Source organism: Aquirhabdus parva (genome assembly GCF_003351745.1).
GTDB classification, from domain to species: Bacteria; Pseudomonadota; Gammaproteobacteria; order Pseudomonadales; family Moraxellaceae; genus Aquirhabdus; species Aquirhabdus parva.
In genome coordinates, this window is sequence record NZ_CP031222.1 from 287,552 (window position 1) to 402,894 (window position 115,343).

The following is a 115,343-nucleotide window of genomic DNA, read 5'->3' on the forward strand; positions in this document are numbered from 1 at the left end:
TAACCTCTAGGTTTTTATGCTGTGATATCAACCCTACTCGGTGCTCCTCATCAGCTCGAATGGCAACGTAACTATAAACCTTATCACCTTTCTCTAGCCATGGGCGAATCCAGTTTTTAAATGGTAATAGCTTGAGCTGGCGAGTGCACCAGCGCGTCTGGGCACTGGGTAGAAAATCATTATACTGCCTCAGCCAAAAATCGAAGTCACGGTCACCATTGATATATTCAATTTTTTGCCCTAGAAAACCCTCAAGTTTTGCTAAAAAGTCATAAACTTCAGGCAATTCCTTCCCTGTATCTGTAAAAAAATAATGGATTTTTAATTCTGGATGATGTTGTCGCATATAGATTGCAAGTGCTGCACTATCTTTGCCGCCAGAGAGACCTAGGACATGATGTTCGCTCATGAGGTTACCTCATCTACTTGCTTTAACTCTTGAATAACTTTTGTTCCTGCCTCCACTAAAGCCGCTAAAAATATCTCTCTTTTATAGTCACCATTATCCAGAGATTTTAGCAATTGTTCAGATAGAAGTTGAATTTTTAGCGTATCTTTTTCAGATACATCGAAGGAACCCGTGATAGTTTTTTTATTACCAAATACAACACCAATAGCGCGCCTTGTAGGGGCTCGCTCTCTTAGGTTTGCAAGTACTTCAAGTCTTCTAAATGCGCTAGACCATGAAAGTAACTGAACTTCTCCTGCATCTAGATCATGGTCTGTCCAGTCCTTACTAGACTTACTTGTTGCTAGCATAAGTAGACTTTCTATTTCTTCAATTTTGCCTGTATAAGTGCTAAGTCGTGTAGCGAATGCTTCTAGTTTGAAGTCTGCACCTACACCCGAAACAATTGAGCCTCTATGGTTAAGACTTTCTAGGTCTAAGTCTTGATCGAGAGCGATAAAAAGATTTCGCTCTATATCCCTTAGTCTTAATTCGAAAGCATTGACCAATTCAGCTGTAATCATTGATATCTTTGAAGTGATAAAGTGTGCGTCAGTTGAGTTTAGCGCTGTGGGAATATCAACAAATAATACTTTATGTGGATCAGAAGCATGCAGTAATAAGTTTCTAATAGTCTTAGTTTCTTTAGTCAGCTTATCTGTTCTGCGTGTCCATGCGGGAATTCCGTAAACTATAGAAACTAGAGCGCGTGCTGAATCAAGAGGGTCTGTATCTATAGGCCGTTTTAATTGCTCTGTGAGTGATCGAGCCAATTGCGTCAATATTTGTTTTTCGCTTGATTGCAGTTCGACATAACGCCAACTGATTCGCCTTGGATCTTGTAACCATTCATCTAAAGAAGCTTCAGTTAGATCAGGGCTAAACATACCATCTGTATATACTGCTAAATGCTGTTTATTAGCTAGATAAAATGATAATGCGAATATAGGTAGTAGACCATTTTTAACTCCATATGGCGGTTTGGACCACACGTCATAAAGATCTGATAGCTTAATGAGATTTTTTGAACGTTGAACTAGTTTCTTCGTGCTGTTCCAGAGCTGAATGGCTGACGATGAGTTTGGGGATTCTTTCGGCTCAAAGATATTCCAAATACCATCAATCTCTCGATGTATGCCTAGTGCTTTAATCGTTGTGCGATATAAGCCTGCTGCTGCTGACATTGTATCGAAGCCAAGGTTTTCAAGATGACTATTAAGTAGCATGGCTCTTAAAAGATCTTTTTGTGCCTTAACTGCGCTAGTGGATAATGCATTTCGATTAACTAACTCACTGATGACTTTTGGTGAGTGTTTATAAGTATGATCGGCGATCTCTGAAGCAATACGAGATAAGCCACCTGAATTCACAACATCATTCCAGCTCCATTGGGCATCGTTAAATGCTTGTCGCAGTTCGTCAGCTAAAGCAATTTTAACAGCTTGGATTCGTGCGGTTACTTCTCTCATAGCAACACTATCAGAGTGAAGTTTTAGACTATTGTCTCGAACGAAGTGAAGAGCTGTGAGTTCTTCTAGTAGCCTAAAAATTATTTCCCCGTTTTTTGGTACTCCAATAAGAATGCCTTTTTTAGTTGCAGTTTTAGCAACCTTTTCTTCTAGTACGAACTGATTATTTTTGTTTTCAATTACATTGGGAATCACTAGCATGAATTCACCGCACGAACTTCCTGAGGCATTAAAACGTTCTATGTTCTTTACAGCATCTGGTTCAAGGAAGATTGAGCGGGAAAGCCAACGCATAGCTCCCGTTTCCCAATAGTGCTTACGAGCAGTGATAGGGCTAAGTTCTAGAAAATTCCTAATTTTGGATAAATCGGGTACCCCTATTGTTAGGAGGGCTTCATGAACTGCAGCCTCAATATCAAAGTCACTGCCTGCATATACAGCCCATGAATCCGTATGCTTTCTAAAAATTAGAATGGAGGCTAGAGCAAGCTCTGAAAGAGCTTCTTTGGTCTGATCCTCAGTTAGCGTATGAATGCAGTAAGTAAGTAGTTGATTTTCAGCGGCTAATCCTGATCCATTTCTCAGAATCTCTATAAGTGCAACTGTTTTAACTAAATTAACATGTAGCGTTGAAAATATGGCCTCAGCTCTTTCTATCGCATCAACACTTAGCGACCATCGGTGACCATCAACTGATGCGAGAATTGCGGGTTCGAAATTAACTTGAAGATAGTCCCAAAATTGGTGTGGCCAATAATAGGTTGAGTCTTTTGAGTTGATACCTTTGATGACTTCTGAAAAGCCTAGGGGTTCCGCTGAAGCTAGAAAGCTAAAAACACTTCGCTCATTCTGTCCAAATTTCTTCTTTGACGCGGGGCCAAGCATTGCGGCCGTGACGGGATGTAAAGGCCAGCAAGAGTCCAGAAGTTGGGCTATATTAGGTGCTGCGCTTGGTCTTCTTTTAAGAATAACTTTTGCAATTTGATCGGCAGTTTGTGAGCTATTCGGATGATCTAGATTAGTATTAATGGCTTGACCGATTAACGATACTGTTTCATCGGTTCCAGCAACAAGTGGTATGTCGACATAGCGCCCCTGCACTTTTGCCCAGTCTTGTTGGGCTGCAAATCCTAGACGGGATGCATATTGTTCAAAAGATTGATGCAATACCCCTATAACAACTAGGTTCCCTTTGCACCGAGCAGCAGCTTCCGCAAGCGTTTGATAGAAGCCAATATCTTCACCAGTATATGCAGCATGCTCCAAAGACTTTCCGAGCTCGTCAATAATTAGTAATACACCTGCATTTTCAGAAGTATTTTCTGCTAAGTCCAAGAGGCGGGCTATAACGGGCTGTTCTGAATCTTGAAATATTTTTGACTCATTACAAACATGATCCAAGGATGATGCAATTTGGACTTCAATTGGCGCTCTTTTCCCTACAATTGGTATAACTATCCAAGGTTTATCTGAATCAAAAAATTGTTTAATTCCTTGATTGATGTCTCCTAAAGTTTTGCTTGCTATTTTTCTGGTTTCTTTTGATCCACCTGCTAGAGAGGCTAAGGTTAGAGCTAACAAAGACTTGCCACCACCGTACGGACCAGTCCAAGTAAAAGCTCTTTGTTGAGTTAGACTTAAGTGATTGCCAGTAATCTCGAGTAAGTGTTTTGCTGAAGCCTGTAGAATGTAGCCTTCAATAGCATCAACTCTCCCAAAATCCATATCAATTCGAACTGAACGCAAAAAATGGCGTTGAACCGAAACGACATCTGATAGATTTTTATACATATGCGCCTCTCAGGATTCTTAGCTTTGCTTGATCCATATTTTCATTGCCAATTCTGCTAACCTGACGAATACCCGAACTATCGGTCCACTGTAGATAATTGTCTGTTATTTCAGAAATTCTAGATAAACGATCGCTAACAGCATCCTCATCTAACTTGAAAACTCTACCGGGTGAGCTATAGTCATGAGCAATCAAATTAAACGCTAATGTGGTTTGTGATGAGTTTGATGCTCTTTCACATCGACTCCAGAAATCTAGTAATGCAAAACCAAATACTGCATCTGATAAAGAGTGTTGAGCACCTCTATTAAAGTGATATTGTCCCTTACCTACCATTGAAATTAGACCTAGACTGGCCAACAAAGGTTCAATGTTATCTTCTGTGTCGTGAGCAGAAACATAACATTTCAGGCAGGTCTCAACATCTCTAGATACTGTTGAATCAGATCTGACGGCCTTATTTGACTGTGTAAAATCAGAAATAATAGAAATAATATCTTCGTTTTTAAAGGTTTGGTTTTGGATAAGATTAAAAATAATGTGCAAAGTAGCTGAGCGTTTTGAGCGCCCTGCAAGCAGCCAATGTACTAACCATATACTAGCTTCATGTTCAAGAAATTGATCTACACCGCTATCTTCATCAAAGAGTAATGTCCCAATTTCACCTATTTCGAAACCATTTTGTTCAGTACTTTCTTTAATCACGTCACAAGCCAGAGCCCAATGTTTTATCGAGGAAACCATATTCTTTCCAACACCAAATCGTTCAATTGCATCTTCTGCAGAAAAAACTGTTTTTGGCGCGCAATGATTTTGTTTATCAGTGAATTGAACTATTTGAGAGTAAGCTTTACGTAGCCATAGTTGTCGGAGAGGGAAAGTTTCATGACCCGAAAACATCGGTTTTATATCTGATGGAAAGCGAATGTTACTCATGTGCTGGTGATTCCGTCCAGTAGCGATGGATTGTTACTGGAGGATTCTACCAGTAAGCAATCAAAAACTAAATGTTAATCTCAGAAGGAGTACGGTCGGTACCGTTTCTCTACTACTAATAATTCACACTGCCTTTAATTGGAGACTCGTATTAGTCAATTAGGCTACAAAATTTAAGTGTATTTTGATTGTGTTACTTTATCATATTGCGCTATTCTTTTGTTAAATGATTATGTAACGCAATCAAAATGAGTGAACAATCAAAAAAACGCGGTGGCCGGCGAGACGGTGCGGGTCCAAAGTTTAAGTACAATGAACCAACCGTAACGATGCGGATACCACAATCACGAGTTGAGTACTTAAAAGCATGGTTGCATAGCCAATCACCTGATTTGAGAAATGACTCATCCAATAATATTAAAATTCAAACTATTACAATAAATCCAAAGGCATTGGAAATACCTTTGATGTTAGATTATGTAGCTGCTGGATTTCCAGCACCAGTAGCTGAGGCCATTGATCGTGGAATTGACTTCAATAAAGAGTTGATAAGGAATAGAGCTTCAACTTTTGTTGTCACGGTTAATTCGTTATCTATGCTGAATATTGGTATTGATATTGGAGATAAACTTGTTGTTGATCGTTCAATTGAACCAAAACAAGGGCACGTAGTATTGGCAGTTATTAATACAGAATTTACTGTAAAGACCTTAATGATTGAAGGCATTGGGGATAAAAAAATAATCTGGCTTCGAGCTGAAAATCCAGATTTTGCATCTATCTTTCCAATGGATGGTGATGATTTTTTAGTGTGGGGGGTTGTCACAAATGTTCTTAAAGATATGTTGAAAAAGTAAGAGGTATTTTGGATAACTATTATCAGTGGAGTTCCTTTTGAAATAAGTTTCATCTTCCCCACATGAACAGAATTTAATAATTCACCCAGCTCTCCCTTCATCCGCGCACGCGTATCATTACTCACTACACCCTGTGATGCGCTGCTATGTCCCGTCAGAAAGATAAACCCTTAGCCTTCAATCATTTTCCCTTGATACACACCTGTGGATTGCTCATCTGCGCAAGCGTTACGCTGACTGCCTGTAGCGTGGGTCCGACCTATGTTCGCCCAACCACGCCGCAACCCAGCGCATGGTTAACCGAGCAGGGCAGTGGAGTTACACAGGACACCCATCGGCAGTGGTGGCAGCGTTTTGGCTCGCCAGAATTAAATAGTCTGATTGAAAAGGCCACACACAATAATGACGACCTCGCCGCCGCCGTGGCACGAGTCGAGCAGGCGGATGCGACTGCACGGATTGCGGGTGCAAGCCTACGGCCCCAAGTAGACCTTGGAGCCACAGCGACCCATGCCCGCTCAGAAGCTTCAAGTGGCGGCATGCAAACCCACTCTCAATATAGCCCGCTGCTCTCTGCCAGCTACGAGATCGACTTCTGGGGCAAGAACCGTGCTGCACGCGAAGCCGCCATCGCCGCTGCCAAAACCAGTCGCTATGACCGAGCCACTGTAGAGCTTGCCGTCATGACCAGCGTGGTCAGCGACTACTTTCAAGCCTTAGCACTGCGTGACCGCATCAGCATCGCGGAAAACAACCTTAAGAATGCCCAAACCACCCTAAAAGGCCTGCAAACCCAGCAAAGCGTCGGCATCATCACCGCCCTAGACACCGCACAGCAAGAAACTGCTGTGGCAACCCTCTATGCCTCGATTCCCCCGCTGAAACAACAACTACGCCAACTGTGTGATGCACTGGCGATCCTGACCGGGCAGTTGCCTGAAGCAGTCGATATCCCCAGCGGCAGTCTGGCAGGACTGACCACACCCGTGATCGAAGCGGGCTTGCCCTCTGAGTTACTCGCACGTCGACCCGATGTCGCCGAGGCCGAGGCGCAATTGATCGCAGCCAATGCCAATATCAAAGTGGCACGTGCCGCGTATTTCCCCAGTATCAGCCTGACCGCAAATGGCGGCTTTGTCAGCAATACGCTGTCCACCGCACTGAGTCCTGCCAATCGGGTCTTTAGCCTTGCGGCAGGTCTGACGCAGCCGATCTTTGCGGGCGGGGCGATCAGCGGGCAATACGACTATAGCAAGGCGCGCTATGCCGAATTACTGGCGGACTACCACAAGACCGTGATCAGCGCCTATGCCAATGTCGAAGACGCACTGGTCGCCGTACAGCAAACCGCAGAGCAGCAAAGCCGCCAGCAGGCCGCTTTTGATAAGGCACAACATGCCTATAGCCTTGCCAATGCCCAACTGCATGCGGGCACCGTCAATATCCTCACCGTGCTAAGTACCCAGCAAGCCGTATTCAGTAGCGATGACCAACTGACCCAAGTCAAACTCGCTCACCTGCAAGCCCTGCTGTCACTGTATAACGCCCTAGGCGGCGGCTGGCAGCAAGAAGAATCACAACATTCACCAACCAGCACCTCATCTGCGATCGCGCAAGCCCGTTTAGGAAATACCCATGACTAATCCCACGCCCAACCCGACGCCCGCGCCAACTGCAACACCGCAAACTCCCGCTCAGCCTGAGCGTAAAAAGACCCGTGTGATCATGATCGGGGCAACCGTGGTGGTAATCGGTGGACTGGTCTGGTATGGCAGCGGTTCACATGACAAAGCCGCCAAAGCTGATACCGGTAAGCCCAAAGCCGTGACGGTTGAAACCACTCGCGTCACTCGCATGGACATGCCGCAATATCTCGAAGGGCTGGGGACCGTACAAGCGTTTAACACCGTCACCGTAAATACGCGGGTGGATGGGCAATTGCAAAAGATCGGCTTTACCGAAGGACAAACCGTGAATCGCGGCGATGTCTTGGCACAGATTGATCCCAGGCCAAATCAGGCGGCGCTGCTACTGGCACAGGCCAACAAAGCCAAAGATGAAGCCCAGCTTGCCAATGCCAAACGCGATCTGGCGCGCTACCAACTGCTTGAACCGCAGCAGCTCACCAGTAAACAAACACTAGACGCCCAGCGGGCCACGGTTGCCCAGCTTGCGGCACAGGTGCAAGCGGATCAGGCCGCGGTGGACAATGCCAAAACCCAACTCGACTACACCACCATTACCTCACCGATTACGGGTCGCACTGGGATTCGCTTGGTGGATGTCGGCAATATGGTGCATAGCACCGATACCACGGGTATCGTGGTCGTGACGCAGATGCAGCCGATCTCGCTGATCTTTACCCTGCCCGAAGAAGCACTGAGCCAAGTCAATCAGGCACTGGAGAAGGGCAAAGTGCCTGTCGCTGCACTGGCGCGGGATGGCAGTAAGATACTGGATCAAGGCACGCTGGCCCTAGTGGATAACCAGATCAACCAGACCTCGGGCACCATCAAACTCAAAGCAACTTTTGGCAATAGCCATCTCCAGCTCTGGCCGGGACAGTTCATCAATGCCCGTTTGCTGCTGCAAGTTCACCAGCAAGCCTTGACCATTCCCGATAGCGCCGCACAGCGTGGTCCGAATGGCATGTTTACCTATGTGTTGAAGCCGGACTCGACGGTCGAAGCAAGACCGATCAAAGTCGGTATTGATACCGGTAAGGTGATGGTGGTGGAGAGCGGACTTACCGAGGGTGAGCAAGTCGTGACCAATAACCAATATCGCCTGCAACCCGGTAGTAGCGTCAAGGTTAAAGATGCCAAAAAAGATAAAGCGCCACACGCCAAAGATGACGCGTCAGCAGATAAGGCAGGTGCGGCATCATGAATATTTCCGCACCGTTTATTCACCGTCCGATTGCCACGTCACTCCTTATGGCAGGCATCTTTTTGATTGGTCTGGTGGCGTATCCCATGCTGCCCGTTGCGCCGTTGCCGCAGGTGGATTTTCCGACCATCTTGGTGTCGACCAAGCTATCGGGTGCCAGTCCTGAGACCATGGCGTCTTCGGTGGCACAGCCACTCGAGACCCAGTTTGCCCAGATTCCCGGGGTCAGTCAGATGACCTCGACCAGTGTGTTGGGCTCGACTCAGATCACGCTACAATTTGATCTCAATCGCAATATCGACGCCGCAGCACAGGACGTCCAGTCAGCGATCACCGCTGCGGGCGGTCAATTGCCAAAAAACCTGCCTTCGCCACCGTCTTACCGCAAGGTCAATCCTGCCGATGCGCCGATCCTGACCTATAGCGCGCACTCCGATGTCTTGCCCCTCACCGAAGTCGATGACTATGCCGAAACCGTGGTGGCACAGCGTTTATCCCAAATCGCGGGGGTTGCGCAGGTATCGCTGGGTGGTCAGCAGAAGCCCGCGATCCGCGTTCAGGTTGATCCGGCCAAGCTCGCCGCGACAGGTCTACAGCTTGAGGATGTTGCCAATATCATCACCACGGCAAGTGTCAACGCGCCCAAGGGATCGATCAGCGGCACCAAACATAGCTTTGCCATCTATAACAACGACCAGTTGCAGAAAGCCGCACCGTGGAATGACGTGATCATCGCCTATAAAAATGGCGCACCGATACGGGTACGTGATATCGGTATCGCGGTGGATGGCGCGGAAAATACACAACTTGCCGCATGGCAAAACGGCAAGCCCGGTATCATCCTGCAAGTGTTTAAACAGCCCGGTTTTAACATTCTTGATACCGTTGCCAATATTGAAAAAGTCCTGCCAGACGTGATGGCGGCAGCGCCTGCATCGCTCAAGCTGGACAAGATCATAGACCGTACCACGACCATCAAGGCGTCGGTGGATGATGTGCAGTTCACCCTGATCCTGACGATTTTCCTTGTGGTGATGGTGATTTTTCTGTTTTTGCGCACCTTCTGGGCGACCATCATCCCCGGCATTACCGTGCCTTTGGCATTGATGGGTACGGCAGCGCTGATGTATGCGGTGGGCTATAGCTTGGATAACCTATCGCTCATGGGCTTGACCATCGCGGTGGGTTTTGTGGTGGATGATGCCATCGTGATGCTGGAAAACATCTATCGCCATATCGAAGAGGGCATGACCCCCAAGGAAGCCGCGCTGAAAGGCTCGCAAGAGATTGGCTTTACCATTTTGACCATCAGTATTTCGCTGATTGCAGTGTTTATTCCACTGCTGCTGATGAGCGGGATCATTGGGCGGCTGTTCCGTGAGTTTGCCATTACCGTGACCATGACCATTGCGGTATCAGCGCTGGTGTCGCTGACGCTATCACCGATGATGTGTGCGCTGTTTTTGCGTGATGAGCGGCATGCCCAGCATGGCAAAGTCTATATGTTTATCGAAGGATTATTTGACAAGCTGCTTGCGGGGTATAGCCGTGCTTTGGATAAGGTTCTGCGTCATCAAGGCCTGACCATGATTGTCTTTGTCCTGACCATCGTCAGTACTGGATTCTTATACGTTGCCATTCCTAAAGGATTTTTTCCCCAGCAGGACACGGGCATCATTGCGGGGTTGTCGGATGCAGCTCAGGATATCTCCTTTGATGAAATGGTGCGTGTCCAGCATCGCCTGACCGATGTGATTGCCAAAGACCCGGATATTGCCGGGTGGGCGGCTTCGGTCGGGGGTACGCGACCACTGAATAATGGTCAGATCAATATTGGGTTAAAACCCCGTGATGAGCGCACGGCGTCTGCCGATGAGATCATTACCCGACTACGCAAAGAGCTGGCAAAAGTTCCGGGTGCGACGCTGTACTTGCAAGCATCGCAGGACTTGAATGTCGGTGGGCGGCTGTCGCGCACGCAGTATCAGTACACCATTCAGGATGCGGATCTGGAAGAGCTGGATGAGTGGGCGCCTAAGCTGCTTACGGCATTGAAGGCCTTGCCACAACTGCGTGATGTCGCGTCTGACCAACAGACCAACAGTACCATGCTGTCACTGGTCATTGACCGTGATCAGGCGGCACGCTTTGGCATTCAGCCATCGCTGATTGACCAGACCTTATATGATGCCTTCGGTCAGCGCCAAGTGGGTCAGTACTTTACCCAGCTCAACAGCTATCACGTGATTCTGGAAGTCACGCCAACCCTGCAAGCTGATCCCAATACCTTAAACAAACTGTATATCACTTCGCCCCTGACCGGTGAGCAAGTGCCACTGTCAACCTTTGCGCATTTTGATACGCAGCATGTCGCGTTCCTCTCAGTCAATCACCAAGGACAATTCCCTGCGGTGACGCTGTCGTTTAACCTTGCGCCAAACATCGCGCTGAGTCAGGCGGTGGATGCGATTAACAACACTGCCAGCAAGATCGGTATGCCGAGTTCCGTGTCTGGCACCTTTCAGGGTACTGCCCAAGCGTTTCAGTCATCGCTCAAGAGTCAGCCATATTTGATTCTGGCGGCGCTGGTTGTGGTCTATCTGATTTTGGGTGTGCTGTATGAGAGCTATATTCATCCGCTGACCATTCTCTCCACCTTGCCTTCGGCGGGTGCGGGGGCACTGTTGATGCTGATGTTGTTTCACTTTGAGCTGTCGGTGATTGCCTTGATCGGGATCATTTTGCTGATCGGGATTGTTAAAAAGAACGGCATTATGATGGTGGATTTTGCGATTCAGGCCGAGCGAGAGCAGCACCTGTCGCCTGAGGCGTCAATCCGTCAGGCGTGTTTATTGCGCTTCCGTCCGATCATGATGACCACCATGGCGGCGCTGCTGGCGGCATTGCCGCTGATGCTCGGGCATGGTACGGGCTCGGAGCTGCGCCAACCGCTGGGTTATACCATGGTGGGTGGTTTGCTGCTTAGTCAAGCATTGACCTTGTTTACCACACCAGTCGTGTATTTGTACTTGGATCGTTTTAGTCTACGCTTGGCGCGTCGCCGTGAGGCGCGTAAGGCACGTCGGGAGCAGGCGGCGCTTGTACATAAGTCATAGGGTTTTGACAATAGTCGTTGCAGCCCCTAGGCTGTCCGTGGTCTGGCATGACTTTATTTTGGGGAAAGGGTGATCATGAAAGTATTGCTGGTCGAGGACAATGAGCGTGTTGCCAAGTTTATCGTGAAAGGTCTGCAGGAAGCAGGGCATACCGTGGATCATGCCGATAATGGTCGTGATGGTATCTTTCTCGCCGCCAGTAGCGCGTTTGATGTGATCATCATGGATCGCATGCTGCCGGATAATGTAGATGGACTGGCGATCATTGGAACCTTGCGCAGTGCGGGTGTGCGTACGCCGATCCTGATCTTGAGTGCTTTGTCTGATGTGGATGAGCGGATCAAAGGTTTGCAGAGTGGCGGTGATGACTACCTGACTAAGCCCTTTGCCTTTGGTGAGTTACTGGCGCGTCTGGATGCCTTGGCGCGTCGTACCCAGAGTAACCCGAAGGCCACGTCGCTCGATGTCGGTGATCTGCATATGGATTTACTATCGCGCAAGGTCACGCGCGGGCAGCGCAATATCTTGCTCCAGCCGCGGGAATTCAAACTGTTGGAATATCTCATGCGTCATGCGGGACAAGTGGTGACGCGTACCATGATGATTGAAAATGTCTGGGAATATCACTTTGACCCGCAGACCAATGTGATCGATGTTCATATCAGTAAACTGCGTCAGCGGATTGACAGTGACTTTGAGCGACCGTTGCTGCGTACGGTACGCAATGCGGGCTATATGCTGACGGCCCATGATGAATAGGCGCACAATGTTATGATAATCACGCTATGAAACTCATCCGTTCTTCCGCGTTCTTTCTGGCCGTCGGCTATGTCTTTTTGGGCATTATTGCGTTGGGGATGTTTGCCACGCCGCTGTGGTATGCATGGCGAGTGACCATCAATGATGGTCGTGCGGAGCTCTTGCAAGCCGATACCCAGCGCTTTAATGCCGTGTTTCAGCGCGATGGCGCGATGCAGTTGATCAACTTTATCAATGCACGGGTCGGTATGCAGATTCCCGGTGAGCGTATTTTGATTCTGGCGGATAGCGACAAGCACCTGCTTGCCGGCAATATGCCCACATGGCCGAAAAATGTCTCTGATAAGCCTGGCATTTATACCATTTCGATGGATCTGGGCGGGAGTCCCGCACAAGTTGTGGTGGTGCGCTCTTATTTGCCCAATGGTTATAACTTGCTGGTCGGGCGTGATTTATCGCGTTTTGCACCGCTCGAAACGCGATTCTGGTATGGGTTGTCTGGTGCGATTCTGATCCTGATCATTGACGGGGTGTTGGGCGGACTATTGATTCGTCGCGCGTTGATGTTTCGTATTCAAGGCATCGATCAGACCGTCTCTGCGATTGTGCAAGGCGATCTCGGACACAGGCTTATGACCAAATCCAGCGGTGATGAGCTGGATACCTTGAGCATTACCATCAATCAATTGCTCGATCAGATTGAGCAGCTCATTCATGGTATTCGTAATGTCTCCAACACCATCGCCCATGACCTGCGTACGCCTCTGGCCGAGCTGCGTTCACGGCTGGAAGTGCTGGCATTGACTCAGCCAAGCCCAGATGAAACTTTCGCTGAAATCGATGCGGCGGTGAGTGATGTGGATCGGGTTATTCGTATTTTTAATGCGCTGCTGCGCCTTGCTGAGATTGATGCCGGGCTGCGTCGCTCGGGTTTTGTCTTGGTTGATGCGGTCAAGATCGTCACCGATGCGGTGGATTTTTATTTACCCGTGACCGAGTTGAATGATATCGAACTGATCTTTCAGCACAACGGCGGTGCGCCAGTGCTTGGCGACCCTGTGTTGCTGGCGCAAGCGGTGAGCAATCTGATGGACAATGCCCTGAAATACGTGGGTAGTCATGGCAAGATTACCGTCGAAGTGTCGAGCCTAAGCGGGGAGACGGTGCAAATCAGTATCGCGGATAATGGTCCGGGTATCCCCGATGCCGAAAAGCCTAAAGTCACCGAGCGCTTCTTTCGTGGACGCGCGAGCAATGACATGCCGGGTGTGGGGCTGGGGCTAACGCTGGTGGATGCCGTGGCGAGGCTGCATGGCGGCCGGTTAATCCTTGAGGATAATCACCCGGGATTGAAGGCACGTATCGTGATTGGCTAAGTCTCTGCCAAAGAATGCCCCGATCGACCGAAAAATTTGTCCAAATGGATGCTAGACATTCATTTTTGTACTAAGCTTCTAAGCTATTTTGAAGATACAGGTTGAACAGTCATGCTGCGTTGGTTCGAAAGCCGCGTTGATCCCTATCCTGAACAACCTCTTAAAGCGTTACCCAAGACCTTTTTTGCCTTTGTCTGGCAGAGTACCGAAGGTTTGCGAACGCTGATGTTTAGTATGGCTATACTCACATCAATCATTGGCGTCTTTGAAGCATTGCTCTTTGCCATGATGGGTAAAATGGTCGACTGGCTAAGCCACGTCGAGCCTGCACAGCTGTGGGCAAAAGAAACCCATCATCTGCTGATCTTGGCGGCGATTATTCTGGGCAGTGTTTTTTTGATTGCGCTGCAATCCATGATCAAGCAGCAGGCCCTGCTGGGTAACTTCCCGATGCGCTTGCGCTGGAATTTCCACCGCTTGATGCTGAGTCAAAGTATCAGTTTCTTTAGCGATGACTTTGCTGGACGGATCGCGACCAAAGTCATGCAAACCTCGCTGGCGGTGCGTGATTTCTGGATGGTGATGGCGGATATTTTTGCTTTTATCATCGTCTACTTTGTCACGCTGACGGTGGTGATGGGCTCGTTTGATCTATGGATGCTGGCACCATTTTTAATTTGGCTTGCGGCATATATCGCCAGTCTGTTTTATTTCATTCCGCGTTTAGGTCGCATCGCCAAGCAGCAAGCCGATGCACGCTCGATCATGGTGGGGCGAGTGACCGATGCCTATACCAATATCCAGACCGTCAAGTTATTTTCCCATGCGGGTCGTGAGGCTGGTTTTGCCAAAAATGCGATGCAGCAGTTTCTGACCACGGTACATGGGCAAATGCGTCTTGCGACCGGATTTGAGATTATCAATCATGGTCTGAATATGCTGTTGATTGTCTCCACGGCTGGCGTTGCGCTGTGGCTCTGGACACAAAGCTTGCTGGGCATTGGCGCAGTCGCAGCAGCAACGGCGATGGCACTGCGGTTAAACGGCATGGCGCACTGGATCATGTGGGAGATGTCATCGCTGTTTGAAAACATCGGAACGGTGCAGGATGGCATTACCACCCTGACCAAACCGCATCTGATTCAGGATGTGCCAGACGCCAAACCGCTCAAGGTAGAGCATAGTCAGATTCAATTTGATCATGTGACCTTTGGTTACCATGCCGAGCAGCAGATTCTGGATAATCTATCCCTGACGATTCATGCGGGTGAGAAGGTGGGGCTGGTTGGTCGTTCGGGCGCAGGGAAATCAACGCTGATCAATCTGCTGCTGCATTTTTATCAGCCGCAGGCGGGACGTATTCTGATTGACGGGCAAGACATCCGCTTGGTGACGCAAGAAAGTCTTCGTGCCCAGATTGGTATGGTTACGCAAGACACGTCGCTTCTACATCGTTCGGTGCGAGACAATATCCTCTATGGTCGTCCTGATGCGACAGAAGCGGATATGGTGGCTGCGGCAGAGCAGGCCGAGGCTGATGAGTTCATTGCTGATTTGACCGATCCCCGTGGACGTACGGGTTACGATGCGCATGTCGGTGAGCGTGGCGTCAAGCTCTCTGGTGGTCAGCGTCAGCGCATAGCCATTGCCCGCGTGATGCTCAAAGATGCGCCGATCCTGCTATTGGATGAAGCCACCAGTGCGCTGGACTCCGAAGTGGAAGCGGCGATTCAGCATAGCCTCTATCAACTGATGCGCGGTAAAACCGTGATTGCGATTGCGCATCGGCTGTCCACCATCATGGCGATGGATCGACTGATCGTGATGGATCAAGGCAAGGTGGTAGAGCAGGGCACCCATCAAGAGCTCTTGGCTCAAAATGGCCTGTATGCGCGGCTTTGGGAACACCAAAGTGGCGGCTTCTTGCTGGATGAAGGCGAAGAGGAAAGCGGCGTGCAGCCTGAGCGGGTCTAACGTTAGACTCACTTTGAAAGTGCCCGCTCGAAAAAAAGGATAGTCAGACTATCCTTTTTTTATAACGCTATGGATCTATGACATATATGTTTTCTATGAACATACTTACCCATCCTATGAGATGGGAGGGATATATTACTTCTTTTTCTTCTTCTTTTTTTTGTCTTCGATCAATTGATCGAGTTGTAGCTCATTCCAGTGTTTACGGCTTTTTTTCTTCTTAGCATCATCTTTATCTTTGATTTGATCATCTGACTTACTTTTATCTTTACCCATTTTTATCACCTGCGGAGTCTATAAAAGAGATTGAAATAAAGCGGTGCGATTATAGCAAAAGGTTTATGACAAAACGCACCAAATGGTTCTTAACACCTTATCCTAAAATAGCAGAGGAAGATGTTTGTCTATAGTTAAATACTTCATATGATGATGAAGTTATCTTGGTTTGTTGTGGCGGTGATTTCTCTTATCATCCTCTTCGATGATTCGCGACTATGTCTATAGTCGGTCATCCCCAATTCATGATAAGAAGACACAAGAACACATAAAACCGCCTTGGATGGCGGTTTTTTATTTTTAAGTGGTTATTTTTAAATGGTTATCTAAGAGAGATGGCAAAGTTCTTACAGTCTCTTTATCTGAAAACGACGTTTTTTTATACCGTTCTTACATCCATATGCTTAAAATTTAATGCATGAATCATTCAATACCTTAAAAAAAGAGATGGATCATGAAGGGCATATTGCTGAGTCTCATGATACTGCTGATAGGGAACCCTCAGGCATGGGCAGACGGCTGTGAGTCTATGAGCCGCTCAAGCACACAAAGCTGCACCCTTGCGCAAAGTGATACAGAGGTCAATGATGCTTATATGCATCTGGTCGAAGTGCTCGGTAAGCAGTTTAAATTAGATCAGATTAAAGCACTGTATCAGGCGCAGGATGCTTGGCGACTTTACCGCGACAAGTCTTGTCAGTATCTTGATGCGGATTTTGCTCATGCTGAAGCAACTGAAAATGATTGTCTTATCCGCTTGAATGATGAGCGGATCAAACAGTTGACGCAGTATATGACTCAAGCGCTTGTGCATTAGTAGGGATGAAGCTCTTTCTTGGTTTATTTTCTGTGCATGCTACGGATGGTTGATGGCTTGACTCAACACACTAGACATGATAGTTTTTTAATCATTGCCGAGTGATGTTGTAACGAACAATTTTGATCGTTTTAGTCCATTTTTCCAAAGGGATGGGCTGTTTTTTGTTTAGAAAGTTTGATGTGCTTAATATAAAAAAAGCTTAATTCTAAGGAATTAAGCTTTTTTTATGCGTTGTCTTTAAGGCGAGTATTTTAAAAGGACGTTTTTAAGCACATCTTTATGAGAGTAAGACGTGTCTTTTAAGGGCGAAGGAGTGGTTGAGCCAGTCCAGCTCGCGATAGGAATAGCCTTGCCATATGGCCTTGCTGCCCAGTTCAACAATAAAGACTTTGTCGTCTGGGTAGAGAAAGGGTTTGATCAGCTCAAGGATGTGATCTGGTTGATGACGCGTATTGATGACCCACGCCGACTCCGAGAATTTGTGCCAGAAGGTTCCGGTGACTTTTTCGAAGCGGTCCAAAAGAAAATCCATGTTCTCGCCTGATTCAATTTCATAGTTAATCAAGATCGATTGCATTGTTAAAACCTAAAAAATAAAGCAAATATACAGCGCATATAATGCCAACTAGATCACATAATTGCAAATACTCGACAGTCATTCTCATCGCCGTTTTAATATTATTGAAATATTAGAGGGTTATAGTGAGCTCCGAAGGGATGTACCTCTACAAAAAGGATGCTTTGATAGCCCATCTCATTTATGAGCGCTGGGCTTTTTTAATGCCTGAGGTTCGTGTTTGCTGATATGAGCCACTGGAATGAATATGTAAAATAAAAAAGCCTTCAATCATTGAAGGCTTTTTTTGATGAGGAGTGTTTTCTGCTCTTTATGCAGAGCGTCCCTTAACCATCTAAATTTTCAAGACGGATACGCACGACAGGGGCTTCGATTGCGCTTAATGCTTCGATATCACGAATCGCCGTATTCATGGTAGCCTCAAGTACAGGCTGGGTCAGAATAATCACGGGTACATTGCCTTTGGCTTGAATCGATTTCTGTAGAATCGCATCAATGTTAATGCCAGCACGACTCAAAATGCCTGTGACATCTGCCAGCACACCCGGATGATCCTGTGCAGTAAGGCGCAGGTAGTAGGCGGTGGTCATCTGATCGGCGTTCAGGATTGGGGTGTTATGCAAGGCATCAGGTTGGAATGCCAAGTGAGGAACACGGCCTGTACCTTCATTGCCAAAATTACGCACCAAGTCGACGACATCCGCAACAATGGCTGATGCAGTCGGTCCTGCGCCAGCGCCTGAACCATAGTACAGGGTTGAGCCGACGGCGTTAGACTGTACGAGAACCGCATTTTTTACACCGTTAACATTGGCGATCAAGCGGTTTTCAGGAATCAGGGTTGGATGTACGCGCAATTCAATGCCCGCATCGGTACGCTTGGCGATTCCCAGATGCTTGATGCGATAGCCCAGTTCTTCAGCATACGTCACATCTTCTGCAGTGAGCTTGGTAATGCCTTCGGTATAGACTTTTTCGAATTGCAGTGGGATACCGAATGCCAGTGAGGCTAATAGGGTCAGCTTGTGTGCAGCATCAATGCCTTCAACATCAAAAGTGGGGTCAGCCTCAGCATAACCGAGCGCTTGTGCTTCTGCCAAAACGTCTTCAAAGGCACGGCCTTTTTCACGCATTTCGGTCAGAATGAAGTTGCCTGTGCCATTGATGATCCCTGCCAGCCATTCAATGCGGTTGGCAGACAGTCCTTCGCGCAGGACTTTAATGATGGGGATTCCACCTGCAACTGCGGCTTCAAAGGCCACATAGACACCCGCAGCCTCGGCAGCTTGGAAAATCTCATTGCCGTATTCGGCTAATAACGCTTTGTTGGCGGTGACGACATGCTTGCCGTGCTGGATGGCGGTCATCACCACATCATGAGCGAGTGTAGTACCACCGATCACTTCGACAACGATATCGACATCGTCTTGCTTGGCGATATCCAGCAGATCATCACTGAGTTTGATGCCTTCTAAGCTTAAATCTGGACGTGCGCGGCGGCTACCAACGTGAGTAATTTGAATCTCATGACCTGTACGACGCGCAATTTCTGCTGCATTGTCCTGTAGTAAGCGCACTGCGCCACCACCTACGGTTCCTAGACCCAAAATTGCCAGTTTGACTGGTTTCACAAGCAGATGCCTCGCGTACAGATTTTAAAGGCGCTTATCATAGCCAAAAGTGACTATTTTCTCTAGTCTAATCCCACGCTTTCCCGCCGCTTTGTCAAAGTTTTCAAGAAAGCGGGGAAAGCCAAGTGAGGGGTGTTTTTTACGAAATGCGCTTATTTAGCGATTTTCAGTGCTTTGGCCAGATCATCAGCAGGGATGTAACCTCCCAGATAATCACCATCAACGGTATAGAGTGCAGGAGTCCCATTGACACCGATCTTCATACCGATTTGACGTTGAGCCATGACGGGATCCGCACAGGCTGGGGCTTGTACGGGGAGACCATGCTTGGCGGTCGTGATTGCCGATTTACGGTCCTCACTACACCACACAGCTTTATTAACTGCGACATCAGCGGGTGACCTTGGCCAAGCCAGATAGCGGACTTCAATGCCTTTGGCGTTGATTTGATCCATTTCTGCATGCAATTTACGGCAATAACCGCAATCGACATCGGTAAAGGCATAAACCACGGCTTTGGGTTTACCTTTTGGAGAGAAGATGATCATGTCTTTATCGGCAACGGTTGCAAGCAAACGTTTGGCTTCTGTTGCATTGAGCGCGTCGGAGACATTGGTCACAGTACCTTTGCCTAGTTTTACCACATTGCCCTGCAATAAGAACTGTCCATCGCCGCTGATAAAGACTGGTGGAACATCATCAAACGTGACCCAATAGATATTGGGTAGTTCGGTACTGGTGATGGCATTGATATGCGCAGGAATTTCCGCGGTTTTGAGGTGTTCAACAATCGCCTTGCGCACAGATTCAGGCGCGTTCCCTGTAATTTCATCGCTTTGCTGTGTGGCAGCAGCGACAGGAGCAGGTGCTTTTTTATCTGCCGCTTCCGGTGCAGCTTTGCTACAACCGCTGATCGCCAAGAGAAGTGTGGTCGCAATAGGGAGTAGCATTTTCATACGAAAAAATCCTTAGTTTTAAACGGTCTTGAGGTATTCAATTTTGACTAGGCAATATCATAGCAAACCCAAACACAGATTCACTGTAGTGCGCTTGTGAGAACGTGATTAAGAGTGATGTTTTCGATCATCGTACTATCCGCGCGGATGAAAGGTGCCATGCAGCTCTTGTAGACGTGCACGTGCGACATGAGTGTAGATCTGCGTGGTGGATAAATCACTGTGGCCCAAGAGCATTTGTACCACACGCAAGTCTGCGCCATGATTCAGTAAATGCGTTGCAAAAGCATGACGCAAGGTATGCGGCGAGAGTTCACTTTGAATATCGGCAATTTTGGCGTAATTTTTAATCGAATACCAAAAATTCTGCCGAGTCATAAAGCCGCCGCGGACGGTGATGAAAAGCGCATCGGTGACTAAACCGTGTGCCAGTTCTGGACGTGCGGTCTGCAGATAACGGGACAGCCAGTCCACCGCAATTTCACCAAGAGGCACGAGTCGTTCTTTGCTGCCTTTGCCTTTAACGCGGATGATGCCCGATTTTAAGTTAATGCCATTTAAGGTGAGTCCTGTAAGTTCAGAGACGCGCAGGCCACAGGCATACAGCACTTCAAGCATGGCTTTGTCACGCAGGCCAATCGCGGTGTTTATATTAGGGGCTTCAAGTAAGGCTTCCACATGTTGTTCTGAGAGATCTTTGGGCAGTGGGCGGCCTAAGGTGGGTGTCTTTTGGTTGGCAGTGGGATTGTCATCACGCGTGCCGAGTGCCAGTTGCAGTTTAAAAAACTGCTTAAAGGCAGACAGGCTGCGGGCGATGGAGCGCGGACTTCGTTCGGCGCGAGTGAGGGTCAGCAGATAATCATTTACGTGTTGTGCAGACCATGTTGGCAGCGGGGTGTCATCAAACAGCTGGGCTTGTTTTAGATCGCTTAAATAGGCATTACGGGTATGAGGACTGACAGCCTGAGCCACCAGATTGTCACGAAAGACTTGTAAGTACGGTGCGTCATCAGGAATCGTCACCGGAGTCGGTAGGCGCGGTTTACGGGCTGGGCGCGAGGTCATGTCAGCAAAATCTGTTTTGATGGGCAGTGATGAGGTGTATTGTATAACACGAAAGTCAGCGCAATGATTACAGAACTTGATTCAAAGCTCTGTCTGCCTTGAATCGGCTTCAATGTGCTGTTATTTGCGATTAATGGCAACCTGAGCTTTTGGAGGGTGTGGTTTTCCATTGGACTGCTTGTTCTTGTGGTGCAGCAGGATTCGATGCACAAGAGCTACAGTTGCTACAACCGCTCCCACAGCCGCCACCACTGTTTAAAGCGGGTGCAAGCCATTTGCTGAGTTTAGGATATCCATGCATTTGAGCCATTTGCGCTAAACGTTGTTGCTGACGATGCACTACATTGGGTAGTATCCGCCGCAGCATAAAAAACACACTCCAACCCAGCAAGGCCGCAATAATGGCGGTCTGTACAAGTTCACTCATGATCGAATTCATAGTAATGCCTCCGCAACATGGTAGGTGATGAGGGATGCGCCATAGGCCAAGCTAAACAAATACAGCGCCATAATCCCAACGTATTTCCAAGAGCCTGTTTCGCGGCGTACGGTTGCCATAGTCGCAAGGCACTGCGGGGCAAAGATAAACCAAGCCAGCAATGACAGTGCAGTAGGCAATGACCACTGACCTGCGATCAGACTACCCAATTGGTGACTGACAGCGTCTTCATTGCCTGATAACGCATAAACCGTACCGAGCGCGGCAACCACAACTTCACGTGCGGCCAACCCTGGAATCAGTGCAATACAGATTTCCCAAGTAAAACCAATCGGCGCAAAGATGGGTGCAATCACATGACCAATCTGACCGGCAAAGCTGTAGTCGATGGGGGGTAAGGTTGCGCCAGCAGGGGGCTGTGGGAAGTAAGCCAAAAACCACAAAATCACGATCAGCGATAAGATGATGCCGCCGACACGCTTGATAAAAATTGTTGCGCGTTCATAAAGGCCAATCCCGACACTGCGCCAACTGGGCAAACGATAGCTGGGTAGCTCCATGAGCAGGGCGTGATCACTTTGGTCACGGCGAAAGCGCTTCATGACGAGGGCGACCAATAGCGCGCTGATGATGCCACCAAAATACAATGCAAACAGCACTAAACCTTGCAGGTTAAACAGTCCCCATACCGTCTTGACCGGAATAAAAGCACTGATCAACAGGGCGTAAACTGGCAGCCGTGCTGAACAAGTCATCAGCGGTGCAACCATGATAGTGGTTAGCCGATCACGAGGGTCACTGATACTGCGTGTCGCCATGATGCCCGGTATCGCACAGGCAAAACTGGAGAGCAACGGAATAAAGGCACGACCAGTTAGTCCTGCTCCAAACATTAATCGATCCAGCAAAAATGCAGCGCGGGGTAGATAGCCTGACTCTTCAAGCATCAAGATAAAGAAGAACAAAATCAAAATTTGCGGCAAGAAGGTTAAAACCGTCCCAAGTCCGGCAAAAATACCGTCTTTGAGTAAGCTTTTCAGCATCCCGTCAGCAAGGAATGAGGTCGTCCAATCACTGACCGCTGCAACGGTGTAGCCGATGCCATCCATAAAAGGAGCGGCCCAGGTAAACACGGCCTGAAAAACAAAGAACATTAATGTTGCAAGGATCGCAAGACCAAATACGGGGTGCAGCAAGACTGCATCTAACGCATCATCACGCTGGTCAGTGGTCCGAGGCATGACGACGGTCTCAGCCAACAGTGCGCGCACTTGGGCATGAATGTCGTTTTGTTCTGCATCTTCTGCAATAAGGGGAGCGCGAGGTATCTGATTTTCAAAAGCCTTCAGCAGATCCGCCGCGCCATGACGTTTCACGGCAACGGTTTCAATGACTGGAACACCGAGTGCGTGAGACAGTTTCGCGACGTCAATTTGAATGCCACGACGCCTAGCGTCATCCATCATATTCAATGCAATTACCATTGGGCGGCCGAGGCGACGGATTTCCAAAGCAAAGCGTAGGTGCAGCCTTAAGTTGGTTGCATCAATCACGCAGACCAGCAAATCGGGGAGTGCTTCACCAGCAAGCTCGCCTAAGCAAACTGCACGGGTCACGGCTTCATCAGGGCTCGTAGCATCCAGACTATACGCACCGGGTAGATCCAAGATGCGCACATGACGACCGGAAGCTAAAGTCAGAAAGCCTTCTTTACGCTCAACAGTCACGCCAGCGTAATTGGCGACTTTTTGGCGTGCGCCAGTAAGCTGGTTAAACAGGGATGTCTTACCACAATTGGGGTTGCCCACCAATGCAATATGTTGAATGGTATTGATCATCTGATCAGCATTCATCGCTGCAGCGGTCATTCAGTGATCTCCTCGACGAGGACACGGGCAGCTTCGCTCCGCCTCAGTGCAAAACGCGTAAAACCAATCTGAACCAACAAGGGATCTCCACCAAAGGGGGCGGTCGTAATCAACCGAACACGTTCGCCCGGCACAAATCCGAGCTCTTTAAGGCGATGTGCAATCATGTCCATCGGTGCATTTGTGACTGTTGTTGCCTTTATTACTTCATTCGTGACAGCTTGGTTCTCTTCGACAGAGGTGATTGTGGCAGTCGTATTTTTGGATAAGTCGGAAAGGCGCACAGCAACAGATAACCTAGGTATAAATGAGAATTATTCCTAGTTTCAACCTTTGACGGAATTCTGTCAAACGCTATTTATGTCTGAGCGTATTTTTTATGTGAGAAGTCTATGATCTCAGTGATCATCATCAGTCTATCAATGACGGTGATATTGGTTGATGCAACTCAATATGGCGCCGATTTTATCGAGGCATTCTTGGTATTCGGCATCCATTTGGGATGCGACAGTGATTCCTCCGCCTGCCCAAGCGACCAGTTCATCATGATTCTTTTGTAGTGTGCGTATAAGAATGTTGAACTGGCCTGAGCCGTCATGATTTAGATAGCCAAACGACCCACAGTACGCTCCTCGGGGTCTTGCTTCAAGCTCAGCAATAATCTCCATGGCACGTTTTTTGGGTGCACCCGTAATGGATCCACCGGGGAGCGCATCTATAAGAACATCTAATGGTGATATGCCCGGCTCTAATTGCGCCCGTACTTCACTCACTAAATGATGAACCTGCGCGAAACTTTCGATCTCAAAGAGTACAGGAACCTTGACTGACCCTACGATGGCATGACGGCTTAAATCATTCCGCAGCAAATCAACGATCATCAGGTTCTCACTTTGGTCCTTCTCTGAATCTAAGAGCTTATTCTTAAGTGCCCTGTCCGTGAGTGGGTCCGCAGAACGCGGCAAAGTGCCTTTAATGGGGCGGGTGATTACGTTATTGCCTTCTTGGCTTGACGTCTGCCCTGTAAAGGCTAAAAACAGTTCTGGTGAGCAGCTTAATAATTCATGCGCGCCAACTCGCATATAACCTGCATAAGGGGCTTGCGTGAGTTCAAGTAGATTATCTAAGGCGTCGAGCAGGCTTCCAGAGACTTCTGCTATAAAAGGCTGCGTGAGATTGACTTGGTAACAATCCCCAGCATGCAAATAAGACTGAATCTGATCAAATGCATCGCAGTACTGAGATTTAGACCATATCGCTTGAAACGGTTTAGACACATTGAAGCGTGATGTTGTGACTGAGCCGGTTTGATCAGAGCCACCGTGTTCAGTGTTATTGGGAATGTTTGTTAGCCTGAAATGAATACGTTGATATAACTCAGACAGTGCCTGATCGTCAGGACCATATACTACCCAGTCGTTTTCTACTTTTTTGAGGAAAATATCATAATCACCCATCGCTGCGATGAGTTGTGGTGACGTGATTGAATCTACAGCCCGTGGGTTGTACGGGTTCCCAGCCAAGTCATACCCGATAAAGCCTGCTAGGCCACCTTGAAACGTATTTTGATTAATGACTTCTAGATGTTCGGTACTGAAAGTTTGCTTTTGATCCGAGTGCAGAGCGCGTAATTGTGAAAAAAAGTCAGACGTCGAGGATTCGTGATCTGGATGTAATTCGCCTAAAGAGGTGCGCTTGAACAACGTGGTTTTGGGTGTAGCCGAATTGGCGTGCGCAGTCAGCAGCCATTTTGGGCAAAAAGCGATGATTTCTTGCTCAAATGATAGAGGAATTGAGTCGTCAAATTTGTTCACTGCAAATCGGTGAAAATAGACAAGTCCAGTGGACCAATCAGTCAGCGTTTCGTCAAAAAAAAACGGTTCAGAAAGTAGCTTTAAAATCGCCGAAGTTTTGACTGACGACAGCTGTAGTCTTTGGATTACATGAGATGAAGAAACTGTCATTTTTGTGTCTTTTGGAAAATCGCGAGGCGTAAATTCATAAATTTAATCTATTGAAAAATATAATAAAAAAACCTGAAAACCGTTTATTCTGAAACTTAGCCGCCTGTCGGGAGGATTACAAAAAGCACAAAAAACACTTGCGACAAATACACACTTCATTGTACTTTGATCCCTGTTAGACATGCTATTAAAAACGCAATGCAAGGACGCGAAGTTTAGTTTGATAACTAAAGTTGAGTCTATGCGATACAGGCAAAAGTCAACTATCAATAAATGCTCTGGGAGAGTAAGCAATGAAATTATTTACACAACTCGCACTCGTTACTGCAATCGCTACTAGCGGCAGTGCATTCGCTATGCAAACGATGAATGATTCTGATCTCAGTGCAACCACTGGTCAAGACGGTATCACGATTCTGATTGCTCCGCCAAAACTGACAGGCGCACAGCAAACATCATTGGGCGTGACTCAAACCAATGGTATTTTGATCGGTGCAGCTGTGTTGCATGATAAAGACGGTATTGTTGACGCAACCAACACAGCCGGTACTTCTGGTGGTGCGATCATCATCGGTGATGCAAAACAAGCGAACTCAGCAAACACAGCTGGTACTCAACTGGGCATCTTCGGTAGCACACCAATTAGCGTTGCAATTGATGCTTCTGGCGGCGGCGCAGCTGGTACTGTGTCAGGTAGTTCACCAGTGTTGAACGTTAAACTGGGCTTGCCAGCTGACCTGTTGATCCGTACTGGTGACATTTCTGTAGACGGTTCTAACCGTGGTGCGATTGCTGTTGGTGCTGCAGGCGCTACTGCTGCTAACGCTGCTGTTGGTGGTACTACTGGTAATGCGGTTAAAGTATTGAACAGCATGGATATCGCTTTGGGCGGCGCAACAATGAACATCCAGTTGGGTCACACCCCACAAGGTGCATTCATCAATGCAGCGGGTACCATCACTGGTGGTTTGTCAATCGCGAACCTGTCTGTACATGATGCAACCTACGATGGCGTATCATTGGGTGGTGATTTGGGTGTAAGCCGTTTGACAGTAACTGATACTGGCTCTGCTAACCTGACTCTGAATGCTGGCATCACTGTAACTAAAGATGTAGGCACATTGTGGGGCGGCGCAGCATCAGCAGGTGGTTTGGTAATCACTACTGCGGGTAATGCAAGCGACATCATGCTGCAAAACGTTACTTTGGGTTCAGCGAACTCAACTTTGGGCGACCTGCAGTTGATCAATGTTCAATCTGCTGGTACTCACATTGCGATCCAAGGTCACTAATTTAATTTAGTGCTTTGAAAGCAAGAAAAACTAAGGCGGCTTTATGTCGCCTTAGTTTTTTTATTATATTAATGTTGGGTGCGTAATAAAAAATCAAAAAAGATATTAGATGTTGAATGTCTAAGTTTGAAATAAGTGACTATATTTTGGAATGGTGTTTAAAGAATTGTAAAGAAAGTGTGACGTATGGTGTGGATGTAGATGATTCAGTTGTTAGTATGTTGAATACATTGGTAATAATAAAAGTACCACTTGTCGGGCGGATTACAAAAAGTATAAGAAAAACTTGCGATGATCCCCTGCTTCGTTGTATCTTTGCTAAAGAAAGTTGTGGTATGGAAATATAGTATCAAAGGGGTTGTAAGTAGTCCGATATAATGATGTTGGATTATTGGGGTGGTTTTAAAAAATTATTAATTATTAATGTTCTGGGAGAACATAGATGAAATTATTTACTCAACTCGCACTGGTTACTGCGATTGCATCAACAAGTAGTGCATTTGCGATGCAAAGCATGGATGACGCGGCGCTGAGTAACGCGACTGGTCAAGACGGGATTACTATTCTTATTTCCCTGCCAAGTAATAATCTGAAAATTGACCAAATTGCTGTTTTTGATGGCGATGGTACTACAGGTGCGCTGGAGTCTGGTGCCATTGTATTGGGTAAAAATGCCAATGGTGCAGGGATTGCGGCAGGTACTGCTCCGACTTTAGGTACGGGCTTTAGTATCCAAACCAATAATTCTATTGGTCTGGTGATCGATTCTAGTGGTGGTGGTGCTTCTGGTGCGACTACAGGTGCTGCTCCAATTTTGAATATTGCTGTTAAATTACCTTCACAGTTTGATGTTACGACTGGTGATATTGGTGTAGCGGGTGCTTCAGGTGTCGCTGGTGCTTATAAAGTGGATGCGAACACCACAACTGGTAAGGGTGTTGTGAAGATTCTGAACAGCATGACTATTGGTTTGGGCGGTGCTAGTCTAAATATCCAATTGGGTACACCAACGGCAGCTCAAGGTGCGATGATCGCGGCTAATGCAACAATTACTAACGGTTTGAGCATTGCTAATATCGGTCTAATTGACGGTAGCACAAACTATACTGGTACTTTAGGTGTAGGTAACTTGGTCTTAACAGGTGGTGGTGCTGCAAGTGCAAGCGATCTGAAACTGACAGCGAATATTGATTTTGGTACGGCTGCCAATCTAACTACGCAGTTAATCAAAAATCCAGATGGCAGTGCAGTTACAGCAGGTGGCATGGTCATCGGTCTGGGTAATGCAACAGCGGGATCTGCAAAATACAATGCTTACCTACAAGGTGTAACTTTGGGTGATGCAGCATCAACTTTGGGTGATATGCGTATTACTGGTTTAGATTTGACCGGTGCTAAAGTTGTTATCCAAGGACACTAATTTTAGTCCTTTGACCTAAAGATGTGATTACTAAGGCGGCGATGAGCTGCCTTAGTTCTATCTAGCGTTTGGTAATTTAAATAATAATTTTATGTAAAATTCAAGATGTAAATGGATTTAATTGTGTACTAGGGAGTATGGGTATGAGAGGTCTATGTAGTACTTTTATTGCGCCAAGCCTGTTACTGGGTTCGGTGTTGCTCCCTGTATCTGTATGGTCGATGGATGCATTGACTGATGGCCAGATGGATGCCACAACTGGACAAAGTGGTCTTTCAGTTTTAATTATCCCGAATTCTGTTTCAAATATCCCTACGATTCCAATTGATAGCGTCACGTTAGGGGACTCTAACGGCATTCCTGCGAGTAGTCTGGCGGGCTATGGCAGTGCTGCATCCTTGCGTACCGACTTAACCAAAGTACAGTTTTTTGGTTCAGCAAGCTCAGTTGTGGATGGCGTGGGCAATACAATTAATACTGGCGCTCTGAACACCTATTCCATGGGGTTGACTATGGATGTATCAGGCGGTGGTGCGGCGGGTGCTGGGATCGGCGCGAATCCAACTTTGTCTGCAAATCTCAGTCTGGCTCGGGTCAGGACGATCGGTGTTTTCTTTAATACCAATGCCAATAGCGCAGGTAATTTGCTGGGTCTTGTGCCTAAGGGTGCAAATCTTGCTGGGGCGCTATCTGTTAATGATCCGACGATCACCCCGATTCTGTCCGTAGGCACTTATGCGTATTCGGGTACTGCGGCAACGCCTATTTCTACAGTTTCGGCCTCCCCACAACGGATGAATATCAATTTCGCCAGTGATGTCAGTATTGGTCTGAAGTTGGGTGCATTTGGATCTGGGCCCATGATTGCCTTTAATAATCTAAATATTGCATCCATTGATTTCAATGGTCAGGCATTGAATCTGGAAAGCCCGAATGCAGGCAGCACAAACTGTACGACCAATGTGTGTTCCTCGCGCTTGAGTGTCACGCCGTCTATTACGGGGTTGAACCTAACGGGTGCAACGGTAGATCTGCTCACAACAAGTCAAATGCAAAGCGTATTCTCAACCGCGACTACGGGTGGGCTTTTGCTTCAAGAAAGTGCTCTGAGCGGTGCAGGTATGGTCTTCTCTAGTATTACTGCTGGAACACCCGGCAATGTTTCAACCAATACGTCATTACCTGCGGGTACTGCCTTTGCGGCTGGCATGGGCAATGCGCCTATGGGGTCGTTTGGTGTTGTGGGTATGGGGGCGACCAACCTGAAAATTGGTGTGAGTGGTATGTAACATTACATAAAACTCTTGGCCAGATGCAAAAAAAGAGTGAACTCATAACAGAAAAACGGTATCTTCTTCAATTATACGGACGCGGATTCACATTTCTCGCTGGTGAAGCGCTTATTGTGGGTCTGATTTAATCAGGACGGTTCAGCAGTTACGCTGGCGAATAAAAGAAAATAGTTCATTATGCTGCTACTTCTCACGCTTGGTTCGGCGCTGATGTATAACTTCGCGGCCGACACATTTGACACCGCAGATATCCCTGGCGGTTCTGTTTATTACACCGAATTAACGGATTCGCGCTTAACCAATAATAGCAGCGCGCTCATGCATCAACGTCCTGTGGTTGTGAAGCCACTGTCGTCGACACAGTTTCGCGGTATTGTGAAGCAGGCTTATGACTATAGCTGTGGATCGGCAGCACTCACAACACTGCTTAATGGCTATATGGCGCAAACCAAGAACGAACGCGAAGTCATGGATGGCTTACTGAAGTATGGTGAGTATGATCGTATCATTCAGCGCCGTAGCTTCTCACTGCTGGACATGAAGCGCTATGTGAATGCGATTGGTTTTAACAGTAACGGATTCCGCGGTACGTTCCAGGATCTCGTTAGTCTGGATAAACCGGCCATTGTTCCGATCGCCTATGCGGGTTTTAAGCATTTTGTGGTATATAAAGCATTCAAAGACGGGCACGTCTTTGTGGCTGATCCTGCTCTGGGTAATATCAGTTTTACTGCCGCACATTTTCAGGAAGTGTGGGATAACAGTATTATGTTTATCATTACGCCAGATGTTGGTCAGCCAACGAATAATCTATTGGCGTTACAAGATGGGGATATGCGCGTTATTGATGACGCGTTGATCAATCAGTTTGCATTGGTTGATGTGAAGTATCCTGAATTGGGTCGTGAGCAACAGCGTGATGCTGCCGCAACCATGCAACGCGTGATCGATAGTGATCCTAACTCTCCAACATATAATAAAGCGATTAATACTTCACTCAGGCTTTATTACAGTGGTCGATAGAGAACATTGATCTGATTGTGTCGCATGAAAAATAGGGTATTCAGGGAATTTTGACAAAAGTCGTGATTTTTGTTGATGAATAAATAATTAAGGGTGATGGCTGTTATGGATGAAAATATGCAAAAGAACGTATGGGCTAAGAATGTAAGTCGCACCACGATCGCTGCGAGTGTAATCGCGGTGATGAGTGGTATGGGAGCATATGCTGCAGACGCTGATCCATCCAAAGCCCCTGCTGCACCAGCCAGCGCACCCGCACCGACTGCACCAGCGAATTCTGACGCACCAGCGGCAGCTGCTCCCGCACCAGGTGTACCTACTCCTGATGCAGCCGTACCGACGGCGAGTACAGTAGCTGCGCCAGCCGCAGGCGCCGCAACTCCTGCTCCTGTACAGCAGCCCACACCATCTATGGTTCCGACTGAAGCTTCTGCGAGTACCGCCAGTAGCGCACTCAAACAAAAAGCGACCGATACCACGGTCGAAAAAAACTTAGATCAGACCTTTAAAGCGTCAGAACGTCAATATTCCTTGTCTAAGGAAGGTTCTTATTCCCTGATTTATGACTTTGGCTATAGTTATTATGCCAATACCGCGCTTGATCTGGCTTTGGATTCAAGTAGCTCCACTATTAACCGACTCCGTGTTGAGAACAACGCACAGCATGCGATTACCAATACGTTCACTTTTCAGTATGGTTTACTGAATAACGTGACCTTGACTGCAGGCCTGCCTTTTGTGGCCAAAGTGAATCCGCCCAATGACACCAGTACCGTTGGACTGGGTGATGTGAACGTGGGTGCGCGTTGGCAGCCATTTCCATCAGGTACAACCCCTTTGCCGATTACACTGTTTGGAACAGTGACAGCACCTACCGGGGATAGTCCATACAAGATTAATCCTCAGACCGATTTGTCTACAGGCAGTGGCTATTATTCATTTGGTGGTGGTGTCAGTACCAGTAAATTTATTGATCCGATTGTGTTATTCGGAACCTTATCTGGAAACTATGGGTTAAATGTCAGTGGCTTAAATCAAGCGATTGGTAACCGAATTTTAAAATCCTTTACACCAGGCTATACCACTGGGATTGGTTTTGGTTTTGCGTATTCATTGAACTACGACGTTTCTCTGACCATTTCCTATCAACAAAGTTTCACTTTTGGTAGTGAATACAAGTTTACGAACGGTGATGTATCCAGATCCTCTGTAGCCAGCGCGGCAACGTTAAACTCCTCACTGGGTATTCGTGTGTCACCTAAAACGATCGTAAACGTCTCTTTAGGTTTTGGTTTAACCCCAGATTCACCCAATGTTTTGCTTGGCCTATCGCTCCCACTTGATTTCTTAGGCATTGGTCGTCAAGTGAAGTAAGGAGGCAAGCATGAATCTGCAGTCACTGATAAAGCGTGATCCTGATGGTGTTGGCTCTACGAGAATGGACTCAATTGAGAATAGTCGTTTTGGTCTGAAGAAAAGGACTGAGCAAACAAAAAAAATGAGCTTTAACATGGGTTTTTCTAGCAGTAAAGCAATGAGTCTTAAAGCGGTACCGGCATTGCTGTTGCTAGTCGTCAATCAGTTTGCACATGCTGAGCTTGCTCAAAATTTATCGGTTGATATCCGCTCTCTCTCTTTGGGTAACGCGGTAACCGCAGATCCACCAGGTATTAGTGCGATTCACTTTAACCCTGCAGGTTTGTCTCATATCCAAGGTTTACAAACTGATGTCCAAGGTTTGATGCTGAACCTTGATATTAAACGTGAATTCAGTGCGCCGCCAGGGTTTAACGTATTTGGTTATTCAGACGACCCTGTCGTCTGTGACGTACCTAAAACACAGGTAAACAGCAATGGATTGTGTCCAAACTTTAAGACCAGTTCGAGCAAAGTAAACGGTGTTTCGCTGTATGTGCCCATCCTAGATAAGTTTGTGAATTGGCCCGCGGGCCTGCCCGTGACCATTCCTTTTGCAGCGATTGCGTATCGTGCACCGGGCTCAAAAATTACTTATGCGGATGCGTTTTACGCACCACTTGCGGTGGGTTTCAATCAAAAAGATGGCGATCCCGGTAACTTTATGGGTCAGCAGGTTGCATTGGAGCGGATTACCTATCTCTCCCCATCTGCATCCTATCAAATCAGCGACAATCTATCGGTGGGTGCCTCCGTTGGTTTTAACTATGCTGCCGTGGCTTTAAAAACAGATTTACGCTTTCCCAATGAACTATTTGGTGTGCTGCGCTTAGTCGATGAGAACATCTGCGCGCCTTTTAAACAAAACGGTAGTATTGTTACTGACCTCTTGCTGTTCGGGCTGTGTAATGCGAAAGATACACTGGGGCCCTTTAAAAAAGTGGCAACGATGGAAGTTGCCATGCAGCAGACGCTATCACCCAGCTATAACTTAGGATTGCTTTGGGAACCGAGCAATGATTTTGCGTTCGGTATGGTCTACCAAAGCGGCGCGACTGAAAAACTCAAAGGTCATTATAAAGTGACCATTGATCCGGGCGCACCAGAACTGATTGCGGCATTGAACTCCTCCGTAACGGGTCAGGTTCTATCTGCACTTCTGGGTTTTCCGGGTGCCATTCCCACTACATCGGAGGGGATTGCGTCAATGACGCAAGAGTACCCAGCGCACTTTCAAGCGGGTATCAAATATAAAGTTTTCCCAGACTTACAAGTTAACTTTGACATAGGCTGGACCGATTATGCTGCCTGGCAGGGTTTGCCGATTGTATTCGACCGTCCCCTTGCAGTTCTCCAATTTGCAAAACTGCTGGCACCAGGCGTAACAGCGGACTCATTGACTGTACCACTGAATTACCAAAGTCCATGGAATTACGGAATAGGTATTGAGTATAGTATGACCGACCGTTTGAAATTACGGGCGGGATATGAGCCTCGCACCAGTGCGATTCCAGACAATCAACGCAGTACGCTGGTTCCCGTGAATGGTGCGCAGCTGTTTGGTTTAGGTCTAGGTTATCGATTTGATAAAGATACCGATATTGATCTAACCGCAGCGTTTATTCGCAGTAGAGATAGTATTCCTGCTAACACCAGTAATCTGTCTAACAGTACTGCTATCGATAACTTGATTTTGAATCCTTATGCAGGATTGGATGTGAAAACCAATACCAAAATTGCGATCCTCGGGATTGCCTATCGTACACGTTGGTGATGTGATGAGTTTATTGCGGTACTGTAATCGTCTCTTCCTATGTGTATCTGGGATCGTATTGCAGTATGCGGCACTTGATGTGGCTTTCATGAGTCAGGCTCATGCAGATGACGCAGAGTCCAAGTTTTATACCGTGATTGATTCTGATGGTCATATGCGCACTATTCAACGCGATACGGATCAAGCGCCGATATCTGCTAAGCCTGCGCCGAGTAAAGCGACGACACCAGAATCCCCAACGTTGACATTGAATGGTGAAAAGTACGTTGATAGTGATTATTTAGAGAAACGTGAATTTAATCTGGAGGGTAAATCCAGATTTTATCCTATCCCTGATGGTCTGGGCGGAACTGAGGTCATTGAACGTGTGCCTGGTGCAATTCAAAAGCCTCAAGTTGCACAGCCGACCATTCAAGCCAGTAAAGCCCCAGTCTTGGTGACGTTGTCTCCAAAATATCAGCGTGTCCCTGCTTCAGAAATTACCCCACTTATTAATAAGACCTGTCTGCCTGTTGCAGAGCTTCAGCAATCAAAATTACTTCGTGATCAATTGCTTATTTTGTGGCCACGTTCTGATAAGCCTGCGGTAAATCATAAGGCGAGTTTGAATTATGAGTTGGTTGAGTTTCGATCAGCCATAAAAGACATATCGCTACAATCTTTTGCACCTCTGAGCCAGCAATCTGCTTATTATTGGCCTTTGCCTATTTTTTTAGATGAGCGAGGCTGTGTATTGGAAGGGGTTAATGGCTTTTACCAAAAGAAACTCCCTGCAACATTGCTGCAACCTTCGATTTTAATCGGAACTTTACATGTGCCGGATCATACGCGTTATCTGATGCTGACACCGCTTGTTGAGGCGATTGATTTACCGGGGACTACATTATCCCCCGTCGGACAAGTGCGGTTATTGCCCCTGCGATAATGAATCGGTGTATGCCGTTTTAATTCGTAATTTATATGATTGATGAGATGAGGTTAATGAAAATGGACTTAAATAAACCGATGAATGAAGGGAAGTCTCAATTGATTGGACGTGTTGCATTACCAGCATTGTCGATCATGGCTTTGGCCGGTGCTTTAAGTGCTTGTGGGGGAGGCAGTAATAACTTAGCGGACCCTACCGTTTCACCAAGTACAGGCATCGTTGCTTGTACCGATACGACTAAATGTATTACGACACAGTTTATTGTCGACTCTCCTGTTGCAGGACTTAATTATACCTGCGGAACATACAACAATATCACAGATGCCACAGGCACCGTCTCTTGCGAAAATAATTCAAATATCACCTTCTTTTTACAATCCACCGATGCAAAACATAAGGTGACCTTGGGTACCTACAACTTAAAAAGAGGTGTTGCGACGCTGATTCGTATTACCCCTAATGATCTCGTTCCACCTTCAACACTTGCGATAGGTACCATTACTGCGGGTGCAGTTAATATTACCCAATTGCTTGAGACGCTCAGAAGTCCGAATTATTCCTATAATCCCAGCGAGCCAACGAGTCGTTTAGTGCTTGATAGCACGGTTAAAGATGCGATGAACGCGCTCACTAAAGATATCGCCGCAACCGATATGTCAAACGGCACGTTTATCGATACCTTTCAGCCGATCCTGACGCAATTGGGTCGTACACTGATTTCGAAGGACGACGCAACTGCGCGACTAAATCAAGGTTTACAAGCCTTACAAGCGGGTTCGTATTACACCTCGCCAGCGCTTATTTTGAGTGGTCTGCTGGGTGGGGCGGATGTCGCAACGCAGGCTACAGGGATCGCGACCAATGATAAGGCATTATTAGGCCTGTATAACGTGATTGATCGCAGTGGATTCTTGATTGGTCAGGGTGCAGAGTGGAATGGTGATACCTCGCCTAAAGACAGTACAGGAACAGCTACCCCCTATAATTTATTGACCAATGGATCAGGATTCACGCGACTCTCTTTAAGTAATAGTTCGGTGAACGCTCCTTCATTCTTAAATCCAGTCAATAATTTTGTGAACAGCAACTATGTCTGGCAACCCGAGGCAGTCACGCTGAATGCCAATGGGTTTTGGCAACCGCAGACAAATACCCTATTAGGTACAGCGACATTTACCAATGGTCGTTTGATCGGTGGGACGTATATTGTTGGAAACAATACGTTATGGCAAAACGTGACTCAGCCATCACCGGCAGCCACAGCGCCTGTTAACGAGATCGCGACTTGGAAGCAAGGAAATAATTCCAACCCCAGTTACTATAACGGCACCATGACGTTAACCAAATCGCGAAGCGTAGACAGTTTTTTAGACCCTGTAGTCTTCAAAACCGCATCGAATGTCGGTCCGGGAAATAAAGCGATTTTCCCATTGTATGCCACATTGACGTTTCACTATACCAATACCACCAATTGTACGGCGGGCTGTGTACTTGGAACCCAAGGCATTGTGATTCTGGCGAATGGTAATATCATTACCGATATGAAACAGGATTGCAGCCCTGCAGATCCAACGACACTGTTAAGCCCATCAGCTGATCCGACCAAACCTACTCAGCAAAAGCGTATTGGTCTAATCGGTGCGGCCTTCCAAGGTGTATCAAACATCAACAACTTATATATCAGTCCATTAATCATGCTGAGTGGTCATGAGTTTGATCAACTTGATAGTAACGGTGTGGTTACAGGCACTTTAGATGGAATTCAAGTCGGTACATTAAGCACGATCATTTCCCAAGTGAATTCTGTCAAAGTGAATGTGGCAGGGATTTCAAGCCGTAATATCAATATCAGTGATAATACCAACGTCACAACAACAGACTCACAAACAGGTGTTGTCACCGTGGTCAGTACTGGTGAGCAAAGTGTACTTCCAGCGGCATACACGAATTTTTATGATTCGTGGAATTCGTTGAAATCTACTCAAGCTGCAACTGATACGGCGATTACTGCGCGGAGTAAAGGAACTGTAACCATGGCGTTGACTCAGTGTTATGCACAGCCTATAGGTAAGTAATATAGGCCTAAAAAAAGAGACCTTAGCGGTCTCTTTTTTTATGAGTGGCGTTGAGTAGGATAGATTACTCTATGACGGTATCGTCACCTGAAATCGTTTCTAGATGAAATGGCACTTGATCCTTAGCAAAGTCATAGGTCTTACGGTCATGGTAGTAATGCTTGAGCGTGCGGTAGATGCTGGGGAATGCCAGACTGTCCCACGGGATATCGGCTTCATCAAATAATGCACACTCTAGGCTCTCTTCACCAGCACCAAAAGCCCCTTCTTCAAGCTGTCCTTTGAACAGCATATAGACTTGCCCAATTCTGGGAATGTTGTAGCTGCAATAGAGCTGATCGATGGCAACCTTGCCCTCGGCTTCCTCCCAAGTTTCACGTGCAGCGCCCTGTTCCATGGTTTCTTGTAGCTCCATAAAACCAGCAGGCAGTGTCCAGAGTCCGTAACGAGGCTCTATGGCACGGCGGCAGAGCAGAACTTTGTCTTTCCACAGGGCAAGCGCACCGCAAATGATTTTGGGGTTTTCGTAGTGAATGAAGCCACAATTGGGACAGACCTCACGGTAGTGTGAGTCACCTGCGGGAATGGCTTTCTCGGTTGCATGACCACATTTCAAACAAAAAGACATAAAGCCTGTTCCTAAACCTAGCCCTAAAAACGGGCATTTCTAATCAACCCTGCATCACTGCATCTGGTCACTCTGGATGACCGTCAACGATATCAAACAACCATTCAAAATCCCAGAACTATTGTCTGCAAACCCAGTCGATAAACTGCGATAATGCAGATGAAATCAAGTCAGAATAACGAAAAACTGCTAGTTTGCACTCAAGGATAAATTTAAGATTTAAATATGAAAAAATACTTAACTTTACCTAAATTTAGAAGTCATCGAACCATGCATTCCGAGCCTGCAGCGGCATCATCGTTATTGGCTCGCCTAGAGTCACAGCTGCGCTTTGCCAAGCATCGTACCATGGCCGATGCCGCAGTGTTATTGGCAATGACGGATGAAGATGATCCACAGATTTTGTTGTCTAAGCGAGCCGTGCATTTGAATCAGCATGCGGGAGAGGTTTCCTTTCCGGGTGGCAAGCGCGATCCGAGTGATACCAGCAATATTGCTGTGGCGCTGCGGGAGGCGTGGGAAGAGACGGCATTAGACCCATTTTCAGTGCGTTTATTGGGTGAGCTCCCGACACAAAAGGCACGCAGTGGTTTGCGTGTGAAGCCGATTGTTGGGGTTATTCCGCGCGATGCAGTATTGGTGGCTCAGCCTGATGAAATTGAGAAACTATTCTTCGTGCGTCTGTCTTTTTTATTGAATGAAAAACCCACTCAATACCGTGTACAAATGAAAGCTGGCGCATTTGTTGTTCCCAGTTTTCAGGTGGAGAATGAAGTGGTTTGGGGTTTAACAGGACGGATCTTGGTCGATCTGGTTCGGTATGGTCTAGGCAAAAAAATTGATTGGCCTATCTTTTATGTGAAATGACTGCTATTTCGGACATCGCTGATGAGTCTAGTCTGATCGTGCGCTCGTGGTAGTACTACTGTTTATCGGATTCAAATGGAGTTGCGTGTATGTTGTATTGTTTTGAAGAGTATTGCCCCACGACTACGGTTGATTCTGCAGAAACAGCATGGGAAGGGTGGGTTGCGGACAGCGCAGCGGTGATTGGGCAGGTGCGATTAGGTCAGTCGGTCAGTGTCTGGTTTGGTGCAGTGATTCGTGGCGACAACGCGCTGATTGAGATTGGCGACTTTAGTAATATTCAAGAAAATTCCGTGCTGCATACTGATGCTGGAATTACCTTGAGCATTGGACAATACGTAACGGTGGGTCATCAAGTGACATTACATGGTTGCCAAATTGGCGACAATAGTTTGATCGGAATCAATGCGGTAATCCTTAATCATGCAGTCATCGGCAAAAACTGCATCATTGGCGCGAATGCCCTGATTCCAGAGCGGATGGTAATTCCTGACAACTCTATAGTGATGGGCTCGCCGGGTAAGATTGTGAAACCCGCGAGCGAAGCAGTAGAAGCGATGATTCGTATGAGCGCATTGCATTATGCAGAGCATTGTAAGCGTTTTAAAACCGGGCTACGCATCCATACCTTTGAATAAAGAACGTGTAGACAACGACATCGTTTAAATGGCGTCCACGCGTTGTCGAATCTTTGAGGCGATCATGGATGCTGCTGCCGTTCGGGTTTCTACACCCAATTTGGTAAAAATATGCTCAAGGTGCTTGTTTACAGTACGAGGGCTGAGTTCGAGAATTTCTCCGATATCGCGGTTGGTTTTGCCTAAGGTGACCCAGTGAATGACTTCAGCTTCACGGTGGGTGAGCCCACAGATCTGCATGATGAGTTCTGGCGTGGGAGTCATATCTTTAGGCGCATCGATTTCTTTGAGTAAGATCAGTTGTGTCCCGTCGTTTGTCCCGCCGAGTTTACTCAAGATTAAGCGTTGGTCTTGCCAGTTGAGGGTTAGAGATTCGAGCTCGGGCTGTTGAAGCCAATTAAAAATCTCTAGCGGTGGCTCATTGTTTTGCCAACTCGCCGCCCAATCATAATGCGCAAGCAAATGCATGGCGGCATCGGTTTGCCAACGTAATTTCCCGGTTTGTGATACGGCTAGGATTGCAACTTTTGCAGCATCGATGGCTTGTCTGTTTTGACTGGCGAGGCGTGAATTTTTGATATGAGTTGCGAGCCTGGCCAAAACTTCACTGGGCCTGATAGGCTTAGTGACATAATCGACACCACCTGCCTCAAAACCATTAACCACATATTCACTTTCCGTCAGACCTGTCATAAAAATGACTGGAATATATTGGGTTAGAGGGTTGGTCTTTAGCAAACGACAGGTTTCAAACCCGTTTAAACCCGGCATCAACGCATCCAGCAGGATCGCATCAGGGGTGAACTTGGCAACACGCTCAAGCGCCGTTTGACCATCGGTTGCCACCAATACGGTATAACCCGCCTGCTCAAGCATCGTATGCAAGAGTGAGAGGTTTTCGGGGGCATCATCCACAATCAATACCACAGCATTATGAGGATTAGGTAGGGAGCTTATCATTCACGCTCCCCCGTTTTTAAGAGTCGAATCAATGCCGGAAATCGAAAATGAATGGCATATTCACGCAGTAGACGGGTCAGGGGAAGTACCTCCGGCTGCAGCGCTTCAATGTGATCCAAGGTATTGAGTAGCCCGCGGACATAACCCATATGCGCCAGATCCACAAGTGATTGGTGGTCATCCTGAGAGAGAACATGGTTCAAAATATGTTTAATCTCCACATCGATATCTATAGGGCTCGCTGAGGGGGTATCGCGCTGATGGATATGATCCTCAGAGGGGATAATACCTTCTTCTTGAATAGAGTCAGCGTCATGGATGATTTGATGAGCGTCTTCTGTAGCGCTTGAAGGGGATATCCATTCGAGATCCAAAACCCGATGAATTTTATCAAGTAATTTAGTGAAATCTATGGGTTTTGCCAAGAAGTCGCTTTCCGCAATTCCGGCGGAGTTTTCTTTGCCGCGTTCAAAGGCATTGGCAGACACGATTAATATCGGTGCAAAGCTGAGATGGTTACGCCGTAGTAATTCACTGGTTTGCCAGCCATCCATCATCGGCATGTTGATGTCCATAATAATCAAAGCGGGCTGAAATTCGGCAACAAGACGTAAGCATTCGATCCCTGAAACGGCTTCTTGGACGATAAAGCCCAGTTTGCTGAGCAGTTTAGAGAGTAACTCACGATCATTAGGCTCGTTATCTACAACCAAGATGCGTAAGCGTTCACCGCGATAGCCTGAAATATCGGTCACATCTTCGAGCGGGATATGCTGAGGCAAACGCACTGCGGGTAAGAACAAACGCAACTGAAACGTACTGCCCACGTCTAAGGTGCTTGATACCGTGAGCTCCCCACCGAGTAAATCCGTCAGTAGTTTAGAGATCGTGAGTCCCAGACCCGTACCACTTACGGATGGAGAGTTTGCTGAAATGCCCCCACCACGTTCAAACGGACTAAAGATACGCTGTAAATCATGTTCAGGAATGCCGCATCCGGAATCCTGAATTTCAAAGATTGCCGTTACCGAGCGATAGTAAACGCGGAGGACGACTTCGCCTTGTTGGGTAAATTTAATGGCGTTGCCTAAGATATTAATCAGGATTTGTTCGAGTCGTTTTTGGTCCACCCTGACAAAGATCGGCAGTTGCTCCGAGATATGGCTGATGAATCTGATGCCCTTATCAGCAGCCTGCGGTTGAAACATGCTGATAATCTGCTGGATGAAAATCGGCAAATTGATCTCGATTGTTTCGAGTTTCAATTTACCACTTTCAATGCTGGCGAGATCCAGAAGGCCATCAACCAACGAGACGAGGTGCGAGCCACTACGTTTAATGATATCGAGTGATTTCTTGTTCTCATGAGACAAGGTGCTGTCTTGCATCAACAGTTGGGCATAACCCAAGATACTGTTCAGCGGTGTGCGAATCTCGTGGCTTATGCCCGTGATATAGCGACTTTTTGCCCGGTTGGCGCTGTCGGCATTTTTGGTAGCAGCTTGGAGCTGAGTGTCTGTTTCTTGGTGAGCACTGATTTCTTCCATCAACAGACTGGTTTGGCGATTGGATTCGGATTGGGCGACGCTGCGACTCTCTTGGGTGAGTGTTAACCACCATGAACCGACACAGATCAAGACAAACAGCAGTGCAAAAATTTTGATAAATAAGAAGCGCAATTGCTCTTGAAGCACGATGGATGTGGATACGCCTGTGGACTGGATCTCTTGAATATAGAGTAAACCCAGCATCGCACCCATGATCAGTGATAGTGTCACCACAACCAGAATATAAATACCGAGCCGTGTATTGACTTTACTGGCAACTGAACGCGGTAAGAATCTACGCATTGCATCCGAGAATTGAACCGCTAGCCGCGCGTCGGGTTTGCACAGATCATGGCAGCGCACATCCAGTGAGCAGCACAGTGAGCAAATCGGACCGCTATAGGCTGGACAATGTGCCATATCCTCAGATTCGTAGGTTTTTTCACAAATACAGCAACTGCTATTAGCAGCCAGGTGGCTAGGGCGCTTTCGCGCAATGTAGTAACGACCTTTCGTGAGCCATGCAATCAGCGGTGTGCAGAGCATAGCGCTACCCAAGGCGATAAAGGAGGCGAGGGCCTTAGCCGTTTCACCAAAAACACCGCAAAATGCCGTAATCGATAAAATCGAGGCGAACACCATTGAAATCACGCCCACAGGGTTGACATCAAAGAGATACGCCCGGCGAAATTCGATACCTTTGGGGCTTAAACCAAGCGGTTTATTGATCACTAGATCTGCGACCAGAGTACCGATCCAGGCAATAGGTAAATTGGCATAGAGGCCAAGCACTTGTTCAATCGCGCGAAATACTCCCATTTCCATGAGCAAAATGGCGATCAGCACGTTAAACACGAGCCATACCACGCGTCCCGGATGACTATGGGTGAGGCGAGAAAAGAAGTTTGACCATGCAAGGGAGCCTGCATAAGCATTGGTCACGTTAATTTTGATCTGAGAAATCACCACCAGTAAGACGGTCACAGCAAGAGCAACTTGGGGATTGCTAAAAATAAAGGTATAGGCAATCCAATACATTTGCGCAGGTTCAGCGGCATGTTCAATCGGCGTGTGATATTGCAGCGCCAGATACATGAGCAGCACTCCGCCTAGCATCTTCAGCACACCCAAGAAGATCCAGCCGGGTCCTGCAAACATCATGGCAAAGTTCCAGCGCCATTTATTCTGTTTGGTCTTTTCAGGCAAAAAACGTAAATAGTCGGCTTGCTCGCCCACTTGCGCAATCAGTGCAAAGATCAGCGTCGATGCAGCGCCAAAGGATAGGAGGTTGAAAGCATTGTTTCCACGTGGTGTATGGTCACTGTTGAACCCCGTAAAAGAGGTGACCTCACTGATCAATGTCGGATGTTGAATCAACACAAATATAAAGGGCGTGATCATTAAAATCAGCCACAACGGTAATGTCCATACGTGCAAGCGGCTAATCATGGTGATGCCGCGCATCGCGATGGGCACAACGACCAAGGCGCTGACCAGATAGGCGATGGGCAAGGGCATATCAAAATACAGCTTGAGCGCCATGGCCATGATCGATGCTTCGATGGCAAATAAAATAAAGGTAAAGGAGGCGTAGATCAGTGAGGTTAATGTGGAACCCAGATAACCAAAACCCGCACCACGTGTCAGCAAATCCATATCCACGGCATAGCGCGAACAGTAATAGCTAATCGGCAAACTGCTTAAGAAAATAATCAGCGATACCACCAAGATGGCGCATACCGCATTGGTAAACCCGTAGTTCAACGCAATTGTGCCACCAATCGCTTCAAGCGCTAAGAAGGCCACCGCGCCATAAGCGGTATTGGCAACACGGGCAATGGACCACTTACGCATGCTACGCGGTGTAAAGCGGAGCGCATAGTCCTCTAGAGTCTCATCAGCAACCCAAATATTATAATCGCGCCTGATTTTGATAATTCGCTGCGGCGCGATGGGCTTCTTCTCTGTAGCTTGATGATTTAGTGCGTCATTCACAGTCATGGACAACCATCAGTGTTTAAGGGTTTATAAATATTACATTTTGCATCGTCTGACGGACTCTTTTTAAGTCATCTCATGGTCAGGGTTGCTACTTTTACATGGTCGACGCACGATAAAAGCACAGATTGCCGACTCCCTCTACGCATGGCTATACGGTAAGTGACGTATAGCTCGATAGCATAATTACGCATAAGGTTATACCAAGCAGCAACAATATGCTCGGGTAACACTTAATCAAAGTACGTATTCAATCAAAGCAAGTATTCGGAGTGATCACAACATGATAAGTCGTCGTAATTTTATGCTGACCGCAGTCACCACCGCATTGGCATTAAGCACAAGCCTGGTTCAGGCTGCAGATACTATTAAAGTCGGGGTGTTACATTCATTATCTGGCACGATGGCGATTTCAGAAACCTCTCTGAAAAATACCGCGCTCATGGCAATTGAAGAAATTAATGCCAAAGGCGGTTTGCTTGGTAAAAAATTAGAACCTGTTGTGGTTGATCCTGCCTCTAACTGGCCACTGTTCGCGGAGAAAACCCGCCAACTGCTCACCAAAGATAAAGTCGATGTCATTTTTGGTTGCTGGACTTCTGTATCCCGTAAATCAGTATTGCCTGTCGTTGAGGAGCTAAATGGCCTGCTGTTCTACCCTGTGCAATATGAAGGCCAAGAACTATCTAAAAACATTTTCTACACTGGCGCTGCGCCAAACCAGCAAGCGATTCCAGCGGTTGAGTACTTGATGAGTCCGAAAGGCGGCAGTGCAAAACGCTTCTTTCTACTGGGTACAGACTACGTCTATCCACGGACTACCAACAAGATTCTCCGTGCCTTCCTGAAATCAAAAGGCGTTGCTGATTCAGACATTATGGAAGTGTACACCCCATTTGGTTTCAGCGATTATCAAACCATCGTGGGCAATATCAAGAAATTTTCGGTTGGTAAGAAAACTGCCGTTATTTCAACAGTGAATGGTGACTCAAACGTACCGTTCTACAAAGAATTGGGTAACCAAGGTCTGAAATCAACACAGGTTCCTGTCGTTGCATTCTCTGTCGGTGAAGAAGAGTTGCGTGGTATCGATACTAAGCCTTTGGTGGGTAACCTTGCTGCATGGAACTACTTCATGTCGGTGAAGAATCCAGTTAACACTGCGTTTATTGCCAAATATCGTGCTTGGGCTGCTAAAAACAATGTGCCTAATGCGGATAAAGTCGTGACTAATGATCCGATGGAAGCGACCTATGTGGGGATCAACATGTGGGCCCAAGCGGTGAAAAAAGCCGGTACAACCAATGTAGATAAAGTACGTGATGCCATGGCTGGACAGTCTTTCGCAGCACCATCTGGCTATACCTTAACCATGGATGAGACTAACCATCATCTGCATAAGCCCGTCATGATTGGTGAAGTCCGTGCCGATGGTCAGTTTAACGTGGTCTACAAGACACCAACGACGATTAGAGCTGAGCCATGGAGTCCTTACGTTCCTAAATAAGTTAATTTTGAGTAGAAGTTAACGATTTTTTTTGAGTTATGCGTTTTTGCCTGTGCAAACCAGAGAGATTGACGCACTGACCTCTCTGGTTTTTTTTTGAAAGATTTTTGAATGCTCGACTGATTGATGCGTGAAAAATCTTTGCGTTTGAATTTTATATCCTGATTGTCTGGAGCAGATTATGTTGCGTCCCATGCTCACCCTTTTGTTATCTATCAGCTGTTTGTCGCCTGTCTTTGCCGATGACGTCGTCACGCCCGTTGCCCCTGTAAGCACAGCAGTAGACGCGGTTGCAATCTCTCCGGTGTCGAAGTTTGTGTTGGCTGATTTTGATGGGCAGATGGCACTGATTGAACATTGGCCTGATTCTCCGGCGTCATTGGAGAATTTATTCACCGCCCTTGAAAATGATCAGCTCTATGCCGATGCCAAAGGCCATGCCTATTTGATGCAAAGTGATGGCACGTTTACCGACTATGTGACTGATCAAAAAGCTAATGTTTCTGCAGACGCATTAACGGCGATCAGCTTGAATAATGCGATGCGGACGGCGATAGATGAACATCGTGCCAAAGCAGGGCTTATGGCGGCAGATGTGGCGACCAGACAAGCTGCGGCGACAACATTAGCGGCTGATCCGCTCAGCGTCGATGATGCGATTTTGACCGAGCGACTTAAAGTCGAAAAAGCGCCAAGTGTGCTTGCGATCCTGACGCGCATTCAAGCCCAAAAAGATATGGCTTCAGGGGATGCCAAACGCGAGCTTGCGGGTGCGGAGTCTTTGGCGAGCAGCAATGATCCAGAGATTCTTAATCTTGTGCAAGAAAAACTGGCTGATCCGAGCATTTCACCAACGCTCAAGGCGGCGCTAACCAGTGCCGAGCACAAAATTGCGCTCAAGATCAAAGGCAGTGAGTGGGGCGGTTATTTGTTTTCAGGCTTAAGCATGGCAAGTATTTTATTGCTTGCAGCACTGGGACTTGCGATTACGTATGGCTTGCTGGGTGTCATCAATATGGCGCACGGTGAGCTGATCATGATTGGCGCCTATACCACCTACGTGATGCAGGGATTATTCAATCATTATTTGCCGAGCATTGCCGATGGTTATTTGTTTGCTGCCATTCCTGCTGCATTTCTGGTCAGTGCGGTCATTGGCATGATCATTGAGCGGATCGTGATTCGCCCTCTCTACGGCCGTCAATTAGAGACCTTGCTTGCGACATTCGGGGTGAGTTTGATCCTAATGCAATTGGTACGCATGATTTTTGGTGCGCAAAACGTTGAAGTCGCCAATGCGTCTTGGATGAGTGGCGGGGTCATCATATCCCCCTCACTCACCTTACCTTATAGCCGCATTGCGATTATTGGTTTTACGCTTGCAGTATTGCTTGCTGTGAAGTGGCTGATTTCAGGGACACGTTTTGGATTGTTTGTCCGTGCCGTGACACAGAACCGTCAAATGGCACGTGCAATCGGTGTGCGTTCAAGTCGTATCGACATGCTCGCGTTCGGTCTGGGTTCTGGCCTTGCGGGTCTTGCGGGCTGTGCGTTATCGCAAATCGGTAATGTGGGCCCTGATCTTGGGCAGAACTATATTGTTGATGCCTTCTTAGTTGTGGTGGTGGGGGGAGTGGGCCAGTTGCTTGGGGCAATGCTGGCTGCATTTGGACTTGGTGTATCCGGCAAGTTCTTGGAAGTGATGATGGGTGCAGTGCTCGCCAAAATATTGTTATTAGGCTTGATTATTCTGTTTATTCAACGTCGTCCGCAAGGTTTGTTTGCGGTGAAAGGTCGATTCGTGGAGTAATAATGATGATCATCTCGAATGTTTTGAAGCTATTTGCGGGCAATAAGTGGGGTGCTGTAAGTATTGCTGTCAGCTTTTTGATTTTGCTGCTCTTACCCCTTTTGCATCTGTTGCCCAGTGATTCAGCGTTTTATCTGTCCGCTTACTGGATCACCTTGCTGGGCAAGATTATGTGTTTTGCATTGGTCGCTTTGGCCTTGGATTTGGTCTGGGGTTATGCGGGTATTTTGAGTCTGGGACATGGTTTATATTTTGCACTTGGGGGGTATTGCTTCGGGATGTATCTGATGCGTGAAGCATCTCCAGATGCATTACCACCGTTTATGGTGTTCCTCGACTGGAAAGCCTTACCTTGGTATTGGACAGGTTCTCAGCACTTGTGGTGGGCAAGTTTATTGGTGATTCTCGTTCCGGGTTTAGTTGCATTCATTTTTGGCTACTTTGCATTTCGTTCAAAAATCAAAGGCGTTTATTTCTCCATCATCACCCAAGCCATGACGTTTGCGGCGACCTTACTGTTCTTTCGTAATGAGACAGGATTTGGCGGAAACAATGGCTTTACCGGTTTCACCACGATCATGGGGTATTCGATTACTTCACCAACCACGCGTGTCGTGCTTTGTATGTTGACTGCCGTGTCCTTGATGCTGTGTTTTGTCGGATTGCGCTATCTGATGTCGCTTCCTTTTGGGCGTGTGCTCGGTGCTGTTCGCGATAGTGAGAATCGTCTGCGCTTTTTGGGATATCGCACCCAGTGGTACAAGCTCACGGCTTGGACATTATCTGCCGTGATCGCTGGGATTGCGGGTGCGCTCTATGTGCCACAAGTCGGGATCATCAATCCCAGTGAGATGGGGGCATCCAATTCAATCGAGATGGCAGTTTGGGTCGCTATGGGTGGGCGTGGCACATTGATTGGACCGTTGCTGGGTGCTGGGATTGTGAATGCGGCAAAGAGCTATTTTACCGTGGCTTATCCAGAAGTCTGGTTATTGCTGCTGGGTGGATTATTCATTGTGGTGACCTTGTTTCTGCCATACGGCATCGTTGGCTTGTTTAAACAACTGCAACACAGCAAGTTTTTTGCAAAGCGTGAGGGTAAATAAAGATGATGACTGCACAACATGCACTGCAACAGACAAGCAAACCTTCCAATGCCAATGCTATATACGCGGAGCAAGACCTGCTGATTGGTGATGAAACGGGAATAAACTTTAAAACCAATGGCGTAGATATGCGCCACGGCGTGGCGCTTTACTTAGAGAAAGTAAATGTCGATTTTGATGGTTTCCGTGCATTAACCGATTTGTCGTTATATATCGATGAAGGGGAGCTTCGCTGCATCATAGGTCCCAATGGCGCGGGGAAAACCACGTTAATGGATGTGATCACTGGAAAAACTCGTCCAACATCGGGCACTGCTTTCTTCGGACAGCACCATGATCTCTCCAAAATGAGTACTGAAGAAATTGCAGAGGCCGGGATCGGGCGTAAATTTCAGAAACCAACGGTATTTGAGGCCTTTTCAGTGTTGGAAAATTTACTGCTGGCTGCGCCCAAAGATAAAACGGTACGCAAAAGTCTGTTCGGTAAATTATCAGGCGAAACACAAGCCAATATTGAAGCCTCGCTTGAGATGACGCGTCTTGGAGAGTTCCGCAATAAACAAGCGGGTCTATTGTCGCATGGGCAGAAGCAATGGCTTGAGATCGGTATGCTGCTGATGCAAAAGCCGCATCTGATTCTTTTGGATGAGCCCGTGGCAGGCATGACAGATTATGAAACTGAGCTCACGGCTGAACTATGTCTGGAACTGAAGAAAAACCACACGTTGATCGTGGTTGAGCATGACATGAGCTTCATTGATCGTATCAGTGAGAAAGTTACGGTGCTTGCCGCAGGGCAAGTTTTGGCGGAAGGAACGCTTGCCAGTGTTCAGGCCAATAGTGATGTGATTGAAAAATATTTGGGTCGCTAACCCGTGTTTAGAAAATAGATAGAGGTCTCAATTATATGTTAGAAATAAAAGGCTTAAATCAATTTTATGGTGGTAGTCATATTCTGCGCGATGTGTCGATCACGGCTGAGATCGGCAAGTGTACGGTAGTGTTGGGCCGCAATGGTGTGGGGAAATCGACCCTGTTGAAATGCCTCATGGGTCAACTCCCGATAAAGAGCGGCACGATCAGTTTGAATCAAAATGAGATTCAAACACTAACCCCAGAGAATCGCGTCCGCGAAGGATTGGCCTATGTGCCGCAGGGGCGTGAGATTTTCTCGATGCTGACGGTCGAAGAAAATATTCTAATCGGGATGGCGCGGTTTTCCGCCAAAAAATCATCGAAAGTTCCTGAGTATTTGTATGAGCTATTTCCTGTTTTATTGGAAATGAAGCATCGCCGCGGTGGGGATTTGTCAGGTGGGCAGCAGCAGCAATTGGCGATTGCCCGTGCGCTTGCGGCTGAGCCCAAAGTACTCATTCTGGATGAACCAACGGAAGGGATTCAGCCTTCCATCATTAAAGACATTGGACGTGTGATTCGTAAGCTTGCGGATCGTGGGGATATGGCGATTATTTTGGTCGAGCAGTTCTACGACTTTGCTGAGGAGCTTGCGGATGCTTATATCGTGATGGCACGTGGTGAGGTGGTTGCCAGTGGACCTGGTGCAGAGATGCAGGAAAAAAATATCCGCGCCATGGTTGCAATCTAATCCCTACATTTGGCGGGAGTCATCGTCTCAGAACATCACGTTTACTTGGTATCCAGCGCACTGAGTTGCGCTGGATCATTTACATTCACAAACGCCTGTTTATCATGCCATTGAATGACAAATGCTTTCCTTGACTCTAACCAGTGATGTACGGCATGGCTCGTTTTGAGTGCTTCTTGAATGCTAGCGCGCTCATCTTTATGGACGAGTAGGCAGAGATTTTGGCGTCGTTCACCATCATGGGCCACCACGATTCGACTGGTGTTCGGATCGATTTTTTGATGAGCAGTCAGTGCTGCCCATGCGTATTTTGCAAAGTGGGTCGGGTAATAAATCAAATCACAGGGCGTAATGATGACCCAATCATGGGTGCAAGCTTCAAGGGCGGCCAATATCCCTGCGAGTGCGCCTGCGTAAGTCTCACGACTTGGTAAGTCATGGACAGTCTGACCGTAGGCTGCATAAATGGCTTCGTTACGATTACAACTGATCACGACCTGATCGACATGGTCGGGGAGTGCTTCCTTGACCCATTGCACGAGGGGTTTGCCTTGATATTCAACCAGCCCTTTGTCTGCACCCCCCATGCGTCGTCCTTCACCACCTGCGAGGATAATTGCGGATAGCGGAGGTAGCATTTGCTCCTGAAATTTGTCAGCAGATTTATGCGGAGAGGTGAGCAGAGTGGACATAATTGGCTTAGAATCCTGTCTTTAATTTTTATCAGTGATGGATAGAAATGGTTGATCTCGCCATTTCTGCGTTTCTGATGTTCATTTATTATCGTGCAGTATTGAGCTAATGATATGCTAATCCTGACTTGCTCTAATAGCAATTGTCTCAATGACCCGCTGCACTGATTTCCTGCTGTTTTGAAGGATGACCATGTTACTTGCGTTAGAAACCGCCACCGATCAATGCTCTGTTGTTTTATATGATGCGGATGGTATACAAGCTGAGCGTTTGGATCTCCGTGCACGTGAGCAGACCCGTCTGATTTTACCCATGATTGATGAGATATTGACTGAAAAAGGGCTAAGTTTTAAAAGCTTATCAGCAGTCGCCTTTAGTCGTGGACCAGGGTCTTTTAGCGGTGTGCGGATCAATGCCGCTGTGACTCAGGCTTTAGCGTGGGCACATGATTTACCCGTGATCCCGGTTTCGACATTACAGGCCTTGGCACAGCACGCTTATTTAAAATTAGGTCTGACCAAAGTGTTGGCGGTAATTGATGCGCGAATGAATGAAGTCTATGCCGCTTCCTATCAAGTGGATCAGCAGGGGATGATGCAACTGATCGGTGAGGAGCAATTGGCAGCTTATCATGCAGTGACCATTACCGATGGTGTTCAGGCATTGGTGGGCAGCGGTAGTCTTTTGGTCCATAGTGATGCGGTATCGAGTTTGCCACGTCATGTTGATTGCATCGCAACCGCAGAGGATATTGCGGTGCTGGGTTGGCAATTACTCAAACAGGGTGCGACTCTGCCTGCAGAACAGGCTCTTCCTGTCTATCTACGCGACGATGCGTGGAAAAAATTAGATCAGCAGCGCAAGATGTAGTATTGAACTTAGGCGGTGCCTCTAGATGCTCAGAGGCTTATTCATCAGTTTTTTAGAGTTAAACGCATGGATTTATTATTGTTGTTTCAAGCTTTCATCATGGGAATCGTTGAAGGTTTGACCGAGTTTTTGCCTGTATCCAGTACGGGGCATTTGATCGTAGTCGGTGAGCTACTGAACTTTTGGACTGCTGAAAAACGCGTGGTGTTTGAGATTGCGATTCAGTTGGGTGCGATTCTGGCCATTTGCTTTGAATACCGAGCCAAATTGATTCATGTCACCGCCGGATTGATCAGCCGCGATGCCAGCTCCATTCGTTTTACGCGTAATGTGTTAGTGGCATTTTTGCCAGCCGCAATTATAGGTTTTATTGCGCACGATACGATCCAGAACTATTTGTTTAATCCACTGGTCGTCGCATTTATGCTGATTTTCGGCGGCTTTGTGATCTTGTGGGCCGAGCGTAGAACACACCAAGTATCCGCTGAAGAAGTCGATGACATGAGCTGGCTGCAAGCATTAAAAGTCGGTTTTGCTCAGTGTTTTGCCATGATTCCCGGCACTTCTCGTTCTGGAGCAACGATTATTGGTGGCTTGTTTTTTGGTTTGTCGCGGAAGACTGCGGCGGAGTTTTCATTCTTCTTAGCGATTCCAACCATGTTGGGCGCAACCGTATTATCTGTTGCCAAGCATCGCCATGAGTTTTTGCTGGCCGACTTTCCCGTGATCGCAGTTGGGTTTGTCATGGCTTTTATCGTGGCGTTATTGGTGGTTAAAGCACTGGTGCGTTATGTGTCAAAGCATGATTTTACAGTCTTTGCTTGGTATCGCATCGGTTTTGGGATATTGATCCTACTCACCTCTTGGTTCGGTTGGGTCAACTGGAATGCGTAACTTGCATGCTTGTGCGCTTCGGTTCATCATCATTTGATGAACTTACGTCTGATCCATTTGCCTGATACCGCAAGGCAGGCCACTGCAGCAAAGCAGTGGCTCGATGAATATGCAGTTAATCATGCCGCGACTCATCTGGGTGATTATCATTTCACGCTGACCTTGCATGAACAAGAGGCCACGCCGACTGCGCGTGAATTGCGTTTGCATCCAGAACTGGTTCTGATTTGCGATCATGCCGGATTATGGTTGGCGGTCAATGGCATGAAGATGCAGCCTGACTGGATTGGGGAACTACCGCGCTTACAACGTGCTGGTGTGCGAAGTGAAGTGTTGGCGCGCGCATGCCTTGCCACAGAGTCCCCAAAAATTATGGATGCCACTGCAGGACTCGGTCACGATGGCTTACTCCTCGCATGGTGCGGGGCGACCGTGACGCTGGTAGAACGTCACCCCATTCTTGCGTTATTGCTCACATCTGCAAAAGAACAGGCGATGATGCATGCTGATAAACGATTGCAGCAAGCTTTATCCCGCATAACGCTTGTTCATGCCAAGTCTGAAGAATTATTGACTGAATTTCTCCAGCATCCCAAAGATTCCCCTGCCTTATTTGATGTGATCTATTTGGATCCGATGTTCCCCAAAAATGCATCTGAAAAAAAACAGCCTCTCGTCAAAAAGGAAATGCAGATACTGCAATTTCTCTTGCATTCCTCTGATAACAATGTGGCTGTGGATTGGGGAGATGGCCTGTTACCGCTCGCACGGGAAGTGGCTAAACGAGTGATCGTCAAGCGACCGAAATTGGCCGAGCCATTGTCAGGTATTGAACCAGATCATCGCTGGGTGGGGGATGCTTGTCGATTTGATGGCTATTTTCAACCACACATCTCACCTATAGAGCCTGCCTTGACGGATCTGGACGATCTCCAGTCATGAGTCTCATTAAATCCACAGTAGATGAAGCGGTCTGGCAGGCTTTTGATCATGCCGCACCCAGTTACGATCGTGTGAGTGTTTTGCAACGTCAATCCGCGGACTTTTTATTTCAATGGATGATCGCTGGCGATGCTTTTAAGTTCGGGTCTGTCTTTCAGTGGGCTGATATCGGCACCGGTACAGGTGCACTGGCGAAGCGACTGATTGAGCAACAACAACAGGTTTTTGCCATTGATCAATCCCCTGCCATGCTGGCTCAGTTGCAATCTCTTGTAGGGATTCAAACGATACAGGCCGATATGCGTGATTTACCACTTCTTGATGGTAGCATGGATCATGTCGTGAGTCATTTTGCCTTGCACTGGCTTGAACCAAGTGTATTGCTTGAGCTGAGTCGGATCGTGAAAAGTCATGGCATGTTATGGCTGGCACTGCCTGTTTTGGGGTCTTTTGCAACCGTAAGCGCGCGTTATCCGCAATTGCCAATTTTTGACTTTTTAGCAGCTGAAGACTGGTTGCAACAAGTACAGTCTCTGGATGTTGAGTTGGTTTCAATGACTCAAAAAATGTGGTCGCAACCGTTTGCAAATTTGCAAGAGCTGCTTCATACGCTCAAACTCATGGGGGGGCATCGCTTGGGTCGGGTGCGAGAACCTGTACCTCCAGCGCAGTTTCGGGCATGGTTACGAGATCACAAACCCATCGCATTAGAATATCAAGTACTCTATGTGCAGCTTAGAAAGCGATAGATCTGCCTTCATTCCATTAGTAAAAATCTGTTTTTTGTTCACCCTGTGATAAAGCGAGAATATGTGTGACTGATTCCGTTGTGCCCAACCCCTCATCTAGCTCTTCATCAAATCATCCCGCGCCTCTGAAACTCAGGCAAGTTTTCTTTATCACGGGAACGGATACTGAAGTCGGTAAGACCGTGGTTTCCTGTGTACTCTTGGCGCGGGCAAAGCGATTGGGGTGGAGTGCTTTTGGGGTTAAGCCCATTACAGCAGGGTGTGCAACGGATACCGCGGGCAAGCTCGTCAGCGAAGATGCGGAAAACATGCATCGCTATTCCAGCGTAGACATTGATCCAATGCTCCGTGCACCCATCCGTTTACCTGATCCTATTTCTCCTCATCTGGCTGCGGCTGCCGCAGGTCAAGTATTACGTGCAGATCGCGTTGTTGGACAGGTCCGTGCAGCACTATCGACACGTGCGGATTTGGTCATCGTAGAGGGAGCAGGCGGCTGGCGGGTCCCGATCAATGCGAGAGAGACTTTGGCTGACATTGCCAAGCAATTACAAAAGCCAGTCATTTTGGTGATTCGCATTCGCTTGGGCTGTCTGAATCATGCATTATTGACTGCGGAGGCGATCCAGCATGATGGTTTGTCCTTGGCAGGCTGGGTGGTGACCATTTTAGACACTGATCAAGACGCTGATTATGTGAGCGCTCAAATCCAGTCCCTAGCAGAACGATTGCGTGCACCGTGTTTGGGAATTTTGCCTTTCCAAGAGACCCTTGATATCGAAGCATTGGCAGATTTGATTCGCCTGCCGGGAGAGGAAATTGCGGTAGGATAAAGTTTGATTAAGTGGTCAAATTGATTGTGCAAAAAATGGGCATATTTACAAATATTTTGTATCAATTTATGTCATTTTCGGTCTTAATTTGTCACTCTAGCTTTTGTAATGTTTTTGGGAAAATATTCAAAAAAAGAGAACTATTTAACATTTTTGTTGTTGAGCTGATATCATCCATTTTTGTGATGTTATTCATGTATAACGTAAAGCGTTTTGAGAGTAACCAGCTGAAAATCCCATGATTGAATTGCCACCTTCTCGAAGTTTTTTTGCGGATTTGTTTGCAAATCAGAAAGCTGCACTATGGATGTTGCTGGGTTCGCGTCGTGCATTTCGCTATGTCACTCCGAGTGCAGTACAACTGGTGTTTTTGGGGGTGTTGGCGATCCTTGCCAATACACTGTTTAGTTGGCTTACCGCAAACGGTGCGGGTCATTTTAATGGTCAGGGACTGGTTAGTTATCTGCTCTGGCCATTCATTGCGCTAATCGCAGGGATTTTCTTGGCTCAGCGCAGCGGGCTTGGGCGTTTGATGCTGGTCCCTGTCATTTTATGGTTGGCTGCGGATATCTATGTCGCGCTTATCCAGAGCTTATTACAATATTTAGGGTTGATTGATCGCCTGCCCGATTTCATCTTACCGTGGATGAATTCCTTGTTTCTGGTGTTGTTTATTTGGCAGACCGTCTCACTCCTCTGGATATTCGCAAGACAACAAAAATGGCCCTGGTGGGAACAAATTCTAATTCTCGCCGGAACCATTGTGACATTGGCCATCTGGCAGCAAACTGTCAGCAGTCAGCCGATTTGGAAAGTCGAAGAGCAGATTCAACCCGTCATGCTGTCCGAAGACGCGCTCTATGCTCAGCCGCGCTTACTAGATAATGTCCTCAATCAGCTACAAAAAGGCATATTTGGGGAGACCCACTGGTATTTTGTGGGTGTGGCAGGTGCGGGTTATCAGGATGTGTTTAAAACTGAAGTGGAGACAACACAACGTCAGTTCGATACCCGTTTTGGCACGCTTGGACGCTCAGTGGGCTTGATCAATAATGCGAATACGCAAGGGACATTGCCCATCGCCAGCCGGACCAGCATTGCGCAAACGCTGGATCGTATTGGTCAGGACATGAATCCTGACAGTGATGTGCTGTTTTTATTTATGACTTCGCATGGCAATCAAAATATTTTTGAATTGGCCAATGATCCAATAGGGATGAATTCAATTGATCCGCAGTGGCTGCGCGGTGCGCTGGATCATGCCAAAATTCGTTGGCGTGTATTGGTCATCTCTGCGTGTTATTCAGGAAGCTTTATTCCCGCTTTAGAATCGCCCGATACGATCGTTATTACTGCATCTGCGGCTGATCGCGCGTCGTTTGGTTGTCAGGCTGAAGCGGACTACACCTACTTTGGCCGCGCCTTCTTTGCAGAGGCGATGCGTACGCAAAACTCTTTGACGGATGCCTTTAAGGTTGCTCAAGCTAGTATTCGTGCGCGTGAGAAGCAGGATGACTTTCCAGCGTCTAACCCACAAATGCGGATTGGCAGTAATATTGCGGCTGTTTTACCGCAATTAGAGAGCCGCTTATTTCCGAGTGATTCAGCAGTGAACTTGCCTTCTACGTTGTCGATTGCCCCTGCGATTGATTCTTCGATCAGCGGTGTTCCGATACAAACGCCGCATCGGAACAAGGTGATTTCGGATAAACATGTGGTATCGCCTTTCCCGAAACATTAGTTCATTTTCAAATTCATCTAGCGGAGTCTTATGATGAAAACACGTGCCGCGATTGCATGGTCAGCAGGTCAACCACTCACCATTCACGAAGTGGATCTTGCACCGCCGCGTGCGGGTGAAGTCTTGGTTGAAATCAAAGCGACAGGGATCTGTCATACCGATTATTACACCTTATCCGGCGCAGATCCTGAAGGCCGCTTCCCAGCGATTCTCGGTCATGAGGGGGCGGGTGTTGTTCTTGAAGTGGGTGCTGGAGTGACCTCACTCAAACCCGGTGATCACGTGATCCCGCTCTATACGCCAGAATGCCGTCAATGCAAATTCTGCTTATCGCAAAAAACCAACCTCTGCCAAGCCATCCGCTCGACCCAAGGTCAAGGGTTGATGCCCGATGGCACTTCGCGTTTCTCGCTTGATGGTCAGCCAATTCTGCATTACATGGGCACATCGACCTTTGCTAATCATATCGTCGTGCCAGAGATTGCTTTGGCCAAGATCCGCGAAGATGCGCCATTTGATAAAGTCTGCTATATCGGCTGCGGTGTCACCACAGGGGTGGGTGCAGTCTTGTTTACGGCCAAAGTAGAAGCAGGCGCTAACGTTGTGGTGTTTGGGTTGGGTGGCATTGGCTTGAACGTTATCCAAGGTGCCAAGATGGTGGGTGCGGGCAAGATTATCGGCATCGATACCAATCCTGCGCGTGAAGCCATGGCGCGTAAGTTTGGCATGACGCACTTTATCAATCCCAAAAATGTCGAAAACGTTGTCGATGCCATCATTCAATTGACTGATGGTGGCTCAGATTATTCGTTTGAATGTATTGGCAATACCACCACCATGCGCCAGTCTCTCGAATCTTCGCACAAAGGCTGGGGACGCAGTATCATCATTGGTGTGGCTGAAGCGGGTGCTGAAATTAGTACACGTCCATTCCAACTGGTGACGGGTCGTAAGTGGGAAGGGTCTGCATTTGGTGGTGCGCGTGGCCGTACCGATGTACCGAAGATTGTTGACTGGTATATGGATGGTAAGCTGAATATCGATGACTTGATCACCCATCATCTGCGTCTAGATCAGATCAATGAAGGTTTTGATTTGATGAAGCGAGGGGAGTCAATTCGGTCGGTGATTGTGTATTGATCGAGTCACAGTCATATTCGAATAATTGATAGGACTTTCCATTCACGATGCATTCGCCTTGTTTTTTAAAGCCAAGGCGAAGCAAAACTCTAATCGATTTGCTATTTAATTCTTCAACATAAGCAAATAATCGATGTATAGATGAGTGAGCTAAAACTGCAAGGGCCGCTTCAGTGGCGATTCCCTGACCTCTTTGGTGTGAAACTATTCTATAACCCAGCTCCATTTCTTGGGAACCATTTAATTCAAATGGCTCAATCCCACAATATCCGACGAGCTCACTCGATTCCGCCAAAATGATGGCTTGTTTTCCAAAGCCTTTTGACGTGAACGATATGATTTGATTAAAACGTTGGTGCGCCCCTTCGCTGTCGAATGCCCCTAAGTTTGAAAATGCCATAAATTCTGCATCCATGAGCAATTTGACCAGAGCATTTCTATCCCCTTCCTGAAATGGGCGAATGATGAGTCTTTGAGTTTGAATCATGTTTTCTTTACCGTTCCATCAGAATTTTCAGCATCCGCAGTGGGTTGGATCGGAAGTCTTGCGTGAGTTGATTATGCCCATTGTCATTAACCTTGTTTGAGATAAATGCAATTTTCTTTGGGTGGTCACCTTTTACTATGACGTTATTGCCTCGATTTTATATTTGCCTCGCAAAGCCGCACAATTTCAGTAATTCGTATGTCACGTGTTTCTACTCGTTTGGCTTGATTTAGCCAATACAAATAGCTTTTTCGATAGGACGGGCTGAAACGCTGATAATTCTCAAATGCCAGTGGATGAGACGTGAAAGCTAATTCCAAATCTTCAGGGATAACCAAATTCTCAACATTATCGAGTGATTCCCAAGAGCCATTTTGCTTTGCAAGTTCAATTTTCCGCAAGCCGCTTTCGTGCATTAAGTTTTGTTGAGTGAGCTTTTCGATATAAGTTTTATTGAGTTTACTCCAGACACTTTTGTCTTTTCTGGGTGCAAACAATTGAATACGTCGTTCATCGTCTAACTTTTTGACCGTAGAATCAATCCATCCATAGCAAATAGCAACTTGTACTGCTTCTTCCCAACGCATGCTTTCAGTTTCACTCTCCACACGATAAAAGATCAAAAGAATCCCTTTCGATGAGTGGTGATTTTCATGCAACCAGTTGCGCCACTCCTTGTCATTTTTGAAATAATGCTGTTCCTTGGTTAACGGCTTATGCGTATTTTTTGAGTCTGAGGACATAAGGTTTTGCCTAACTTAAAAATGGTTTTGTTCTAGCTAGTCAGTATGGGTTTTACGATATTCAATTCGTGTTCATTCATCGGGTAAGGATCATTTATAAACTTTATTTCATTTTTTTTCTTCATGATCTATAGTCAGCGGACGTACATATTGCAAAAGACTGACTAATGTCTTACCCGGTTCTTCCCATGGAATCATATGGGCCGAATGTTCAAACCAAACCCCTTGTTTATAGGGTGCTTTGACCTTGTCTAACCATTCAGCAGTCGGTATGGATGGGGTTGTGTAGTCATGGCGTCCCATAAACATGATAACGGGGATTGGGAATGACTGAATGGATTTAAAGTCGACGTTAAGGAATTCCGGCAAAATTCGGCCCAATGTAAACAAGTTGCCTTGGTCTATGGCACAGATGTCGCGATCGGTATATTCCGGCGAGAGTAGTGGGGCGTTGAAATAATAGTTTGAGCTGTCTCGATAGGCACTCATGCCACCATAAAATTGTGCCCACTTTCTTGCAATGATGATTCGCTCACGGGTAATGGGCTGATCACCGGGGTAGGGCATGATGGTTTCAAGCTCTTTCACTGCAGCACTATTGCCATGCGCTTTGGCCTGCTTGAGTCCATAGTCAAAGCTAATGCGTTCATTGTTTCGGGTATTAATCACCTGCCCAATACCGACATAGGCATAGAACAAATCTGGTCGTTTTATTGCAGCGCTTAAACCAATGACAGTGCCCCAGCTATGAGCCATCAGAATAATTTTTTTCTTGTGGTAGCGTTGCTTTATATATTCAGCCACTTCAATAGCATCATCGACATAACGCGGGATATGGATACTATCGCTGATTGAATCCAGATCGGCTTCATTGTAAGTTTTTCCTGCGCCCCTTTGGTCCCAATTGACGACTGTGAAGTATTCTTCGATTGGGCGCTGAAATTGCCAAATGGTGGGCGTCAGTGGAGATGCGGGCCCGCCATGAATAAATAAAATGATCGGGGCATCTTTATCTTGTCCCCGTACATTCAACCATTGATCAATTCCTCCAATTTTTGTCTTATAGGATTCTTGTATACCACTAGGTGCGACTATGTGTTCTAGATCTTGTACCACCGCCTTAGTTTTGTTGTAGGCGGAAGTGTCGGGGCAATCTGCTGCATTGGCGCGGACAGAGCATACTGCAAAGAAGATCAAGAAAATAAACATCGACTTCATGGATGCTTGTCCTAAAAGATGAGGTATTTTATGGGGAGTGGGATTCTAAAAATTCCGTTTTGGTCCAGATGGTCTATGCATGCGGTGCGTAGAATTCAATAATTTTAATATTGCCCAAAGCTATCACTGCAATGATGATGCGTCAAGGTACGTAAAATTGGGCTGATTTATAAGCGTTTATAAGAGAAAGTTTATGCAATTATTAAGTAACACCCACTGTTTTAGCGGTGAACAACGTTTCTATCAGCATGATTCAAAAGTGATCGGCTTGCCGATGAAATTTGGTATCTATTTACCGCCCAAGGCTTTGGCAGGTGAGCGGTGTTTGGTATTGATCTATCTTGCAGGACTGACCTGTAATGAGGAGACCTTCCCGATAAAAGCCCATGCGCAGCAAATAGCCTCAGATTTGGGGGTGATTTTGATCTCTCCTGATACCAGTCCACGCGGGGAAAGTGTTGCAGTTGGAGATTATTGGGATATTGGGCAAGGGGCAGGCTTTTACTTAGATGCAACAGAGCAGCCTTGGGCGCCGCATTATCGAATGGAGTCTTACATCACCAGTGAATTGTATTCGCTGATTCAGAATAGTTTCGCCGTACAACGCATTGGGCTGATGGGGCATTCAATGGGCGGCCATGGCGCGTTGACACTGGCACTCCGCCACCCAGACTTATTCCGCTCGGTCTCCGCCATTGCACCGATAGCTGCCCCGATCGATTGTCCATGGGGGATTAAAGCATTTTCAACCTATCTGGGCGCAGATCAATCGACTTGGATTGAACACGATGCAACGCGTTTGGTGCAGGCTAAAGGCAAGCTGTTTAATAACATCCTGATTGATCAAGGCTTGGAGGATAAATTCCTAAATCAACTTAATCCTGATCTCTTTGAGGCGGCCTGTACTCATGTTGGACAGCCGCTGCAATTACGCCGTCATGCGCACTATGATCATGGCTATTATTTTATTCAAAGTGTGATGACTGATCATGTCATTTTCCATGTCGAAGCCTTTGTCTAATTGGTCAGTTTCGGGGCTCTAAGTTTATTTACAATTATTATTTAGAAATCATCTTGTATTGTGCTAAGTGCTCATAATATTGAGGTATTATCGAGCGAACAATCTCTTTGATGATCCCTTATGACGACTTCTCCATTTGAGTTAGAGCCGCAACCAGAACAAGAAACTGAACCACAAGATCAAAATCCAATTGTTTCTACGCCACCTGCATTGCCATTTATGGCGGGACAAGTCAGTCGCTTCCGCTTCTTCGGAACCGCAAGCGAGTATTTTGGTATTTGGTTCGTCAATTTATTACTGACAATCGTGACGTTGACCTTATATTCGCCATGGGCGAAGGTTAGACGCCTGCGTTATTTCTATTCGCACACGGAAGTTGCAGATGCACGTTTTGACTTTACGGGAGAGGCTCGAGCAATTTTCTTTGGTCGTCTGATTGCCCTGGTACTTTATTTCGCAATGCAGTCTGGGAGGCTGTTTGAGGGGGCGCATTTACAGTGGTTGAGTGGGCTCGCTGTTATTGTGCTCTATCTAGCTATTCCTTATTTATTGCGCGCCACATACCGTTTTATGTCGCGCAATAGTATTTATCGAAATTCGCGTTTTTACTTTACTGGATCGTTGGGACAAGCCTTTTTGGTCTATTTAGGGATTGGTTTTCTGACAGTATTCACTTTTGGTTTACTGATTCCTTATTATATCTACCGTCATAAACGTTATCAGTTTAACAACCTACAAATCGGCCAAGTTAAATTTCAGTACGATGCCAAAGCGGGTGATTTTTATAAAGCGCTATGGCCGATTATTCTGCTAATTATCGCATTTTTTGTTTTTTTGGGTATTTTCGCTGCGATGTTATTTTTAAAGAGTAAAGATCCTTCGCAAGGGATGACTGCATTTGTCGTGGCATACTTTTCGATGTTCTTTCTGTTTGGGGTGGTCGCTTGGTATACCTCTGCTCGTATCTACCAGTTGACATGGTCTAAGCTTCGTCTAGGGAATAGCGTATTTACAACGGATTTACGCGTTGGGCGCTATATATGGATCGCATTTACCAACTTCTTGGCAAAGGTCTTTAGTTTCGGTTTGCTCACGCCTTGGGCTGTAATTCGCATGTATCAATATAAAATTGAGTCACTGAGTATTACTTGGCATGACGATCCCAATGAGTTGCTGACTTCTGCTCAGGCTGATTTCAGTGCCTTTGGTGAAGAGCTCTCAGATATCATCGGTATAGACCTCTCTTTATAATTGAATCTTGTGCTCAGCATCCCCTGATTACATTGATCATGAGTCAGGGGATATGGCACAGCGATCTTTGAGCCTGTTATGAATGAACCTACGCAATCAAATGCCGTGATGACAACCCCCGTACGTTTCTACGATGGGCGAACTTCGCGTCCCTATGATGCATTGATGAGTCATGTACAGGGTACAGATGTGCTAACGATTCAAACGGATGCAGCAATACATCAATTTGCACTTCAAGATGGCCGCTTACGCGGTGCGATAGGTCAAACACCCCCTGCCATAGAGTTTCCAAACGAAGTTCGTATTGAACTCTTAAATATGAATTTGCCGAGTTGGCTTAATGATGTTGGTCAGCGTGATAGTAAGCTCAATTGGATTAAACAGCTCTGGCTACATAAGGTCTGGCAGTGGGAACGGAGTCCGACATGGATAGTGGCTAGTATTATTTTCACCGTTCTGTTTGGTTTTGTCGTTGTACGTTATGGTATTCCTGCCTTCGCGACTCAAACCGCTTATGCCTTGCCAGAACATACCCTAGATAATTTAGGCAAACAGGCATTGGCGCAGTTTGATGAAAGCTTTTTGAAGCCGAGTCATTTGTCGGTTCAGCGCCAAAATCAATTGCGTCAGGATTATGATCATTGGATTAAAGGGACGCCGAGTCAAAACATCATCTTTCGTGAAGGGGGATTGCTCGGAGCCAATGCGTTTGCATTACCAGATGGCACCATTGTTGTGACCGATGAGTTGGTGGGTTTATCCAAGCAAGACTTTGAGATTCTTGCAGTACTTGCGCATGAAACTGGACACTTGGCCCGTAGGCATGCACTCAGACAGGCCATCACGGGCGCATCTCTTGGTGTATTGATGATCGCAATAACGGGGGATTCATCAGACTTGATGAGTAGTATTCCTACCGCACTGATTGGAATGACCTATTCAAGAGGGTTTGAGCGTGAAGCGGATGATTATGCTTATCAGTTAATGACTGCACGGGGTATTCCTTTGCATTATTTTTCGGATATTTTGGTTCGATTAGAACAACAACATGAAGCAAAGAAAGGGGATCTGGCCAAAAGTGGTTTCAAAGACTACCTATCCACCCATCCCCCAACAGCGGAACGAATTTTGCGTTTCAAAAAATAGGATTTTGAAAAGTAACCCTATAAAGAAGGAAAAAATGAAAACTCTCCTTTCAAATGATTTATCGATGATGCAGCCATGACGACTTTGCCATTTCAGTCGAACGACCCAACTCTGCCTATGGTTTCAAGCGAGCCTAAATCTGAAATTGCATTACCGGAGTTGTTTGGGCAAAAGAGCCGTTTTCGTTTTTATGGCAAAGCCAGTGAGTATTTCGGCATTTGGTTGGTTAATTGGCTGCTGACAATTATGACCTTAAGCTTGTATTCCCCTTGGGCGAAGGTTAGGCGCCTACGTTATTTCTATACGCATACCGAACTTGAAGGGGCTCGTTTTGACTTCACGGGTCAAGCGCGTGCCATCTTTATTGGGCGGATTGCGGCTTTAGCTGTGTATTTCGGGGCGCATTCAGAAGGCGCATTAAAGGGCTCGTGGTTACAGTGGGTTGCCGGTGTGCTGCTCTTTGCCATCTATGCCATCATTCCTTATTTGTTTCGGGCAACCTACCGTTTTAAGGCCAGAAATACGGTCTATCGTCATGTGCGATTTAAGTTTACCGGAACATGGCGACAGGCGTTTATGACCTATTGGGGCTTTGGGCTGCTCGTTATTATCAGTTTAGGTTTGCTATTGCCGTATTATATTTATCGACACAAGCGATATCAGTTCAGTAACTTACAGCTTGGTCGGTTAAAGTTTCAATTTCACGCGAAGGTGCGACACTTTTATGTCGCCATGTGGTTTCCGATGCTGTTATTGGTCGGCCTGTATGTTGGCTTGACTGCGCTGGCGATCTATCTATCCAACATGGATATCCATATTGAAGATTGGAAGGATGCTAAGAATATTTTATGGCGCTTAAGCCCGCTGATTTTTGTATTTTTGATGGTACTTGCATCGATGTATTGGATCACCTCTGCACTGGTTTTTCGGTTGTGTTGGTCGCGGGTGTCACTGGGGCGGAGTGATTTTACCAGTGATCTTAGCGTCTTTAAGTATTTATGGATTGCCTATAGTAATTTTTGGATCTGTGTCATGACTCTCGGTATGATGATCCCTTGGGCCATTATTCGAGTTCAGCGTTATCGGATTAATTCAGTCAGTATTGAGTGGCAGGATGATCCACAAGAGATTCTTGCCGTGATGCAAGCCGACCTAAAAGCGTTTGGTGAGGAGCTTAATGATCTGATCGGAATCGATCTCTCCTTATAAGCTTGAAGTCAGACTTTTATCAATCTCAAGGTATTCCCATCTATGGATTCAAAGCAACATCGTCATCTGAAGCAAGCTATTGCGATCCGTTTCTTTGATGGGCAGACTTCGCGTGAGCGTCAGGGGCGCATGTATCCCAGTGATGATAGTGGGATGGTTTGGGTCGATTTAGAGGGGGATAGTGATGCGCTGTCGTTTCGATTAAAAGATGGTTTGATACGCGCTGCCATTGGTCAGACCCCGCCGATGATTGAGTTCGCGCATGATGTATGTATAGAGCTACTGCAAATGGATTTGCCGGATTGGTTGACGCCAACGGACTGGACGGAGTCGCGTCTTGCGTGGTTGAAGCGGATGTGGCTGGGCCGGATTTGGCGCTGGGAGAGTAGTCCGCGCTGGATATTAGTCAGTGTTGTCGTCACCATTATTTTTGCAGTTCTGGTCTTACAGTATGGGATACCGCTGATTGCTAAGCAGACGGCTTATGCACTGCCTGAGCATACTTTAGATGATCTTGGCGTCAGTACACTGGCAACACTTGATCATGACACGCTTAAGCACAGTGAACTGCCGATCGCGCGGCGGATCGAGATTCGTGAGGAGTATAAGCATTGGATTTCTGCAAATCCCGAGCGGGAAATTATCTTTCGCCAAGGGGGGGAGTTGGGTCCTAATGCATTTGCACTGCCTGATGGTCGTATTGTGGTGACGGATGAATTGGTCAATCTGGTGGCCAATGATTATGAGTTGCTGGCGGTGCTTGCTCATGAGACGGGACATATCGAGCGGCGTCATGCACTGCGGCAATCCATTACCAATGATTCTTTAAAAGCCCTGATTATCGCTGTAACGGGCAATACCACGAGTCTGCTGAACGAAACGCCTGCACAGTTGGTTGGGCTGACTTATTCCCGCGAATTCGAGCGCGAAGCGGATGATTATGCCTATGAGCTGATGGTGCAAAAGGAGCTTCCACTACATTATTTCTCCGATATCTTGCTCCGTCTGGAAACGGTGGGCGGTGGTGAAAATGATGGCAATGATTCGCTGAAAAATGGTCTTAAAAACTATATCTCAACACATCCCCCCACATCGGAACGCATCGCACGTTTTGAAGGTCATTCATAAAAAAATCCGCGTATCTACGCGGATTTTTTATCTGTAAACGATACGATTAATAACCCACGGTGAAACGCTGACGTGAGTGAGCTGGTTTTTCTAACTCATCGATATAAGCAATCGCGTAGTCAGCAAAGGTGATCCAGCTTTTGCCTGTGGCATCCACCAGTAAGTCATCTTGTCCAATGCGAAACTTACCTGTGCGCTCACCTTCGATGAACAACGCTGAAGGGGAGAGGAACGTCCAGTCGAGTTCACTTTCTGATTGCAGGGTATCCAGATAGACCCCACCTGCAGTGGCTTCCGCTTTATATTCTTCAGGAAAGTTCGGGGTATCGATGACTCTGACATTCGGCGCGACAAACAAGCTACCTGCACCGCCGACAACCAGTAAACGAGGCACGCCTGCTTTTTTGATCGGATCAATGATGGCATGCGCAGGAATTGTGGAGAAATGTGCTGCGCTGAATACGGCATCAGTCCCTTTTACGGCATCCGTAAGTGCAGCCGCATCTAGGATATCTACATCTTTGGGGGTGACGCCTTCGCGCCCTGCCAAACTTGATGCTTTGCGAGCAATTGCAGTGACGGTATGACCACGACGCAGAGCTTCTTCAAGCAGTTGGCTTCCAGCGCGACCTGTGGCGCCAATGATGGCAATATGGCTCATGAGGTAACTCCTAAAATAAATTTAATATTAAATAATCAGATGATTTGGGAAACAGGTGACATCGATCACCATTTCATTTCGCCTTTGGCCACTTTCGCGCTGAGTTCAAGTGATGACACATCGTCTACTTGTGGATAGCGTTTCTTCATCGCATCAATCAGTGCGGCAGAGTCTTTTGCTTTAGGGGTTTCTTCATCAAAAGCTTTGATGTAGCTGGCGGTGTAGTCCACGGATTGAAGATTTAGTGGCGCACCGGGTAAGTAGTGTCCAGGGACCACTGTTTTAGGCTTTAGATTTTTGATCGTTTGTAAAGTCGTCAGCCAATCTGTATGTGATTTTGGGGTTTGGGTGTCAGCCATCCAGACATGGATATTGGGTCCGTCGACTACCACACCACCGACAATTGCTTTAATTGAAGGGATCCACACCACGCTACGTTCTGGTTGGTTGCCTTTGAGATCAATGATGTTGAGCTTCTTACCATCAAGGGTCAGGCTGTCGCCTTGGAGTACATCTGGAATAATGGTTTGTTTAGGCGCATCTGCACCCAGTTTAGGCCCCCAGAACGCCAGCTTGCCTGCAACGGTTTCTTTGATATGGGCAACGGTTTGCGGGGTTGCGAAGACTTTGGCATCTGGGTAAGCCGCTTTGATGGTATCTAGTCCAAAATAATAGTCAGGATCACCATGACTGATATAGATGGTGGTGAGTTTTTTACCGCTGGCTTTGATCTTTTCAATCACTTTTTCAGCCTGAGACTTGCCAAACTGGGCATCAACCAGAATTGCATCCGTTTTACCCGTAACGAGTACCGACGAGACGGGGAAAATTGCGTCTTTGCCCGGATTGTAGATATCCAGTTTGAGTGGTGCTGCTATTGCAGATGAAGTTGCCGCGATGGTGAGTAGTGTGCTTGAGAGGATTGCGATTGAACGTAATTGAGACATGATTTACTCCAAATGATTTATGAGGTGTATCAGGGGTGTCATTTTTTGCTGTATCTGTACGATAGGCGTTTTTATTCCTGTGAAAAAGCGTACTATTCGATATAGTTTGTTGCGTAAATCGGTCAAATCATGAGGCAAAACGATGGATAAGTTGTCAGCGATGGAGGTCTTTGTGACTGTTGTCGAGTCGGGTAGTCAGTCGGCCGCCGCTGAAAAACTCAATTTGTCTCGCCCCGTCGTTTCGCGCTATTTGGCGGAACTTGAGCATTGGTCGGGGAGTCGTTTACTGCATCGCACCACGCGCAAACTCAGTCTCACTGCGGCGGGGAGCGAAATGCTGACGCGCTGCCGGCAGATATTGGAAATGACGCATGATATGCAGGCGGTGCTATCTCCAACAGAAAGTCAGCCACATGGTTTACTACGGATCACAACCAGTTCATCTTTTGCTCAAGTCCAGATCATGCAAGCGATCACGGATTATGTGAAGCAATATCCAGAGGTGAGTGTTGAGTTATTGTTATTTGATCATACGGTCGATTTGGTGGATGAGCGGATTGACTTGGCGATTCGTATAACGAACCATCTCGACCCGAATCTCATTGCTCGTCAATTATCCGTTTGCAGCTCAGTGGTCTGTGCGTCTCCCGCATATCTTAGTGAATACGGCACGCCTTTATGTGGGGAAGATTTGGCAGGTCATCATTGTTTAACGCATGCCTATCATGGCAAAAACGAATGGCAATTCGAGCATGAGGGCAAACTGAAGCATTTTCCCATTCATAGCAGGATCTGCGCGAATGAAGCATCGATTTTGATGCAAGCTGCAATTGCCGGGGCGGGTATCGCGCTACTGCCGACCTCCTTAGTTGCACCGTTGGTTCGGACCGGTGAGCTTGCGGTGATTTTGCCTGATTATCATGCGCTTGAGCTTGGTATCTATGGTGTTTATACCTCACGTAAGCACATGCCAGCAACGCTTCGAACCATGCTTGATTTTCTGGTGGAGTGGTTTGCACAGCAGCCGACTTGGGATGAGTTATAGCGTATAAGATGTCCATGTAATGAGGGCTGAATCATTATTTCCCCCTGATTCCTCCACTTTTGAGTTACATCTTGCTACAATCCGCCGCGATAAATAAGCGACTTGGCAGACATTTGATCATTCGACACATGCGATCTAAAGCGACGCGAACCAGCATTGGTTCAGTGGCGCTGCTTTGCTTGCTGTGGCATTTGATGTTGCCAACCTTTATCAACTTTGGTTTGATGCCTGCCATCTACGGGCTCTCTGAGCATTGCCGACCACTGTCTATCCAAATCTCCTCGACACCCACTACGCCTTCCGCAATGATGCACGACATGCACGACATGCACGACATGCACGACATGCACGACATGCACGACATGCACGACATGTCCGGCATGGATATGTCTGGGATGTCGATGACAGCAATGCCTGAGTCGATTGTTAAGCCAGCGCCGATGATGGATAGCAGCATGCTGCATCATCATGATGCCCGCGTACATGAAGTCATGGAGCTTGCGGCAAAAATTATGAAAAGCTGTCCATTGTGTTCGCATGGACTGGATGGCGGATTATTACCAACACTGGCGATTGTGCTGGTGTTGCTCATGCTGTTCCTGACTTCACCGAAGTCGGTTGTTCAAAGTGTTTATCGTACTTTTCATTCAAAATCTGTTGTCTTCTTTAGACCTCAGCCTCACGCACCACCTGTTTATTCCTGATCCATCAAAACGATCCCAAAAAGCTTGAATGTGCCGCGTCACGCTTTGCATTGATGATTGTCAGTGCAAGCGTTCTACGCATTCAGCTTTTTATTCATCTAGTTTTTATCAGGAATAGAATCTATGCGTCATTTGACTCAACAGGTTCGTTTTAAACGAACCGCTTTGGCCTTTGCTTGTGCTGCAACGTCATTGGCCGTGCATGCCGAAGCCACCCCAGAGGCAGAAATGGCCACTATCGTCGTCAAGGGCAAGTCCCCTGTGGCTGACAAAACCAACCAGTTCCCTGCCACGACCGCCAGTATCACGGCGAAACAAGCCGCCGCAACGATCAATGTGGTTAATACGGAAGATGCACTTAAATATTTGCCTGATGTCTTGGTGCGTAAACGCTATATCGGTGACACTAATGCACCGCTCGCAACGCGTACAACCGGGGTGAATGGCAGTGCGCGCAGTTTGATTTTTGCCGATGGCGTGTTGCTGTCTACATTGGTGAATAACAATAACGGCAATGGCTCACCGCAGTGGTTTATGGTTGCGCCTGAAGAGATTAGTCGGATTGACCTGATGTATGGTCCATATTCTGCCGCCTACGCGGGTAACTCTTATGGCGCGGTCGCTGAAATCACCACGCGCATGCCTGATCACTTCGAAGCCAGTGCAACAATTCGTGGCACGTCGCAGCGTTACGCCCAGTATGGAACCAAAGATGAATATCCCGCGCAGCAGTACAGTGTCTTCTTAGGCGACCGCGTTGGAGATTTTTCTTGGGTATTTAGCGCCAATCATCTAGAAAGTGATAGTCAGCCAATCACCTTTGGCAGCATTGCACAGTCAACGACTAAGGCTGGTGCTAACCTTCCAGTGATTAGTGGCGCGATTGCTGATCAAAACCGTACGGGCGGTGCAATACAGTATCTGGGTGCGGGCAATATCAATCATACCGTGCAGGATAACTTCAAGCTCAAGCTGGGCTATGATTTTAGCCCGACATTGAGCGCGAACTATATGATTGGCTATTGGCAAAATGATGCCAATGCAACAGCGCGTTCATATCTGACTGACAGTGCAGGAAATCCTTATTACGGCGCATCTACGGGGCAAGTCAATATGGGTGGATATGCCTACAGTGCCAGCGGAATTGCAGGCCAATTTGCCAGTAATTCAGTGGAACAGCAGCGTTTAATGCAGAGCTTGAGTGTGAAGAGCCATAATTCTGGACCTTTCAATTGGGAACTGGTGGCCAGTAATTTTAGATATCTTGAAGACCTTACGCGCACCTCAACGGGGATTTATCCTGCTGCACAGTATGGCGGTGCAGGGCGTATTGCCGATGCCAAAGGCACAGGTTGGACGACCTTGGATCTGAAGGGACGCTTGCAAGCGCCCACTGAGGCATTGGTTGCCCATGATTTTAGTTTTGGGGTGCATGGGGATTGGTATCAATTATCTAGCCCTACTTTTACCACCAATAATTGGTCAGCGGGTAACCCAACCAGTCTCTATAGCGATGCACGCGGTAAAACACAAACGCGTGCGCTGTGGTTGCAGGATGTCTGGCAGTTGACGCCCGTCTTGAAGGCGACATTGGGTGGGCGCTATGAACAATGGCAGGCGAATGATGGCTTTAACTATGCGGTCACTAGTAATGGCAAAGGTTTTCCGATCAATCAGCCCAAGGTCGAAAAATCAGGATTCTCGCCCAAAGCCTCATTCGCATGGACTGCAAATGATTTATGGACTGTAACCGGTTCGATCGGCAAGGCTCTGCGTTTTCCAACAGTCGGCGAGCTTTATCAGAGTGTACAGACGGGGGCGACGTTCTCACAGCCAAACCCTTATCTAAAGCCTGAGAGCGTTCTATCGGATGAGCTGGCTTTTGAGCGTAAAACCACAGAGAGCAAGCTGCGTATCTCTTTGTTTGAAGAACGTGTATCCGATGCGCTCATTTCTCAAACATCAATGATTGCCGGTGTGACAAACCCCGTCTCCTTTACTCAGAATGTTGATAAAACCCGTCAGCGTGGTATCGAGCTATTTGCGCAACACGACAATGTTTTGGTTCAAGGATTGGAGTTGTCTGGTAACGTGACCTATGTCAATGCCAAGATACTGGCTAATGATAGCTACGTGCCGACGATTGCTGGCGCAACGTCCGTGGGCAAGCATACGCCTTATGTGCCTGACTGGCGGGCAACGTTGGTTGCGACGTATCGACCCAACCCCCTCTGGGCGTTTACTCTTGCGGGACGCTATAGCGGCAAGCAATATGCAACGGTGGATAATACCGATACTAATCCTGAAACCTATCAAGGTTTTCAGAGCTTCTTTGTGATGGATGCGCGGGTGAATTACAATTTTGCCAAGCATTGGAGTGCGGCTGTTGGGGTAGACAACCTGAATAATGAGCGTTACTTTTTATTCCATCCATTTACAGAGCGCACGTTCTTTGGCGAGCTGAAATACACTTATTGATAGTGTAGAGCTGTTTAATTGATGAAATAAGGGCTTGATATCAAGCCCTTATTTCATTTGAGTTTTGTAGCACATCTTACGTCAGAGTCAAACTAGCCTTCTATAATTGCGGTGACGCCAAGGCCGCCGGCGGTGCACATGGAGATCAATGTGCGTCCTGATTGACCCGTTTTGGCACGGTGTTCAGCAAGATTCTTTGCGGCCGTAGCAAGGATACGCGCACCTGTTGCGGCGAAAGGATGCCCCAATCCGACGGATCCACCTTTTACATTCAGTTTGCTTCGATCAATCGCGCCTAACGCGGCTTTTAAGCCCAGTGTATTTTTGCAGTATTCACTGCTCTCCCATGCGGCTAGAGTACACAGGACTTGGCCTGCGAAGGCCTCATGGATCTCATAAAAATCAAAATCCTGTAAGGTTAAACCATTACGCGCCAGTAAACGGGGTACTGCATGTGCGGGTGCCATGAGCAGACCTTCAGGATGGGGACCAAAGAAGTCTACTGCAGCACTTTCCGCATCGATCAACCAGGCTTGGGGCTCAAAGCCATGAGCTTTGGCCCAGCTTTCAGAAGAGAGCAATACTGCTGCTGCACCATCAGTAAGGGGAGTCGAGTTGCCTGCCGTTAATGTACCTTGACCTGAGGTCTTATCAAAAGCAGGTTTCAGTTTCGCCAGTTTTTCGGCGGAGGTATCTGCACGGAGATTGTTATCGCGATTGAGTCCTTGAAACGGCATGATCAAGTCATCGTAGAAGCCTTCTTGGTAAGCTTTTGCGCCATTCAGATGGCTGGCCAGTGCGAGTTCATCTTGTGCCTCACGCGTGATCTTCCAGCGTTTGACCATCAGTTCGCAATGCTCACCCATGGAAAGCCCTGTGCGGCGTTCGTTAATGTTGGGAATAGACGGTGCAAACATATCGGGGCGAATTTCGGTGATCACACCAAAGCGTTCTGATCGTGTCTTACTGCGATTAAATTTCAGTAGTAACTGACGCAATTTCTCATTCAATGCGACAGGGGCATCTGAGGATGAGTCAACACCCCCTGCAATACCGACTTCAATTTGACCCAGCGCAATTTTATTGCCCACGCTGATCGTTGTTTGTAGCGATGTGGCACAGGCCTGTTGCACATCATAAGCGGGGGTACTTGGGGATAGACCACTATCCAATGCTGCTTCCCGGCTGATGTTTGCATCTCGGGAGTGTTTGAGTACGGCACCAGCAGCAACTTCACCAAGGCGTTCACCTTCAAGCTTAAATTTATTGACCACACCTTTGAGTGCAGCGGTCAGCATTTCTGTATTGCTGGTGTTGACATAGTTGGTATTTTGCCGGGCAAAAGGAATGCGGGAACCACCAAGAATTGCAACGCGCTGTAGGGTTTTCATGGATTTCTCCTGTGACCAGAATAGATATTGTATAAATGAAATTGCTTTAAGTTACACTTTTAAATTACGATCATCATTTATTTTTATATATTACGCTTGTCATGTATAATGTCAAGCATACTCAAAAATAATGGTGAACAGGATGAAAGTCAGTAAAGTTCAAGCAGAACAAAATCGTGAGCGCGTACTGGACGTTGCAGCAAAATTATTCCGTGAGCGTGGTTTTGATGGTATTGGTGTTGCCGAACTGATGAAAAATGCGGGTTTGACCCATGGCGGGTTCTATGGTCAGTTTGACTCCAAAGAAGAGCTAATGGCCGAGGCCAGCGATCGTGCGTTTCAAGAGACCATTGGCAACTGGCATAAGATCGCAGCGTTTGCGGAGCAACGTGAGGCAGGGAGTGCACTGAAGGTGATAACGCGGGCTTATCTGTCAAAAAAACATTGTGCAGAACCGGGTGCGGGATGTGTCATGGCGACACTCGGTATCGACGCCTCGCGCCAAGGCACGACAATCCGTCATAAATTGACGCAAGGGTTCCGGTCGCTGGTTGATCTTTTCGCAGGTTTGGTTAGTCATGAATCAGAAGCGGTTAAACGCGAAAAATCTCTGGCCATTGTTGCCAGTTTGGTTGGTGCGATGGTCATCGCCCGTGCAGTGGATGATGAAGCCCTGTCAGAAGAGGTACTGCAAGCGGTATCTAAATCGATATTGTCTTAAAAAAGACAGTGGGGCAAGACGAAGTGCCTTTTTAAGATGCTTTGACGTTGGCATGCCCATATGGACAATTACGGCACGAATTACCACAGCAATCTCCACGCTTGAGCAGATACCAGCGTGAGAGTACCCAGTTACCATTTTCAATGGTGTAGTCCAAACCTTCGATCAGTGGTTGATCTTTTAGAGCCGTTGCTGCAGCAGGGGCAAATAGATGAACCTTGCGATCATCAATGGTCTGTTCGATCCGTGTTTTGATGATAGCTGTGAGGCAAGTCGGGCACAGGCAGTCGCTCACTTCCGTCTCTGGGTCTGGATAGCGCAGTATTTTAGGATAATCCATACACCAGCACGGCTCATTATTCAGTGCTGAACAACCGAAGCTGGCTTGGCATCGCTGGCAGGTTTTATTCATCAGGAACTGCTCAAAGAAAAGGGATACAGTAAAAATCTAAAGCGAGTAGCGCATGATCAAACCAAATAGTCAGGTATATTGTAGCTTAAGTTGGTAATGTTTCTAAGTCACAAAACCAAAACCCTTTGGTTTCAACGGGGGAGATGCATTCGTATTGGTCAGAACTTGAATTGTCTAGATCATTATTTTGACTGCTAATCGGCATAGGTGTTGGCAGAGGTCGATAGATCACTTCACCACGTACGAATCCGATCGATTGTTTGAAGATAGGCCCAGCAAAACAAAAAGTATGGTATTCGCCATTCTCCCCGCAAGGATCAACATGTGGAGGCAAATCTTGAATAAATTGCGTGTCGATCTCACGTCCTGCCCAAGACTCGTTAAGGTACCCATCATTGATACAACAGGTGACGGTCTGGAAGCCTTGAGTCACAAACTCTTGGATAAGCTGTGTTGTATTGGATTGCCAGAGTGGAAACTCGGCAATTAAACCGACTTTGGCGAGTTGGCGTTCACGATATTCACGCAGGTCTTGCAGGAAAATATCACCAAAAATAACATGGGTCACGCCAATTGCTTTGGCATGATTTAGTGCGCTTGTCATTTGCTCTTCGTATTCTTGGTTGCTGCCTATGCTGACCCAGACTTTAATCAGGGGCAAACCTATGGCATCCGCTTGAGCATCCAGTAATTCCTCCCGTACACCGTGCATAGAGATACGCTTAAACTCAGCATTGAGTGTTGTCAGTAAAGCGACGACTTCAAAATCTTGCCTAGCGCGGTGCAACGCCATGGCGGAATCTTTGCCGCCACTCCAGCACATCAGGGCTTTGGGTTTCTGAGAATGTATTTTTGTCGTGGTCATAATTGGAGAGACTCTAAGGAGGTCATCATCATAATGGGCTACATGTTGCAAAGCTATGCATCAACGATTAATGCCTGATCTATAGGTTTAAATCGTTGCGGTTATGTCACGAAAGTCTATTTTTTATAAAATCTTTGTGTGGATTAGTGCAATCCATTTGTCTAAATCCTCTACAATAGCGCTCTTTTTTGCTAGAAGTGTTGAGGCATAGCATGGCGCGATCGTTGTGGCGTTCCACCTTTATTGTCAGTGCAATGACAATGCTGTCGCGTATCTTGGGTTTAGTCCGCGATATGGTTTTGCTCAATGTCTTTGGTGCAGGCGGTGTGATGGATGCCTTTTTGGTGGCGTTCAAAATTCCCAATTTCCTGCGCAGACTTTTTGCAGAAGGGGCGTTTTCCCAAGCGTTTGTGCCCGTTTTATCTGAATATAAAACCACCAGAACACATGAAGAAGTCCAAATTCTGATCAGTCGGGCATCGGGTTCGCTCATGCTCATCTTGGGTGTGCTAACCACCTTTGCTGTTGTCGCGTCTCCCTTAGTGATTTTTATTTTTGCCCCAGGCTTTCATGGTCAGGAAGTCAAATTTCAGTTAGCTGTTGAGCTACTGCGCCTGACATTTCCATATTTGTTACTCATTTCCATGACCGCTTTCGCGGGGAGTGTTTTGAACAGCTATGGCTCTTTTGCTACGGCTTCGTTTGCCCCCGTCTTGCTGAATGTGACGATGATTGCTGCCGCGTGGTGGCTTGCACCGCTGATGAGCGTGCCTGTCATGGCATTGGGTTGGGGGGTGATGGCTGCAGGCTTTATCCAGCTTGCAATCCAGATTCCGGAACTCTGGAAGAAAAAACTGCTGATTCCACCCAAAGTTGACTTTAAACACGAAGGCGTCGTGCGGATTTTGAAGCTGATGCTACCGGCCCTCTTTGGTGTGTCTGTGGTGCAGATCAATTTATTGCTAGACACGGTGTTGGCATCTTTTATGAAAGAAGGCTCCGTGTCGTGGCTCTATACCGCAGAGCGGATGACAGAATTGCCATTGGGTTTGATTGGTATTGCGATTGCGACTGTTATTTTGCCCTCACTTTCTGCGATTCATGCCGAAAAAGATCATGATCGCTTCAAACGTATGCTGGATTGGGCCACTCAAGTCATTGCACTGGTCGGGATACCTGCCAGTCTTGCCATGATTCTACTCGCAGAACCTATGATTCAAGCCTTATTTCAGCATGGTCGCTTTGGACAGGCTGATGTCGATATGACCGTCTGGGCACTGCGGGGTCTGTCTGGTGGTATTTTGGCGTTTATGCTGATCAAAATTTTTGCACCGGGCTTTTATGCCCGCCAAGATACCAAGACGCCAGTCAAGATTGGTTTGATTGCGGTGGTTGCCAATATGGTGTTTAACCTCATTTTGGTCGGCATTTTCCATTTGTTGCAATGGCCGTTGCATGCGGCGCTGTCCCTCGCGAGCACAGCATCGGCTTTCTTAAACGCAGGGTTGCTCTATCGTGCATTGGCACGAGATGGCGTCTATCGTATTGAGTCGCATTGGAAAGTGATTGGTTTCCGTTATCTCTGCGGGAATGTCTTGATGGCGGTTGTTTTGGTTGGTGGCTTGCAGTTCTATCAGCATGATGCCCCGCAGTTACAGCGCATTGCCGAATTGGCGTCATTATGTTTGTTGGGCGCAACCGCTTACGGCGTCGGTTTGTTACTGACTGGATTTAGACCGAGTCAGATTCGGCACCATTGATTAAAGATGAATTGATTCATGTGTTTTAGGCAGTGTGTACTTAGGCGTGCAAGGTTGGGTAGCAGACGACAGCGCACAAATCTGGCACACTATACATATTCTTTATTGCTGATTATTTATCGCGCATGAAACTGCTTCGTTTACACAGCTTGCCCCATGATTGTGTGTTGCCGCCGCTTGCGGTCACGATTGGTAATTTTGATGGCGTACATTTAGGTCATCAAGCGATGATCCAAACGTTGAAAGATACAGCAAAGGAATTGGGTCTCAAGACGCTCGTCATGTTGTTCGAGCCTCAACCCCAAGAGTTTTTTCGCGGTGAAGAAGCGCCTGCGCGGATTACGTCATGGCGTGAGAAAGTTGAAATCCTGAAGTCGCTTGATGTGGATTACGTGCTTCTGGTGCGATTTGATCAGTCGTTTCGCTCATTGACGGCACAAGCCTTTGCCGATTTGCTCAAAAACCGTCTCAATGCACGTGAACTCGTGATTGGTGATGACTTCCGTTTTGGCTGTGATCGGGCTGGCGATGTGGCGTTTTTGAAGGATTATGGCTTTCCCGTTGCGGTTTTACCGACGATCTTGGTGGATGGTGCAAGGGTTAGTTCGACGCGTATTCGAGAGTTACTGGCCAGCGGTGATTTTGTGGCTGCTGCTCGTTTATTGGGGCGTCCGTATCGCATTACTGGGCGGGTGCAATACGGGGATCAGATTGGTCGAACCATTGATTTCCCAACGGCTAATGTCGCTTTGAATCGTTTGACACCGTGCTTGCATGGTATTTATGCCGTGCAAATGGAGTTGGCTGATGGCACCAGTCTCTTTGATCTGACTGGTGGACAAGCTATTCCTGCTTATGCAGCCGGAAGTGTGTTTGGGGCAGGGCATGTGGGAACCCGTCCTGCGATCAAAGACCAGAGCAAAAAGACTTGGCGTCTAGAAGTGTTTTTACCGCATACCGCACATCCAGAGAAGTTGTCTGTAGATTTGTATGGTTTACGGGTGAGCGTGACATTTTTGCACTTCTTGCACGGTGAGTTGAACTATCCTTCACTGGAAGCACTGCAAACGGGTATTCAGAGTGATGTGAAGCAATTGATGGATTATCGGCAGTCAAATCGCGTATTTCCGATTGAGATAACGGATTTGCACGTGGTAGTCGATGATGCGGATATTGAAAAAATTAATATTGAAAAGATGGTTTTGAAGTAATACATCCCTCATATAGGGAACAAGAGATTGAGTGATTTAAAACATTGAACTGCAAATTAACTGCTAATTTTTAATTGGATCGTAGAACCTGATGAGTGATCGTAAAGACGACAAAGTTGATTCTAAAACTGACTATAAAGATACGCTGAACCTGCCAGATACGCCATTTGCGATGCAAGCTAAACTTGCGACCCGTGAAGTGCAGTGGCTTGCGGATTGGCAAGCTGATGGCCTATATGAGCAAGTCCGTGCTGCACGTGCGGGCAAGCCAAAGTATATGCTGCATGATGGCCCACCTTATGCAAATGGCCAGATTCACTTGGGTCATGCGGTCAATAAAGTTCTAAAAGATATCATTATCAAAAGTAAAACCTTGTCGGGCTTTGATGCGCCGTATGTTCCCGGCTGGGACTGTCACGGCTTGCCGATCGAGCAAAAAGTGGAAGAAAAAGTCGGCAAAGTCGGTGTCAAAGTCGATGCGACTAAGTTCCGCGAGTTGTGCCGTGAATACGCCGCAAGCCAAGTTGAGCTACAAAAGAAAGACTTTGAACGTCTGGGTGTGTTGGGGGACTGGAATAACCCTTACCTCACTATGAACTTTAAGCAAGAAGCCAACACCGTTCGTGCACTCGGTAAAATTGTTGAAGCGGGCCATGTGCAACCCGGTCTCAAGCCAGTGAACTGGTGTTTAGATTGTGGTTCATCCTTGGCTGAAGCAGAAGTTGAATATCAAGACAAAAAATCTGATGCCATTGACGTCGGCTTCGGTGTGGTTGATCTCGCTGATTTGTCGAAACGTATCCATGTTGAGGTCAAAACTCCTGTTGAAGTGGTGATCTGGACCACGACACCATGGACACTGCCTGCCAACCAAGCCGTGGCGCTGAATGCCGATCTGGATTATCAATTGGTTGAAGTTGAGTCCGAAGCGAGCACTATCGCTTTGATTCTGGCTGCGAAACTGTCCGGTGAAGCGACTGAGCGTTATGGACTCAAAGATCCTAAAGTTCTGGCAACCTTCAAAGGTGCCGTGCTGGAACATTTAACGCTGCAGCATCCATTGATCGTTGAGCGTCAGGTACCTGTGATTTTGGGTGAGCATGTCATGGATTCCAGTGGTACGGGTGCTGTGCATACTGCACCGGGCCATGGTGTGGACGACTATAAGGTCGGTCTGCAATACAACCTAAAAGTTGAAAATCCGGTAAGTGGTAGCGGTGTCTATTTGCCTGAGGCCGCTGTGTTTGCTGGTCAGCATATCTATAAAGCCAATCCACAAATCATCGAACAACTAAAGTCGGATCGTAAGCTCTGGGCGCATGTTGCGATTACCCATAGTTACCCACACTGCTGGCGCCATAAAACACCGATTATCTTCCGTGCCACACCACAGTGGTTTATCAGCATGGAGAAACAAAATCTGCGCGCTGAAGCTATGGATGCGATCAAACAGGTCACTTGGATTCCCGATTGGGGTCAAAACCGGATTGAGGCGATGATTGATGGTCGTCCAGACTGGTGCATCTCGCGTCAGCGCACATGGGGCGTGCCAATCCCGTTCTTTATCCATAAGGACACGGGCGCATTACATCCAGATACTGAACAACTGATCGACAAAGTTGCTGACCTGATCGAGCAGGGCGGTGTGGACGCATGGTTTAAAGCAGACGCTGCGGATTTGATTGGTGCGGATGCTGCACACTACAACAAAGCAACCGACACCCTCGATGTCTGGTTTGACTCGGGTGTGACGCACTATTGCGTCCTCAAACAGCGTCCTGAATTGTCATTCCCGGCTGATCTATACCTCGAAGGTTCAGATCAACATCGCGGCTGGTTCCAGACATCGCTGTTGACGGGTCTGGCGATCGACAATACTGCACCGTTTAAGAAAGTACTGACCCATGGTTTTGTGGTTGATGTAAACGGCCGCAAAATGTCGAAGTCACTGGGTAATATCATTGCCCCTCAAGATGTGATCAAAGACATTGGCGCAGATGGTGTGCGTTTCTGGATCGCATCCAGTGACTATCGCTACGAGATGACTGCAGGTAAAGAAATTTTTAATCGGACTACCGATGGCTATCGTCGTATCCGCAATACCTTGCGCTTCTTACTGGCTAACTTGAATGGCTTTAATCCAGCAACGGATTTGGTGCCTGTGGAAAACATGATTGCGTTGGATCAGTTTATTTTGACCCGTGCAGCAGCAGTGCAAAATAGCATCCAAGCGGCTTATGATGAAATGAGCTTCCATGTGGTATGTAGTCAGATGGTCGCGTTCTGTACCAGTGATCTGGGTGGTTTTTACCTTGATATCATCAAAGATCGTCAATACACCACCAAGTCGGATTCACTGGCGCGCCGTTCAGCGCAAACGGCGCTGTATCACTTGGTCAATGCCTTTGTACGCTGGATGAGCCCAATCCTGACCTTCACTGCCCAAGAAGCATGGCCATTGATCCCGCAAAATGCGAATCAACCAGCGGACAAATATGTCTTTACTACAACGTGGTATGACATTCCTGTTGCCGAGAAGCAAGTAAATGCAGAGACTATAAGTGATGCGGAGTGGCTCACGATTTTGGATGTGAAGTCTGCAATCAATAAACTGATTGAAAATGCACGTAATGCCAAAACTGTGGGTGCGAATCTCTCTGCTAAAGTACAGATCTGGGCAGAGCCGCACATCTACCAAGTGCTTGCTAAGCTGAAAGACGAGTTACGCTTCGTGCTGATCGTCAGTGATGTCGAGCTAAATCATAATGGTGTTGGGGAAGGCGAAGCGACAGAACTCAGTGGCTTACATGCCTATGTGACTGCGGCAGAAGGCGTGAAATGCGCACGCTGCTGGCATGTCCGCACCGATGTGGGTAGCAGTCCTAAACATCCAGATCTGTGTGTGCGCTGTGTCGAAAACGTCGATGGTAGCGGTGAGGTACGTCACTATGCTTAAGCTTATTCAATCCTTCCGTCGTGAGAACCTCGTCTGGCTTGGACTCAGCGTACTGGCGATTTTGCTGGATCAATGGACCAAGCATATCGCTTCAACGCACCTGACCTATGGTGAGGCACAGCCAGTATTCCCCAGTCTAGATTGGACCTTACTGCATAACCATGGCGCAGCGTTTAGCTTCTTATCCGATGCCGGTGGTTGGCAGCGTTATTTGTTTACGGGCCTTGCAATCATTGTTTCAGTCCTTTTCATCGGCTGGCTGTTGCGCTTGCCACGTGATACCAAAATATTGGCGACAGGCATAGCCTTGGTGCTTGGTGGTGCGATTGGCAATCTAATTGATCGCATGTCATTGGGCTATGTGGTAGATTTTATTAGTGTTTACTATAATGGTCATTATTTCCCTTCCTTCAATCTTGCGGATAGCGCGATTACGCTGGGAACCATTTTTTTAATTATTGATATGTTGTTCTTGGACAAGATTCGTCAGAGCAAAAAGGATCAGACAAGCAATGACTCAAAATAACATCACCACCTTTACCAATCCCAACGAAGACACTCGGATTGCGCAAGGTTCGCAAGTGGCATTGCATTTTTCTGTATCGCTTGAAAACGGTATTGAAATTGACAACACCCGCAGCTATCCAGAGCCAGTCAGCTTGGTAATCGGTGATGGTAATTTGCTAGAAGGGTTTGAGAAGGCATTGCTCGGACTGCGTGCGGGTGATCGCCGTACGGTGCATTTGCCACCTGAAGATGCTTTTGGTCCATGGAATCCAGAAAACGTTCAGTCGTTTGATACGGTTCAGTTCGTTAAAGCCGGCGATACAACGCCTGAGATTGGCACGATGATGGAATTTCAGGATAAAGGCGGCGGTACGCTTGCAGGCGTGGTTAAGGCAGTCAATGACGACAAAGTTGAAGTGGATTTCAATCACCCGCTGGCAGGGCGTAATGTGGTGTTTGAAGTGGAGATTGCGAAAGTGACTCCGGCCGGTGTGAGTGGCGTGAAGTTGGGATGATCCCAGTATTTAAAGATTTTTCCTCTCTGTAAAGAGCCTGTTCATTGAGCGGGCTGCTGCTTCTTCATAAATGTGCAGTCTTAAATTATGACCACCACCATCTTCACCGAACTCAGATTCTGGCTACTCATTATTTTCTCACTGGTTATCCCATTTGGAATCTACGGGATATTGCTTGTCAAGAGAGCCATTTCACGCCATGCAGTGCTGATATTAGGTTTTGTGTTAGTGGTCATTGCAGGGATCGATGTTTATTTGCTGCGTAGCCTTGCAGCCCTTGCTAAGCATACGGTATCGTTAATGGATGATGCTGTATTTGTCTCAGAGATCTCTATAGCGCTGTATATATTGCCGGCTTTGTTTGCTGGAATCGGCATTAATATGATTTCGCATATCCTGATTAGTCATTTGGTAAAAGCCGAGCAACGATTCAAGGATGAACATCCAAAGGATGAGTGGTCAGAATGATTGTTTTAAATCTTCTAAAATGATTCAAAGACCAGGCTTCTTCCTCTGAGGGAGAAGTTCTCGATTAGTAGGTTTCATCAAGATGAAATATTTTTGTTCTTATAATAAGGTATGACACAGATCATCTGTAAAGCATCAAAATGCTGGATAGGTCTGATGATCGTGTGACGTGACAGGACTGATCAATGTCTTTTGGACAGTTGCTTCTTGGCTTCGTCCATATTTTTCCAGTGTTTTGGCGTATGTCCATAAAAAAAGACATTGCTCATCACCAAAATAAAATAGGCATTGAGTACGACAGAGATGCTGAGCTCAAGCGAATACTCATCCAAGAGACTTAAGATGTCGTCGGAGAGCGCAAAACACGATCCTAATGCAAAGATGCCAGCCACAACCCTAAGCATCCAATTGATATGTTCTTGATACCATTGCATTGGAAATTCTAGCTTTTTCATGGGCTTATTCTCCCAAGTTGTTATATAAGTTTGCACGATAAGTCGATCAAAAAAAATAATAACCCAATCCGCTCTGTAAAACTACTGGATAAAGTGACAATCCATCGTGGGCAGTATTGCTTGCGCTATAAGATGCTCTTTATAAGAAGAAAAATTCTTATCGATTTTATCGATGATATTCGGCTTAAGCAGAGTATTTTTTGCTCTGGTATATTCAATACTCGCCTCAATATAATAAAAAGAGACTATAAAACTGCAATCCAAGAGGGGTGACGAATCGTCACTGTGGAAGAAAATGCAGAAAAATCAAAGGAAAATGTTAGCTGTGGTTTTTCTTAAGATAACGCCATTGTTATCTGTCTTTTTGTTCATCTCTTGTACCATGACTAAGCAGCCAAGCTATGTTGATGCTGCCGTGGTACCGCTCAGTGACTTGAATATTGTCCGTACAGAAATTCCTGACATATTGATGGAAGCGTCAAAACAACCCTATAAAATCCCTAATGACCTGAGTTGCGCTACTTTGGATACCGATATTCATGCGCTAAATCGAGTTCTCGGATCAGACTATGATGTGCCCAAGTCGAGCGAGCATGACTGGATTGATCAAGGTATGGATGAGGCTGGGTCTAGAGCTGTAGGGGCTCTACGTAGAACGACAGAAGGGGTTGTGCCCTTTAGAAGTTGGGTGCGGAAGCTGACTGGAGCTGAGCGTTATTCCAAGAAGATAGCATCCACGATTGCCGCAGGTATCACGCGCCGGGCATTTTTAAAGGGTGTACGGGTTTCGATGATGTGTCCGCTGACTATCCCACAGATCCCTTATCGGCAGTTGAACTTGAATCAGGTGCAACTAAACTAAGCGGCTATCGAGAAAATAAAAAACCACGATCTCAAGTTAATGAAATCGTGGCTCAAAATGAAATAATATGTTGTTATTGTTTCATTTTTATTGTTATTACAGCGGTGCGTATTCTGCTGCTTTCGCTAAGCGTTTGAATACTTTACCGGTAATGCCTTTTTTCTCAGCTTGCAGGTTCAATGTCGTACGAATGCTTTTTACAGTTTCGTTCGGCAGAGAGTGAATCGCGATACGCTTCACCACACCCGTCATTTGTTTAGCAAAGCTACCAGTATTGTAGTGTTGACCAAACTCAGCACAGATTTTTTGCACTTCAGGCGCCATTTCCACATAGCGGTTAGCTGGCATATCAGGGAACATATGATGTTCGATCTGGAAGCTCAAATTACCGGTTAAGAAGTTGAAAACCTTGCCGCCGATCATATTGCTTGAGCCTTTCAACTGACGCAGATACCATTCGGCCTTGGTTTCTTTATCCAGATTGTTTTCAAACATTTCGACGTCTTCGGTGAAATGACCACAGAAAATAATCGAGAAAGCCCAGACATTACGAATCAGGTTGGCTGTCACGTTACCTGCAAGTACTGGCAAGAACATTGGACCTGCAAGCACTGGGAATACCACATAGTCCTTGGTAAATTGACGGGTCGCTTTCTTGGCAAAGCTGCCGCCTTTTGAGAGCACCTTCGTTAAGGGTGCTTTGCCATCTAAGAAATCTTCTAGATGCAAGTTTTGCAAAGCCAATAACCATTCAAAGCCGACCATCAAGGTAAATGCCATTGGCAAATTGGCCAGATTACGCGGTTTCCATTCTTGGCTATCAGTCATGCGCAGTACGCCATAGCCGATATCGTGGTCTACACCCAACACATTGGTATATGTGTGATGCATAAAATTATGGGTGTGTTTCCAGTCTTCGCCTGAACATACAGTGTCCCAGTCGTAGTTCGCGCCATTCATGCTCGGATCGTTCATCCAGTCAAATTGACCGTGCATGACGTTATGACCGAGTTCCATGTTTTCTACAATTTTGGACACGCCAAGGGTTACTGATGCCAATAACCAGACAGGCGGAATCCAACCGCCAAACATCAATGCACTGCGACTCGCGATTTCTGTGTAACGCACGAAGTTACGCACACGGTAGATGTATTTGGCGTCTTGTTCCCCGATCTTGGCGCGGGTTGCATCACGCAGGGCGTCGATACGACGACCAAACTCTGCGACTTCTTCTGGGGACAACACACGGCTTTTACGGTTAAAACGAGCTTCAGGATACAATGTACTCATGATTATTATCTCTTTTAATTCAGTTAATTAGGTCTAATATGGTTTTGTGTTTGTAGATCGCTAAGGCTTACAGATCAATGACCACTTCACTGATCGCTGCATTGACGCAAAGCTTGATTTGGACATTATTTTGATCGTTAATTTCACCAGTAACCTGATTACGTACAGAGCCTGAAACCTTGGTACAGACACAGGCATTACATACACCCATGCGGCAACCATAAGTCGGGGTCAGTCCGGCGGCTTCGGCAGAAGCGAGCAGGTTACCTTTGGCTTCGAATTCACGTTGGCTACGGCGGAAGTTCACCAATTGTGCTTCGGCATTTTCATCGACTTTGATTGGCAAGAAGCTTTCTTGACGCATCTTGTCTGACCAGCCAAAGGATTCCCAAATTTTACGGGTTGCTGTCATGAGGCCTGGGGCTGCACAAACATAAGTTTCGCGAGTTGCAGCGTCAGGGCAGATCCGCTCTAAGGTTTCGACATCGAAGAAGGCTGGTTTTTCAGCAGAGTCAACGATGATATTCAAGTCGAATTGTGGGTAAGCGGCTGCCAATGTCTCAAGTTCCATGCGGAAAGCAGGATCACGTGAGTAGTAAATTAGCGTCACAGGAAGCTTTGAACGTTCCAGCGCTTGCTGAATCATCGGGACGATCGGGGTAATACCGCTACCTGCAGAGATGAACAGAGCAGGCGTGGCTTCCTCAGTCAGCATGAACTCACCTGAAGCAGGTGCAATCTCAAGGACATCACCAATCTTGGCTTGTTTTGCCAGATAATTTGAAACACGGCCTTGGCGTTTAACTCCAATGACCAAACGACCTGTCTTGGCGTAGTTTTCTGGTGTATTGACCAAGCTATAAGCACGCTGATGACGGACACCTGCGATGGTTACGGTCAACATGATGAATTGACCTGCTTTAAAAGTCTTGAAGCGACGATTCAACAAATGATTGGTTGATAACGTCACTTTCACCATGTCGTCTTCGATGTATTCGATGTTCTCAACACGAGCCATCGTACGTGTGACGGTCCACAGTGGATTGATCTTTGCTAAAACAAAATCGACAAAATCTTCACGGACCCAGTGCGGCTTATAAGCGGCTGGTTGATAGTTTGTGCTGCTGGTAAGAGTGGCTTGCATATCATTCCCCTTGGCTTGCCATGTGCAGTTTGCTGCGGCTGGCGCTTTCATTTGGTTGTGCTTAATTAAATTATGTACAATACGTTCTTAAGTGAACGCATGTAATCTTTGTGAACACTTGTACACTAATATACGTGAAATTTTATTTTAGTCAACACTTGTACACTGAAAATTTTTATTAAATTTGTTTTTTGATGTTGCGCCGAATTTGTTAGACTCGAACCCTTGGTTTTTTGGGGCTATTTGTTTTGATCGAATAGTCGTTTTTTTAAGATATTTTCTTTAATCTGTTTCATATTAGTAGTTGGATGATTCGCCTATGTCTTTACGCGACGAGCGCAAACAGCAAAGTAGACAAGCCTTGCTTGATGCCGCGCTTAGCTTGAGTAGTGAAGGCGGACGGTCTTTTGGTACGATTAGTCTGCGTGAGGTTGCACGCGAGGCGGGGCTTGTTCCTACAGCGTTTTATCGACATTTTCAGGATATGGACGAGCTCGGAGCCGATTTAGTCGACTATGTCTCAGGCACCCTCCATCGTTTACGCATGAGCCTGCGAGATGGTTTTGCCCTGTCATCCAGCAAACCGATCAAGACTTCCACAACGCGAGATAGCATCGAACGTTTCTTTCAAGCAATTGCCAAACAGCCGAACTATTGGGCCTTTCTGGTTCGTGAGCGCTGGGGAGCATCGGTTGTGGTGCGCCGTGCGATTGATAAAGAAGTGCGTTTTTTTACGGTGGATATGGCAGAGGATCTGCATAAGCTGCCAGCATTCTCCTTGCTTGAGCGAGAAGATCTGACAATTATCTCTGAGGTGCTGGTTAACCTTGCCTTTACATGGGCGATGACCTGGATCACCTTACCCTCATCGGATGAAGAGCTTTCTCTTGAAGAGCAGCAAGAACAATTGATGCAGCGCGCTACGCGTCAAGCTCAGCTTCTTAATCGCGGTGTTTCAAATTGGCAAAGTAATCCTGAGCTGATCACTGCAAAGGTGTAAATCAGGCTGAAAAAAACATGGGCTACATTCGTTTTCACTCGTTGCCTTCCAATCACACATCATTGCTGATTTTGAGCGAAGTTGCGGTCAAGGTCTAAGTGCCATGGTGCATTAGAATGAATGAGTGAAAAAAAACCGCCGCTTACATCAAGTAAGCAGCGGTTTTTTTAACGAGAAGTCCCTTAAATGAGCATATGCGCATTTGTGTCCATTATTTCTTCGCTGTGCGTTCTTTATTCACGAGGAAGTTTACGACTTCCAGAACTTTACCGTCTTCACCCTGTACAACGTATTTGCCATTTACGACAACGGCAGGTACGCCTTCAAGTTGATACTGAATCGCTAATTTTCTAGATTGAGCGACCTTACCGGTGACTGCAAATGAATTATACAGGCCATTGAATTTGTTCGCATCGATGCCTTGACTTGCATAGAATGATGCCAGTGAAGGTTGATCAAACAAACGCTGCTCCTTCACTTGGATCGCGTTAAACAGCGCGCTGTGAACTTTTTCGGTTTGTCCCAGCATGTCTACTGCGTAGAAACCGCGTGCATTTTGTTCCCATAGTGGGTTTAGCGCAGCCGGTGTCCGTACAAAGTTCACATCAGAAGGCTTGGTTTTAAGCCATTGCTGAACGAAGGGATCAAGGCGGAAGCAGTGTGGGCAGCCATACCAGAAGAACTCGCGAACTTCGATTTGACCAGGCTTGTCGACTGGCCCCGGATTAGATAGGACTTTGTAATCTTTACCTGCTGTGAACGCTTCAGTGGCAGCATTGGCTGCGCCTGTTAGGCTTGCGAAGGTGAGAGTGACGACTGCTGCAAAGAGGGATTTTTTGATAAAACTGCGTGGTGTAGTCATAGAGAGCATGTTCATAGGGTTTAACGTCTGAGTGGTCATGAAATATCCTTTACATCCTTGGCTGGAATACTGTGGTTTCGATCAGAGGAGTCGTCACGCTGTGATCGCAGCGGTATCATTGTAGCATCGTCATTGCGGACGCGATTCTAAAAAAGGACAGCACGCACGTTAAAAAGTCTGGGAGATCAGTTTGTGTGCTGGTGATCCTATTGTCACTGAATTTACATGTGTAACATAGGATAATAATCTGAATAATTCAGTAGTTTGTCTGTGAATTTCATGTCCACAGTGTGAAGTTTTATAGGAATCAGTTTGTTTGCCCTGATTTTGTTTTACACTTAGGCTAGACCACGAGGTCGTTGAACTCTTTCTTATATAAAGCATTCACACAACGCAGTCTTTTTATCTTGCTCGAATTAGGAATTGTCTCCATATCATGACTACATTAGATGCCGCACCAGATTCCCAATTAAATTCCGCCGATACTGCTGAAGCGAAGCCGCGTACGGTACACAATGTCGATGCACAAGAGATTGCAAAATTTGAGGCATTGGCATCGAAGTGGTGGGATGCAAACTCTGAATTTCGTCCACTGCATCAGATCAATCCTTTACGTCTCAACTGGATCAGTGATCATGTTGATGCAAGTATTGGCTTAGCGGGTAAGCGGGTACTGGATGTGGGCTGTGGCGGAGGGATTTTGGCTGAGTCGATGGCAAGACGTGGCGCAGATGTATTGGGTATTGATATGGGGCTCGCTCCTCTGGCGGTAGGGCGCCTACATGCCGAGCAAGAAAATGTACAAGGGATCGAGTATCGTCAGATTCCGGTTGAAGAGCTTGCAGCAGAGATGCCAGAACAGTTTGATGTCGTGACTTGTATGGAGATGCTGGAGCATGTGCCAGATCCGGCATCTATTGTGGAAGCCTGTATGAGATTGGTAAAACCGGGTGGTTATGTGTTCTTTTCGACCATCAACCGCAATCCAAAGTCATATTTATTTGCCATTATTGGGGCGGAATATGTTTTGCGGATGCTGCCGCGCGGAACCCATGAATATCAGAAGTTTATCCGCCCTTCTGAGCTTGCAGGTTTTATTCGTGATGCTGGGCTTACGCTCCAAGACATGATCGGACTGCACTTTAATCCGTTGACCCAGAACTACTGGTTAGCGCCGAATGTGGATGTGAACTACATGTTGGCAACCCGTAAGGTTGCCCCATGAGTCAGTTCCTGAATATTAAAGCGGTACTGTTTGATTTGGACGGTACGTTGATTGATACCGCGCCTGATTTTATTCGGATCATCAAGGAGCTCTGTGCCGAGGCTTCGGTCACTCCTCCTGCTGATGAGGTGATCCGCGTTCAAGTCTCCGAAGGCTCTAAAGCGATGGTTCGCGCGTTACATCCAGAACTCAGCGACGATAGTCCTGAATTAATCGGTTATCGCAACGAGTTTCTGCGTCGCTATGCTGAAAACATTGCGGTGCATACCACGTTGTTTGACGGTATGGATGAGGTATTACGGGCTTTGGAAGCAAAGGGTATTCCGTGGGGTATCGTCACCAATAAGCCACGGGGATTATCGGCGTTATTGCTTGAAGCTATGCATTTAAGTGAGCGCTGTGCAGTGTTGGTCTGCCCGGATGATGTTCGACATACCAAGCCGGATCCAGAGCCGATGTATTTGGCGGCGAAGATTTTGGGTATTTCGCCTGAGGACATCGTGTATGTCGGTGATCATCCGCGCGATATCGATGCCGGACGTGCGGCTGGTATGCAGACGATTTTAGCGGCTTATGGCTATTTGCCGCCTGAGCGAGCCGATGATTTAGCCAGTTGGCAGGCAGATTTTATCGTCCATCATGCCAAAGAGTTACAGGCATTATGGGCGGCTTGATGTGATGACGTGTTGTGATGAGAGGTTGTGAGTGATTGTCAACATCACTGTCATGAGAATCCTGTATACCGTTTTAAATGAATATCTTGAATTCAGATGAGTAACGCATTTTTTAATACTTGATCAACACCGATTCAACCCATTAGAAAGGAACGTCTTATGTATCTCCCTATAGATTTATCGACGTATCATGCAGAACCAGATTTACTGAAAAATCGAGTCATTTTGGTGACAGGTGCAGGTGATGGGATTGGCCGAGCGGCGGCATTGGCCTTTGCTAAACATGGTGCAACCGTACTGCTCTTGGGGCGAACACTGAGTAAGCTCGAAGCAGTTTACGATGAGATCGAGAAGCAGGGTGGGGCACAGCCCGCGCTTTTGCCCCTCAATCTCGCTACTGCGAAACTCGATGATTATTTGTCGATTCAGCGCACGATTGATGAAGAGATTGGTCGTTTGGATGGCATCTTACATAACGCTGCGATACTGGGACCTCTAACACCCTTGCAGATGTATGACCCCACCATCTGGGATGACGTGATGAATACCAATCTACGCGCGCCTTTCCAATTGACACAAGCGCTGCTGCCGACTTTGCGAAAGTCCGACGATGCCTCGGTGATTTTCACATCGAGCAGTGTGGGTCGGACTGTGAAGGCGTTTTGGGGCGCGTATGCGATCTCTAAACAAGGGATTGAAGGTTTAAGTCATTTATTTGCCGATGAGCTTGCCAATACCTCGAATATTCGTTTTAACTGTCTGAATCCTGGCGCCACACGGACACAGATGCGTGCGTCAGCTTACCCCAGTGAAAATCCGAACACGCTGCCTAAGCCTGAAGATATTATGGCATCATATTTGTACCTGATCGGCCCAGATAGTAAAGGGGTTACTGGTCAATCCTTAGATGTGCCTCGCGCTGAGTGGTCAAAAGACTAAGCGTAAGATCCGTATTATTTTTTGACTGCCTGTCCTTCCATTGAAGAGACGGGCAGATCGCTTTTGAATTGGATGAGATGAATGAGACGACCGCGCTTTTTACCGGATAACTTTACCTTAATGTTGATCACTGCGGTGATTCTGGCGAGTGTGCTGCCTTGTCAGGGCGTGGTTGCTGTTGGTTTTGATCATCTGACCAATATCGCCATAGGCTTACTGTTTTTCTTGCATGGTGCAAAACTGTCGCGCGAGGCGGCTTTGGCGGGTTTGACGCATTGGCGTTTACATTTGACGGTTTTGGCCTGTACCTTTGTGATGTTTCCAATTTTCGGGTTGGCTCTGCGCCCGCTCCTTGAGCCGTTGGTCACCCCAGCACTTTATTTAGGCATCCTCTATATCTGCGTGCTCCCGTCTACAGTTCAGTCATCCATCGCATTCACTTCGGTGGCGCATGGCAACATCCCCGCAGCGGTCTGTAGCGCATCGGCATCCAGCATCATCGGGATTTTTATCACGCCAATTATGGTTGGACTTTTGATCATGCCGCACTCAGGAACTGGCGGCTATGACTCCAGTTCGGCGGTGTTGCAAATCATTATGCTGCTGTTGGTCCCTTTCATTTTAGGGCAGATTGCGCGGCGCTGGATTTATGCTTGGATTCAACGTCATCCGATTTTGGTCAAAGTGGTGGATCAGGGATCCATTTTACTCGTGGTATATACAGCGTTTAGTCAGGCGGTGGTTGAAGGCTTATGGCATCAGCTACCATTACCGGCATTGATCGGTGTGGCTATTGTCAGTGCTATTTTATTAGCTCTGATGATGCTATTAACCACCTATGGCAGTCGTTTGCTCGGTTTTAATAAAGAAGATGAAATCACGATTGTGTTTTGCGGTTCAAAGAAAAGTCTAGCGAGCGGTGTACCAATGGCAAAAGTCTTGTTCGTCGGACACCCTATTGGGATGTTGGTTCTACCGCTAATGTTGTTTCATCAACTGCAACTCATGGTGTGTGCTGTGCTGGCGCAGCGTTATGCCAATCGTTTAAAGCATACGCCAATCGAATCGAGCGATAAATCTGCTTAGCTTTTTTGTTAATAAGTAAACCTGATTTAATTATTTTTTTAGAAAACACGGAGTTGATACCCTGAAGTCCCACATTAGGCGTAATAACGGGGTATCACGTGTCTCAATCCACTATTAGAAAAACGATATTTGTCGTCAGCGCGGCATTGTCACTCTCTCTTCCTTTATCTGCATGGGCTGAAACGGAATTATTAAACGTTTCCTATGATCCTACGCGCGAGCTCTATACCGACTTTAATGAGTCTTTTGCCAAATATTGGAAAGGTAAAACCGGTGAAGACGTTAAGGTCAAGCAATCCCATGGCGGGTCTGGTAAACAAGCCCGTGCCGTCATTGAAGGACTCGAAGCCGATGTGGTCACCTTGGCCTTGGCAAATGATATCGATGCGATCAGTGATTCTGGTCAGATTGCCAAAGATTGGCAGAAACGTCTGCCATATAACTCTGCTCCTTATACCTCGACCATCGTTTTTCTGGTGCGTAAAGGCAATCCAAAACATATCAAAGACTGGAATGATCTGGTTAAACCCGGTGTGAGCATTGTCACGCCCAACCCAAAAACCGGAGGTGCACCGCGCTGGGTTTACCTGTCTGCATGGGGCTATGTCCTAGATAAAGGCGGTGATGCTGCACAGGCTCAGGACTTTGTGGGTAAGCTCTACAAAAACGTCGCGGTTCTAGACTCAGGTGCTCGCGGTTCACTGACGACTTTTGCCCAACGCGGTATTGGTGATGTGCTCTTAACTTGGGAAAATGAAGCGTTGCTGGCCACTAAAGAACTTGGTCCTGATCAATTCGATATCGTGACGCCATCGATTTCAATTCTGGCGGAGCCTTCTGTTGCAGTCGTTGATAAGGCAGTTGATAAGCATGGCACACGTAAAGTTGCTGAGGCGTATTTGAATTACTTGTATACCCCTGTGGGTCAGGAAATTGTGGCGAAGAACTTCTATCGTCCTCGTGATCCAAAGATCGCAGCGAAGTACGCGAGTCAATTTGCGCCGATCAAACTGTTTACCATCGATAAAGTGTTTGGCGGCTGGCGCAATGCGCAGAAAGTTCACTTTGCGAATGGCGGCATCTTTGATCAGATTTATTCGAAGTGATTGATATTAATGACGACATTGTAGTGGAAAGAATTTTTTAGGTTCTCCTACACATACCCATTCATTTTGATCATCCCTGTGAGTGGGTATGTAGGTGAGCGATAAATCATATTTTTTATTGTATAGAATTATCTGACCACCTTTTGAAAATCGTATTTCAGATATTGCTATTCGGCACTTATCATCAAGAGTTTCAAAAGGGTTTGATTTTAAAACTTCTGAACAACTCAGCATGCTCATTGCTTCAATCATTTGGGGGCTGAAATGATCAACGTTTATAAAAATGATGGCTAATAGCGAGGCTAATATGAAGATTACGATGAATGCGATTTTTTTTCTCATATTTCTTTAGCTTTTACAGGCAATCCAACATAATGACATGGATTCATCAGTCGGCATGAATGGGGGCATGACCCCATTCATATGAGATTCACATTACCCCAACAACGCTTCCAATCTTCCCGCCGCACGTTCAATCGCTGCTTTGACTTGGCGTGGCGCAGTGCCACCCAAATGATCACGTGCTGCCACTGAACCACTTAAGGTCAATACCGCAAAGACATCCTGTTCAATGAGGCTGGAGAACTGTTGCAGTTCAGCAAGCGTTAGTTCTGACAAATCGCGGTTCTCGCGCACACCGAGTGCTACTGCTTTACCGACAATTTCATGCGCATCGCGGAAGGGGATATTTTTCTTCACCAAATAATCAGCCAGATCAGTCGCGGTTGAGAATCCACGCAGCGCGGCTTCTTTCATCACTTCGATATTCGGCACTAGTGCTGGGATCATGTCGGCAAAGGCGAGCAAGCTGCCGCGAACGGTATCAATCGCATCAAACAGCGGTTCTTTGTCTTCTTGATTGTCTTTGTTGTAGGCCAGCGGTTGGCCTTTCATGAGGGTGAGTAGGCTCATCAAGTCGCCATATACCCGACCACTCTTGCCGCGAATCAGTTCTGGTACATCAGGATTTTTCTTCTGCGGCATGATGGATGAACCCGTGCAGAAACGATCTGGGATTTGCACAAAGCGGAACTGCGCAGAGGTCCACAGCACGAGTTCCTCGCTAATGCGCGATAAATGCATCATGATCAAGGCTGCTGCACTGGTGAACTCAATTGCAAAGTCACGGTCAGAGACTGCATCCAGTGAGTTTTCACAGACGGCTTCAAATCCCAAGAGCTTTGCGGTGTATTCACGATTGATGGGGTAGGTGGTGCCTGCAAGTGCGGCAGAACCTAAAGGCAAACGATTGACGCGGCGGCGTAAGTCGATCAGGCGCTCACCATCGCGCAGCAGCATTTCAAACCACGCCATCAGATGATGACCGAAGGTCACGGGTTGTGCGGTTTGTAGATGGGTAAATCCGGGCATAATCGTGTCGGTATGCTGACTTGCCAGTGTCAGAATGCCACGCTCAAGTTTGGCCAGAAGCTGCATCAGCTGGTCGATTTCATCACGTAAATAGAGGCGAATGTCGGTTGCGACTTGATCATTACGACTGCGACCTGTATGAAGCTTCTTACCCGTAATTCCGATCAGGTTGGTCAGGCGATGTTCGATGTTCATGTGTACATCTTCAAGATCGATACGCCATTCAAAACGACCGGATTCAATATCAGCCTGAATGCTGCTGAGGCCTTTGATAATGTCATCACGTTCAGCATCGGTCAGTACGCCGACTGAAGCCAGCATTGTGGCATGGGCGATCGACCCTTGGATGTCTTGACGATATAGACGTTGGTCAAATTGCACAGATGCTGTAAATTGAGCAACAAAGGCATCCGTCGCTTCACTGAAGCGACCACCCCACATGCCTGACGATTCAGTTTTTACAGCGGATGTGTCAGAAGTTGTGGTGTTATTTAAAACAGGAGAATTGTCAGGTGTGGTCATCATCGGTACGCAAACACAAAATAAATGCGAGTATAGCAAATTCACCGAAGAAACAGACCAATAAACCTGTGGTACCGAACGCATCTGTCGAAATAGATCATGCATTCTTTATCCCACGCTTTTCTGAAGGGCGTGCGCTAGTCCGTTTGATTGTGCTTGCCAGCCTATTGGCGTTATTTTTTGCATTGTCCACGTCCTCAAGCTTTGAAATGCTGACGTGGGAGCGTTTATTCGTTTTTACGTTTTTTATGAATTGGGTTGCGGTGAGCTTTGCCATTGTGGCGGAGTTTTTAAGACAGCGCCTGATGCGCTGGTCACGGATCCGTGCCGTATTTGTGTGTTATACGATCATCGCAGTGATCGTGGTGGTGTACACCATATTGGTCAACACGATCGAGGTTCTGACGCATTTAAAACCTTGGGATTCACTCGCGTTACAAGAGCAGGTCATTCATCATTTAGTTCTTGCCATGATTATCAGTGGTGTGGTTTTGCATTACTTATACATGCGTGAGCAATTGCTGATCCGTGAGCGTGCTGAGCTGTTTGCACGTTTAGATACTTTGCAAGCCAGAATCCATCCTCATTTTTTATTCAATTCCATGAATACGTTACTCTCGTTGATCGAAACGGATAGCCATCAAGCGGGAGCGGTGGTTGAGGATTTATCGGCATTGTTTCGCGCAAGCTTACAGTCATCAGGAGAAGTCACCCTTGCCGATGAAGTCATGTTGTGTCGGCGCTATTTAGCCATTGAATCGCTGCGTTTAGGAGAGCGTCTGCAGGTTGAGTGGCATATTCCGGACGAAAGCATATTGAAAGTTCTAAAAATTCCCTCATTAACACTACAGCCCCTTCTAGAAAATGCGGTTGTGCATGGGGTGGAGGTCAGTGCGAATAAGAGTTTGATTACGGTATTGATTGAGTGGGCTGCCGATGAAATAAAAATTGTCGTCACCAATCCGATCCACATGGGCAATGCAAACCACAGTGGACGATCAGGCAATCAAATGGCTTTGAGTAATATCCATGAACGATTGCAGGCGCAATATGGAACAACCGCTCGCCTAACGACGCATCGTGCGCGTGAGTTTTTTACCGCGTATCTTTGCTATCCATTTACAAGAAATGTTTAGGGTTATTGATTTTATTCAGCGCATTATATAGGGTGTATGATGTAGGTTAGTATTCAGTGTTGAATATATACGGAAATGTAATCTGGGACAGAATGATTATTAAAATTAGTTATCCAAACTAACGTAGCCTAAACGTGCCGATGAATAATATTGCCAACAGGTCATGTGCACGAAAACAAGGACGAGGAAAGAGGGAGGTTTAAATGAATATTCTAATATGTGATGATGAGCCTCTGGGTCGGGAGCGTTTGAGTCGCTTGGTGGTAGAGGCGGGTCATCATGTTGTTGCGCAGGCTCCCAATGGTCTGGATGCGTTGGCTAAAGTCAGTGAGTTTCATCCGGATGTGTTGCTGCTAGATGTACGTATGCCAGAAATGGACGGTATACAATGCGCTGAAGCCCTCACTGGATTGCAAAACCCTCCTGCTGTGATTTTTGTGACGGCCTCGGATCAACATGCGATAGAAGCTTTTCAAAAACAAGCGATTGGTTATTTATTAAAACCAGTCAATCGAGATGACCTTTCTGCGGCGTTAAACCGTGCCAGTCGTTTAAATGCTGCCCAAGTCAATCAATTGCGCGCTGCAAATCATGGGGATAGCCCAACTCGGCAGCATATTACGGCGCGTACCCACCGTGGCATGGAGTTGATTCCCTTGGATAGTATTTATTACTTCTTGGCTGATCAAAAATATGTCACGGTTCGTCACGCGGGTGGTGAAGTGTTGATTGATGAAACGTTAAAAGAGCTTGAAGCAGAGTTTGGTGATCGATTTATCCGTGTACACCGTAACGCACTCCTCGCTATTCCTTTCCTTGAGGGCATCGAAATGGTGGCTACAGGGCAATATCAGGTGCGATTCCGTGGAATTGATGAACGATTGGCGGTCAGCCGTCGCCATTTGCCTCAATTAAAGGATAAAATGCATATGTTATAAGCGACCTTTGGTCGTTTAATGATATAGCTATTGAGCGTCAGTTTTCCTCAGCTCAATCGTCCACATGCAGTCAGCCGAGCATCACATGCTCGGTTTTAGTTTATTAATAGAGCGCTTTTGCAAAAGTTGTTTTTGGAACTGATCATATGAATCCTCCCAATGCGTTGTCTACGCCAGTTTCAAGTCCAAATACACCACAAATTCTCAATATTGCGACCCGCAAAAGCCCTTTGGCTTTATGGCAAGCGGAGCATATCAAAGCCCGTTTGCTGGCGCTTTATCCTGATTTACAAGTAAATCTCGTCACTTTTGTGACGCAGGGCGACAAGATTTTGGACACTTCTCTCTCTAAAATTGGAGGTAAGGGATTGTTTGTCAAAGAGCTTGAACAGGCGCTGTTAGATGGACGAGCAGATTTAGCCGTACATTCGATGAAAGATGTGCCGATGGATTTACCTGAAGGCTTAGAGCTTGCCGTGATTTGTGAGCGGGAAGATCCAACCGATGCGTTTGTCTCAAACCAATATAAAAAACTTGCCGATCTACCGATTGGTGCGCGGTTAGGGACATCCAGTTTGCGCCGGTGTAGCCAATTGCAGCATTATCGCCCTGATCTTCGTATTGTGGATTTACGGGGTAACGTGGGCACACGATTATCCAAACTGGATGCTGGAGAGTACGATGCAATTATATTGGCAAGCGCGGGTTTATTGCGGTTAGGGCTAGGTGATCGAATTCGTGAACGATTAGATCCGACATTATCCCTACCCGCAGTGGGTCAAGGCGCCTTGGGGTTAGAGTGCCGAATTGGGGATACTCGAGTATCGGATTTGATTGCTCCGCTAGCTGATGCCAAAACCAACAGTTGTGTGCGTGCGGAACGGGCCTTTAATCACCGTCTGATGGGCGGTTGTCAGGTGCCGATTGCAGGGTTCGCCACGCTCAAACAAGGGGAAATGACTCTTCAGGGCCGCGTGGGCAGTATTGATGGTCAAGAACTACTCAAAGATGAGATTGTCGGTGACCCTGCTCAGGCTGAATTGCTCGGCAAAACATTGGCGGATCGCTTATTGGCTGCCGGTGCGGATCGTTTGCTGGCTCAAGTGAATATTTTCCCCGATCAGGATGCTCAGCTAATTCCTTCCTCAGATCAACATCACTAGCAGGTCGAGCAGGCCTATGTCGATCGGACATTTTCTGAATACTCGCCCCAGTACGCGCGCCGCAGCATTGACCACTGCGGTGCTACAAGCGGGCTGGCGCGTAACGGAATTGCCTCTACTTGAGTTGGTCGCTCTGCCACTGAGTGAGTCCGAGCTCGATTGTCTGCAATTGCTGACATCCGATCCAGTCAGTGTGATCGTTGTGGTGAGTCCGACTGCGGCAAACATGGGTTTACAGGCGCTGGCTAGGCTTGGTATTGCGCCTGATGCACTGGCAATCCGCTGGCTTGCCGTTGGGCAAGGTACAGCTCAAGTTTTGCAAGCTCACAATCTCTATCCTGATATTCCCATGATTGAGACCAGTGAGGGGTTGATTGCTTCAGATTTGCTGGCATCGTTGCCAGCGGGTGCTGCTGTTATGGTCTGGCGCGGCGAGGGTGGGCGCGAGCTAGTGCAAGAGCGCCTCCTTGCACGCGGGGTTTCCTTACAGATTATTAATCTGTATTGTCGACAGTTACCAGAGTCTAGCCTGCAGCAATGGATATCTTTAGAAAAAAAAAGTGACAGTGATTTTCCCAGTGTTGTGTTATTAAGTAGCGGTGAGTCTTGGCGGTATTGGCAAAGATTAGCGGGTGCGCGTGCGCTGGAGCCTTGGTTATTGGTCTTAGGGCAGCGGCTGATGGTGGACGTGAGCCAATATACATCGCGTGTTCAGCAACTGATAGACTTACAGCCTGCGCATATAGTCAGTGTTTTGGCTGAACTGGGTGGTGCATCGTGATTAGAATGAGACGACAGGATTCAAATATGGCGACAGATTTTTTTGCGATTTTTGCAGCTAGGTGGGTGAGATGAAGCGCTGGACGAGTATGGCGGTCTCTTTAGCCGTGATTGCGGGGATTGGTTTTGTGGGCGATCAGCTCTATCAAACAGGCAATCAACATTATCAAGATATCGAAGCACGTCAGGCTCAGCTCGCACTTCAGGTTTCGGATCTGAACGATCGTCTCATTGCAGTGACTCGCGGCACTAAACCGACGTCCGCGCCAAGCGATGTCAAGAGTGATCAAGACACTGCAATTTCAATTTATGCACAACAATTGCCACAGCATTGGCTTAGGCAAAGCGTACAACTGGCACAATCACAATTGGATCAAGCTGCCGTACTCACCAGCCCACAACAATTAAACGCCGCTAATCCCAATTCGTACAGTGCAGCAAAAGACTCCCTGAATCAGGTTAAACAATCGCTACCTTCCTTAGTTGATGGTAAGGCCATTTCTGAGCTAACAGCTTCTGCACTCAGTAGGGCGATAGATGCCGATCTTGTGATGATTGATGAGAATGGGCAAAAGCAGATTCAAGCCAACCAAATTCTTGACCGCAGTATTGCACAGCTCCAACAACAGCTCGATCATATGGCAAGGCAAGGTCCGAGTTTACATGTGACCAGAGCTGCGAATCAGAATACTCAAAAAAACAATCAAAGTAGCACTCAGGCAGCACCCTCCGAACGTTCCTTTTTACAGCGCATCAGTCAACTTGTCGTAATTGAAGAGCCTGCGACTGATGTGCGTGCCAATATGCTTCAGCGGAGTTTATTGTGTCGTGAAGCGGCATTGACTCTTGGCTTGGCTAGACAAGCCTTGGCGCAAGGCCAGTCGGAACGTGTGATGCAACTCTTGGCGGATAGTAACGCGCAATTATCTGGGCTTGTCGATGCTGATGCTCGCCAGGTTCAGTCTACGTTGGCTTCACTCAATGTGGCACAGCATGTGAAGTTACATTTGACGGCGTTTCAATGGTTACCACCTGAGCCTCAGTTAAAAGCACCACAGCCACAAGTCGCTGTGACACCACCACAGGGTGCTACATCATGACCAGTGGCATTCTGCTGACACTATTTAGCTTAATCCTACTCTTCGCGCTGGCGCTGCTTGCAAACGCGTTATCGGATGATCCAGGCTATGTGTTGCTGGTTTGGCAACATTGGCAAGTGCAGAGCAGTGTCGGTTTTTCACTGCTTATGATTCTCCTGCTTGCGGTTGTCTTCTTGCTTCTGTTTTTTATTATCCGCGCTATTTTGTTTGGCTCTTCTTATTATTATCAGAAGCGTAAAGCACTGACACGGCGTAAAACCTTGATGAGTTTGGATGAGTCGATTCGACATCGTTTAGTCGGCAATATCCCAGCTTCCTTTATGTCGATGGAAGAGTCGTTGACTAAAAATAGCTTGAACCTGAGGCCATTTAATAAAAAGAAGGGGTCAGCACTGCATTTACTACAGGCCGATGTGGCGCGCTTAGCAGGCTTTTATCCTTCGGCATTGGAGCATTTGAATCATATCGACAGTGATGACCATGAGCTTGCTACTCTGCTACGCGCTAAGATTGCGCTAGATGCGGGTGAGTTGTTGCAAGCGCAGGGGTTCCTCGATTTCCTGCTCAGTTATCCTGACCGAGGGTTTATTGAACCGGTGCGGGAATCCCTTCAGCCTGCATTTGATCAACATGTTGGATTGGTTTGGAGTCAGTTGGCAGTGCTACAGCCATGGCAGATGTTGTCCAATAGTCTGTTTCCACATACGCAGTCGATAGACTGGTCTGGATGGCTGAAGAGTCTGACACTGGCACAGCAACCTGATGATGTGCTTGAGCGCGTGGGTCGTTTGCTGCAATTGATGCCACAAGCCGATCAAGATCAGCAGGTGTGCTTGTTGTTTGGTTTGCTGCATCGAGTCGGGGCTAATCAAGCTGCGTTTGAGCTCGCACAGCGCACATTGGCGGATCGACTGGAGATTGACCTGCTGGATCAGTGGATGAGTCTTGCGTTGACGCTCCCGGAAGATCAGGCGACAGACGCCATTAACACGCTACTGACCAGTCTAGAGCAGCGCTATCCTGCACAGCCTGATGTGGTTCTGGCCCAAGCCCGCTTTGCGCGACATCAAGCTCAGAAACAAGGTTTGGATGAGGTCAGTCTATTGGCTATACAAGCGCGTTTAGAGCCTTATCAATCGTATGCGCTTATTCAACATTATCAACTCATTTGGCTTATTGAAGAAAACAAGCCTTTAGATGATGTGACACGCAGCACCCTACTCAAACGGCTACAGGCCAATGATGAGCAACAATTCATCTGCGATAATATCGTGCATTAAATTGATTTTTAAAATTTCGTCATAGATCCTGCCGTATAATGCATTTAAGCCAGCGTGTAGGATCGTTTTTTGTTTTGAAAACGGGACTTTATAGACAGTTCTTATTTATCGATATTTGAATTTTTCTTTGGAATTTCCACCATGAGTTCACTCAAAGAATTTGCTGTGATTTATCTTCAGAATGTTGCTTGGGGCGACATGGATGCGGTTGGACATGTGAATAATGTCATGTATTACCGCTATATCGAAAGTGCGCGCGTTGAGTATCTCAATAAACTTGATGCCTTTGGTCAAGGGTTGTCGGCAGTGATTGCATCCAGCAGTTGTCGTTATTTACGCCCCGTATTTTTTCCGGATGTGCTTGAAATCGGCGTACAAGTGGTCGAGGTGCGTAATTCAGGTTTTCGTATGGCCTATACGCTTTTTAGTACGGCACAACAAGAGTTGGTTGCGACGGGCGAGGCTATTGCGGTCATGGTTGATGCAAAAACCTTAGAGAAAGCAGCGTTGCCTGCTGAATTACGGCAACGGATCTTTGCGCTTGAGCTCACGGTGGGTAATGATCTATTGCATCAAAATGAGCATGAAGAACGGAGTGGCCTAACGGCAGGTCTGACGCATGCCGCACGATCATTACGTCAAAATCTACGTGAAAATATCAAAGAAGGGATCAAAGAAGGCCGCGAAACCTTCAAAGAAGGTATTAAAGAGGGGCGTGAAACCTTGAAAGAAGGGCGAGAGTTACTCAAAGAAAATATTGAGCAAATTGTGCCCCGTTTAGGTAAAAGAGACTAACCCAATAGTAAATGACCAAGCAGACGATGGGGGTCTAATGTGAATAGCCCAGCAATCACAAGGCCTCCATATGCAAGAAGCATATTGCGTCGATGAGTCCGTTGATCGCCATGACGAATGGCATAAACCCCACGAAATAATGCAATCAAGGTCAGGACACTTAATACGTGGATCACACTGAAGTGACCTTGAGTTTGAATAAAAAAAGAACTGAGTGCCGTAAAAGTCATAAGCGCAACCCAGACTCTTCCCAAGCGTTTATGCGCGGGTGTTCCTTTTTTTCTGATCAGCATGATGAGGCCGAAAACAAAGGCCAATATCGCCGCAGTCAAATGAATAAAGACTAACAACGGTGTTTGTTCAAGGAGAGGAATTGCAGCGTTGGGATTGAGCAAGAGATCATCCATTTATCGAGGGTGATGAAGGCACTTTTCTTATGCGAGTTTACGTCAAACGTGTATTTATTGAGTGCATTATTAAAATTATATTCAACAAAAATAAGGTGATGGTGGCAGGGGGTGCAAGATTCTGAGTAATGGGTGATATCCTATCGTCAAACCGGAACTTACCACCCCGCCAGCACCATCGCACACTATAATGCAAATGCTATGCCAAGTAATGTTTTGTAATAATTCATGTGAATAGCGTCACAAAATTTACTTTATAGACGCATCTCAATCCCCAAATCCGCCATATATTGCTTGGCTTCCGGGATGGTGTATTGCCCAAAGTGGAAAATACTGGCCGCTAGCACCGCATCGACGCCTCCTTTTAGAACACCGTCCGCCAGATGCTGTAGATTGCCCACACCGCCAGAGGCGATGACGGGAATATTAACTTGAGAGGTGATTGAGCTCATGAGACCGAGGTCATAACCTGCTTTGGTGCCATCGGCATCCATACTGGTCACCAGCAATTCACCAGCACCCAGTTTTGCCATTTTGATGGCCCATTCGACGGCATCGATACCCGTCGGTTTCCGACCACCATGGGTAAAAATTTCCCATCTGCCATCAGCAACTTTTTTGGCGTCAATTGCCACGACAATACACTGAGCGCCAAAACGTGATGACGCCTCTTCGACAAACTCTGGCGTGAATACTGCGGCAGAATTAATGGAGACCTTATCCGCGCCAGCATTCAGCAATTGACGAATATCATCGACTTTGCGAACTCCACCACCTACGGTCAGTGGAACGAAAACGCTTTCCGCCATGCGTTCGACCGTGCGATAGGTGGTATCACGTCCATGGGCAGTTGCGGTAATATCAAGGAAGGTGATCTCGTCTGCCCCTTGGTCGTTATAGCGACGGGCAACTTCGACAGGGTCCCCTGCATCGCGGATATCGAGGAATTGCACACCTTTGACTACGCGGCCATTATCAACATCAAGGCAGGGGATAATACGTTTAGCCAGCATAATTTTTGTCCAAGTGGTTCAGATTGCAGAAGTCAAATCGTACAAGGCGATTCAATCGCGCTATATTAACAAACCTTGGCTTATAAAATCTCGATTTATAAGGTGCAAGGCCATGTCATCAGTCAAGTAAAACGGTTTTTCTATGTCAGTGTATACGGTCGTCTCTTTAGATGCGGTGCAAGATTTTGCACAGCGCTTCAACCTACATGTGGTCGCGTTGAATCCGATTAAAGGGGGCATTGAAAACACCAATTATTTTGTCACGACCTCTGATGGACGTGAGTTTGTGTTGACGATATTTGAGATTATTCCTTTTGAGAATGCAGCCATATTGGCTGAACTCATGTATCGTTTATCGACCCATGGTCTACCTGTTGCCGTGCCCTTGGCAGATGGTGCGGGTCAACGTATTCATATCCTTGCGGATAAGCCCGCTCAGTTTGCACCGCGCTTAGCAGGCTCATCTCCCCACCTCCCGCAACAAGCAGTGCCGACGATTCCTCAGGTTGAGGCGGTTGGCATTGCGCTGGCTCAATTTCATCTGGCGTTGCAAGATGATCCACTACAGCATAATACGACTCGGCAAACGACACGGGGTCATCTGTGGTGGGCGCGGATCAAAGATGAACTTCGTGTCCATATGCCACTCGCGCACCAGCAACTGGTTGATGAGGTTTTTGCAAAGTTTGATTTGATCAAACAGCAGCATCCTGATCGTCCGAAGGGATTAATTCATGCGGACTTGTTCCGTGATAACACCCTCTATGTCGGATCACAGCTCAGTGGACTGCTGGATTTCTCTGAAGTTATGGTAGATGACTGGTTGTTGGATATCGCCATCACACTGAATGATTTTTGCAGTACATGGGATGATGTACAGCATCCTGTAGCACTTAATGCCGAAAAAGTCAGTATTTTCCTGGCGGCTTATCAGCATATTCGTCCGATGACGAGTGATGAGCTAGCTGCATTACCCATTTATTTGGCGATTGCAGCATGTCGCTTCTGGTTCTTGCGTTTAGATGTGGCCAGTGTTAATCACGCAGAGGGGCGAGTTAGTGAGGATGTGATGGAAAAAGATCCTGAGGAAATGCGCCGTATGGTGGTAGATCGATTGAGATTGGCAGTGCAGTAAAAAGAAAATGAATGATCGGTCGGTGATGAATTCAGTTTTAGAGATTGACAGTCAATGCCTTTCAAGATAATTTCAGACAGAGTGTTTTTTGAACAAATGGTTAGAAAAAGCCATTTACTCCCACAGCGTTTTATACGGCCTTAAGACTCTGGGAATGAGTCGGATCATAAAATAATAAAGAGGGATTTCGATGAGTATCCAACAAGAGAAAACCATACGTGCAGGTATTTTTTTAGCGCCTAGTGACGGGCGGCATTATCCCATGGGGCGCATTAGTGCGACCTTTAAAGCTGATGAGGCCGAAACGCAGAATCAATACTCGATTTCTGAATGGTGGCTTGAACCCAAGACGCAAGGCCCGGGTGAACATGCCCATGATGAGGATGATGTTTTTTATGTGGTAGAAGGCACTATGAGTTTTTTGCTGGGAGATCGTTGGGTCGATGCCCCAAGAGGGTCTTTTATCTTAGCGCCTGGTGGCATGACGCATGATTTTGAGAATAGAAGTATAAGTCGTGCAGGCATTTTAAACTTCTCTATACCTGGTAATTTTGAAAGCCATATGGCGGGCATTGCAGCATGGTTCGCTGAGCATCCGCCTAAAGATACGTTATAAATTTGCTGAACATCACTCTATCGTGCAGAAGAACATGAGCTTTAGACCAGGAACTGTTTCAAAGATATTGTGGCATTTTACAGGTGGTCCACAGTGGGATATCCAGATTAATAAGCAATTAGCGCAATTAAAACCCGCAGCATCTGCGTATGAAGCACTCAAGTCTATCGTGAGTAGTGGTGAGCTCCGCGTTGGCAATTATCGAGAGGTTGTTAAGGTCATTATTCCGCAAAAAAGAAGATTTAACACGAGCTCAAAAGAGGTAGAGCATCTCGTGAATTTTCCTGTGGTGGTGGAGTCCAGTCCTGTTTGCTGTGTGGCTGATATCCCGCTTCAGCATCTGGCTTATCATGCCAATCGATATGGCAAGATAGCTATTGGTTTTCATCGCGAAGCCATTGTTCGAGCTGGTTTTAACCCCGTCATGTATACCCTTGAAGATACTGCACTGCTGAACTCTATTTACCAAGGCTATTCTGCGATCGATGAGATTGATCCTTTCGAGGCCCAAAGTGAGCTGGATAGTTTTGAGAGTGAGGTTGAAGATATTCTGATCACGAATGAGATTGATGAAAAAGCGGATTCTTTCAGCGTATCCGCTGCACTTGAGAATTTGGGAGATGGTAGGGATCAAATTGGGAAAAGTTATGCTGATTTTCTGGCGTACATCAAAACGTTTAATGAAAACGAGTTCGATACGATTTATTGCGAACGTGAGTGGCGATCGACGAGTACGTTTAAATTCTCTATTGAGGATATTGCCATCATTATTTTGCCAAAGGGAGGGGATGATTTTGATTTTTATCATCATTTTTTGGAGGGAATGCATTTGCCGCGAAGCGTCACTGTTGCTGCCTGGGAGGATTTGATTGAGCACTGATTAAAATAGCGCTTGACCGATTCCCTAAAATCCTTTAATTTCGATCCATAATGAAATCTACAACTGCGGTTTTCGCCCTTCTTTTAACAGGCTCTCTTAGCCTGAACCTGCTGCTGCGCGTCGCGCGCATATAATCTAACACCTCGCCCCCGAGCTATTTTTATAGCACACCCGATTCGATCCATGTCGATCTTCTTATCGTTCATTCAATCAACTTATTGAATTGATCTGGTCTGAACAGGATTCGTTTTCGTTTTAAAAAATTATCTAATCTATTGAAAATATTAATTAAAATTAAATTATGAGTGGAGTAATGACCATGATGTTAACTGATCCCAGCAAAAAATATCGCCCAGCCTATCAGCGTGTGGATTTGCCAGACCGTACTTGGCCAAACAATACCATCAGTAAAGCGCCAATTTGGATGAGTACCGATTTACGGGATGGCAATCAGGCACTATTTGAGCCGATGAATGCTGAACAGAAGTTACGAATGTTTAAAGCACTTGTCGCAATCGGTTTTAAGGAAATCGAAGTGGCGTTTCCCTCAGCCTCACAAACCGATTTTGATTTTGTCCGCGGTTTGATTGAAAATAATTTGATTCCAGATGATGTGACGATTGAGGTCTTGACCCAAGCGCGTGATCATTTGATCGAGCGGACGATGGAGTCGGTACGCGGTGCCAAGAAAGTCATCGTCCATGTCTACAATGCGACGTCCCCCGTTTTTCGCCAAACAGTATTTAACTTAGATCAAGCTGAAACCAAGGCGCTTGCGATCCATGCCGCAAAAAAGATCAAAGAGATTGCAGCGCGGCACCCTGAGACACAGTGGACTTTCCAATATAGCCCAGAGACGTTTACTGCGACAGAACTACCCTTTGCCAAAGAGGTCTGTGATGCGATTACAGAAGTCTGGGAGGCAAGCAGTACCAACAAAGTGATTTTGAATTTGCCTGCAACGGTTGAAGTGGCTTCCCCCAATGTCTATGCCGACCAGATTGAATGGATGCATCGTAACCTTGCCCGCCGTGAAGGCGTGATTTTGAGTTTGCATCCTCATAATGATCGAGGCTGTGCGGTGGCTGCAGCAGAGTTGGGTGTAATGGCCGGTGCTGATCGCGTGGAAGGCTGTTTATTTGGTCATGGTGAGCGTACAGGGAATGTTGATTTGGTGACGTTGGCTTTGAATTTATATAGCCAAGGCATTAGCCCTAATTTAGACTTTTCTGATATCAATGACGTAATTCGTACTGTCGAAGAGTGCACTCGTTTACCTGTACATCCACGTCATCCCTACGCTGGGGATTTGGTCTTTACCGCATTCTCTGGATCGCATCAGGATGCAATCAAAAAAGGCTTCTCAATGCGTCAAGAAGGCGAGTTTTGGGAAATGCCGTATTTGCCGCTTGATCCCAAAGATTTAGGACGTAACTATGATGCGGTGATCCGCGTGAATAGCCAGTCGGGTAAAGGTGGTATCGCTTATTTGCTCGAGTCTAACTATGGGGTGGTGTTACCACGTCGTTTGCAGATCGAGCTTAGTCAAGTGGTGCAAGTGTTGACTGATGAAAGTGGCTCTGAAGTGCGGGCACAGGACATCTGGCAGCTGTTTAATCAGCAGTATGTTCAAGTGCAACAACCTTATCAGTATGTGAGCTACAAGCCTGAACATATCGATGAAAATACTGAAAAAGTCACACTGGTGGTTGAGCAGGATGGCATCACGCAACACTGGGTGGGGCAGGGCAATGGTCCTATTTCAGCTGTGCTGAATGCCTTTAATCATGCATCATTGCCACAGATAGAAGTCGTGAGTTATGAAGAGCGAGCTTTAGGGCAAGGCGCCAGTGCCAAAGCAATTGCAGTGATTGAACTTGTGGATAAAGCGCGAAATGTATCCACATTTGGTGTCGGGATTCATGACAACATCACTACGGCATCAGTTCAAGCCATTGTGGCTTGTGTGAATCGCTTGAAGGCAGTCGAGCAGAATCGACAAGTCGCTTAAAATCTGGATTAAAAAAAGGCACTTTTGAGTGCCTTTTTTATACTGTTCTTTTACAGAGAATTCAGTTATCCCAGATCGCTTGGGCTTCACGCAAGTTCAATGTGCCTTCATAGATGGCGCGACCGGTAATTGCACCGAGAATACCCGGTTGGCCTTTTAAGGCATGAATGTCATCGAGATTGGTCACACCACCTGATGCAATCACAGGTAGTCCACATGCAGTGGCTAGATTAACAGTTTGACTGACGTTGACACCTTGCATCATGCCATCACGTGCGATATCGGTGTAGACAATAGATGAGACACCGGCGTCGGCGAAACGTTTGGCAAGGTCTGTGGCTTTCACATCGGTGACATTCGCCCAACCATCAGTTGCAACCCAGCCATCTTTGGCATCGATCCCGACAATGATGTGACCTGCAAACTGACGGCAGGCTTCTTCCACAAATTCAGGCTCACGCACGGCTTTTGTTCCGATAATCACATAAGAAACACCCGCATCCAGATAATGCTGAATGGTTTCTAATGAACGGATGCCGCCGCCAATCTGAATGGGTAAGGTGGGGTGCACTTTGGCAATCGCTTCAACAACACTCTTATGAATGGGTGTTCCTGCAAAGGCGCCGTTTAAGTCAACCAAATGGAGACGGCGTGCACCTTCGTTGACCCAATGGGTCGCGGTGGCGACAGGATCATCAGAGAATACAGTATCGTCTTCCATACGGCCTTGCTTTAGGCGTACACATTGACCATCTTTAAGATCGATTGCAGGAATTAATAACATAAGTGCGAATTGTCTAAGGTAGAAATCAAGGCGCGCATTATGCCATATTCATGTGCATGTCGAAAAAGATTTAATGGCTGACATTTAAGGCGGCTTAGTGGTGGGTGTAGGTAAAAAATGCTTCACTGAAATGCAAGTTTCCAGTGAAGCAACTTCATCGGGGACTCAGTTTAGCTGGCAGGCGTTGCTGGGTACGCGGTGGTTGTTTCAGTGGTCGATGTTTCTGTGTAGGTCTGATTGCCAATAGTCTGGCTGTGCTGTGTTTCTTGTAATTTAGTAACATAGCCTTGGTAAGCAGGGATGGCAAAAACCGCGAAAAATATGATGGATATCGGGATTAAGGCGATATATATCCAACCTAATATTTTTTCCCATTCAGACGTTTTACGTGGCGGGCCAAATCGATTTTGACCATCGGTTCCTCTTGCAAAGAGCAGGTAAAGCCCAAAAATGATGTTCACAATAGGAATTAGAAATAATAATAACCACCAACCGCTGATATTGATGTCATGCGCCCGTCGTATACCATAAACAATCGTGATGTAAATAAATGCAATATAAAGTACGGCAAACGCCAGTATTAAACCGATTCCCAGTCCTGCAAAGCTTGATTCACTGCCTCCAGCAAGTGCGCTAAAACCACCAAAGACAAATGCAACTGGGAACAAAATAATATAAAAAGCAATAGTGCTTACAAGTGTCCAAGCCAGATAAGAAAGTCGTCCAAAACGACCTTTGGCTGACCAAGGTTTATCATCGGTTAATTCATTTGGCAGTAGTGGGGGTGGGGTATATGTTTGTTCGGTCATGATTGAAATCCTTTATTCTTTAATGAGTGAATTTAAATTGCGTAACAACCCAATGAGATATAAATGCCTTGGGTATATAAGTCAAATTAAATTATAAAAATTAAATGAATTAAAATAGATATACAAACATGATGGTTTAATAATGCAGGTTGAAACGGCGAAATTAGATTCGCCATTCCACAAAGTTTTTAAGAAGTTGTAAGCCCGCGGTATGGCTTTTTTCAGGATGGAACTGCACAGCAAAGAGATTTTCTTTGGACAGGCTGCAGACAAAGCGATTGCCGTATTCACAAGTCGCTGCGGCAAGAGCGGGGTCTTGTGGCATCACATAGAAACTATGTACAAAGTAAAAGCGACTGTTCTGTGCGATACCTTGCCACAGGGGATGGCTTGGGTCTTGCTGTTGGACTTGATTCCAGCCCATATGCGGCACTTTTAAGCCTGCAATATCGGGGAAGCGTTCAACCGTTCCTTTAAAGATACCTAGGCAGTCGACACCGCCATTTTCAACCGAATGCTGCATCAGCGCTTGCATACCGACACAGATGGCTAATACAGGCTTATTAAACACGGCATTTTTGACCGCGACATCAACACCTGCATCACGCATGCCCGCCATACAGTCTCGCATGGCTCCCACACCGGGGAAAACGATTTTGTCTGCTTTGGCAATGAGCAATGGATCATTGGTAACATCTACTGTCGCCCCAACGTGTTCCAGCGCTTTTGCTGCGGAGTGTAAATTGCCCATCCCATAATCAAGTAACGCGATACGGGTCATTTACAGACTACCTTTGGTTGAAGCGATTGTTCCTGCTGCGCGGGGGTCCGCTTCGCAGGCCATCCGCAGCGCACGCGCAAATGCCTTGAATACGCTTTCAATCTGATGATGGCTATTTTTGCCTTTGAGATTATCAATATGCAAGGTCATCAAGGCATGGTTGACGAAACCTTGAAAGAACTCTGAGAATAAATCGACATCAAACGTTCCGACGCGGGCACGGGTATAGGGAATATCCATAAACAAGCCAGGGCGACCAGAGATATCGACCACCACGCGTGATAAGGCTTCATCGAGTGGCGCATAGAAATGCCCATAACGACGAATGCCTTTTTTATCGCCGAGTGCCTGTGCGAAAGCTTGACCGAGCGTGATGCCACAATCCTCGACGGTATGATGATCATCAATATCCAAGTCGCCATCGCATTCGATATCAATATCAAATAAACCATGACGTTTGATTTGATCAATCATATGATCAAGAAAAGGAACGCCTGTATTCAATGCCCCTGCGCCAGTCCCATCGAGGTTGACGCGTGCACGAATTTTGGTTTCATTGGTATTGCGCACGACTTCAGCGATACGATCGCTGCTTGGATAGGTGCTCTGTTCAGTCATCATGCTTCTCAGTGTAAGAACTCAGAGTAAAAATAGGGATAGCACTGAATTATAGCGCAACTGTTGTATAATTGGGGACTTGCTACCTGAATCATTTGATTCAATGAGGATAAACATGCCGATTACGATTCATGCTTATGAAACGCTCGATGATAATTTAAAAGATCAGCTAGAGAACTTATACGACATCAGTCCTGAGTTTGCCGATGGGATGGATGCGGTTGAACGTTTAGAGAAAGCGTTGGCGTTGAGTGCACAGTCCTATACGACGGACTTTCATGCCAAGCTGTATACCGCAGAGTTTAACGATAAAGTCATCGCCGCAATCTGGGTGACTGGCCGTGGTGCTGAACGGATGCTGCAATATATCGTTGTACATTTTGCTAATCGGGGGCGGGGAGTTGCGGAGCAGTTAATTCGTGCTGTGACGGAACATGAACAAGCGCTCGGCGTGACGAGCTTTCAACCGGGCTGCGGAGCAATTCATCGGACCTTGGCGCATTTGGGCCTCATTCATACACCGCTGTAGATCGCTATTTGAACGAAATCGTCTTTATTTCAACGAATACGAACAAGAATCCGCCATATAGTACATATTCGTGCATATGCCCCTTGACTTGAAATGGCGATTTCGATTTAATGCACACCTTCGGCGCGGTAGCTCAGTCGGTAGAGCAATGGATTGAAAATCCATGTGTCCCCAGTTCGATCCTGGGCCACGCCACCATATTCAAGCGATAATTCATCATCGTAAAAAAAATCCCAACATCCTAGATGTTGGGATTTTTTTATGTCATTTAGTAATTGATTAAAAGTGGTCCTATAAAGCTGTTGTTTATACAAATCTCCAATTAGCGCGAATAATTTTTGCGTTAATCCATGCCCCTTTGGGCCCTGCAAGAAATGAAATGACATGAGCGATGTCTTGTGGTTTGTCTAAACGCTCCAGGGGTGCGGCAAGACAGGGCTTTTGAATCAGTTCATCACTCTTGCCTGTGAAGAAAAGTTCGGTCTCTACACGACCGGGTGCGACACTATTAACGCTGATGTTACGTCCGCGAAGTTCATTGGCTAAGACTCGGATTAGAACTTCGACACCTACCTTAGTTAGTTGCGATATACGAACCCTAGGTGGGCAGAGATGACTACGTCATGAAGTATTTAAATAAGCGGTTATTTTAAACCGAAATTATCACGCAATGAAGTAGTGACTTTCTCCTCGTTTACCGTATAGTCAAGATATGAACATGAGCTGCACTATAAGAAGGCGGCGAAATAGAATAGTTTTCGTTTTTTTATTCATCAAATCCATTAGACCTCACTTTTTTGCTTTGCCTGTCATTGTTATCGATCTCTTAATCATCAAACATTTTAAGGATACCGTGATATGTCAGTTCAGAAGGCGATTTTTCCTGTTGCGGGATTGGGAACGCGATTTTTGCCTGCAACCAAGGCCATTCCAAAAGAAATGCTCACAGTGGTTGATCGTCCGATCATTGACTATGCGGTCCGTGAGGCGATAGAGGCGGGCTGCGAAACACTGATTTTTGTGACGGGTCGAACCAAGAATGCCATTGCGGATTATTTTGATCGGAATCCTGAACTTGAAAATGAGCTTGCGGCAAAACAAAAAGAAGAAGCGCTTGAGATCGTGCGCAATATCATTCCCTCGCATGTGCAATGCATTTATGTCCGCCAGTCTGAGGCGTTAGGGCTTGGGCATGCGGTGAATTGTGCGAATCCCCTGATTAGTCCGAATGAGTATTTTGCAGTGCTTCTGCCGGATGATTTAATTGATGGTTATCCGGTTGGGGCGCTGGAACAGTTGATGGCTGTACACCATAGAGAGCGCTGTAGTGTACTTGCACTGGAGCAGGTGGCTTGGTCAGAGGTAGAAAAATATGGCGTGATTAAGCCGGAAAGTGATAAAACAACTCCGATAGTCATCAAGGGTATTGTCGAGAAACCGACACCAGCAGCCGCACCGAGTAATTGGTCTGTAGTGGGGCGCTATATCTTGCACGGTAATATCATGGGGTCTTTGCCACATATTGCGCGAGGTAAAGGGGGTGAAATTCAATTGACCGATGCGATCGCTGTTTTACTGGAGACTGAAAAAATGATCGGTGTACCTCTGTCAGGTAAGCGCTTTGATTGTGGTAGCCGTACGGGCTTTTTGGAAGCCAATATCCACTTTGGGCTACGCTACCTCAATGAAAATTCATGATATTTTTTGATTAAACTTCTTTAGCGTTTATTGGGGCTTGATTTGGACTGTCCAACCAGCCAATTGTTGACCTGAGTAATGACGCTTTCATCTAGTACTCCAGCGGAGGCGTGCAGGCGCAAGCTATGAATGACATAGTCATAGCGGCTATCAGCGAGATCCCGACGTGCAGCATAGAGTCGCGCTTCGGACGCCAGCAGATCTACCATGCTTTGATTACCAACACTATATCCAGACTCGACCACATTGTAAGCCATCTCGGCAGAAGCCACATTGCGGCGACTGGCTTGTACACGGGAAGCGTCAGTGTTGACGGTCATAAATAATGTACGCGTTTGATTTTCAATGCTGCGCTGTGATGATTGTAGATTGAGACGTGATAAATCGGTTTGATAGGCGGCTTGTCGTTCACTTGCCAGCGTTCGGCCTCCAGCATACAGCTCCCAGCGCGCTTCAACACCGACTGCTGCTGATTTACCCGAGCTCAATGCTGTCGCAACGCTACTATTCCCTGAGTTATTTTGGTCATTATAACTGGCATAGAGATTAACTGCGGGAAGATACCCAGAACGTAATGAAGTTCGATTAGACTCATTGGCCTCAGTATCATAATTGAGCGCGATGAGTTGGGGGTTCTTGGCGATGGCCAGTTTTCCCCATGCATCTACGTCATTGGGTATGGGGGCGACGATCGGGAGGTTATCACCCAGCTGTGCAAGTGAGTCGACTCTCACGCCTGTTGAGGCATTTAACGTTTCTCTAGCGCTATTGAGTTGATTTTCAGCGGTTAAGCGTTCGCTGGTGGCGCTGTCTCTTTGTGCTTCGCTTTCAAGCACGTCAACCTTTGGAATGAGTCCGACATGCAGTCGTGCCCGTGTTTCTTCCAGATTTTTATTGAGTGATGCTTCACGGGTTTGTGCAAGGATGAGCGTTTCTTGGGCTCGCAGCACGTTGAAGTAGGATTCAGCGACGCGGAGCATGAGATTTTGGCTTTGTTCATCAGCCTTGGCTTCATCGCGCGAGCGCTGAGATTTAGCGGCCTTAAACTGGTGGTAAGCCGACCAGTTGAACAGCGGTTGTGTGACCCGCGCTCCCCAAACAGTGGAGTTATAAGACGTTTTTCCACCAACGGTCGGAAAAGCAGATGAGATCGTGACGGGATCCTGATTCCAGCTATTGCGACTGATTCCGCCATTGACAACGACTTGCGGCAACAAGGATGAGCGTGCAATTGCCGTGGTTTGTTCTGCCAAGCCACGAGAGGCTTGGACTGCAGCAAAGTTGGGATCATTTTGGTTAGCAAGATGCAACGTTTCTAAAAGATCCATAGCATGTACTGACGTGGTCAGCACCATCACAGTCGTCAAGGGGAGTAAACGCAGGTTCAAAAGCATGATTGAGGATACCCGTAAAGATTAGTTACAAACGTTTTAAGCCAAGTATGCGGTCAGATTAATCCAGTATGCAAAGAGAATGTTTCGGATTATGCGACCTGCTTCACCGTTTAATGATTTTTTACATAAACACACATAAAGTTTTGTCATGGTTCGACATTTTTACACTAAGTTCAGTCGAGTATTTTTTTAGTATAGTGTTGTCGATAGTATAGTATTTAATAAGAAGTACATCTTTTTAAGAAATTATATCTTTGAATTTTAGCCATGATAAATGGATTTGTGACCAGTTTCTCACGTTAGGTCGAATTGAGTTTTTAAGGGTAGGATCGTATGCAGCGGATGTCTAAAGATTTGTCTAAAGAACGGCTCCCACTTCCTGAATTTGTGCCTTCGGCTGCGCGTCTGTTGGCGATTACACCTTTTGAAATTCCTGATCTTCCTTTGGCACGTATTCTGTGTAAGCATGATGTTGCATCCGCAATTGATATTGGCCGCGATGCCACCCTATGGCCTGATTTATTGCATAAGGTTACACAGGAACATTTAGCCGGCCTAGGCTTACGGATACCCGATGGTGTGGTTGTAGATGGTCTGGAGTTGCCTAAGTCGGTGCAGTTCTTAATTGTCGCTGAGCAGGTGGATTTGCCTTCCTCATGGCTGGCTGTGCCCCGATTGGCGCAAGTTTGTTCCGTTGAGGCGGCTCAAGATGCGGTGGAGAACGGCGCACTTGGCTTGATTGCAAAAGGTCAAGAAAGCGGTGGTTTAAGTGGCGCTGAAAGTAGCTTTGTCTTATTGCAACGTTTGGTGGAGTGGGTCGGAAACCGTGAGATTCCGGTTTGGTGTCAAGGCGGTATAGGACTTCATACCGCAGCCGCCGCATTTGCTGGGGGCGCGACAGGCATCGTACTTGATGCTGTGCTTGCCCCTTTTGCGGAGAGTTCTCTGGGCCCTGAACTCAAGAAGCGCATTCTTGATCTGGATGGTAGTGAGGTGCGCTGCCTGTCAGGTTATCAAGTGTTGACCAAAAAACACCTACAGTCTTCGGTGCTTGATCATCTGACTGTTGAAGATGTTCGTGCAGGATTGCTGGAAACAGGAGAGGATCAACTGCTGGCAATTGGTCAGGATGCGG

99 protein-coding genes, 1 tRNA gene and 5 pseudogenes (2 of these 105 running past the window's edge) are annotated in these 115,343 nt (G+C 46.9%); 68 read left to right on the top strand and 37 right to left on the bottom strand.

Features of this window, described 5'->3' with window-relative positions; genetic code table 11:
* The 3 genes in view from HYN46_RS01330 to HYN46_RS01340 are tightly spaced (each overlapping or abutting the next) and all read right to left on the bottom strand, a layout consistent with a single transcriptional unit that may run on beyond the window.
* Nucleotides 1-409 carry the beginning of a phosphoadenosine phosphosulfate reductase domain-containing protein gene (locus HYN46_RS01330; protein ID WP_114897762.1) on the bottom strand. It extends 434 nt beyond the left edge of the window, so only the first 409 of its 843 coding nucleotides appear in the window; its start codon is at nucleotides 407-409; its stop codon lies off the left edge, out of view.
* Entirely contained in the window at nucleotides 406-3,708 is a 3,303-nt protein-coding gene (locus HYN46_RS01335; RefSeq protein ID WP_114897763.1) for an ATP-binding protein, read from the bottom strand. Before HYN46_RS01335 ends, HYN46_RS01330 begins: the two co-directional genes overlap by 4 nt.
* Nucleotides 3,701-4,645, bottom strand: coding sequence for a DUF4007 family protein (locus tag HYN46_RS01340; RefSeq protein WP_114897764.1), 945 nt, complete (start codon nucleotides 4,643-4,645; stop codon nucleotides 3,701-3,703). Before HYN46_RS01340 ends, HYN46_RS01335 begins: the two co-directional genes overlap by 8 nt.
* Before the next feature lie 248 nt (nucleotides 4,646-4,893).
* Here HYN46_RS01340 and HYN46_RS01345 point away from each other — a divergent pair, with 248 nt between their 5' ends.
* The 7 genes from HYN46_RS01345 (at nucleotide 4,894) to HYN46_RS01375 (ending at nucleotide 15,616) form a co-directional block, all read left to right on the top strand.
* Nucleotides 4,894-5,502 carry a LexA family protein gene (locus HYN46_RS01345; protein ID WP_114897765.1) on the top strand — a complete coding sequence of 203 codons (609 nt, stop codon included), beginning with the start codon at nucleotides 4,894-4,896 and terminating at the stop codon, nucleotides 5,500-5,502.
* A gap of 146 nt (nucleotides 5,503-5,648) precedes the next feature.
* Entirely contained in the window at nucleotides 5,649-7,145 is a 1,497-nt protein-coding gene (locus HYN46_RS01350; RefSeq protein WP_114897766.1) for an efflux transporter outer membrane subunit, read from the top strand.
* On the top strand, nucleotides 7,138-8,391 hold the full coding sequence (locus tag HYN46_RS01355) for an efflux RND transporter periplasmic adaptor subunit (protein WP_210009286.1): 1,254 nt from the start codon (nucleotides 7,138-7,140) through the stop codon (nucleotides 8,389-8,391). The genes HYN46_RS01350 and HYN46_RS01355 overlap by 8 nt, the downstream gene beginning before the upstream one ends.
* Nucleotides 8,388-11,507, top strand: a complete 3,120-nt coding sequence (locus HYN46_RS01360) for a multidrug efflux RND transporter permease subunit (protein ID WP_114897767.1) — start codon at nucleotides 8,388-8,390, stop codon at nucleotides 11,505-11,507. Before HYN46_RS01355 ends, HYN46_RS01360 begins: the two co-directional genes overlap by 4 nt.
* Before the next feature lie 75 nt (nucleotides 11,508-11,582).
* Nucleotides 11,583-12,266, top strand: a complete 684-nt coding sequence (locus HYN46_RS01365; protein ID WP_114897768.1) for a response regulator transcription factor — start codon at nucleotides 11,583-11,585, stop codon at nucleotides 12,264-12,266.
* A 26-nt stretch (nucleotides 12,267-12,292) separates the two neighbouring features.
* Nucleotides 12,293-13,642, top strand: coding sequence for a HAMP domain-containing sensor histidine kinase (locus HYN46_RS01370; RefSeq protein WP_114897769.1), 1,350 nt, complete (start codon nucleotides 12,293-12,295; stop codon nucleotides 13,640-13,642).
* A 111-nt stretch (nucleotides 13,643-13,753) separates the two neighbouring features.
* Nucleotides 13,754-15,616 (top strand): ABC transporter ATP-binding protein, encoded by a 1,863-nt coding sequence (locus tag HYN46_RS01375; RefSeq protein WP_114897770.1) that lies wholly within the window; start codon nucleotides 13,754-13,756, stop codon nucleotides 15,614-15,616.
* A gap of 135 nt (nucleotides 15,617-15,751) precedes the next feature.
* Here the strand turns inward: HYN46_RS01375 and HYN46_RS17210 are convergent, their stop codons facing one another.
* Complete coding sequence (locus tag HYN46_RS17210; RefSeq protein WP_162818053.1) at nucleotides 15,752-15,892, bottom strand: hypothetical protein; 141 nt, start codon at nucleotides 15,890-15,892, stop codon at nucleotides 15,752-15,754.
* A gap of 454 nt (nucleotides 15,893-16,346) precedes the next feature.
* On the opposite strand from HYN46_RS17210, the gene HYN46_RS01380 reads away from it, so the two are divergent.
* Complete coding sequence (locus HYN46_RS01380; RefSeq protein ID WP_114897771.1) at nucleotides 16,347-16,709, top strand: lysozyme inhibitor LprI family protein; 363 nt, start codon at nucleotides 16,347-16,349, stop codon at nucleotides 16,707-16,709.
* Nucleotides 16,710-16,989: 280 nt separating this feature from the next.
* On the opposite strand, the gene HYN46_RS17215 is transcribed toward HYN46_RS01380, so the two are convergent.
* The 8 genes from HYN46_RS17215 to pabB form a co-directional block, all read right to left on the bottom strand.
* Entirely contained in the window at nucleotides 16,990-17,244 is a 255-nt protein-coding gene (locus tag HYN46_RS17215; protein ID WP_162818054.1) for a hypothetical protein, read from the bottom strand.
* A 371-nt stretch (nucleotides 17,245-17,615) separates the two neighbouring features.
* Nucleotides 17,616-18,920, bottom strand: coding sequence for a homoserine dehydrogenase (locus HYN46_RS01390; RefSeq protein ID WP_114897773.1), 1,305 nt, complete (start codon nucleotides 18,918-18,920; stop codon nucleotides 17,616-17,618).
* 152 nt (nucleotides 18,921-19,072) lie between these two features.
* The gene (locus HYN46_RS01395) at nucleotides 19,073-19,876 is read right to left on the bottom strand and encodes a DsbC family protein (protein ID WP_114897774.1); all 804 of its coding nucleotides are present in this window, start codon (nucleotides 19,874-19,876) and stop codon (nucleotides 19,073-19,075) included.
* A 135-nt stretch (nucleotides 19,877-20,011) separates the two neighbouring features.
* A complete protein-coding gene (gene xerD / locus HYN46_RS01400; RefSeq protein WP_114897775.1) occupies nucleotides 20,012-20,941 on the bottom strand; it encodes a site-specific tyrosine recombinase XerD in 930 nt (309 codons plus the stop codon).
* A gap of 130 nt (nucleotides 20,942-21,071) precedes the next feature.
* Entirely contained in the window at nucleotides 21,072-21,368 is a 297-nt protein-coding gene (locus HYN46_RS01405) for a DUF6587 family protein (protein WP_162818055.1), read from the bottom strand.
* Nucleotides 21,369-21,376: 8 nt separating this feature from the next.
* The gene (gene feoB / locus HYN46_RS01410; RefSeq protein ID WP_407640783.1) at nucleotides 21,377-23,215 is read right to left on the bottom strand and encodes a ferrous iron transporter B; all 1,839 of its coding nucleotides are present in this window, start codon (nucleotides 23,213-23,215) and stop codon (nucleotides 21,377-21,379) included.
* 29 nt (nucleotides 23,216-23,244) lie between these two features.
* On the bottom strand, nucleotides 23,245-23,532 hold the full coding sequence (locus tag HYN46_RS01415) for a FeoA family protein (protein WP_114897777.1): 288 nt from the start codon (nucleotides 23,530-23,532) through the stop codon (nucleotides 23,245-23,247).
* A gap of 135 nt (nucleotides 23,533-23,667) precedes the next feature.
* Complete coding sequence (gene pabB, locus HYN46_RS01420; protein ID WP_114897778.1) at nucleotides 23,668-25,212, bottom strand: aminodeoxychorismate synthase component I; 1,545 nt, start codon at nucleotides 25,210-25,212, stop codon at nucleotides 23,668-23,670.
* 293 nt (nucleotides 25,213-25,505) lie between these two features.
* Between pabB and filA (HYN46_RS01425) the strand changes: the two genes are divergently transcribed.
* The 9 genes from filA (HYN46_RS01425) to filF all read left to right on the top strand — a co-directional run bounded on the left by filA (HYN46_RS01425) (nucleotide 25,506) and on the right by filF (nucleotide 36,432).
* On the top strand, nucleotides 25,506-26,504 hold the full coding sequence (gene filA / locus HYN46_RS01425; protein ID WP_114897779.1) for a putative pilus system protein FilA: 999 nt from the start codon (nucleotides 25,506-25,508) through the stop codon (nucleotides 26,502-26,504).
* 116 nt (nucleotides 26,505-26,620) lie between these two features.
* Nucleotides 26,621-26,851, top strand: coding sequence for a hypothetical protein (locus HYN46_RS17220; protein ID WP_162818056.1), 231 nt, complete (start codon nucleotides 26,621-26,623; stop codon nucleotides 26,849-26,851).
* 95 nt (nucleotides 26,852-26,946) lie between these two features.
* Nucleotides 26,947-27,924: a putative pilus system protein FilA gene (gene filA, locus HYN46_RS01430; protein ID WP_114897780.1), complete on the top strand. Its 978-nt coding sequence runs from the start codon at nucleotides 26,947-26,949 to the stop codon at nucleotides 27,922-27,924.
* A 143-nt stretch (nucleotides 27,925-28,067) separates the two neighbouring features.
* Nucleotides 28,068-29,213, top strand: a complete 1,146-nt coding sequence (locus tag HYN46_RS01435; RefSeq protein ID WP_162818057.1) for a hypothetical protein — start codon at nucleotides 28,068-28,070, stop codon at nucleotides 29,211-29,213.
* 183 nt (nucleotides 29,214-29,396) lie between these two features.
* Nucleotides 29,397-30,239, top strand: coding sequence for a putative pilus system C39 family peptidase FilB (gene filB, locus HYN46_RS01440; RefSeq protein ID WP_210009479.1), 843 nt, complete (start codon nucleotides 29,397-29,399; stop codon nucleotides 30,237-30,239).
* Between the two features lie 117 nt (nucleotides 30,240-30,356).
* A complete protein-coding gene (locus HYN46_RS01445) occupies nucleotides 30,357-31,613 on the top strand; it encodes a transporter (RefSeq protein ID WP_114897782.1) in 1,257 nt (418 codons plus the stop codon).
* Between the two features lie 160 nt (nucleotides 31,614-31,773).
* Nucleotides 31,774-33,429 (top strand): putative pilus system OmpP1/FadL family transporter FilD, encoded by a 1,656-nt coding sequence (filD, locus tag HYN46_RS01450; protein ID WP_114900513.1) that lies wholly within the window; start codon nucleotides 31,774-31,776, stop codon nucleotides 33,427-33,429.
* Between the two features lie 4 nt (nucleotides 33,430-33,433).
* Nucleotides 33,434-34,354 (top strand): putative pilus assembly protein FilE, encoded by a 921-nt coding sequence (filE, locus tag HYN46_RS01455; RefSeq protein ID WP_114897783.1) that lies wholly within the window; start codon nucleotides 33,434-33,436, stop codon nucleotides 34,352-34,354.
* 62 nt (nucleotides 34,355-34,416) lie between these two features.
* Nucleotides 34,417-36,432 (top strand): putative pilus system protein FilF, encoded by a 2,016-nt coding sequence (gene filF / locus HYN46_RS01460; protein WP_162818058.1) that lies wholly within the window; start codon nucleotides 34,417-34,419, stop codon nucleotides 36,430-36,432.
* A gap of 64 nt (nucleotides 36,433-36,496) precedes the next feature.
* Here filF and HYN46_RS01465 read toward each other — a convergent pair whose 3' ends face one another.
* Nucleotides 36,497-37,060, bottom strand: coding sequence for an NUDIX hydrolase (locus HYN46_RS01465; RefSeq protein ID WP_114897785.1), 564 nt, complete (start codon nucleotides 37,058-37,060; stop codon nucleotides 36,497-36,499).
* A gap of 270 nt (nucleotides 37,061-37,330) precedes the next feature.
* On the opposite strand from HYN46_RS01465, the gene HYN46_RS01470 reads away from it, so the two are divergent.
* Together HYN46_RS01470 and HYN46_RS01475 are read left to right on the top strand one after the other, a co-directional pair.
* Nucleotides 37,331-37,927, top strand: coding sequence for an NUDIX hydrolase (locus tag HYN46_RS01470; protein ID WP_114897786.1), 597 nt, complete (start codon nucleotides 37,331-37,333; stop codon nucleotides 37,925-37,927).
* 89 nt (nucleotides 37,928-38,016) lie between these two features.
* Nucleotides 38,017-38,565, top strand: coding sequence for a gamma carbonic anhydrase family protein (locus HYN46_RS01475; RefSeq protein ID WP_114897787.1), 549 nt, complete (start codon nucleotides 38,017-38,019; stop codon nucleotides 38,563-38,565).
* Nucleotides 38,566-38,589: 24 nt separating this feature from the next.
* On the opposite strand, the gene HYN46_RS01480 is transcribed toward HYN46_RS01475, so the two are convergent.
* A complete protein-coding gene (locus tag HYN46_RS01480) occupies nucleotides 38,590-39,525 on the bottom strand; it encodes a response regulator transcription factor (RefSeq protein ID WP_114897788.1) in 936 nt (311 codons plus the stop codon).
* The gene (locus tag HYN46_RS01485) at nucleotides 39,522-43,073 is read right to left on the bottom strand and encodes an ATP-binding protein (protein WP_114897789.1); all 3,552 of its coding nucleotides are present in this window, start codon (nucleotides 43,071-43,073) and stop codon (nucleotides 39,522-39,524) included. The genes HYN46_RS01480 and HYN46_RS01485 overlap by 4 nt, the downstream gene beginning before the upstream one ends.
* A 355-nt stretch (nucleotides 43,074-43,428) precedes the next feature.
* Here HYN46_RS01485 and urtA point away from each other — a divergent pair.
* The 5 genes and pseudogenes from urtA to urtE form a co-directional block, all read left to right on the top strand.
* Nucleotides 43,429-44,577, top strand: a pseudogene (gene urtA, locus HYN46_RS01490) (urea ABC transporter substrate-binding protein); the annotation flags it as partial.
* A 181-nt stretch (nucleotides 44,578-44,758) separates the two neighbouring features.
* On the top strand, nucleotides 44,759-46,387 hold the full coding sequence (gene urtB, locus HYN46_RS01495) for an urea ABC transporter permease subunit UrtB (RefSeq protein ID WP_228254854.1): 1,629 nt from the start codon (nucleotides 44,759-44,761) through the stop codon (nucleotides 46,385-46,387).
* Between the two features lie 5 nt (nucleotides 46,388-46,392).
* Nucleotides 46,393-47,493 carry an urea ABC transporter permease subunit UrtC gene (gene urtC / locus HYN46_RS01500; RefSeq protein ID WP_114900515.1) on the top strand — a complete coding sequence of 367 codons (1,101 nt, stop codon included), beginning with the start codon at nucleotides 46,393-46,395 and terminating at the stop codon, nucleotides 47,491-47,493.
* A 125-nt stretch (nucleotides 47,494-47,618) separates the two neighbouring features.
* Nucleotides 47,619-48,365: pseudogene (gene urtD, locus HYN46_RS01505) on the top strand (urea ABC transporter ATP-binding protein UrtD); the annotation flags it as partial.
* Nucleotides 48,366-48,400: 35 nt separating this feature from the next.
* Nucleotides 48,401-49,099: an urea ABC transporter ATP-binding subunit UrtE gene (gene urtE, locus HYN46_RS01510; RefSeq protein ID WP_114897791.1), complete on the top strand. Its 699-nt coding sequence runs from the start codon at nucleotides 48,401-48,403 to the stop codon at nucleotides 49,097-49,099.
* Nucleotides 49,100-49,140: 41 nt separating this feature from the next.
* Here the strand turns inward: urtE and mobA are convergent, their stop codons facing one another.
* The gene (mobA, locus tag HYN46_RS01515) at nucleotides 49,141-49,791 is read right to left on the bottom strand and encodes a molybdenum cofactor guanylyltransferase MobA (protein WP_114897792.1); all 651 of its coding nucleotides are present in this window, start codon (nucleotides 49,789-49,791) and stop codon (nucleotides 49,141-49,143) included.
* A 193-nt stretch (nucleotides 49,792-49,984) separates the two neighbouring features.
* Between mobA and tsaB the strand changes: the two genes are divergently transcribed.
* From tsaB to HYN46_RS01555, 7 genes are all read left to right on the top strand, one after another.
* Entirely contained in the window at nucleotides 49,985-50,662 is a 678-nt protein-coding gene (gene tsaB / locus HYN46_RS01520) for a tRNA (adenosine(37)-N6)-threonylcarbamoyltransferase complex dimerization subunit type 1 TsaB (RefSeq protein WP_114897793.1), read from the top strand.
* A 66-nt stretch (nucleotides 50,663-50,728) separates the two neighbouring features.
* A complete protein-coding gene (locus tag HYN46_RS01525; protein WP_114897794.1) occupies nucleotides 50,729-51,556 on the top strand; it encodes an undecaprenyl-diphosphate phosphatase in 828 nt (275 codons plus the stop codon).
* A 36-nt stretch (nucleotides 51,557-51,592) separates the two neighbouring features.
* Nucleotides 51,593-52,498, top strand: a complete 906-nt coding sequence (locus HYN46_RS01530; RefSeq protein WP_114897795.1) for a class I SAM-dependent methyltransferase — start codon at nucleotides 51,593-51,595, stop codon at nucleotides 52,496-52,498.
* Entirely contained in the window at nucleotides 52,495-53,247 is a 753-nt protein-coding gene (locus tag HYN46_RS01535; protein WP_114897796.1) for a methyltransferase domain-containing protein, read from the top strand. Before HYN46_RS01530 ends, HYN46_RS01535 begins: the two co-directional genes overlap by 4 nt.
* A gap of 65 nt (nucleotides 53,248-53,312) precedes the next feature.
* Complete coding sequence (bioD, locus tag HYN46_RS01540) at nucleotides 53,313-54,080, top strand: dethiobiotin synthase (RefSeq protein WP_162818059.1); 768 nt, start codon at nucleotides 53,313-53,315, stop codon at nucleotides 54,078-54,080.
* 238 nt (nucleotides 54,081-54,318) lie between these two features.
* Nucleotides 54,319-55,821, top strand: coding sequence for a C13 family peptidase (locus tag HYN46_RS01550; protein ID WP_114897799.1), 1,503 nt, complete (start codon nucleotides 54,319-54,321; stop codon nucleotides 55,819-55,821).
* 33 nt (nucleotides 55,822-55,854) lie between these two features.
* Complete coding sequence (locus HYN46_RS01555) at nucleotides 55,855-56,961, top strand: S-(hydroxymethyl)glutathione dehydrogenase/class III alcohol dehydrogenase (protein ID WP_114897800.1); 1,107 nt, start codon at nucleotides 55,855-55,857, stop codon at nucleotides 56,959-56,961.
* Here HYN46_RS01555 and HYN46_RS01560 read toward each other — a convergent pair.
* The 3 genes from HYN46_RS01560 to HYN46_RS01570 all read right to left on the bottom strand — a co-directional run bounded on the left by HYN46_RS01560 (nucleotide 56,900) and on the right by HYN46_RS01570 (nucleotide 59,409).
* The gene (locus HYN46_RS01560) at nucleotides 56,900-57,448 is read right to left on the bottom strand and encodes a GNAT family N-acetyltransferase (RefSeq protein WP_114897801.1); all 549 of its coding nucleotides are present in this window, start codon (nucleotides 57,446-57,448) and stop codon (nucleotides 56,900-56,902) included. The two genes, HYN46_RS01555 and HYN46_RS01560, sit on opposite strands and share 62 nt — an antisense overlap.
* A gap of 143 nt (nucleotides 57,449-57,591) precedes the next feature.
* A complete protein-coding gene (locus HYN46_RS01565) occupies nucleotides 57,592-58,191 on the bottom strand; it encodes a YdeI/OmpD-associated family protein (RefSeq protein ID WP_114897802.1) in 600 nt (199 codons plus the stop codon).
* 108 nt (nucleotides 58,192-58,299) lie between these two features.
* Nucleotides 58,300-59,409, bottom strand: coding sequence for an alpha/beta hydrolase (locus HYN46_RS01570; protein WP_210009288.1), 1,110 nt, complete (start codon nucleotides 59,407-59,409; stop codon nucleotides 58,300-58,302).
* A gap of 193 nt (nucleotides 59,410-59,602) precedes the next feature.
* Here HYN46_RS01570 and fghA point away from each other — a divergent pair, with 193 nt between their 5' ends.
* From fghA to HYN46_RS01595, 5 genes are all read left to right on the top strand, one after another.
* On the top strand, nucleotides 59,603-60,430 hold the full coding sequence (gene fghA / locus HYN46_RS01575) for an S-formylglutathione hydrolase (protein ID WP_114897803.1): 828 nt from the start codon (nucleotides 59,603-59,605) through the stop codon (nucleotides 60,428-60,430).
* A 120-nt stretch (nucleotides 60,431-60,550) separates the two neighbouring features.
* On the top strand, nucleotides 60,551-61,681 hold the full coding sequence (locus HYN46_RS01580) for a YjgN family protein (protein ID WP_114897804.1): 1,131 nt from the start codon (nucleotides 60,551-60,553) through the stop codon (nucleotides 61,679-61,681).
* Between the two features lie 78 nt (nucleotides 61,682-61,759).
* Nucleotides 61,760-62,827, top strand: coding sequence for a M48 family metallopeptidase (locus tag HYN46_RS01585; RefSeq protein WP_114897805.1), 1,068 nt, complete (start codon nucleotides 61,760-61,762; stop codon nucleotides 62,825-62,827).
* Nucleotides 62,828-62,902: 75 nt separating this feature from the next.
* Nucleotides 62,903-64,036 (top strand): YjgN family protein, encoded by a 1,134-nt coding sequence (locus HYN46_RS01590; protein WP_114897806.1) that lies wholly within the window; start codon nucleotides 62,903-62,905, stop codon nucleotides 64,034-64,036.
* 42 nt (nucleotides 64,037-64,078) lie between these two features.
* On the top strand, nucleotides 64,079-65,164 hold the full coding sequence (locus HYN46_RS01595; RefSeq protein WP_114897807.1) for a M48 family metallopeptidase: 1,086 nt from the start codon (nucleotides 64,079-64,081) through the stop codon (nucleotides 65,162-65,164).
* Between the two features lie 46 nt (nucleotides 65,165-65,210).
* Here HYN46_RS01595 and HYN46_RS01600 read toward each other — a convergent pair whose 3' ends face one another.
* Nucleotides 65,211-65,825: an NAD(P)-dependent oxidoreductase gene (locus HYN46_RS01600; RefSeq protein WP_114897808.1), complete on the bottom strand. Its 615-nt coding sequence runs from the start codon at nucleotides 65,823-65,825 to the stop codon at nucleotides 65,211-65,213.
* 65 nt (nucleotides 65,826-65,890) lie between these two features.
* A complete protein-coding gene (locus HYN46_RS01605; RefSeq protein WP_114897809.1) occupies nucleotides 65,891-66,772 on the bottom strand; it encodes an MBL fold metallo-hydrolase in 882 nt (293 codons plus the stop codon).
* A gap of 142 nt (nucleotides 66,773-66,914) precedes the next feature.
* Here HYN46_RS01605 and HYN46_RS01610 point away from each other — a divergent pair, with 142 nt between their 5' ends.
* The 3 genes from HYN46_RS01610 (at nucleotide 66,915) to HYN46_RS01620 (ending at nucleotide 70,999) form a co-directional block, all read left to right on the top strand.
* Nucleotides 66,915-67,817: a LysR family transcriptional regulator gene (locus tag HYN46_RS01610; RefSeq protein WP_114897810.1), complete on the top strand. Its 903-nt coding sequence runs from the start codon at nucleotides 66,915-66,917 to the stop codon at nucleotides 67,815-67,817.
* Nucleotides 67,818-67,945: 128 nt separating this feature from the next.
* Nucleotides 67,946-68,521, top strand: coding sequence for a hypothetical protein (locus tag HYN46_RS17225; RefSeq protein WP_162818060.1), 576 nt, complete (start codon nucleotides 67,946-67,948; stop codon nucleotides 68,519-68,521).
* A 123-nt stretch (nucleotides 68,522-68,644) separates the two neighbouring features.
* Nucleotides 68,645-70,999, top strand: a complete 2,355-nt coding sequence (locus HYN46_RS01620; protein WP_114897812.1) for a TonB-dependent receptor — start codon at nucleotides 68,645-68,647, stop codon at nucleotides 70,997-70,999.
* Between the two features lie 92 nt (nucleotides 71,000-71,091).
* On the opposite strand, the pseudogene HYN46_RS01625 reads toward HYN46_RS01620, so the two are convergent.
* A pseudogene (locus HYN46_RS01625) lies at nucleotides 71,092-72,402 on the bottom strand (acetyl-CoA C-acetyltransferase); the annotation flags it as partial.
* A gap of 130 nt (nucleotides 72,403-72,532) precedes the next feature.
* Here HYN46_RS01625 and HYN46_RS01630 point away from each other — a divergent pair.
* Complete coding sequence (locus tag HYN46_RS01630; protein WP_114897814.1) at nucleotides 72,533-73,111, top strand: TetR/AcrR family transcriptional regulator; 579 nt, start codon at nucleotides 72,533-72,535, stop codon at nucleotides 73,109-73,111.
* A 31-nt stretch (nucleotides 73,112-73,142) separates the two neighbouring features.
* Here the strand turns inward: HYN46_RS01630 and HYN46_RS01635 are convergent, their stop codons facing one another.
* Nucleotides 73,143-73,523, bottom strand: a complete 381-nt coding sequence (locus tag HYN46_RS01635; RefSeq protein ID WP_114897815.1) for a cysteine-rich CWC family protein — start codon at nucleotides 73,521-73,523, stop codon at nucleotides 73,143-73,145.
* 85 nt (nucleotides 73,524-73,608) lie between these two features.
* Nucleotides 73,609-74,388 (bottom strand): Dph6-related ATP pyrophosphatase, encoded by a 780-nt coding sequence (locus HYN46_RS01640; RefSeq protein ID WP_114897816.1) that lies wholly within the window; start codon nucleotides 74,386-74,388, stop codon nucleotides 73,609-73,611.
* Between the two features lie 212 nt (nucleotides 74,389-74,600).
* Between HYN46_RS01640 and murJ the strand changes: the two genes are divergently transcribed.
* The 6 genes and pseudogenes from murJ to HYN46_RS01670 all read left to right on the top strand — a co-directional run bounded on the left by murJ (nucleotide 74,601) and on the right by HYN46_RS01670 (nucleotide 81,805).
* Complete coding sequence (gene murJ, locus HYN46_RS01645) at nucleotides 74,601-76,148, top strand: murein biosynthesis integral membrane protein MurJ (protein ID WP_114897817.1); 1,548 nt, start codon at nucleotides 74,601-74,603, stop codon at nucleotides 76,146-76,148.
* A 125-nt stretch (nucleotides 76,149-76,273) separates the two neighbouring features.
* A pseudogene (ribF, locus tag HYN46_RS01650) lies at nucleotides 76,274-77,278 on the top strand (riboflavin biosynthesis protein RibF); the annotation flags it as partial.
* Nucleotides 77,279-77,450: 172 nt separating this feature from the next.
* The gene (gene ileS / locus HYN46_RS01655) at nucleotides 77,451-80,315 is read left to right on the top strand and encodes an isoleucine--tRNA ligase (protein WP_114897819.1); all 2,865 of its coding nucleotides are present in this window, start codon (nucleotides 77,451-77,453) and stop codon (nucleotides 80,313-80,315) included.
* A complete protein-coding gene (gene lspA, locus HYN46_RS01660) occupies nucleotides 80,308-80,841 on the top strand; it encodes a signal peptidase II (protein ID WP_114897820.1) in 534 nt (177 codons plus the stop codon). The genes ileS and lspA overlap by 8 nt, the downstream gene beginning before the upstream one ends.
* A 1-nt stretch (nucleotide 80,842) precedes the next feature.
* Nucleotides 80,843-81,337 (top strand): FKBP-type peptidyl-prolyl cis-trans isomerase, encoded by a 495-nt coding sequence (gene fkpB, locus HYN46_RS01665; protein WP_407640784.1) that lies wholly within the window; start codon nucleotides 80,843-80,845, stop codon nucleotides 81,335-81,337.
* 87 nt (nucleotides 81,338-81,424) lie between these two features.
* Nucleotides 81,425-81,805, top strand: a complete 381-nt coding sequence (locus tag HYN46_RS01670) for a hypothetical protein (RefSeq protein WP_114897822.1) — start codon at nucleotides 81,425-81,427, stop codon at nucleotides 81,803-81,805.
* A gap of 182 nt (nucleotides 81,806-81,987) precedes the next feature.
* Here HYN46_RS01670 and HYN46_RS01675 read toward each other — a convergent pair whose 3' ends face one another.
* Complete coding sequence (locus HYN46_RS01675; RefSeq protein ID WP_114897823.1) at nucleotides 81,988-82,260, bottom strand: hypothetical protein; 273 nt, start codon at nucleotides 82,258-82,260, stop codon at nucleotides 81,988-81,990.
* 382 nt (nucleotides 82,261-82,642) lie between these two features.
* Between HYN46_RS01675 and HYN46_RS01680 the strand changes: the two genes are divergently transcribed.
* Nucleotides 82,643-83,122, top strand: coding sequence for a hypothetical protein (locus HYN46_RS01680; RefSeq protein WP_114900518.1), 480 nt, complete (start codon nucleotides 82,643-82,645; stop codon nucleotides 83,120-83,122).
* 96 nt (nucleotides 83,123-83,218) lie between these two features.
* Here HYN46_RS01680 and HYN46_RS01685 read toward each other — a convergent pair whose 3' ends face one another.
* Both HYN46_RS01685 and HYN46_RS01690 read right to left on the bottom strand, forming a co-directional pair.
* Complete coding sequence (locus HYN46_RS01685; protein WP_114897824.1) at nucleotides 83,219-84,412, bottom strand: fatty acid desaturase family protein; 1,194 nt, start codon at nucleotides 84,410-84,412, stop codon at nucleotides 83,219-83,221.
* A gap of 67 nt (nucleotides 84,413-84,479) precedes the next feature.
* Nucleotides 84,480-85,607 (bottom strand): ferredoxin reductase, encoded by a 1,128-nt coding sequence (locus HYN46_RS01690; protein ID WP_228254856.1) that lies wholly within the window; start codon nucleotides 85,605-85,607, stop codon nucleotides 84,480-84,482.
* Nucleotides 85,608-85,875: 268 nt separating this feature from the next.
* Between HYN46_RS01690 and HYN46_RS01695 the strand changes: the two genes are divergently transcribed.
* On the top strand, nucleotides 85,876-86,556 hold the full coding sequence (locus HYN46_RS01695; protein WP_114897825.1) for a TetR family transcriptional regulator: 681 nt from the start codon (nucleotides 85,876-85,878) through the stop codon (nucleotides 86,554-86,556).
* Between the two features lie 211 nt (nucleotides 86,557-86,767).
* On the opposite strand, the gene HYN46_RS01700 is transcribed toward HYN46_RS01695, so the two are convergent.
* Entirely contained in the window at nucleotides 86,768-87,418 is a 651-nt protein-coding gene (locus tag HYN46_RS01700) for a thiol:disulfide interchange protein DsbA/DsbL (protein WP_114897826.1), read from the bottom strand.
* A 436-nt stretch (nucleotides 87,419-87,854) separates the two neighbouring features.
* On the opposite strand from HYN46_RS01700, the gene ubiG reads away from it, so the two are divergent.
* From ubiG to HYN46_RS01725, 5 genes are all read left to right on the top strand, one after another.
* Nucleotides 87,855-88,643: a bifunctional 2-polyprenyl-6-hydroxyphenol methylase/3-demethylubiquinol 3-O-methyltransferase UbiG gene (gene ubiG / locus HYN46_RS01705; RefSeq protein ID WP_114897827.1), complete on the top strand. Its 789-nt coding sequence runs from the start codon at nucleotides 87,855-87,857 to the stop codon at nucleotides 88,641-88,643.
* A gap of 14 nt (nucleotides 88,644-88,657) precedes the next feature.
* Nucleotides 88,658-89,317: a phosphoglycolate phosphatase gene (gene gph, locus HYN46_RS01710; protein ID WP_114900520.1), complete on the top strand. Its 660-nt coding sequence runs from the start codon at nucleotides 88,658-88,660 to the stop codon at nucleotides 89,315-89,317.
* A 159-nt stretch (nucleotides 89,318-89,476) separates the two neighbouring features.
* Complete coding sequence (locus HYN46_RS01715) at nucleotides 89,477-90,256, top strand: YciK family oxidoreductase (protein ID WP_114897828.1); 780 nt, start codon at nucleotides 89,477-89,479, stop codon at nucleotides 90,254-90,256.
* An 81-nt stretch (nucleotides 90,257-90,337) separates the two neighbouring features.
* Complete coding sequence (locus HYN46_RS01720) at nucleotides 90,338-91,342, top strand: bile acid:sodium symporter family protein (protein WP_114897829.1); 1,005 nt, start codon at nucleotides 90,338-90,340, stop codon at nucleotides 91,340-91,342.
* Nucleotides 91,343-91,440: 98 nt separating this feature from the next.
* A complete protein-coding gene (locus HYN46_RS01725; RefSeq protein ID WP_407640765.1) occupies nucleotides 91,441-92,448 on the top strand; it encodes a sulfate ABC transporter substrate-binding protein in 1,008 nt (335 codons plus the stop codon).
* A gap of 435 nt (nucleotides 92,449-92,883) precedes the next feature.
* On the opposite strand, the gene argH is transcribed toward HYN46_RS01725, so the two are convergent.
* The gene (argH, locus tag HYN46_RS01735; RefSeq protein WP_114897831.1) at nucleotides 92,884-94,341 is read right to left on the bottom strand and encodes an argininosuccinate lyase; all 1,458 of its coding nucleotides are present in this window, start codon (nucleotides 94,339-94,341) and stop codon (nucleotides 92,884-92,886) included.
* On the opposite strand from argH, the gene HYN46_RS01740 reads away from it, so the two are divergent.
* The 7 genes and pseudogenes from HYN46_RS01740 to HYN46_RS01770 form a co-directional block, all read left to right on the top strand.
* Nucleotides 94,332-95,477: a sensor histidine kinase gene (locus HYN46_RS01740; RefSeq protein WP_162818061.1), complete on the top strand. Its 1,146-nt coding sequence runs from the start codon at nucleotides 94,332-94,334 to the stop codon at nucleotides 95,475-95,477. The genes argH and HYN46_RS01740 overlap by 10 nt on opposite strands.
* A 203-nt stretch (nucleotides 95,478-95,680) precedes the next feature.
* Complete coding sequence (locus tag HYN46_RS01745; RefSeq protein WP_114897833.1) at nucleotides 95,681-96,415, top strand: LytR/AlgR family response regulator transcription factor; 735 nt, start codon at nucleotides 95,681-95,683, stop codon at nucleotides 96,413-96,415.
* Between the two features lie 146 nt (nucleotides 96,416-96,561).
* On the top strand, nucleotides 96,562-97,578 hold the full coding sequence (gene hemC, locus HYN46_RS01750; protein ID WP_114897834.1) for a hydroxymethylbilane synthase: 1,017 nt from the start codon (nucleotides 96,562-96,564) through the stop codon (nucleotides 97,576-97,578).
* A 16-nt stretch (nucleotides 97,579-97,594) separates the two neighbouring features.
* Complete coding sequence (locus HYN46_RS01755; RefSeq protein WP_114897835.1) at nucleotides 97,595-98,359, top strand: uroporphyrinogen-III synthase; 765 nt, start codon at nucleotides 97,595-97,597, stop codon at nucleotides 98,357-98,359.
* A 70-nt stretch (nucleotides 98,360-98,429) separates the two neighbouring features.
* Complete coding sequence (locus HYN46_RS01760) at nucleotides 98,430-99,458, top strand: hypothetical protein (RefSeq protein WP_114897836.1); 1,029 nt, start codon at nucleotides 98,430-98,432, stop codon at nucleotides 99,456-99,458.
* On the top strand, nucleotides 99,455-100,738 hold the full coding sequence (locus HYN46_RS01765) for a heme biosynthesis HemY N-terminal domain-containing protein (RefSeq protein ID WP_114897837.1): 1,284 nt from the start codon (nucleotides 99,455-99,457) through the stop codon (nucleotides 100,736-100,738). The genes HYN46_RS01760 and HYN46_RS01765 overlap by 4 nt, the downstream gene beginning before the upstream one ends.
* Nucleotides 100,739-100,879: 141 nt before the next feature.
* Nucleotides 100,880-101,311, top strand: a pseudogene (locus tag HYN46_RS01770) (acyl-CoA thioesterase); the annotation flags it as partial.
* Nucleotides 101,312-101,529: 218 nt separating this feature from the next.
* On the opposite strand, the gene HYN46_RS01775 reads toward HYN46_RS01770, so the two are convergent.
* Both HYN46_RS01775 and hisF read right to left on the bottom strand, forming a co-directional pair.
* The gene (locus tag HYN46_RS01775) at nucleotides 101,530-101,928 is read right to left on the bottom strand and encodes a DUF2306 domain-containing protein (RefSeq protein ID WP_162818062.1); all 399 of its coding nucleotides are present in this window, start codon (nucleotides 101,926-101,928) and stop codon (nucleotides 101,530-101,532) included.
* A gap of 266 nt (nucleotides 101,929-102,194) precedes the next feature.
* Nucleotides 102,195-102,953, bottom strand: coding sequence for an imidazole glycerol phosphate synthase subunit HisF (hisF, locus tag HYN46_RS01780; protein WP_114897840.1), 759 nt, complete (start codon nucleotides 102,951-102,953; stop codon nucleotides 102,195-102,197).
* 142 nt (nucleotides 102,954-103,095) lie between these two features.
* Here hisF and HYN46_RS01785 point away from each other — a divergent pair, with 142 nt between their 5' ends.
* The 4 genes from HYN46_RS01785 (at nucleotide 103,096) to leuA (ending at nucleotide 107,595) form a co-directional block, all read left to right on the top strand.
* Nucleotides 103,096-104,088, top strand: coding sequence for a homoserine kinase (locus HYN46_RS01785; protein WP_114897841.1), 993 nt, complete (start codon nucleotides 103,096-103,098; stop codon nucleotides 104,086-104,088).
* Nucleotides 104,089-104,278: 190 nt separating this feature from the next.
* On the top strand, nucleotides 104,279-104,704 hold the full coding sequence (locus tag HYN46_RS01790) for a cupin domain-containing protein (RefSeq protein WP_210009290.1): 426 nt from the start codon (nucleotides 104,279-104,281) through the stop codon (nucleotides 104,702-104,704).
* Nucleotides 104,661-105,584, top strand: coding sequence for an abortive infection system antitoxin AbiGi family protein (locus HYN46_RS01795; RefSeq protein ID WP_210009292.1), 924 nt, complete (start codon nucleotides 104,661-104,663; stop codon nucleotides 105,582-105,584). The genes HYN46_RS01790 and HYN46_RS01795 overlap by 44 nt, the downstream gene beginning before the upstream one ends.
* A 319-nt stretch (nucleotides 105,585-105,903) precedes the next feature.
* A complete protein-coding gene (gene leuA, locus HYN46_RS01800; protein ID WP_114900523.1) occupies nucleotides 105,904-107,595 on the top strand; it encodes a 2-isopropylmalate synthase in 1,692 nt (563 codons plus the stop codon).
* Nucleotides 107,596-107,656: 61 nt separating this feature from the next.
* Here leuA and hisA read toward each other — a convergent pair whose 3' ends face one another.
* The 4 genes from hisA to hisB all read right to left on the bottom strand — a co-directional run bounded on the left by hisA (nucleotide 107,657) and on the right by hisB (nucleotide 110,587).
* On the bottom strand, nucleotides 107,657-108,379 hold the full coding sequence (gene hisA / locus HYN46_RS01805) for a 1-(5-phosphoribosyl)-5-[(5-phosphoribosylamino)methylideneamino]imidazole-4-carboxamide isomerase (protein ID WP_114897843.1): 723 nt from the start codon (nucleotides 108,377-108,379) through the stop codon (nucleotides 107,657-107,659).
* A gap of 170 nt (nucleotides 108,380-108,549) precedes the next feature.
* Nucleotides 108,550-109,188: a DUF805 domain-containing protein gene (locus tag HYN46_RS01810; protein ID WP_114897844.1), complete on the bottom strand. Its 639-nt coding sequence runs from the start codon at nucleotides 109,186-109,188 to the stop codon at nucleotides 108,550-108,552.
* A gap of 163 nt (nucleotides 109,189-109,351) precedes the next feature.
* Nucleotides 109,352-109,969: an imidazole glycerol phosphate synthase subunit HisH gene (gene hisH, locus HYN46_RS01815; protein ID WP_114897845.1), complete on the bottom strand. Its 618-nt coding sequence runs from the start codon at nucleotides 109,967-109,969 to the stop codon at nucleotides 109,352-109,354.
* Nucleotides 109,970-110,587 (bottom strand): imidazoleglycerol-phosphate dehydratase HisB, encoded by a 618-nt coding sequence (gene hisB, locus HYN46_RS01820; protein WP_114897846.1) that lies wholly within the window; start codon nucleotides 110,585-110,587, stop codon nucleotides 109,970-109,972.
* 115 nt (nucleotides 110,588-110,702) lie between these two features.
* Here hisB and HYN46_RS01825 point away from each other — a divergent pair, with 115 nt between their 5' ends.
* Nucleotides 110,703-111,116, top strand: coding sequence for a GNAT family N-acetyltransferase (locus HYN46_RS01825; protein ID WP_114897847.1), 414 nt, complete (start codon nucleotides 110,703-110,705; stop codon nucleotides 111,114-111,116).
* Nucleotides 111,117-111,238: 122 nt separating this feature from the next.
* Nucleotides 111,239-111,314 (top strand) — tRNA-Phe (locus tag HYN46_RS01830).
* Between the two features lie 108 nt (nucleotides 111,315-111,422).
* Here HYN46_RS01830 and HYN46_RS17590 read toward each other — a convergent pair.
* A complete protein-coding gene (locus HYN46_RS17590; protein WP_114900524.1) occupies nucleotides 111,423-111,707 on the bottom strand; it encodes an SDR family oxidoreductase in 285 nt (94 codons plus the stop codon).
* A 267-nt stretch (nucleotides 111,708-111,974) separates the two neighbouring features.
* Here HYN46_RS17590 and galU point away from each other — a divergent pair, with 267 nt between their 5' ends.
* Nucleotides 111,975-112,814: a UTP--glucose-1-phosphate uridylyltransferase GalU gene (galU, locus tag HYN46_RS01840; RefSeq protein WP_114897848.1), complete on the top strand. Its 840-nt coding sequence runs from the start codon at nucleotides 111,975-111,977 to the stop codon at nucleotides 112,812-112,814.
* 20 nt (nucleotides 112,815-112,834) lie between these two features.
* Here galU and HYN46_RS01845 read toward each other — a convergent pair whose 3' ends face one another.
* Nucleotides 112,835-114,208 (bottom strand): TolC family outer membrane protein, encoded by a 1,374-nt coding sequence (locus HYN46_RS01845; protein WP_114897849.1) that lies wholly within the window; start codon nucleotides 114,206-114,208, stop codon nucleotides 112,835-112,837.
* Between the two features lie 333 nt (nucleotides 114,209-114,541).
* Here HYN46_RS01845 and HYN46_RS01850 point away from each other — a divergent pair, with 333 nt between their 5' ends.
* On the top strand, nucleotides 114,542-115,343 hold the beginning of the coding sequence (locus HYN46_RS01850; RefSeq protein ID WP_114897850.1) for a type I polyketide synthase. The gene runs 6,308 nt beyond the window's last position; 802 of the gene's 7,110 nt are visible here — the first part of the coding sequence; it begins with the start codon at nucleotides 114,542-114,544; its stop codon lies off the right edge, out of view.

Excerpts from the sequence above, each read along its gene's own strand:
- HYN46_RS01465 (WP_114897785.1), bottom strand. The coding sequence starts at position 37,060 with ATGTCTTTTTGTTTGAAATGTGGTCATGCAACCGAGAAAGCCATTCCC.
- HYN46_RS01755 (WP_114897835.1), top strand. The coding sequence starts at position 97,595 with ATGTCGATCGGACATTTTCTGAATACTCGCCCCAGTACGCGCGCCGCA.
- filF (WP_162818058.1), top strand. The coding sequence starts at position 34,417 with ATGGACTTAAATAAACCGATGAATGAAGGGAAGTCTCAATTGATTGGA.
- HYN46_RS01630 (WP_114897814.1), top strand. The coding sequence starts at position 72,533 with ATGAAAGTCAGTAAAGTTCAAGCAGAACAAAATCGTGAGCGCGTACTG.
- HYN46_RS01570 (WP_210009288.1), bottom strand. The coding sequence starts at position 59,409 with ATGAAGTCGATGTTTATTTTCTTGATCTTCTTTGCAGTATGCTCTGTC.
- HYN46_RS17210 (WP_162818053.1), bottom strand. The coding sequence starts at position 15,892 with ATGGGTAAAGATAAAAGTAAGTCAGATGATCAAATCAAAGATAAAGAT.
- HYN46_RS01600 (WP_114897808.1), bottom strand. The coding sequence starts at position 65,825 with ATGAGCCATATTGCCATCATTGGCGCCACAGGTCGCGCTGGAAGCCAA.
- HYN46_RS01720 (WP_114897829.1), top strand. The coding sequence starts at position 90,338 with ATGAGACGACCGCGCTTTTTACCGGATAACTTTACCTTAATGTTGATC.
- HYN46_RS01435 (WP_162818057.1), top strand. The coding sequence starts at position 28,068 with ATGAGAGGTCTATGTAGTACTTTTATTGCGCCAAGCCTGTTACTGGGT.
- urtB (WP_228254854.1), top strand. The coding sequence starts at position 44,759 with ATGTTGCGTCCCATGCTCACCCTTTTGTTATCTATCAGCTGTTTGTCG.
- HYN46_RS01785 (WP_114897841.1), top strand. The coding sequence starts at position 103,096 with ATGTCAGTGTATACGGTCGTCTCTTTAGATGCGGTGCAAGATTTTGCA.
- hemC (WP_114897834.1), top strand. The coding sequence starts at position 96,562 with ATGAATCCTCCCAATGCGTTGTCTACGCCAGTTTCAAGTCCAAATACA.
- HYN46_RS01335 (WP_114897763.1), bottom strand. The coding sequence starts at position 3,708 with ATGTATAAAAATCTATCAGATGTCGTTTCGGTTCAACGCCATTTTTTG.
- HYN46_RS01560 (WP_114897801.1), bottom strand. The coding sequence starts at position 57,448 with ATGATTCAAACTCAAAGACTCATCATTCGCCCATTTCAGGAAGGGGAT.
- urtE (WP_114897791.1), top strand. The coding sequence starts at position 48,401 with ATGTTAGAAATAAAAGGCTTAAATCAATTTTATGGTGGTAGTCATATT.
- HYN46_RS17220 (WP_162818056.1), top strand. The coding sequence starts at position 26,621 with ATGTCTAAGTTTGAAATAAGTGACTATATTTTGGAATGGTGTTTAAAG.
- HYN46_RS01620 (WP_114897812.1), top strand. The coding sequence starts at position 68,645 with ATGCGTCATTTGACTCAACAGGTTCGTTTTAAACGAACCGCTTTGGCC.
- ubiG (WP_114897827.1), top strand. The coding sequence starts at position 87,855 with ATGACTACATTAGATGCCGCACCAGATTCCCAATTAAATTCCGCCGAT.
- HYN46_RS01370 (WP_114897769.1), top strand. The coding sequence starts at position 12,293 with ATGAAACTCATCCGTTCTTCCGCGTTCTTTCTGGCCGTCGGCTATGTC.
- lspA (WP_114897820.1), top strand. The coding sequence starts at position 80,308 with ATGCTTAAGCTTATTCAATCCTTCCGTCGTGAGAACCTCGTCTGGCTT.
- HYN46_RS01480 (WP_114897788.1), bottom strand. The coding sequence starts at position 39,525 with ATGATAAGCTCCCTACCTAATCCTCATAATGCTGTGGTATTGATTGTG.
- hisA (WP_114897843.1), bottom strand. The coding sequence starts at position 108,379 with ATGTTATTAATTCCTGCAATCGATCTTAAAGATGGTCAATGTGTACGC.
- HYN46_RS17215 (WP_162818054.1), bottom strand. The coding sequence starts at position 17,244 with ATGGATTTTCTTTTGGACCGCTTCGAAAAAGTCACCGGAACCTTCTGG.
- HYN46_RS01595 (WP_114897807.1), top strand. The coding sequence starts at position 64,079 with ATGGATTCAAAGCAACATCGTCATCTGAAGCAAGCTATTGCGATCCGT.
- HYN46_RS01700 (WP_114897826.1), bottom strand. The coding sequence starts at position 87,418 with ATGACTACACCACGCAGTTTTATCAAAAAATCCCTCTTTGCAGCAGTC.
- HYN46_RS01470 (WP_114897786.1), top strand. The coding sequence starts at position 37,331 with ATGCATTCCGAGCCTGCAGCGGCATCATCGTTATTGGCTCGCCTAGAG.
- HYN46_RS01745 (WP_114897833.1), top strand. The coding sequence starts at position 95,681 with ATGAATATTCTAATATGTGATGATGAGCCTCTGGGTCGGGAGCGTTTG.
- HYN46_RS01760 (WP_114897836.1), top strand. The coding sequence starts at position 98,430 with ATGAAGCGCTGGACGAGTATGGCGGTCTCTTTAGCCGTGATTGCGGGG.
- HYN46_RS01355 (WP_210009286.1), top strand. The coding sequence starts at position 7,138 with ATGACTAATCCCACGCCCAACCCGACGCCCGCGCCAACTGCAACACCG.
- HYN46_RS01445 (WP_114897782.1), top strand. The coding sequence starts at position 30,357 with ATGCAAAAGAACGTATGGGCTAAGAATGTAAGTCGCACCACGATCGCT.
- HYN46_RS01635 (WP_114897815.1), bottom strand. The coding sequence starts at position 73,523 with ATGAATAAAACCTGCCAGCGATGCCAAGCCAGCTTCGGTTGTTCAGCA.
- HYN46_RS01605 (WP_114897809.1), bottom strand. The coding sequence starts at position 66,772 with ATGTCTCAATTACGTTCAATCGCAATCCTCTCAAGCACACTACTCACC.
- HYN46_RS17225 (WP_162818060.1), top strand. The coding sequence starts at position 67,946 with ATGCGATCTAAAGCGACGCGAACCAGCATTGGTTCAGTGGCGCTGCTT.
- HYN46_RS01690 (WP_228254856.1), bottom strand. The coding sequence starts at position 85,607 with ATGAAAGCGCCAGCCGCAGCAAACTGCACATGGCAAGCCAAGGGGAAT.
- HYN46_RS01585 (WP_114897805.1), top strand. The coding sequence starts at position 61,760 with ATGAATGAACCTACGCAATCAAATGCCGTGATGACAACCCCCGTACGT.
- hisF (WP_114897840.1), bottom strand. The coding sequence starts at position 102,953 with ATGCTGGCTAAACGTATTATCCCCTGCCTTGATGTTGATAATGGCCGC.
- HYN46_RS01765 (WP_114897837.1), top strand. The coding sequence starts at position 99,455 with ATGACCAGTGGCATTCTGCTGACACTATTTAGCTTAATCCTACTCTTC.
- HYN46_RS01485 (WP_114897789.1), bottom strand. The coding sequence starts at position 43,073 with ATGACTGTGAATGACGCACTAAATCATCAAGCTACAGAGAAGAAGCCC.
- leuA (WP_114900523.1), top strand. The coding sequence starts at position 105,904 with ATGATGTTAACTGATCCCAGCAAAAAATATCGCCCAGCCTATCAGCGT.
- HYN46_RS01845 (WP_114897849.1), bottom strand. The coding sequence starts at position 114,208 with ATGCTTTTGAACCTGCGTTTACTCCCCTTGACGACTGTGATGGTGCTG.
- HYN46_RS01380 (WP_114897771.1), top strand. The coding sequence starts at position 16,347 with ATGAAGGGCATATTGCTGAGTCTCATGATACTGCTGATAGGGAACCCT.
- pabB (WP_114897778.1), bottom strand. The coding sequence starts at position 25,212 with ATGACAGTTTCTTCATCTCATGTAATCCAAAGACTACAGCTGTCGTCA.
- hisH (WP_114897845.1), bottom strand. The coding sequence starts at position 109,969 with ATGACCCGTATCGCGTTACTTGATTATGGGATGGGCAATTTACACTCC.
- argH (WP_114897831.1), bottom strand. The coding sequence starts at position 94,341 with ATGACCACACCTGACAATTCTCCTGTTTTAAATAACACCACAACTTCT.
- HYN46_RS01670 (WP_114897822.1), top strand. The coding sequence starts at position 81,425 with ATGACCACCACCATCTTCACCGAACTCAGATTCTGGCTACTCATTATT.
- HYN46_RS01535 (WP_114897796.1), top strand. The coding sequence starts at position 52,495 with ATGAGTCTCATTAAATCCACAGTAGATGAAGCGGTCTGGCAGGCTTTT.
- HYN46_RS01610 (WP_114897810.1), top strand. The coding sequence starts at position 66,915 with ATGGATAAGTTGTCAGCGATGGAGGTCTTTGTGACTGTTGTCGAGTCG.
- galU (WP_114897848.1), top strand. The coding sequence starts at position 111,975 with ATGTCAGTTCAGAAGGCGATTTTTCCTGTTGCGGGATTGGGAACGCGA.
- filA (WP_114897779.1), top strand. The coding sequence starts at position 25,506 with ATGAAATTATTTACACAACTCGCACTCGTTACTGCAATCGCTACTAGC.
- HYN46_RS01675 (WP_114897823.1), bottom strand. The coding sequence starts at position 82,260 with ATGAAAAAGCTAGAATTTCCAATGCAATGGTATCAAGAACATATCAAT.
- hisB (WP_114897846.1), bottom strand. The coding sequence starts at position 110,587 with ATGACTGAACAGAGCACCTATCCAAGCAGCGATCGTATCGCTGAAGTC.
- urtC (WP_114900515.1), top strand. The coding sequence starts at position 46,393 with ATGATCATCTCGAATGTTTTGAAGCTATTTGCGGGCAATAAGTGGGGT.
- HYN46_RS01810 (WP_114897844.1), bottom strand. The coding sequence starts at position 109,188 with ATGACCGAACAAACATATACCCCACCCCCACTACTGCCAAATGAATTA.
- HYN46_RS01590 (WP_114897806.1), top strand. The coding sequence starts at position 62,903 with ATGACGACTTTGCCATTTCAGTCGAACGACCCAACTCTGCCTATGGTT.
- HYN46_RS01640 (WP_114897816.1), bottom strand. The coding sequence starts at position 74,388 with ATGACCACGACAAAAATACATTCTCAGAAACCCAAAGCCCTGATGTGC.
- HYN46_RS01715 (WP_114897828.1), top strand. The coding sequence starts at position 89,477 with ATGTATCTCCCTATAGATTTATCGACGTATCATGCAGAACCAGATTTA.
- HYN46_RS01555 (WP_114897800.1), top strand. The coding sequence starts at position 55,855 with ATGAAAACACGTGCCGCGATTGCATGGTCAGCAGGTCAACCACTCACC.
- HYN46_RS01365 (WP_114897768.1), top strand. The coding sequence starts at position 11,583 with ATGAAAGTATTGCTGGTCGAGGACAATGAGCGTGTTGCCAAGTTTATC.
- HYN46_RS01375 (WP_114897770.1), top strand. The coding sequence starts at position 13,754 with ATGCTGCGTTGGTTCGAAAGCCGCGTTGATCCCTATCCTGAACAACCT.
- filA (WP_114897780.1), top strand. The coding sequence starts at position 26,947 with ATGAAATTATTTACTCAACTCGCACTGGTTACTGCGATTGCATCAACA.
- tsaB (WP_114897793.1), top strand. The coding sequence starts at position 49,985 with ATGTTACTTGCGTTAGAAACCGCCACCGATCAATGCTCTGTTGTTTTA.
- HYN46_RS01825 (WP_114897847.1), top strand. The coding sequence starts at position 110,703 with ATGCCGATTACGATTCATGCTTATGAAACGCTCGATGATAATTTAAAA.
- HYN46_RS01340 (WP_114897764.1), bottom strand. The coding sequence starts at position 4,645 with ATGAGTAACATTCGCTTTCCATCAGATATAAAACCGATGTTTTCGGGT.
- HYN46_RS01530 (WP_114897795.1), top strand. The coding sequence starts at position 51,593 with ATGAACTTACGTCTGATCCATTTGCCTGATACCGCAAGGCAGGCCACT.
- HYN46_RS01360 (WP_114897767.1), top strand. The coding sequence starts at position 8,388 with ATGAATATTTCCGCACCGTTTATTCACCGTCCGATTGCCACGTCACTC.
- HYN46_RS01685 (WP_114897824.1), bottom strand. The coding sequence starts at position 84,412 with ATGAGTACATTGTATCCTGAAGCTCGTTTTAACCGTAAAAGCCGTGTG.
- HYN46_RS01395 (WP_114897774.1), bottom strand. The coding sequence starts at position 19,876 with ATGAAAATGCTACTCCCTATTGCGACCACACTTCTCTTGGCGATCAGC.
- fghA (WP_114897803.1), top strand. The coding sequence starts at position 59,603 with ATGCAATTATTAAGTAACACCCACTGTTTTAGCGGTGAACAACGTTTC.
- mobA (WP_114897792.1), bottom strand. The coding sequence starts at position 49,791 with ATGTCCACTCTGCTCACCTCTCCGCATAAATCTGCTGACAAATTTCAG.
- xerD (WP_114897775.1), bottom strand. The coding sequence starts at position 20,941 with ATGACCTCGCGCCCAGCCCGTAAACCGCGCCTACCGACTCCGGTGACG.
- HYN46_RS01790 (WP_210009290.1), top strand. The coding sequence starts at position 104,279 with ATGAGTATCCAACAAGAGAAAACCATACGTGCAGGTATTTTTTTAGCG.
- HYN46_RS01525 (WP_114897794.1), top strand. The coding sequence starts at position 50,729 with ATGGATTTATTATTGTTGTTTCAAGCTTTCATCATGGGAATCGTTGAA.
- HYN46_RS01405 (WP_162818055.1), bottom strand. The coding sequence starts at position 21,368 with ATGAGTGAACTTGTACAGACCGCCATTATTGCGGCCTTGCTGGGTTGG.
- HYN46_RS01680 (WP_114900518.1), top strand. The coding sequence starts at position 82,643 with ATGACTAAGCAGCCAAGCTATGTTGATGCTGCCGTGGTACCGCTCAGT.
- filD (WP_114900513.1), top strand. The coding sequence starts at position 31,774 with ATGAGTCTTAAAGCGGTACCGGCATTGCTGTTGCTAGTCGTCAATCAG.
- ileS (WP_114897819.1), top strand. The coding sequence starts at position 77,451 with ATGAGTGATCGTAAAGACGACAAAGTTGATTCTAAAACTGACTATAAA.
- HYN46_RS01695 (WP_114897825.1), top strand. The coding sequence starts at position 85,876 with ATGTCTTTACGCGACGAGCGCAAACAGCAAAGTAGACAAGCCTTGCTT.
- HYN46_RS01345 (WP_114897765.1), top strand. The coding sequence starts at position 4,894 with ATGAGTGAACAATCAAAAAAACGCGGTGGCCGGCGAGACGGTGCGGGT.
- HYN46_RS01350 (WP_114897766.1), top strand. The coding sequence starts at position 5,649 with ATGTCCCGTCAGAAAGATAAACCCTTAGCCTTCAATCATTTTCCCTTG.
- HYN46_RS01565 (WP_114897802.1), bottom strand. The coding sequence starts at position 58,191 with ATGTCCTCAGACTCAAAAAATACGCATAAGCCGTTAACCAAGGAACAG.
- HYN46_RS01550 (WP_114897799.1), top strand. The coding sequence starts at position 54,319 with ATGATTGAATTGCCACCTTCTCGAAGTTTTTTTGCGGATTTGTTTGCA.
- murJ (WP_114897817.1), top strand. The coding sequence starts at position 74,601 with ATGGCGCGATCGTTGTGGCGTTCCACCTTTATTGTCAGTGCAATGACA.
- HYN46_RS01475 (WP_114897787.1), top strand. The coding sequence starts at position 38,017 with ATGTTGTATTGTTTTGAAGAGTATTGCCCCACGACTACGGTTGATTCT.
- HYN46_RS01580 (WP_114897804.1), top strand. The coding sequence starts at position 60,551 with ATGACGACTTCTCCATTTGAGTTAGAGCCGCAACCAGAACAAGAAACT.
- filE (WP_114897783.1), top strand. The coding sequence starts at position 33,434 with ATGAGTTTATTGCGGTACTGTAATCGTCTCTTCCTATGTGTATCTGGG.